Origin of the sequence: Nocardioides agariphilus (assembly GCF_015352445.1) — a bacterium.
GTDB lineage: Bacteria > Actinomycetota > Actinomycetes > Propionibacteriales > Nocardioidaceae > Nocardioides > Nocardioides agariphilus.
Genome location: NZ_JADKPO010000021.1, coordinates 1 through 84,944 on the forward strand (window position 1 = coordinate 1; position 84,944 = coordinate 84,944).

Genomic DNA, 84,944 nt, shown 5'->3' on the forward strand with positions numbered 1-84,944 from the left:
GGCTGGAACGACCGCTCGCACCCGTTCGTATGGACCAAGACTGCCGACGAGATCCTCAAGAAGGCCAACCGGATGAAGACTTCAAATGCGCGGCACTAGCACCAGAACCCACTGTCTGGTCAACGCGGCTCGAAGAAGTCGATCACCAGATGCGTTCCGTAGAGGAGATCCTTCTTGCCCTTGCCGGGTCCAGTCATCGCGATGCTCTTGCAGACGCGCTTCACGACGGGAGTGAACTTCTCGACATCCACATTGCCCTCCCCATCGTCGCTCCAGGCCCACAGCGTCTCCGTGTCCCAGAACCACGGCCCGTCCCCTTCGCTGACGTGAGCAGTGAGCTCGTCAGTGATCTTGGCGATCTCGGTGTCAGCCTTGGCAAGGCCGGCGCGCAGTTGCTCGCGACTCAGGATGCCCAGCGAGCGATCTTCGACCAACTCCTCCTTGCTTGACTCCAGGGCCTTCACGCGAGCCTTCAGCGCGTCTACATCGACCGTTCCAGCCGTGGAACCCTGCGGGAGCATGTCCCGCCACTCCTCGACTCGCTCGATGACCTTCCGGGTCACCACAGAGTCAGCCCACTCGCTCGGAACGGTCGCACCGTGGCATCCCCCGCACTGGTAGAACTTGTAGGTCCGCTCCCCCTTGGCGTTGCGCCTCCAGGCGGCTCTCACCGTGTGGTCGCACTTGGAGCACTTCGCAAGCCCGGTCAGCAGGTTGGTCCGATGTCCGAAGCCGCCCGAGTTCTCGCCGTTGAGCCGTCGAGCCGGGTTGCTCAGGATGCGCACGACGGCGCGGAACACTTCCTCTTCCACGATCGGCTCCCATGCCGCAGGACCGACCTCTTCACCGTTGTAGAGGTAGATGCCAGCGTTCCGAGCGTTCAGGAGCACCGGGCGCAGGCTTGACGCCTTCCACGGCCTGCCCGAGCGAGCGGTCACGATCCCGCACTGCTCCAGGTAGCGCACGCCAGCGGCGAGCGTCCCACCGTTCAGCAGGTCCGCGTAGACCTGCCGGAGAGCAGGTGCCTCGATCTCGTGGTGCGTCCCGTCAAGGTTGAAGCCGAGCGGTCGAGTCGGCCACCACGGGCGACCCGTCGCCGTGAGCCCTCCAGCGTCCACACGCTGCCTGTGAGCGGCCTTCTGGCGGATAGCTTTTTGCTCGCCCTCGTAGGTGCTCCACGCGGTCACCGTGCGGGCCACGGCGCGACCGGCAGGGGTGCTCAGATCGAACCAGCCGGCCTCCTTGGCGTAGACGTTCACGTTGAGCGCGATGACTCGCTCCAGGTCGCCAGAGACGCGCAGAAGCCGGTCCAGGTGCCAGCAGAGGATCGCGGTCGGCTTGCTTGCCAGCAGTCGCTCGAACTCGGGCCTCTCAACACCTGTCGTCGCACTCAGGTCGTTGTCGATGAAGACCTCGCTCACTGTCCACCCGCGAGCCTGGGCGTACTCTCGACACTCCCTCTCCTGCCGCTCGACGCCGAGTTCGTTGCCGCGCAGGTCGTAGGAGAGTCGGACGTAGATGCAGACCTCCACAGTCACTCCTTCAAGTAGTGACTGCAACCTTATCGTGCATGGACCTCTACAAGCACGCCTTCCGCCTCTGGCCGCTGGTCTCATCCGACCTCGTCGCGGACTGCTTCGTGCTGGCCTGGGACGTCCGCGAGGTCGACATGCGCGCGTCGCCCTACGACTTCGGCGACCTCGGACTCGAGCCCATCCGGATCGAGACTCCCGAGGGGAAGCGCGGGTACGCCGCGTGGCAGCGTGAGTTCGCGACGCGGGCCGCCCCGCTGCGGCAACGACTGGTCGAGACCTGCGAGGTCCTCCTACGCTCCTGAGCGTGCGCGCGATCCATCACTTCGACCTCTGGGTCCAAGACCCTGCCTCGGCGACACCGGAGTGGGACTGGCTGTTCACCGGCTGCGGTTGGGCCCGCGACTTCGCCGACGAGGGCGGTGGTCGGTGGGTGCACCCCGACGGCACCTACACCTTCGTGGAGCGCTCCCCCGACCTCATCGACGAGAGGCACGACCGGCTCCGACCAGGCATCAACCACCTGGCCTTCACCGTGCCCGACCGGGCGACTCTCGACTCGCTGCGTGCGGCGTGCGAGGACAACGGCTGGGCCGAGCTCTACTCCTCCGACTATCCCCATGCGGGCGGCGACGACCACGTCGCGCTCTACCTGGAGAACTCCGAGGGCTTCGAGGTCGAGGTCGTAGTCGGCGACTAGACGGCGCACCCCTATCACCCGAGTCCGTGAGGCCTCGGCAGGATCAGACGGGCCGCCGCAGCACCGAGACGCCCAGCGCGAGGACCAGCACCATCATCGCGATCTGCACGAAGTCGATCGCACGGCCCGGGAGTGGCGCGAACTGGGCGAGCACCAAGACGACGTACGCCGCCAGGGCGGTCGAGGGAACCGCGCGCGCCCGGAAGAGGGCGGCCACCACCACCAGGCTCCCGAGGGTGAACGAGGCGAAGCCGGCCATGGTGGCGCCCAGCAGGTGGGGAACGTTGTCATTGGCGTAGTCGACCAGCTCACGGCCCGCGCCTTCTGAGATGCCGGAGGCGAACCAGGTGATGCTCGCGAACGCGAACCCGCCCATCGCGAAGCAGATGCCGCCGACCGTCGTGATGGCTGATCCGACAAGGGCTGATACCCGTCCACGGCCGCGGACCAGGTGGCAGACCACCAAGCTCAACGTCACGCCGAGCACCGCGAAGGCGATGCCGTCGGCGAGCATCCCTCCCCATGCTCCGTCACGGACCGGGGCCAGGCGCTCGTAGTCGAGCACCTCGTCGGCGCTGCTGTTGTAACGGTCGCCCCACGGCGTACTGATGAGAAGGAGGGCGCTGGTCAGGGCCGAGGCGGCCAGGGCGCCTGCGACCACGCGGATGCGAGACGTCGTGACGCCATCGGTGGAGGCAGTCGAGGTGGCGGTACTGGAGGTGCTGGTCATGCGCCGACGTTAGGAACGCGCAGGGATGCGGCGGATCGTGGCGACCGCCTGACTCGACCCCCGTGCCTGTACGGAGCCGTGGACCCCTCTGCGTCCCTACAGTGCTCTCATGTCAGGGGCTGACGTGTCGTGGGCCCGCCGCACCACCGTGGCGGCCGCGCTGCTGGCCGCCGTCCTCGTCGCTCTTGCCGGCGCCCTCACCGGCCTGGCCCCAAGCGCAGCAGCCCTGTTGACACTGGGGATCGCACTGGTCGTCGTCCCGACCTCAACGGCGCTCTCGATCCTCGTCGCACGTCGCCGGGACGGTGTCGTCGTCGCGATGCTGCTCGGACTGCTCTCGCTCTCGGTGGCGCTTGTGACTGCCAAGGAGGTCTGGCTGCGGTGGCTGGCTGAGGACGGCAGCCCGACGGCCTGGGCCTGGCTCGTTGCCATCACGGCTGAGAACGCCTGGTGGGTGCTCGCGACGTTCGGGCTGTTGCTGCTCTACTTCCCCGACGGTCGGCTGCCTTCGCTCCGGTGGCGATGGGTGCCGCCCACGCTCGTGGTGAGCGTGGCTTTCGTGCAGGCCTACGGGGCCTTCGAGCAAGCACCCTTTCGCCCACCGATGGAGAACCTGGCGCGTCCCTTCGGCTCACCCCCGTCGTGGCTGGAGTTCGGCGGGTTCGCCTTCTTCGTCATGCTGCCGCTGTTCGTCGCCTGCGCAGTCTCGCTCCTGCTGCGCTACCGGAGGTCCACGGCGACGCAACGTCAACAGATCAAGTGGCTGGCCGTGGCAGGAGTGGGGATGCCGCTCTACCCGCTCCTGTGCCTGCTGGAGATCCTGGTCTGGGGCCACGCCACCTGGTTCAGCGGTTGCGTCGGCCTCGCCTCACTAGTAAGCACGCCCGTGGCCGCCGGCATCGCGGTGCTGAGGCACGACCTGTACGACGTCGACAAGGCGCTCGCCCTCGCGACGACCTGGGGCGTGCTCACGGTCGGACTCCTGGCGACCTACGCCGCCGTGTCGTCGGCCGCCGGCCTGGCCGTCGGCGACTCTCACGTCGGTGTCGCCGTCGGTACGGCGGCCACCGCGCTGGTCTTGCTGCCCGGATTGCGCGTCGTACGCCGGGCGGTCGACGCCCGCACGTATCCCTTGCGACGCGCGGCCCTTGCCGCCGTCGATCGCCTACACCGCGAGGTGAGCGCTGGTCGCGCGCAGCCCGAGCAGCTGCAGGAGGTGTTGCGCAGCGCACTGCGCGATCCGGGTCTCCGCGTCGGCTACTTGGTGCCGGGATCCGCGACGTACCTCGACTCCTCGGGCGGCGAAGTACCTGACGACGGCGTGCCCGTCTGGCTCGATGGCGAGCGCACCGGGGTCCTGGTGCGTGGTTCGGGTGTCGCATCGCTCGAGCTGCTCCGCGAGGTCGCAGATCGCTGTACCACCTTGGTCGAGGTGGTGCGGCTGCGCAGCGAGGTGGCGATGGCTCTCGAGCAGGCCCAGTCGAGCCGCGCTCGTCTCCTGGAGATCGGCTACGAGGAGCGTCGTCGCATGGAGCGCGACCTGCACGACGGAGCCCAGCAGCGGCTGGTCTCTCTGGGCATGCGCTTGCGCCTGGCCCAAAGGCATCTCGACGACGGCACGGTCGAGGTCGACAACCTCCTGGACGAGAGCGTGGCCGAGCTCGGTACGGCGGTCGCCGAGCTGCGCCAGATCGCCCACGGCCTGCGACCGAGCAGCCTCGATGACGGCCTGCCCGCGGCCCTGTCCAACCTGGTCCGCGACCTGCCGCTGGCCGTCGACATGGACGTCGACGACGCACCGCTGCCTGACACGGTCGCGACGACGGCCTACTTCGTGGCGAGCGAGGCGATCACCAACGCCATCAAGCACGCGGACGCCACAAGGATCGAGCTGCTGGTCGTGCGCCGAGACGGGCAGCTGCTCGTGCGCGTCACCGACGACGGGCGCGGGGGTGCGCGACTCGGCGTACGCAGCGGTCTCGCAGACAGGGTCGCCGCCCTCGGCGGCTCGCTGCACGTCGCGAGCCCCGAGGGCCAGGGCACCGAGGTGGAGGCTGCGTTGCCGTGCGCATCGTGATCGGTGAGGACTCCGCCTTGTTTCGCGAGGGTCTGGCCCGGCTGCTGGAGGACGCCGGGCACGAGGTCGTGGGACGGGAGCCGGACGCGACCAGCCTCATCGAGACGGTCGAGCGTGAGGTGCCCGACCTGGCGATCATCGACGTCCGGATGCCCCCCGACGGCACCGACGACGGGGCCCGCGCCGCCAAGCTGCTGCGCTCCCGGATGCCGGGCCTGGCCGTGGTGCTCCTGTCGCAGCACGTGGAGACCCGTCACTCGGTCGAGCTCGTCTCGCAGGGCAGGGTGGGCTACCTGCTCAAGGACCGCGTCTTCGACGTGGACGACTTCATGGACGCGTTGCGCCGCGTCGCCGACGGCGGATCGGCCCTCGATCCCGAAGTGGTCGCCACCCTGCTCGGCCCGCGCCGAGAGGACGACCCACTCGCTTCGCTGACGCCACGCGAGCGCGACGTGCTGGCTCTGATGGCCGAGGGCCGCAACAACGTCGGCATCGCCCGCCGGCTGGTGCTCACCGACCGCACGATCGAGACCCACATCGCCAACATCATGGCCAAGCTCGGCTTGCTCGAGACCGGTGAGGAGCACCGGCGGGTGCTGGCGGTGCTGACGTGGCTGGGAGTGCGGCAGCGGGGGCAGTAGCCAGGGTCAGCGAACGAACTTCACGTACTGCCGGGGACCGACGCTCTCGTCGTTCGGGCCCGGAAGGAATGCTCGCGGACGAGCGGGAGCCGCGCAACGTATGGTCTGGACATGAGCGAGGTGGTGCCCCAGAACGTGCTCGCCAACTTCCTCGGCCCCGACGGCCGGCTGCACACGATCCCGTCCAAGCACGGCAAGCTGCTGGTCGTGCTCGACTTCTTGGCGCAGCGGTTCGAGCCGGGAGTGAAGTACCCCGAGGCGCGGGTCAACCAGATCCTCGGCGAGGTCCATCCCGACTTCGCGGCGCTGCGCCGCTACCTCGTCGAGAACGGCTTCCTCGACCGCGCCGACAGTGACAGCAACTGGGTCTACTGGCGCAGCGGCGGCACCTTCGATGTCTGAGCCCGTCACGGGTGCGATCACTGGTCGCACCTACTCCGGCGAGGACTGGTACGGCGACGAGCTGGTTGACGCGGTCTACGCCGGGTGCACCTTCTCCGACGTCGACCTGACCGAGGCGACCACGCGCAACGTGGTCTTCCGCGAGTGCACCTTCCACAACTGCCGGTTCAACTCCTCCACGCACGTGAGCACTGCGTTCATCGCGGCCGACTTCCGACGGTGCAACTTCTTCGACGCGACGCTGGAGGGATGCAAGCTCGACGGCTCGGTGTTCGCCGAGTGCACGATGCGGCCGATGAAGGTGCTCGGCGGCTCGTGGCGGTCGGTCACCCTCCGCGGCGCCCACCTCGGGGGGCTGGACCTGAGCGGCCTCGACCTACGGGAGTCCGACCTGTCGATGTCCGACCTCACGGCGACAGTGCTGCGCGAGGCCAAGCTCGACGGCGCGACGGTGCGCGAGACGACGCTGGTCAACGCCGACCTGCGCGGTGCCTCGCTGGCTGGTGTCGACCTGCGCGAGGCGAGCCTGAAGGACACCCGCCTGGACCTGCCGGGTGCCGTGCACCTCGCGGAGATCTACGGAGCCGTGGTCGAGCCCTGATCACGGGCTCGGGCACCGACGGTGCCGTGCTCCACGCACGTCGCCGACCAGCCCATCGGCGAGACCTGCACCTTCATGCGGCGGGCACACGATGCGCAGTACCGCGGCGGCTCGAGCTGGAGGAGCCGCGCGCAGTCCTCGTGGGGACCCTCCGCTGATGACCCGTCGACGGGCTCTCCGCAGCGACCGCAGTACGCCGGCATCACAGGGTCTTCGCGAGTTCCTTGATCGGCATCTTGAGGTCGGCGAGCAGCTCGATGTCGGCGTCGGCCGGACGTCCGAGAGTGGTCAGGTAGTTGCCGACGATGACGGCATTGATGCCGCCGAGCAGACCGTCGCGCGTGCCGAGGTCGCCGAGGGTGAGCTCGCGACCACCGGCGTAGCGCAGCACCGTGCGCGGCATCGCGAGGCGGAACGCCGCCACCGTGCGCAGCGCGTCGCGCGAGTCCATCACCGGCAGGTCGCCGAAGGGCGTGCCCGGCCGCGGGTTGAGGAAGTTGAGCGGCACCTCGTGGGGCTCGAGCTCGGCCAGCTGGACCGCCAGCTCGGCGCGCTGCTCGAGGCTCTCCCCCATGCCGACCAGGCCGCCGCAGCACAGCTCCATGCCGGAGTCGCGCACCATCAGGCAGGTGTCCCAGCGCTCCTCGAAGGAGTGGGTGGTCACGACCGAGGGGAAGTAGGAGCGGGCCGCCTCGAGGTTGTGGTTGTAGCGGTGCACGCCGATCGCTCGCAGCTCGTCGACCTGCTCCTGGGTCAGCATGCCGAGCGAGCACGCGACGTTGATGTCGACGGCCTCACGGATCGCGGCGACGCCGTCGCGGACCTGGGACATCAGCCGCTCGTCGGGCCCACGCACCGCAGCGACGATGCAGAACTCCGTCGCGCCGGTCGCCGCGGTCTCCTCAGCGGCCTTGACCAGCTGCGGGATGTCGAGCCACACGGACCGAACCGGCGAGGTGAACTGGCCGGACTGGCTGCAGAAGTGGCAGTCCTCGGGGCACCCGCCGGTCTTGAGGCTGATGATGCCCTCGACCTCGACCTCGGGGCCGCAGTGCTTCATGCGTACGGCGTGTGCGAGGTCGAGCAGCTCGGGGATCTGGTCGTCGGGCAGCTGGAGCACCTCGACCACTTCGTCGTAGGACAGTCCCTCGCCGCCGTCGAGAACCTTCGCGCGGGCACGCTCGAGGATGTCGGTCACGCGCAGCAAGATAGCCCGTCTCGATGGTGCTCCCGGCGCCGGCCTCAGTGCCTGGACCGGCACGGAGGTGGCTCTGTCGCCCCTCCGTAGACTCAGCGCCGATGTCCGCCGAGGCCCATGACGACCTGCTCGCCTACGACCGCGAGCACGTCTGGCATCCCTACACCTCGATGACGGACCCGGTTCTCACGCGGCTCGTGACCGGGGCGGACGGCGTGCACTTGCTTCTCGCCGACGGTCGCGAGGTCGTCGATGGCATGTCGTCGTGGTGGTCGGCGATCCACGGCTACCGGCACCCGGCCCTCGACGAGGCGCTGCGCGCCCAGGCCGCGGACTTCGCGCACGTGATGTTCGGCGGCCTCACCCACGAGCCCGCGGTGCGGCTGGCCCGGCGTCTGGTCGACATCACCCCGGCCGGCCTCGACCACGTCTTCTTCGCCGACTCGGGCTCGGTCAGTGTCGAGGTGGCGCTGAAGATGGCCCTGCAGCACCAACGCGGCGTCGGCCGGCCAGAGCGCACCCGCATGCTCACCGTGCGCGGCGGCTACCACGGCGACACGTTCGGGGCGATGAGCGTGTGCGACCCGGTCGGTGGCATGCACTCGATGTTCGCCGACGTACTGCCGCAACAGGTGTTCGCGGACCGACCGCCATCCTCGCCCGACGACGTGCCTGCCTGGGAGTCCGGCTTCCGGGAGCTGGCGAAGCGGCACGCGCACGAGCTCGCGGGAGTCATCGTCGAGCCCGTGCTGCAAGGTGCAGGTGGCATGCACGTCTACGACGCCGCATGCCTGCGCGTGATGCGCGAGGTCGCCGACCAGCACGGCCTGCTCCTCGTCCTCGACGAGATCGCGACCGGCTTCGGCCGCACCGGCACGCTGTTCGCCGCCGAGGCCGCGGGCATCACGCCCGATGTGATGTGCGTCGGCAAGGCGCTCACCGGCGGCTACCTGACGCTGGCCGCGGTTCTCTGCACGAGCGAGGTCGCCCGGGGCCTGTCGGCCTCGGAGTCGGGCGTGCTCATGCACGGCCCGACCTACATGGGCAACCCGCTGGCCTGCTCGGTGGCGCTGGCCAACCTCGACCTGCTGGAGTCCCTCGGCTGGGAGTCGTCGGTCGCACGGATCGGCACGGGTCTGCGCTCCGGTCTGGCGCCCTTGCGTCGACTCTCCGGCGTCGCCGACGTCCGCACGATCGGTGCGGTCGGCGTGGTCGAGCTCGACCACGCGGTCGACGTGGACAAGGCCACGGAAGCCGCACTCGATGTCGATGTCTGGCTGCGTCCGTTCCGCAACCTCGTCTACACGATGCCGCCCTACGTCAGCACCGACGAAGACGTCGCCCGGATCTGCGCGGGCATCGAGGCAGCGGTGGCCGTCGGATGAGCGGCGGCTCCTGGAGTTCCTGGCTACGCGAGCAGGCGCAGCGCCGCGAGTCGCTCGGCCTGCGTCGCTCGCTGCACGTTCGCGGAGCGACCGAACCCGTGCTCGACCTGGCCGGCAACGACTACCTCGGCCTGGCTCGGCACCCTGCCGTGGTCGGCGCAGCCGCCGAGGCCCTGCACACCTGGGGCGCCGGGGCAGGGGCATCCCGGCTGGTCACAGGCTCGCTAGGCGTCCACGCAGAGCTCGAGTCCGACCTGGCTGCGTTCCTCGGACAGCCTGCCGCTCTGGTCCTCTCCAGCGGCTACGCCGCCAACCTCGCCGCGATCACCGCACTCGCCGACCGCGAGTGCCTGGTCGTCTCCGACGCCCACGTACATGCCTCGCTGGTCGACGCGATCCGGCTGAGCCGGGCCGAGGTCGCGATCGTGCCCCACAACGATGTAGCAGCCGTCTCGCGGGCGCTCTCGAAGGCAGACGGGCGGCGGGCACTCGTCGTCGCGGAGTCGGTCTACTCGGTCCGCGGGGACGCAGCACCCCTCACCGAGCTGGCCGCCGTCTGCACGGCGTACGACGCGTTGCTGGTCGTCGACGAGGCCCACGGGCTGGGGGTCGCCGGCGCCGCGGGTGCGGGCCTGGTCCGAGATCACGGCCTCGCCGGGCGCCCCGAGGTCCTGGTCACGGTGACGCTCTCCAAGGCGCTGGGGTCACAAGGCGGTGCGGTCCTCGGCAGCCTCGAGCTGCGCGACCACCTCGTCAACCGGGCCAGACCCTTCATCTACGACACGGGTCTCGCGCCCGCGGCGGCCGGCGCCGCGCGAGCAGCGCTACGGATCGCGGCCACCGAGCCCGACCGTCGCCGGCTGCTCTACGACCGCATCAGTGCGCTGGCGGCGGCTCTCGACGTACCAGCGCCCGCCGGGGCCGTCCTCTCGGTCGAGATGCCGTCGCCTCAGGCAGCGGTCGAGGCGCAGACCTCCGCACGCGAGCAGGGAGTTCTGGTCGGCTGCTTCCGGCCACCGTCGGTGCCGGACGGGATCTCGCGGCTGCGCGTCACCGCCAACGCCGGGCACGACGACGGCGACTGGGCCCACGCACAGTCGGTCGTGGTCCAGGTGGCCAAGGAACAGCTCGGTGCCTGACCCGACGACCCCGACCGGGCGGGTGGTCGTGGTCACCGGCACCAGCACCGGCGTGGGCAAGACCATCGCCACGGCGGCGCTGGCCGTGCGCTCGCTCGCCGACGGCTCGGTCGTGGTCGTCAAGCCCGTGCAGACGGGCGTCGGGCCCGGCTCGCAGGACCCGGGCGACGCCGAGGTCGTGCACACCCTGACGGGGTGTGCGGTCCAGGAGTTCACGGCGCTCGACGACCCGCTCGCGCCCGACACGGCGGCCCGGCTGCGCGGCGTACGCATCCCGCGCGTCGCCGAGCACGCCGACCGCATCAAGGTGCTGGCGCAGTTCCACGACACGGTGCTCGTCGAGGGCGCCGGCGGCCTGCTCGTGCGACTCGACACCGACGGCGGGACCCTGCTCGACCTGGCGGCCCTGCTCGCACCATCGGTCGTCGTCGACGTGGTGGTCGTGGTCGCCGCCGGCCTCGGCACTCTCAACCACACCGAGCTCACGGTCAACGCCGTCCGGGCCCGCGGGCTGGAGCCCGCGGGCCTGGTCGTGGGTTCGTGGCCCGCGGCCCCAGGCCTGGCCGAGCAGTGCAACCTCGAGGATCTCCCTCGGGTCACCGGCCTTCGGTTGCTGGCCGTGATCCCGGAGGGCGCAGGTGCGCTCGCGACGGCCGACTTCCGTCAGGCCGCGCCGGGGTGGTTCACGCCAGCCGCTGGTTGACGAACCACCGGTGCCCGAACGGGTCGGTGAACACGGCCACGCGTCCGGCCGGAGGCGAGTCCTCGGGCCCTCGTGTCATCTGCACCCCGGCTGCGTTCACCCTCGCGACCGCGGCGTCGCAGTCCTCGACGGTCAGGTGCAGGGTCACGCTGGCTCCGCGGCCGGGCAGGGGTGGGGCCACGCCCGCACTCGCGAACTCGTCGGACATCATCCATCGGGCACCTGCGACGCTGAGCTCGCAATGACCCACGCGCCCGTCGTCCATGACGATCGGCTCGACAGTGACCTCGGCGCCCAGCGCCTCGGCGTACCACTCGATCGCGGCCCGCGAGTCGGCGACGCAGATGTACGGCGTGAGCTCGCCCATGCCGTCCAGGCTCTCACGCTGCGGGCGCGGTCTCCTGGCGGTGCGAGACGAGGGTGTCGAGCGCGCCGAGGAGGCGGCCCACGAACTCGTGGTCCGCGAGGATGTCGCCGCGGTCGACGGTCGACTCGGAGATCGCGATGTCGGCGATCACGTGGGCGCCGGCAACCGTCGCCGAGCGACGGGCATCCTCGTGTGACCACTTGCCCCCGAACCTCGTCGGCGTCGCGCCGAGGGCCGCGAACGGCTTGCCGCGCAGAGCGTTGGCGCCGTAGGGCCGCGACAGCCAGTCGATCGCGTTGTTGAGGACCGCGGGCATCGTGCCGTTGTACTCCGGAGTGACCGCCAGCACTCTGTCGGCACCTGCGACCTGCGTGCGCAGCCTGGCTGCCGCCGCGGGCACGTCGACGTCGGTGTCGATCTCCTCGTTGTAGAAGGGCAGGTCGCCCAGTCCCTCGGCGATCTCGACGATGGTGCCGGCTGGCGCCTGCTCGCGCAGCGTCTCGGCGATGCGCTTGTTGAGCGATGCCGCACGCAGGCTGCCCAGCAGGACGACGACTCGGGTCTCGGACATGTGCTCTCTCCTCCGGAATGGGCGAACTGTAATGGCACAAACGGACCGTAGTCCGCTTATATTCCGATCGAGTGGAGGCCGCCGCCACATCTAGGGTGTTCGCGTGCTCGACCCCCTGTCCCGGCAGCTGCCGCTGCTCGACCAGCCCCCGCGGGAGCGCAGCGACGCCGCGCGCAACCGTGAGGCCCTGCTGGCCGCCGCTGCCCGGCTGGTCGAGGAGCAGGGCGTCGATGCGGTGACGATGGACTCCGTCGCCACCGAGGCCGGAGTCGGCAAGGGCACGGTGTTCCGTCGCTTCGACAGCCGCGAGGGCCTGATGGGGGCACTGCTCAACCGGTCCGAGACCGAGTGGCAGGCACTGGTCATCAGCGGGCCGCCACCACTCGGACCCGGTGCACCGGCGATCGAGCGGCTGCACGCATTCGGCCACTCACGGATGGAGCTGAACCTCACCCACGCCGAGCTCATCCGGGCTGCAGGCAGAGCCGGGTCACGGTCCTACTCCGCGGTCTCGTTCGCCGCGATGCACATGCGCTACCTGCTCTCGGAGCTCGGGGTGCGCGGTGACCTCCACTTCCTCGCCACCGCCCTGCTCGCCCCGCTGGAGATGGTCGTGCTCGTGCAGCAGACCCGCGTCGATGCGATCCCCCTCGACAGCGTCAAGGCCGGCTGGGACGACCTCGTACGCCGCGTCGTCTGCCCCGAGGTCAACCGGCCGGTCTAGATCGCCGCAGGCCTACCAGCCCGGCGGGCGCAGGTGCCGCCAGGGCTGCGCCGTCTCCACCTGCGCGGCGAGCGACAGCAGGAGTCCCTCCTCCGCAGGCCGCGCGGCGAGCATGACGCCGACGGGCAGATGGTCGGGCGTCCAATGGGTCGGCAACGAGACGGCCGGCATGCCGGTGACGTTCCATGCGGAGGTCCACGGCGTGAAGGCCTTCTGCGCCTCGAAGTCAGCGGCCGGGTCGTCGTCGTTCCTGATCGCGCCGACCGCGAGCGGGGGGGAGGCGAGGGTCGGGGTCAGGACCGCGTCGCACGGCGCGAGGGCCTCGAGCGCGGCTGCCGCGACACGTCTGAGCTCGCCGATGGCCAGCCCGAACTCCGGGCCGCTGACAGCCCGGCCCCGCTCGCTGAGCCACCGGGTCAGGGGCCGCAGCAACGGCTCGGCCTCGGGAGGTACGACCGACAGTGCGGTCAGCACCGACCAGCAGGTCTCGAACACCGCGACCGCCTCGCGGCCGATCGGGGCAGGTACGTCGACGACCTCGTGACCAAGGGACTCCAGCAGCGTCGAGGCGTCCTCGTAGGCACGCAGGCACTCGTCGTGGACGGGAGTGTCGGTGACGAGTGGTGTGCTGAGCCTGCCGATCCGGAGCCGTCCCGGGTCGCGGTCGCAGGCCGACTCGAACGTCTCGGAAGGAGGTGGCGCCCAGGCAGGATCCCCCACCCGACGACCGGCGAGGACATCGAGCATCGCCGCCGCGTCGCGGACGGTCCGGGCGATCGGCCCGGCCGTCGCCAAACCCACCGGGTCGCCATACATGGGGTGACCGCTGATCCGCCCGCGAGTCGGCTTGAGGCCTACCAAGCCGCAGCACGAGGCCGGGATCCGGATGGAGCCACCGCCGTCCGAGCCCTGGGCGATGGGCACGAGTCCGGCTGCGACTGCAGCGGCCGCTCCGCCGGACGAGCCGCCCGCCATCTTCGTCCGGTCCCACGGGGTGACGGCCGGAGGCAGGCCCTCGGGCTCGGTGTAGCAGGGCGAGCCGAACTCCGGTGTCGACGTCTTGCCGAGGCTGATCATCCCGGCGTCCTCGAGGGCCAGGGTGACGGCGTCGCTCACCTCGGGCACGAAGTCGGCGAACACGGGCGAGCCGAACGTCGTGCCCACGCCTGCGGTCAGGTTCAGGTCCTTGATGGCGGTTGGCACACCCCACAAGGGCCCGGCGCCGGCGGGGAGCTCGGCTGCGCGCTGCCGGGCGAGCTCGGGAGTGCGGATCACGAACGCGCCGACATCGTCGGCTCGGGCGAGGTAGTGGTCGACCAGCTCGAGCGGAGACACCTCGCGTCGGCGTACGGCCTCAGCCTGCTCCAGCGCGGTCAGGTCGTGGAGCTGGGTCACGCCGCCACGCTAGCCGGGCCGCAACGCCGGTCGGCGGTGTGCGCTACTCGGCGGCTCGTCCGCGTCGCAGCACCCAGAAGGCGACGCCCCCGACCAGAGCGATGCCGGCTGCCGCGGCACCGAGCAGCCAGCCGGTGAGATCCCCGGCGGGGAGCGGGTCGTCCTCACCGGTCGGTGGTGACCCCGGTCCGGTCACGGCCTCGACCTCGGCCTGTAGGGCGGCGGAGGCCGGCGCAGTCCCCCCGCAGAGGCTGGCGCTGCGCGTGTCGCCCCCGTCTTGGAGGAAGAACAGGTATCGCCGGTCGACAGCCATGCCCTCCAGGCCGCACGACGCACCCGACACGGCGGACTCGAACACCACACGTCGCCCGGCCTCGCCCTTGAAGACAGCCTCGACGTCGACGGTGTAGCTCGTGGGGTCCGAGCTGCTCATCACGAAGCCACGCGGTTCGTCGATGTCGACCAAGGTGCCGAGCACGATGGTGTCCGAGGAGTCCACGTAGTCCGGCGTCTGCGCCATCGCGCACGAGCAGGCGAGGGCCGGGCCGGAGCCGACGGTCACCACCATCCCGCAGGCGAGCATCATGACGAGGAGGAGCCGGGTGGTTCGGGCGAGCAGGCGCATGGGCATCAGACGCGGAAGTCCGGGCGGTGGTTTCCTCAGCCGGCCTGTTGCTGGCGCAGGCCGAAGGTGAGTCCATCGACCAAGGCACCCCAGGACGCCTCGATGACGTTGTGGCCGACGCCCACCGTCACCCACGAGGACTGGCCGTCGGTGGTCTCGATCAGCACCCGAGTGATGGCGTCGGTGCCATGGCCCTGGTCGAGGATGCGGACCTTGTAGTCGATCAGCTCGAACTTCGCGACCTCGGGAAATGCCTGGCCGATGGCCTCGCGCAGTGCCTGGTCCAAGGCGTTGACCGGCCCGTTGCCCTCACCGGTGACGACGTAGCGCACGCCCTCGGCCCGCAGCTTGACCGTGGCCTCCGACACGGCCTCGTCTCCGGGGCGGGTCTCGGTGATGACCCGCCACGACTCCACGTCGAAGTACGACGGGCGGGTGCCCTCGACCTCCTCGGCGAGCAGCAGCTCGAAGGATGCGTCGGCCGCCTCGAAGGTGAACCCCCGCGCCTCGAGCTCCTTGACCCGGGCGGTGACCCGGGTGACCAGCTCACGATCTCCTGACAGGTCGTAGCCGAGCTCGCGGCCCTTCAGCTCGATCGAGGCCCGACCGGCCATGTCACTGACCAGCAGGCGCATGTCGTTGCCGACTCCTGCGGGGTCCATGTGCTGGTAGAGATCGGGGTCGACCTTGATCGCGCTGGCATGCAGTCCGGCCTTGTGCGCGAAGGCCGACGTACCGACGTACGGCTGCCGTGACGCGGGTGGCACGTTGGTGACCTCGGCGACGGCGTGGGCGATGCGGGTGGCGTCGCCGAGCCTGCCGGTCGGCAGCACCTGCCGACCGAGCTTGACCTCGAGGTTGGCGACGACGGCCAGCAGGTCGGCGTTGCCCGTACGTTCGCCGTAGCCGTTGACGGTCCCCTGGACGTGGGTGGCGCCGGCGTCGACCGCCGCCAGCGTGTTGGCCACCGCACAACCGGTGTCGTTGTGGCAGTGGATGCCGACGCGGACACCCGCGGTCTCGACCACGTCGTTGACCACGTCGCCGACCCAGGTAGGCAGCATGCCCCCGTTGGTGTCGCACAAGGCGACGACCGCGGCGCCGGCCTCGTAGGCCGTGCGGAGCACCTCGAGCGCATAGTCGCGGTTGAGGCGGTAGCCGTCGAAGAAGTGCTCGGCGTCGAGGAAGACCTCCTGGCCCTCGGCGCGCAGGTGCTCCACGGTGTCGCGGATCATCGCGAGGTTCTCGGCCAGGGTCGTGCGCAAGGCCAGCTCCACGTGACGCTCGTGCGACTTCGCGACCAGCGTGACGACACCGGCTCCGCTCTCGCGCAGGGCGGCGACGAGCGGGTCGTCGGCAGCGCGTACGCCGGCGCGACGGGTCGCTCCGAACGCCGCGAGCTTGGCGTGGGTGAGGTCCAGCTCGCCTTGGGCACGCCGGAAGAACTCGGTGTCCTTGGGGTTCGCGCCGGGCCAGCCACCTTCGATGTAGCCGACGCCGAGGGTGTCGAGCTGCCGGGCGATCGAGAGCTTGTCGGCGACCGAGAGGTTGAGCCCCTCCTGCTGCGCGCCGTCGCGCAGCGTGGTGTCGTAGACGTGGAAGGCGCCCTGGAGATCGAGTTGCGGATCGAGCTGGAGGTCGAGCGGCTGGTCAGGCTGCGAGTCCATGGTTGGTGTCTTTCGTGCTCGGACAACAAAAAAACCTCTCGAGGACGAGAGGTTTGCGCGCCGGGGGTCCCGACGCGCTAGGTGATGATGATGCTCAGGTGCGTGCGCACGAGGTCATCGTGCCACGCTCGCGGTGAGCCGGGGGCGCAAGTCTCAAGATCCGGGTCGGCCGTCGGCAGGCAGCCAGTGCACCCCGGCCTCCGAGACCAACCCCAGCACCATGGCAACGGCCGCGAGCACGGCGATCGCGATCGCCCACGTCTGGGTCGTGCGCGAGAGGGGCAGCACCAGACGCGATACGGGGCGCCGCACCCGAGACCCTCCAGGGCCGAGGTACAGCGCGCCCACGAGCGCCAGCCCGCCGGTGAACAGCGTCACCTCCAGCGAGACGGCGAAGGCGTAGCAGAGCAGCCCGGCCGCGACCGCGAACCCACCGGCCCAGAAGTACAGCAGGCCGGTCGTGGGCAAGGACCGCAGCAGGTGCCAGGGCGCCGACAGCGGAGCGACCACGACGTCGTACCACCGGGTGCCGCCTCGCAGGCGCTGCCGGTCCCCCGCCGCGCTCGCGGTCATGGAGCCCGAGCGCAGCAGGGCCACGAGCACCAGCAGCAGGCCGGTGGCCAGGTAGGGGAACGCGGCGACGCCCGCGGCGACGGCGACAGCGGTGGCGACGAGCAGCAGGGTCCGCCGCGCCCGCTCCACGCGCGACGCTGGTGCGGGCTCGGGCGGACCGACCCAGCCATGGACCGGCAGGTTGCGATGGTCGTGCCAGTGCTCGTCCCAGAAGTCCTCCTGGGCGGCGTGGGCCAGTGGCCGGAACCCGGCTCGGGGCGGGAACTGCGGAGCGGGCTGGAGCCGTGGGTCGACCAGAGTCGGGCGTACCTCGGTGACGACGTCGTCCGGCTCGACCCGTGGGGCCACGCCCGCCTGGGCCGCGACGGCCAACGGCATCGTGAAGAGGTCCTCGGCGTCCTCGGGCGCGTACCCGCGGAGGGGAGTCCGGGGATTGGCGTCGGGATCGAGCAGCTGGCGGATGCGATCCAGGCTCGGGCGTCGCGCGGGATCAGGGTCCAGAGCGGAGTCCAGCAGAGCGCGCAGAGCATCCGGCAGGCCCGCCAGGTCGTGGTCGCCGCGACGGACCCGGTCCATGATGGCCATCGAGGGCCCCGAACCGTAGGGCGAGGCTCCCAGCGCGGCGTAGGCAACCGTCGCCGCCCACGAGTGCACGTCGGAGGCGGGACTCGCGTCGTCGCCGTGCAGGATCTCGGGCGGCAGGTAGCCGGGTGTGCCGAGCAGCCAGCCGGTGTGGGTCAGCTTGGGATCGTCGGCAACCCGGGCAAGACCGAAGTCGATGAGGATGGGCGTGCGCCCCTCCATCAAGACGTTGGACGGCTTGACGTCACGGTGGAGCACGCCGGCGGCGTGCACGCTGGCGATCCCCTCGGCGAGCGCCTGCGCGAGCCAGACCAGATCGGTTCCGGTGACCGGCCCCTCCTCCTGTACCTGGTCGTGCAGGGAGAACCCCGGCACGTAGCGGGTCGCCACGAACGGCACCGGCCCCCACGGGTCGGCGTCGACGATCTCGGCCACCCACCGGCTGCGGATACGGCTCAGCGAGGAGACCTCGCGGGCCAGGCGGGCCCTGGCCTCGTCGTCGCCGACGATGTGGGGACGCAGCACCTTCAGCGCCACCCGTGGACCGTCGTCCTTGCGCGCGAGGTGCACCACGCCCATCCCGCCCTCGCCCAGGCGCGTCAGCAGCGTGTAGCCGCCGACGGTCAGGCCCGGTGGGGGCGCCGGTGGGGGCGCCTGCGGGCGCGGCGCACCTGAGGACAGAGTCACGCCGTCGAGCGTAACTGGGGGAAACCGGAATTTCGGGGCACGACGACCTGTACGAAGGGGTCAGCAGACCTCAGCACACACGGTGCATCCAGCCGAACGTGTCGTCGGCGCGGCCGTACTGGATGTCGACCAGGGCCTGCCTGATCCGCATCGTCAGCTCGCCGGCCTCACCGTCGGCGGCACCTGCCTGGCCGCCGTGCCAGCGCAGCTGGCCGACCGGCGTCACGACGGCGGCGGTGCCGCAGGCGAAGACCTCGACGATGTCGCCGCTGGTCACACCGTCGCGCCACTCCTCGATCGAGAACTTCCTCTCCTCGACCTGGTGACCGAGCTTGCCGGCGAGCTCGATGATGCTGGAGCGGGTGATGCCCTCGAGGATCGTGCCGACCTCGGGGGTGACGATGTGGCCGTCGGAGTAGACGAAGTACATGTTCATGCCGCCGAGCTCCTCGACGTAGGTCCCCTCCTGGGCGTCGAGGAAGACGACCTGGTCGCAGCCTTGTGCGGTCGCCTCCTGCTGCGCGACGAGCGAGGAGGCGTAGTTGCCGCCGGTCTTGGCCGCGCCCATCCCGCCGCGGCCCGCGCGCGTGTAGTCGGTCGAGAGCCACAGGCTGATCGGCTTGATGCCCTTGCTGAAGTAGGCGCCGGCGGGGCTGCAGATCACCATGAAGGTGACGTGCCGGGCCGGCCGGACCCCCAGGAACTTCTCGGTCGCGATCATGAACGGTCGCAGGTACAGGCTCTTCTCGCCCGCGGCATCGGGCACCCAGCGTTGGTCGACCTCGACGATGGCGTCCACCGCCTGCACGAAGTCCTCGACCGGCAGCACGGGCAGCGCCAGCCGTCCGCTGGAGCGCACCATCCGCTCGGCGTTGGCCTCGGGGCGGAAGGTCCAGACCGAACCGTCGTCGTGACGGTAGGCCTTCATCCCCTCGAAGATCTCCTGCGCGTAGTGGAGCACCGCCGTCGCGGGGTCGAGCGTCAGAGGGCCGTACGGCGTGACGCGGGCGCCGTGCCATCCGTCGACGGGCGTCCACTCGACGGTGAACATGTGGTCGGTGAAGTGCACCCCGAAGCCCGGGTTCGCCAGGATCTCGGCGAGTCGCTCGTCGGTCGTCGGGGACGAAGTACGGGTGATGCTGATGTCCATGGGTTCACCTGTCTGAGAAGTCTTCTGGAAGATAGTAGGGCGTCCAACTATGGGGAGGTAGCGGCACGCGGTTCAGGGAGTCCCGTCGCAGTCAGGGGATGCTTTCCCTGACCTGCGACGGTTTCCCCGGATGTCCGGGGAAACCGACAAACCCGCCCTAGTGAGCTACTCGGGCAGCGATCGCGTCGCCGATCTCGGAGGTGGAGCGGCGTACGTCGCGCCCGGAGGCGGCGAGCTCGGCGCGGTCGGCCAGCACGGCCGCCTCGACGGCGGCCGCGGCCTGGGAGTGACCGAGGTGGTCGAGCATCAGGGAGACCGACAAGATCGCGGCGGTCGGGTCGGCGATGCCCTGGCCGGCGATGTCGGGGGCCGAGCCATGGACGGGCTCGAACATGGAGGGAGCGGTCCGGTCGGGGTTGATGTTGCCCGAGGCGGCCAGCCCGATGCCGCCGGTGATGGCAGCGGCGAGGTCGGTGAGGATGTCCCCGAAGAGGTTGTCGGTGACGATGACGTCGAAGCGCGACGGATCGGTCGTCAAGAAGATCGTGGCCGCGTCGACGTGGAGGTAGTCGACGGTGACGTCGGGGAACTCTGCGGCGACGGCGTTGACCAGGCGCGACCACACGGCACCCGCGTGCACGAGCACGTTGGTCTTGTGGACCAAGGTGAGCTTGCGGCGCGGTCGGCGTGACGCGCGCGCGAACGCGTCGCGGACCACGCGCTCGACGCCGTGGGCGGTGTTGAGCGAGACCTCGGTGGCCACCTCGTGGGGCGTGCCGGCGCGCAGGGTGCCGCCGTTACCCGTGTAGGGACCTTCGGTGCCCTCGCGCACGACCACGAAGTCCACGTCGCCGGGTGCGGCCAGCGGGGAGACGACGCCCGGGAAGATGCGCGACGGCCGCAGGTTGACGTAGTGGTCGAGCTCGAAGCGCAGCTTGAGCAGCAGCCCTCGCTCGAGGATCCCTGCCGGCAGGCGGGCATCGCCCGGCTTGCCTCCCACGGCACCGAGGAGGATCGCGTCGTGCTCACGGATCTCGGCGAGCACAGCATCGGGCAGCACCTCGCCGGTCGCGAGGTAGCGCTCGGCGCCCAGGTCATAGCGCGTCGGCTCGACCTTCAGCTCGGCCGGAGCGGCCACCTCGAGGACCTTCAGGGCCTCCTCGGTGACCTCGGGACCGATGCCATCGCCACCGATGACCGCGAGCTTCAAGGACGTCACTGACTCACTCACTGGCCACAGGCTAGTTGTCGTCGGGGCGTTCGCCGCCGTTGTCCCGCAGGTCGAGCGAGGCCTGGACGGCCTCGTGGCTGCGCGGGTTCTCGGGCTGGTGCGACGCCGGACCCCAGTCGGGGTACATGTCGTACATCGGACTCTCCTGGTGATGACGTGCTGGTAGATGAACGGGAGAGCAGCGAGCCCGGGCGGAGATGAGGCCCAGGTCCCCCGGGTCACGGGAGAGCCGGTCGGTCATCGACCAGGAGAGTCACGGATCGCGTCGGCTTCGAGGAGCCCGCCACGGGACTGCTGCTGAACTAGCGCAAGACCCGCAACGCACGACCACCGCGACGAGGTGGCCTTGCTGTCAGGCCTCGCCGCGGCTGTCGATGAGTACGAACACGTTCCGCATGGTGCGACCAAGGTACGCCGCCAGAAGGGCGCCCCGCAGCCCATTTGCCCGACCCATCCACGATGCGAGACATGGGGACCACCATGAGAGACTGCGGGCATGTCGGCGCCCCCCGAGCTCCCGGACGTGGTCAACCGGGCCTTCGCGGTCTCGCGCAAGGCAGGCTACGTGTCCTTCTGCCGCAACGAGACCGGCCGGCTCCTCGCGACGCTGGCGGCCACCCGCGGCGGCACGCTCGCCGAGTTCGGCACCGGCTGCGGTGTCGGCACCGCCTGGCTCCGCTCGGGCGTGCGTGACGACGCCCGCATCGTGACCGCCGAGCTCGACCCCAAGCTGGCCAAGGCGGCCGCCCAGATCTTCGTGGACGACCCGCAGGTCGAGGTCGTCTCGGCCGACTGGTCCACGCTGTTCGACAAGGGCCCGTTCTCGCTGTTGTTCCTCGACTCGGGCAAGCCCTCGGCCGCCGGCCCTGACAAGGTCTGGGATCTCGTCGAGGAGGGCGGCATCGTGGTGCTCGACGACTTCACGCCGTGCGAGCACTGGCCCCCGACCTACGCCGGTCGCGTCGACACCCTGCGCGAGGAGTGGCTCAGCGACGACCGTTTCGCCGCGGTCGAGGTGATGATCGCGGCGGACGCGTCCGCGGTGATCGCAACGCGACGCTAGCCAGAGGTCAATACGTGCCGCGCGGGCCGTGGCCGGGTCAGGCCAGGTCGATGCCGCGCACCGAGGACGCGTCCATGGCCGCCTCGACCTCGGCGAGCACCTCGGCGCCGATGGCCGAGTCGACCGAGAGCGCCACCAGCGCCCGGCCGCCGAGCTCGTCGCGGGAGACCTGCATGCCCGCGATGTTGACCTTGGCCTCGCCGAGGATGCGACCGATGACCCCGACCATGCCCGGGCGGTCGATGTAGGTCAGGAAGGCCAGGTGGTCGGTGGGCTCGATGTCGACGTCGTAGCCGTTGACCTCGACGATGCGCTCGCGCTGGTTGATGCCGACCAGGGTGCCGCTGACCGAGACCTGCGAACCGTCGGCGAGCGTGCCGCGCAGCGTGATCAGGTTGCGGTGGTCGGGACTGTCGGGCTCGGTGATCAGGCGTACGGCGGTGCCGCGCTCGGCCGCGAGCAGCGGCGCGTTGACGTAGGAGACCTGGTCGGGAACGACGTCGCTGAAGACTCCCTTGAGGGCAGCCAGCTCCAGCACCTTGACGTCGTACTCGGTGATCTCGCCGCGGACCTCGACGTCGATCTGCTGGGCCACCTCGCCTGCCAGTCCGGTGAAGATGCGGCCGAGCTTCTCGGTCAGCGGGATGCCCGGACGTACGTCCTCGGCGATCACACCACCCTGCACGTTGACCGCGTCGGGTACCAGCTCGCCGGACAGTGCCAGTCGCACGGACCGCGCCACGGCGACGCCGGCCTTCTCCTGGGCCTCGTCGGTCGACGCACCGAGGTGCGGGGTCGCCACGACGTTCTCGAGCTCGAACAGTGGGCTGTCGGTGCACGGCTCGGTGGCGAACACATCGAGGCCGGCGGCCGCGATCCGGCCTTCCTTGAGGGCTGCATAGAGGGCGCCCTCGTCGACGATGCCACCGCGGGCGGCGTTGACCAGGACGAGGGACGGCTTGGCCTTGGCCAGCTGCTCGCTGCCGATCAGCCCGGCGGTCTCGGGAGTCTTGGGCAGATGCACGGACATGAAGTCCGACTCGGCCAACAAGGTGTCGAGGTCGACGAGGCGGACACCCATCTGCGCTGCCCGGCCGGCCTGCACGTAGGGGTCGTAGGCGATCACGGTCATCCCGAACGCGGAGAGGCGCTGGGCCACGAGGACGCCGATGCGGCCGAGGCCGACGATGCCGACGGTCTTCTCGTAGAGCTCGATGCCGGTGTACTTCGACCGCTTCCACTCGCCGTTCTTGAGCGAGGCATGCGCCGGGGAGACGTGCCGCGCGGCCGCGAGCATCAGCGCGACGGCCAGCTCGGCGGCAGAGACGATGTTGGACGTGGGGGCGTTGACCACCATCACGCCCGCCTGGGTGGCGGCCTTGACGTCGACGTTGTCGAGGCCGACGCCGGCCCGTGCGACGACCTTCAGCCGGCGCGCGGCGCCCAGTGCCTCGGCGTCGACCTTGGTCGCCGAGCGCACCAAGATCGCGTCGGCCCCAGCGATCGCCTCGAGGAGCTCGGTGCGGTCGGAGCCGTCGCAGTGCCGGATCTCGAAGTCGGGGCCCAGCGCAGCCACGGTGGCGGGGCTCAGCTCCTCGGCGATGAGCACCACGGGGCGGGCGACAGTGTCAGGGTGCGCAGTCACAGCGAAACGACCTCGGTCTCGAGTCACGGAGGGAGACGACGCACGACGCTGTGCCCGCACCACCCTAGCCGACGGGGTACGCCATCCCGGCGGCGTCTCAACCCCGATTCGTCAGCGGTCTGTCGGGTCCACGGTGCGGAGGGCCTGATGACCAATCACCGAGACTGCGATGCGCGCTCCAGCACCTGGGCGAACACCTCGACGGGCTGCGCCCCCGAGACGCCGTACTTCCGGTCGATGACGAAGAACGGCACACCCGTTGCACCATAGGCACGAGCCTGGCGTACGTCGGCGGCGACCGCCTCGGCGTAGGTGTCGCCGGCCAGCACCTCGTCGACCCTGCTCTCGTCGAGGCCGATCTCCACGGCGACCTTGCGCAGCACGGCGTGGTCACCGACGTCGGCCCCGTCGCGGAAGTGGGCGTCGACCAGGGCCGCGTTGAGAGACTTCTGCAGGTCGGGACCGCCCGCGTCGAGCGCCAGGTGCAGGAGTCGATGGGCATCGACGGTGTTGCAGTGCAGCGTGGTCTCCATGTGCATCTCGAGTCCCTCGGCCGCCGCGAGGTCCTCGGTGCGCGCCATCGCACCAGCCGCCTCGTCACGAGTCAGCCCGTAGCGGGCGGCCAGCACCTCGACCATCGGCTCGGCGGCTCCGACCGGCGCGGTCGGGTCGAGCTCGAAGGAGCGCAGCACCACCTCGACGTCGTCGAGGCCGGCCTGGGCCAGCGCGGTGTCGAGCCGAGCCCGGCCGATCGCGCACCATGGGCAGACCACGTCAGACCAGATCTCAACGATCATGTACTTTTCAACCACTCCGGCGCGGGTGGTGTTCCCGCCCGCGCCGGGGTCACGCGACCAGTGCCTCGGAGTCCGTCGCCGTACTCCCGTGCAACAAGCGGGTGAAATCGGCCTCGAGAGCCGTCAACTGCACGGGACTACCCCATCACGCGGATGACGAGCTCGCCGTGGTGCACCGAGAACCAGCCGTCGGGATCGGCGGCCCAGGCGCGCCACGCGGCGGAGATCCGGGCCAGCTCCTCGGGCGTCGCGCGGGCCTCGCGCACCAGCTGGTCGGCAAGGGCGGAGCCGACGATGCGGTCGGCCCACAGCCCGCCCCACCACGTTCGCGCCTCAGGAGATGCGTAGCACCAGGTGGACGACCCAGCCGTGACGTCGGTCAGTCCGGCCGCGTGCGCCCACGAGAGCAGCCGGCGTCCGGCGTCGGGCTCGCCGCCGTTGGCGCGTGCCGCGCCGTCGTACAGCTCCAACCAGCGGTCGAGCTCGGGTAGCCGCGGCCACCACGCGAAGGAGCCGTAGTCGGAGTCGCGGACGCCGACTACTCCCCCGGGCCTGGTCACGCGAGCCATCTCGCGCAGCGCCTGCACCGGATCGGCGACGTGCTGGAGCACCTGGTGCGCGTGCACGACATCGAACTCCCCGTCGTCGAACGGCAGGGCATGCACGTCGGCGACGTGGACCTCGACCCCGGGCGCTCCTGCGCGGGTGATGGCCGCCGCGTCCTCGTCGATCTCGGTCGCGACGACCTCGCCGACGATCGTGGCCAGATCCGCGGTGATGGTGCCAGGGCCGGCCCCGACATCGAGCAGGCGCTGGGACGAGTCGAGGTGCGCGCGCAGGTACGCCGCGGAGTTGGCCACCGTGCGGTTGCGGTGGGAGCGCAGCACCGACTCGGCATGCCCGTGGGTGTAGGTGGTCATGGGGTCACCGGGTCGCGGTGCCCTCCTGGTAGTCGTCGTCGTGCGACTTCACCCAGGCCATCAGCTTGCGCAGCTCGCGGCCGGTGTTCTCGATCGGGTGCTGCTCGCCCTTGGCGCGCAACGCGTGGAACTCCGGACCGCCGGCGTCCTGGTCGTCGATGAACCGCTGGGCAAAGGAGCCGTCGCGGATCTCGGCCAGGATCTGCTTCATGTTGTCCTTGACGTGCTCGTCGATGACGCGAGGCCCGCTGACGTAGTCGCCGTACTCGGCGGTGTCGGAGACCGACCAGCGCTGCTTGGCGATGCCGCCTTCGTACATCAGGTCCACGATCAGCTTCAGCTCGTGCAGGCACTCGAAGTAGGCGACCTCGGGCTGGTAGCCGGCCTCGGTGAGGACCTCGAAGCCGTACTGGACCAGCATCGAGGCGCCGCCGCACAGCACGGCCTGCTCGCCGAACAGGTCGGTCTCGGTCTCCTCGGTGAAGGTCGTCTTGATGCCACCCGCGCGCAGGCCGCCGATGGCCTTGGCGTAGGACAGGGCCAGGTCCCAGGTCTTGCCGGAGTAGTCCTTCTCGACGGCGACGAGCACAGGCACACCGCGCCCGTCGACGTACTCGCGGCGCACGAGGTGGCCCGGACCCTTGGGGGCGACCATGAACACGTCCACGCCCTCGGGCGGGGTGATGTAGCCGAAGCGGATGTTGAACCCATGACCGAAGACCAGGGTGTCGCCCGGGGCGATGTTGGGCTCGATGGCCTCCTTGTAGAGCTGGCGCTGCTTGTGGTCGGGGGCCAGGACCACGATGACGTCGGCCTCCTCGACCGCCTCGGCCGGGGTGAGTACGCGCAGGCCCTCGGCCTCGGCCTTGGCCCGGCTCTTGGATCCCTCGGGCAGGCCGATGCGCACGTCGACGCCGGAGTCGCGCAGGGACAGCGAGTGCGCGTGACCCTGGCTGCCGTAGCCGAGCACGGCCACGTTCTTGCCCTGGATCAGGGACAGGTCGGCGTCGTCGTCGTAGAACATCTGGGCCACGGTGGGCGCTCCTTGGGTGATGGTGGTGTGGGTCTTGTCAGGCTTTGCTGTCGGATGTCAGGTGAGGTTTTCCCTGACCTCCGACGGTTTCCCCGGACGTCCGGGGAAACCCCCGGGACGGCCGAGACCGACGCCGGCTCATCCAGCCCGCGACGGAGAGGGTACGGCGACCGGACGCAAGGTGCGCTCGGAGATGGAGCGGGGGCCGCGGCCGATGGCGACCATGCCGGACTGCACGAGCTCGCGGATGCCGAAGGGCTCCAGGAGGCGGCGCAGGTCGGCGAGCTTGTCGGCGTTGCCGATGGCCTGGACGACCACGGTGTCAGGTGAGACGTCGACGACCTTGGCTGCGAAGAGCTCGACCACATCGAGGATCTGGCCACGGGTCTCGGCGTCGGCCCGCACCTTGACGAGCAGGAGCTCGCGGTTGACCGAGGCCGCGCCGTCGAGCTCGACGATCTTGATCACCTCGACCAGCTTGTTGAGCTGCTTGGTGACCTGCTCGAGCGGGGACTCCTCGACGTTGACCACGATGGTCATCCGGGAGACCTCGTCGTGCTCGGTGGGACCGACGGCGAGGGAGTCGATGTTGTAGCCGCGGCGGGCGAACAGGCCAGCGATCCGGGCCAGCACGCCGGGCTTGTTCTCGACGAGCACGGACAGTGTGTGACGGCTCATGGTTACAGGTCGTCCTTGTCGAACTCGGGGGCCAGGCCTCGGGCGTACTTGATGTCGTCGTTGCTGGTGCCGGCGGCCACCATCGGCCACACCATCGCGTCACGGTGCACCCGGAAGTCGATGACGACGGGCTGGTCGTCGATGGCCATCGCCTTCTCGATCGTGGCGTCGACCTGGTCGGGCGACTCGCACGCCAGCCCCACGCAGCCGTAGGCATCGGCGAGCTTGACGAAGTCGGGGATGCGCTTGCTGTGCAGGTCGGTGTTGGAGTAGCGCTCGTTGTAGAACAGCGTCTGCCACTGCCGGACCATGCCGAGCGACTCGTTGTTGATGATCGCGACCTTGATGGGGATGTCGTTGATCGCGCAGGTGGCCAGCTCCTGGTTGGTCATCTGGAAGCAGCCGTCGCCGTCGACGCACCACACGGTCTTGTCGGGCGCCCCCACCTTGGCGCCCATGGCCGCGGGCACCGCGAAGCCCATCGTGCCCAGGCCGCCGGAGTTGATCCAGGTGCGGGGGTTCTCGTAGCCCACGAAGTGGGCCGCCCACATCTGGTGCTGGCCCACGCCCGCGACGTAGATGGACTCCGGGCCCGCGATCCTGCCCAGGCGCTCCATGACGTACTGCGGGGCGAGCGTGCCGTCGTCGGGCTGGTCGTAGGCGAGCGGGTAGCGCTTCTTGATGTCGGCCAGGAACTCCACCCACGCCTCGTAGTCGCCGGTGTGACCGGCCTCGGCCTCGGCCTTGAGCGCGAGTACCAGGTCGGCGATCACCTCGCGCGCGTCGCCCACGATGGGCACGTCGACGGCGCGGTTCTTGCCGATCTCGGCCGGGTCGATGTCGGCATGGATGATGCGCGCTCCCGGCGCGAACGAGTCGAGGTTGCCGGTGACCCGGTCGTCGAACCGCGCGCCCAGGCTGATGATGAGGTCGCTGCGCTGCAGGCCGGCGACCGCAGCGACGGTGCCGTGCATGCCGGGCATGCCGAGGTGCTGGACGTGGCTGTCAGGGAACGCCCCGCGTGCCATCAAGGTGGTGACGACCGGCATGCCGGTCAGCTCGGCGAGCGCCTTGAGCTCGGCGGACGCACCGGCCCGGATCACGCCGCCGCCGACGTAGAGCACCGGCCGGCGGGACTCGAGGATCAGGCGGGCGGCCTCGCGGATCTGCTTGGCGTGAGGTCGGGTCACCGGCCGGTAGCCGGGCAGGTGCAGCTCGGCCGGCCAGGCGAACGTCGTGCGGGCCTGGAGCGCGGACTTCGCGACGTCGACGAGCACCGGACCGGGCCTGCCGGTCGAGGCGATGTAGAACGCCTCGGCCACGACCCGCGGGATCTCGTCGGGATCGGTGACCAGGAAGTTGTGCTTGGTGATGGGCATCGTGATGCCCCGGATGTCGGCCTCCTGGAAGGCATCGGTGCCGATCGCAGCGGCGCCCACCTGGCCGGTGACGGCCACAATCGGCACGGAGTCCATGTAGGCGTCGGCGATGGGGGTGACCAGGTTGGTCGCACCCGGGCCCGAGGTGGCCATGCACACGCCCACGCGGCCGCTCGCCACGGCGTACCCCTGTGCCGCGTGGCCGGCGCCCTGCTCGTGACGCACGAGGATGTGGCGGATCGAGGAGTCCATCAGTGGGTCGTACGCCGGGAGGATGGCGCCGCCCGGGATGCCGAAGATGTCGGTGGTGCCGGCTGCCTCCAGCGACTTGATCAGGCTCTGCGCGCCGGTGACCGAATCGCCGGTGCCGGGGTCCTGCTCGCCCATCTCGGTTGGCCTTGTCTGTGAGGTGTGTGGATCCATGAAAAAACCCCCCGGCCGATTCGGCAACGAGGGGTGACGCGAGGTGGAGGCGGTGGGGGCCTCAGTCCTCGCGTCGGGTGCGTACAAGCGCGGTGTGCACCCGCCCACGGTAGCCGCCGGGCCGACGATCCGTCATGGAGTCTCGCAGGCCGTCCCAGCATCCGGGACCCGTGTCCCGGATGCTGGCCTCGCGCACACCTCAGTCACGCCCCACCGAGGTGCAGACGCACACCTTGTTGCCCTCCGGGTCGGCGAGCACGATGAAGGCCGGCTCGTGCTCGCGCGAGACCAGTGTCCCGCCCGCTGCGAGCGCGGCCGCGATGCGAACCTCTGCCTGGTCCGGCGGCACCGACACGTCGACGTGGAAGCGCTGGCGGGGCTCCTCACTCGCCTCGCTCTGCTGGAGCCAGAAGGTGACCTGGCGGCCCTGCGGGTCACAGATGTCGAGGTCGTCGATCGCTTCGTAGCCCAGCACCGCCGCCCAGAACGCCGCGACGGCGGGCCGGTCGTGGGTGTCGAGACCGATCTCGATCCGGCTCAGCCTGTCAGGCGTCGCCTCGATGCCGAGCTCGGAGGCGATCTGGCTGATCGTCGTCGCCAGCGCGAGGTCACGCTCGGTCACCCCACCGGCGTCGTGGCTCCACAGCCTCACGTGCACAGCGGGATAGGTCAGCGTCAGGTCGGGATGGTGGTTGACCGCCTCGGCCGCGGCGCCGATGCGCTCGACGAAGCGCAGCCCGGTGGCGAAGTCTCCGGTCGCGTAGACAGCCTCGATGGCGCTGAGCAGGACCTCGAATCCGGCAGGCTGCCGCTCGCGCACCTCGCTGCGCTTGAGTGTCTCGGGCATCGCGTGTCTCCTCGTCGTCAGGGATCGGCCAGGTCAGTGGTGCGGCAAGACGGTCTGGCCGATGGGTCCGGGGTTGTAGGCGACCTCCCACCGGAAGCCCGCCGGGTCGGCGAAGTAGCCGGTGTAGCCGCCCCACTCGCGCTCGACCGCGTCGCCGACGTAGGACGCTCCGGCGGCGCGTGCGTCCTCGAGCACGGCGTCGACCTCCTCGCGGGTCGCCAGGTTGTGGGCCAGCGTGATCGGCACGAGGCCCTCGCCGCGTCTGATCGGACCGACCTCTTCCTCGAAGCCAGGCTCGGCCCACAGCGACAGCACGAGGTGCTCGCCGACCTGGATCATCACGACGTCGCCAGGCACGTGCATCGCGGCCTCCCAGCCGAGCCCGTCGACGTAGAACTCGTGGGCTGCCTCGAGGTCGGGGACGGCCAGGGTGAGGAAGCTGACGCGTGGCTCCATGCGACCCACCTTGCCACGGACCTCAGACAGCCTCGATCCGAGTGAGGTCGCCGAGGTGCTGGCGCTGTCCCCCGTCGTCGTCGAAGTTGGCCGGGTCGAGCCAGGCCTCGTGGGCAGCACGGATGCGCGGCCACTCGGCGTCGGTGATCGAGAACCAGTCGGTGTCGCGGTTGCGGCCCTTGTAGACCAGGGCCTGACGGAACCGGCCCTCGTAGGTGAACCCGAGCCGCGCGGCCGCGCGGCGTGACGGCTCGTTGAGGGAGTCGCACTTCCACTCGTACCTGCGGTAGCCGAGGGCGTCGAAGACGTGGTGGGCCAGCAGGTACATCGCCTCCGTCGAGGCCGGCGTGCGCTGCATCGACCGGGCCAACAGGATGCCGCCGATCTCGACGACGCCGTTGGCCGGGTCTGCCCTCATCAAGGTGGCGATGCCCTCCGGACCACGCCCCCGCGGCGTGACCACGAAGCTCACGTCGGTGGGGTGGGCGAGCAGTTCGGCCACGAAGGTCTCCATCGAGGCCGGGCCCGTGGGGCGGTCGGCCGGACGGTAGGTCCACAACGCGTCGTCCTGGGGCCCCGAGAGCGCGTCGTACAACGCCGCCGAGTGGGCGTGCTCGAGGCCGGCGACGGTGACATAGCGACCGGTCAGCACCACAGGGGCCGGCGCGGGTCGTGGCTCCCAGTCGACGGGCTCGCCGAGCTCCTGCCCGTGCTGGTTGGTGCGCGTCATCCCAGCAGCTCCCGCACGGCGGCGATGCCGCGGTCCACCTCGTCGTACGACGTGGACAGCGGCGAGAGCCCGACGCGCAGGCCGCCCGGGTCGCGGTAGTCGGGGATGACGTCTCGCTCCCACAGCGCCGCCACCACACGCTGCATGTCGCGATGGTGGAGCGTGACGTGGCCGCCGCGCCAGCCGGCGTCGCGTGGCGATGCGACCGTGACGCCGCGGCCGGAGAGGTGCTCGTCGGCCAGGGCGATGGCGTGCTCGGTGAGGCCGACGGACTTCTCGCGCACCGCTGCCATGCCCACCTCGTCGACGAGGTCCACCATGTCGCTGACGGCGAGCATCGCCGTGACGGCCGGCGTCCCGGACAGGAATCGGCGGATGCCCTGGGTCGGCGTGTAGACCGGGCCCATCAGGAACGGGTCGGTCGCGCCCATCCAGCCCTGGATGGGCTGGCTCAGGTCGTCGAGGTGACGAGCCGCGACGTAGCAGTAGGCAGGCGACCCGGGGCCACCGTTGAGGTACTTGTAGGTGCAGCCGACCGCCAGGTCGGCCTGCCACGCGTCGAGCTCGACCGGCACCGACCCGCCCGAGTGCGAGAGGTCCCACAGGATCAGGGCGCCGGCATCGTGGGCGATCCTGGTCAGCGCGGAACCGTCGGCGAGGTAGGCCGACCGGTAGGCCACGTGGCTGGCGACGACGAGCGCCGTACGCTCGCTCACCACGTCAGCGAGCAGCTCGGCTGTGATGCCGGCGCTGGTGTCGACGTCGACCCAACGCAGCGCCAGGCCGCACTCGCGGGCCACGCCGTCGGCGACGTAGCGGTCGGTGGGGAAGTTGTCGCGGTCGACCACGATCTCGGTCCGCCCCGGGCGCGCGGCGACGGCTGCCCGCATCAGCTTGTAGAGCAGGACGGTGGTCGAGTCGCCGACGGCGACCTGGCCCGGTGCGGCGCCGAGGAAGGTACGGCCGATGCGGTCCCCCAGCGTCAGCGGCAGGTCGAACCAGCGCTCGTCCCAGCCGCGGATCAGGCGGCCACCCCACTCCTCCAGCACGAACTCGCGAAGTCGCTCGGCGGTGACCTTCAGCGGCCGGCCCAGCGAGTTGCCGTCGAAGTAGACCAGGTCGGACTCCGCGCCGACGAAGCGGTCGCGGTACTGCTGCAGCGGGTCGTGGGGCATCAGGCCTCCGTCCGTATGACGTGCGCGCCGGCCAGGCGGTCGGCGAAGGGTTCGGGCCCGTCCGGCACGTCGGTCTGCAGGCCGTCGTCGACACTCGTGAACGGCCAGGGGTCCGTCAGCGCCGCGAGCACCGCGTCGTCGTCGAGTCCGGCCTCGGACAACAGCCCGGTCTCGCGCAGGTTCAGGGCCTCGGGCAGCGGGCCGTTGCCGAGGTCGGTGCCGTAGAGCACGCGTCCGCCGGCTGCGGCGAAACGCGCCAGGTTGTCGACGGCCCGCTGCTGGTCGGGGGTCGCGGCGCCGTAGCCGTGGATGTCGAGCGTGCTGATCCAGACCTGCCCCGCCGCCACCGCCTCGGCCACCACCTCGTCGTCGAGTCGGTGAGTCCACGGCGTGTGCGCGAGCGCCCCCACTCCCCCGGCCAGGGCGAGCTCGACCATGCCGGGCCCCTCACAGTGCGCGACCACGGGGAGCCCGGCTGCCGTGGCCTCACCCACCACCTCGCGGAGGGACGACAGGTCGAGCACGGCACCGGCGTCACGGTTGAGGGTGGTCTTCACCAGGGCAGCACCCAGGGCCACCTGGTGCGCAACGGCTGCGGCGGCCGCTCGGGGCTCGGCGACCTCGCTGGTGCAGCGAGGTGGCGCCCATCCACTCGCCCTCGGGTAGCCACCGGGCGCGGCCACGAACCTACCGGCGTACGACGTGGCCACCGCCGCGCTGGCCGCAAGAGCGACGACGTCGTCGTTCCAGCCGAGGTCCACGACCCGCCCGATCCCCGAGTCCGCCAGGCCCGTCAGGTCGACGAGTCCCACGTGCACGTGGTGGTCGACGAACACGGGCGAGCGCACGGTGCCGACCCTAGTGCCGCGGGTGCGCGACGCCGGCGTCACTGGTAGCTGACGAACCTCACGGCAGGCCGGATCTTGCGCACGCGCTGCGGGGAGAACAGGTTGACGTCCTCGTCGTAGAACAGCTTGAAGCCCATCGCGAACTGGTCGGGCCGTGCGACCGCGTGGTAGGTCGCCAGCTTCTGGCGCTGGGTGCCGAAGCCATCGACGTGCTGCACCATGGCCAGCCCCTTGCGGTCCACCACCTTGTCGATGTTGCGGATCATCGAGGTGCGGAACTGGTGGAGGACGAACGCCTTCTCCGGCAGGCCGCGTCGTTGCTTGAGACCGGACAGCCACCTCGTGACCCGGTTGACCTCGACTGCGCCCACGCTGCCGATCACCTGGGCCGGCACCTGCCGCGGGCCGACCCGCCACTCGGGGTCGAGCGCCAGACCGACCCACGGATCCTGAAGCGCCCACTTCCAGCGCTGGGCCACGGTGAGGAAGTCGGACCGGCCAGGCTGCAGGTCGAGCACCACGAGCGCGCCGTGACGGTGCGCAGCGGCGATGTAGTCGCGCACCGCCGCGTCGGAAATGTCGTGGCTGTAGTCGCCGTCAGGACCCGGCACCGCGTCGGCGACCGTGACGATCAGCTCATAGACCGGCTGGACCTGCTCGCCGTCTCGACCGAACGGCTCGGCCGCCTTGAGCAGTCGCCGGTGCATGGTGTCGGGGTCCGCCTCACCCAGGACGCCGAGCACACCGGTGCCGGCCGTGCCGTAGTACGCGACCAGGAATCGGCGGTGCCCGAAGACCCTGGTGCCTCCGCCCGGCAGGTCCACGACCTCCTGGACCGCAGATACGGCGGCAGGTAGGGGGGCAGGTACCGCGGGCTGCCCGAGAGTGACCTCAGCCGGGGCCGCGGCCACCCGCGCGAGCGCTCCGTCAGGGGCGCGCCCGCCCTGCGCGCCGGCAGTGCTCAGCGATTCGACGCCGATGAAGGCCAGCCCCGCGATCGTCGCGATCACGAGCAGCCGCAGCGGCTTGTCGGCCGGGACCTTGCCCATGGCCGTGAGACTAGGAGCGGACCGGATTGGTTGCCGGGACCCGCGCCGAGGCGGCGCCCGGGCCTGCCTCACCCATGGTGCGGCAGGGCGGTGATCGCCGGGCCCACGGCGACGGCGTCGAGGTCGGGCGCCGCGACCGGCAGCGGCCGTCTCGCCACGACCGACACCTTGCCCGAGGCCGCACGGCGGACCACGAGCGAGCAGTCCTCGTCAGCCGGGTCCGGACTGGTCAGGTCGGCGAGCGCCTCGTCGCGACAGGCCTGGACCAGCCTCGAGGCGATGTCGTAACCCAGGGCGGTGGTGGCGTCGGGACGCGCGCCGGTCCCGCGCTGGAGCGCGAGCACGAGATCGGGTACGTCGGCGCGGTGCCACGTGGAGGCGGCGTAGACGGCCCCGCCGCGGCCGAGGTCGGCCAGGTCGCGCTCGTCGACGCCGCGGCCGGCGATGACGATCTCGGCGGGCACGCGTGCGGCGCGCAGCGCCTCGACGATCTCTCGTAGCTGGTGTCCCGTGGCGTGCACGGCGACGACCCGGGCCCCCGAGACGCGGGCGACCTGGGCGGCGGCGGTCGCGCTCCTCGGCCAGACCTCGACCGAGCCCGCGACGGACTCGCCGTGCTCGACGTAGCCCGCGCGCAGGGCCACGACACCGTCGCCGCTCCCCTCGTCGCGGCTGACCAGCTGGAACAGCGAGCCCTGCAGGTGCTGGGCGGCCCACTGGCCCAGCACGTAGGCCTCCTGCCAGTGGTGTTCGGTCCGGCGCAGCACCCCTCTCCTGTGCTGCGCCGGGTGAGCGACCAGATCGCCCTCGTCGGCCACCACGAGGCCGATACCGCGAGACGAGCAGAGCGGGCCCAGCAGGTCCGCCACACCGGCCGAGGTGACGACGAGGGCGTCCGCGCCTGCCTCGAGCAGCCTGGTGGCCGCGTCGACGAGGGCGGGTCCGAACGGCGTTGCGCCAGCCGCCGTCACGGACGCATGGAGGTCGCGAGCGTGCTCGAGACCGAGCCGGAGCCCGGCCACCAGCCGATGTCCGCGACCAGGGCGGTCGGCCGGGTCGGTCACCAGGACGCCGAGGTGCAACGAGCGGCGGGTCGCCTCCGGGCGGCGCAGCAGGTCACGGCCAAGGACGCCGGCCGCCGGGCCGGGGCGGAGGGCGACGGGTCGCGAAGCGCTGGCCAGCACGCTTGATGCCTCCTCGTGAGCGCACGACGGCGCGCCTCACGAACGGGGGGACGCCGAGAGCCTCGGACTGAGTGGACCGGGGCCGTGGTGACGACGCTAGGTCAGCGGTTCCCGCACCCGCCGCGGAACTCGCGAACCTTCACCTTCCGGTCCAGTCATCCCCGGAGGTCGAAGGTCTCAGCCGCACACGGCTCCGTGGGCGGCGGACTGGACGAGCCGGACGTACTTGCCCAGCACCCCGCGCGTGTAGACCGGCGGCAGCGGCTCCCAGCCCTGCTTGCGGTCCTCGAGGTCGGAGATCTCCACCTCGAGCGTGCGGTTGCGCACGTCGAGGGTGATCGGGTCGCCGTCGCGCACGAACGCGATCGGGCCGCCGTCGACGGCCTCGGGCGCGATGTGGCCCACGCACAGGCCGGTCGTGCCGCCCGAGAAACGGCCGTCGGTCACCAGCAGCACGTCCTTGCCGAGGCCGGCCCCCTTGATCGCCCCGGTGATGGCCAGCATCTCGCGCATGCCGGGACCGCCCTTGGGGCCCTCGTAGCGGATCACCACGACGTCGCCGTGCCGGATCTGGCCGGCGGCCAGGGCGTCGAGCGCCGCCCGCTCGCGGTCGAAGACGCGAGCGGTGCCCCGGAAGACGTCGTCGTCGAACCCGGCGCTCTTGACGACCGCACCCTCAGGTGCCAGCGAGCCGGTGAGGACGGTGATGCCGCCGGTGCGGTGGATCGGGCGGTCCAGGCTCCGGATCACGTCGTCGTCGAGGTCGGGCGGGGTCAGGTCGGCGAGGTTCTCGGCCAGCGTCTTGCCCGTCACCGTGAGCACGTCGCCGTTCATCAAGCCGGCGTCGAGCAGGGCTCGCATCACCACGGGGATGCCGCCCACCTTGTCGACGTCGTTCATCACGTAGCGGCCGAAGGGCTTGAGGTCGCCGAGGTGCGGCACCTTGTCGCCGATCCGGTTGAAGTCGTCGAGCTCGAGGTCGACGTCGGCCTCGCGGGCGATCGCCAAGAGATGGAGGACGGCGTTGGTGGAGCCACCCAGCGCCATCACGACGGCGATGGCGTTCTCGAAGGCCTCGCGCGTCATCACCTGACGTGCCGTGATGCCCTGGCGCAGCATCTCCACGACGGCCTGCCCCGAGCGGTGGGCGAACCCGTCGCGGCGACGGTCCACTGCGGGCGGAGCGGCCGATCCGGGCAGCGACATGCCGAGCGCCTCGCCGACCGCGGCCATGGTGTTGGCGGTGTACATGCCGCCGCACGCGCCCTCGCCCGGGCAGATCGCCCGCTCGATGCGGTCGACCTCCTCGCGGGTGATCCTGCCCGCCAGGCACGCACCGACGGCCTCGAAGGCGTCGATGATCGTCACGTCGTGGCCGTCGACCTGGCCGGGCATGATCGAACCGGCGTAGAGGAACACGCTGGCGAGGTCGAGGCGCGCAGCAGCCATCAGCATGCCGGGCAGCGACTTGTCGCACCCGGCCAGCAGCACCGAGCCGTCGAGCCGCTCGGCCATCATCACCGTCTCGACGGAGTCGGCGATCACCTCGCGCGAGACCAGGGAGAAGTGCATGCCCTCGTGGCCCATCGCGATGCCGTCGGACACCGAGATGGTGCCGAACTCGAGGGGGTAGCCGCCGGCCGCGTGCACGCCGTTCTTCACGGCCTTGGCCAGCCGGTCCAGGGAGAGGTTGCAGGGGGTGATCTCGTTCCACGACGACGCGACGCCGATCTGCGGCTTCACCCAGTCGTCGTCGCCCATGCCGACCGCCCGCAACATGCCCCTCGCGGCGGTCTTCTCCAGGCCGTCGGTGACGTCGCGCGAACGGGGCTTCATGTCGGGTGCTTCGGCCATGTCGCGAGCCTACTTAAGCGACCGGGCGGTACGCCGGGGCGAGCGGAAGTGCGAGATCGCCCCACCGCTCGCGGGTGTGCTCGAGGACCCGGCCGGCGAAGGCCGAAGCGCCGGTGTCGGACTCGGCGACGACCCTCAGCCGGTGTGCTCGGCCACAGCCCTCAGGCGAGCCAGACCCTTCTCGAAGTCCTTGCCGACCAGCTTGTCCATCGGCACGACCTTGGCGAACAGGCCGGCGAACCCGCCCGGGGTCTGCCCTGTCATGGTCCAGGTGACGTCGGTGCCGGTGGCGGTGGGCCGCAGCGCGAGGCGGACCTTCGAGACGTTGCTGAACGGCTTGATGAACCTCACATCCACGTCGACCCCCTCAGGACCGGAGGCCGTGATCTCCATGCTGCCCTCGCCCGCCTTGCGGTTGCCCCTCCAGGCGTAGTGGGCGCCGATGCCCGCGTCGGGGCCGGAGTAGGACCGCTGCAGGTCGGGGTCGAGGTCCTCCCACGGGGACCACTTGATCCACTGGTGGAAGTCGTCGATCAGCGCGTGCACGGTGCCGGGCGCTGCGCTGATGGTGGTCGACCGACTGACCTCGTAGCTGCTCACTGCCCGACCCTCTCAGAGCGAGGCGGCACGGACCACCATCACGTCGGGCAGGTCGGCCACGATCTGGCGCCAGGTGTTGCCGGAGTCGGAGGAGGCCCACACGGCGCCGTTGCGCGTGCCGACGTAGATGCCGGCGCTCTCGTGGTCGTCGGCCGTCATCGCGTCGCGCATCACCCCGACGTAGAAGGCGTCGGGCAGCCCTGTGCTGAGCTCCTCCCAGGTCTCCCCCGCGTCGTGGGAGCGCCACACGCGCGCCTTGCCCTCGGGCGGGTAACGACCGGCTGAGCCGTCGAGGGGGAAGACGTAGACGGTGTCGGGCTGGTGCGGGTGCACGACGATGGGGAACCCGAAGTCGGCGGGCAGGCCGTCGGCGATGGACTTCCAGATCATGCCCTCGTCGTCGGAGCGGTAGACACCCCCGTGGTTCTGCAGGTAGAGGCGCTCGGGGCGGGCGGGGTGTCGGGTGACCTTGTGCACGCACTGGCCGAAGGCGGGGTACTGCTGGCCCTCGGGCAGGAACTCGGCCCGGATGCCCTGGTTGCGGGCCTGCCAGGAGGCGCCGCCGTCGGTGGTCTGGTAGACGCCGCCCGTCGAGATCGCAGCCGTGACCGACTGCGGGTCGGTGGGGTGCGGGAGGATCGTGTGGAAGGCCTGGCCGCCGAACCCGGCGCCCCACTCGGGTCGCTCGGGGTGGTCCCACAGGGCCTGCTCGAGGCTGAAGGTCTCGCCCCTGTCGGTCGAGCGCCACACCGCGCCCGGCTCCGTGCCGGCGTAGACGACGCCGTCCTCGGGACCGGTCGCGAGCTGCCAGACGCGCGCCAGTGTCTCCTCGCTGCCCTCGGGGAACCGGATGGCGCCGTTGGGCGTCTCCTGCCAGCTCGCGCCGAGGTCGTCGGAACGCCAGACCTGTGGGCCCAGCCAGCTGGAGCTCGCGCCGGCCAGGAGGCGCGGGCCGGCCGAGTCACCGCCACCGCGCTTGTCGACCAGGCAGGAGTAGACCTCCTCCATGTCGAAGTGGGGACCGCTGAAGTCCCACTCCTCGCGGGCCTCGTCGGACCGCCCGAGCCAGAGCCCCTTGCGGGTCCCGACCATGACGATGGTGCCGCCAGATGATGTGCCAGATGATGTGCCAGATGAGGTCTCGGCCACGGCTCGCTCCTCCTGTTTCGCGGGTCTTGTGGATGGTAGACCGGCCCACTGACACCGATTCAGCGCGAGTTGCCGCCTGAGTGTCAGCGCGCTGACACAACGGGCTCGAGCGGCGCCTTAGGTTCTCGACTCGCGTGCCCGGGACCGTCACATCTCCCTGTCGGCGCTCCGCCTCGCGGCGGAAGGCCGTGACGGTCCCGGGCACCTACGTCCCACCAGTTCCCCCGGCCGCGGCCCTCCGGGCGGCGATCGTCGCCGGACGGGTTGAATAGGCGCTCGTGAGCCGGCCGCGCATCTCCCCCATCTGGCTGGTGCTGGGGGGAATCGCGTCGGTGCAGTTCGGGGCGGCGGTCGCCAAGAACCTGTTCGACACGATCGACCCGACGGCGATGGTGTGGCTGCGACAGGCCACGAGTGCGGTGGTGCTCCTCGCGATCGCCCGACCGGCACTGCGCGGACGCAGCCGCGAGGACTGGTCGACGATGGTCGCCTTCGGGCTGGCCCTGGGCACCATGAACTGGTCGATCTACCAGGCCTTCGCCCGCATCCCCCTCGGCCTCGCCGTGACGATCGAGTTCGCCGGGCCGCTGCTGCTCGCCGTCGCGCTGTCGCGCCGGCTGCGCGACCTGCTCTGGGTGGCGCTGGCAGCCCTGGGCGTGGGGCTGCTGGGCTTGGAGAAGACCGAGCTCGACCTGGCCGGCATCGCCTTTGCCCTCCTCGCGGGCGGCTGCTGGGCGGCCTACATCCTGCTGGCGGCCCGCACCGGACGTCGCTGGCCCGGCCTCGACGGGCTCGCGATGGCCAGCGTCGTGGCGACAGTCCTACTCGCTCCGCTGGCCATCCCGGCTGGAGGCTCGGACCTCCTGGATCCCAGGATCGTGTTGCTCGGCGCCGCCGTCGGGCTGCTGAGCTCGGTGATCCCGTACTCCGCGGACACCCTGGCGCTGCGCAGCATCAAGCCCGACGTGTTCAGCATCCTGATGAGCCTGGAGCCGGCCGCCGCTGCCCTGGCCGGGATGCTGCTCCTGCAGGAGTTCCTCAGCCCGTTGCAGTGGGTCGCGGTCGCGGCCGTCACCGCCGCGAGCATCGGCGCCACGCGAGGCCCTGACAGCCTGGCCGAGCCGATGCCCGACTGAGCACCTTCCGAGCCCCGGCGAGCCGCCAGGATCAGCCTCGCGGCCCGGGCACAATGCCAGCCATGGAAACCCCTCCGGACTCAGCGGCGCCCTCGACGCGGGGCGCCAGCCGCAAGGCGGAGTCGGTGGTCGAGTTCCACCACATCCTCAGCGACGACGGCACCCGGCTGCGTGCTTGGACCAACGACCCGCTCGGCCGCATCGACGGCCCGACCGTGCTGCTGTGCAACGGGCTGGGAGTCAGCCCGTGGTGCTGGCCCGCTCTGCTGCACGCCGACTGCGGGGTCCGGGTCATCTCCTGGAACCACCGCGGCACCGGTGGCTCGGCCAGGCCGGCCGACCCTCGCCGCGTCGGCATCGAGGAGTTCGTCGAGGACGCGCTCTCGGTGATGGACCACTTCGGCGTGGTGCGTGCCGTGGCGATGGGCTGGTCGATGGGCGTCAACACCGCCTTCGAGCTGGCCGTGCGCCACCCCGAGCGGGTGACGGGCATCTTCGCCGTCGCCGGCGTGCCGGGCGACACCTTCGCCACGATGCTGGGCCCGCTGCGACTCCCCCACTCCCTGGCCCGCCGGGTGACGGTCGGGCTGTCGCGGGCACTGCGCACCACGGGGGCCTTCATCTCGCCGGTCACGACCCGGCTGCCCGTGGGCGGCCGCACCGTCGCCGCGCTGACCCACTCGGGCTTCATGCTGCCCACCCCCGACAACCACCTCACCGCCCGCGCGCTGCGCGAGTTCCTGGCCGTCCCCATCGAGTGGTACTTCCATCTCGCCCTGCGCACCTCCGAGCACGCACGGGTCTCGTTGCGCAACGTACGCGTGCCGGTGATGCTGGTCGCGGCGACCTACGACGTGCTGGCCGGCGCCCGCGACATGCGCACCGCGGCCGACCGCCTCGCGGACGCGACGTACGTCGAGCTGCGAGCCAGCCACTTCGTGCAGATGGAGCAGCCCGAGATCGTGCACGAGCTGCTGCTCGGGTTCCTCGGCGAGATCGACCAGATCTAGGACTGGGTCACCGACTGGGTCACCGACTGGCTCACCGACTGGCTCACCGACTGGGTCGCGAACCTGGCCCGTCGCGCGGCTCGCCGCAACGTGGTGAGCACAGCCGGACCGAGCAGCGCGATCGCCAGTGCGGTGGTGATCGCCCGACCGGTGTCGAAGCTGCCGGTCGAGGTCAGCAGGGTGTAGACGGCGAACCGCTGGAGGTTGTCGACCAGGGGTTCCCCGGCCACGAAGTCGAGCGAGCCTGCGTGGCCGGGGACGGCGATACCGAGGATGAACGGCCAGCCGGAGAGGTTCATCAAGAGCCCGAAGGCGTAGGCGGAGAGCACTCCGTAGGCGGCCAGCATCACGATCTCGGCCCGGCCCGTGACCCGACGCGGCAACAGGCCCGCCCCCATGCCCACCCACGCCGACACCAGCATCTGGTACGGCAGCCACGGCCCGACGCCCGCAGTCACGAGAGCAGAGGCGAACAACGAGGTGCAGCCGAGCGCGAAGCCGAAGCCAGGACCGAAGACGCGACCTCCCAGGATCAGCAGGAAGAAGACCAGCTCGATCCCGGCAGTACCAGCCGACAGACCACGCAGCACGGCGTTGCAGGCACTGAGCACCCCGAGGATCGCCAGCGCACGAGGGTCCAGCCCGCCCTCGGACACCTCCGCCAGGACCACCGCTATCACCAGCGGCAGCAGAGCCAGGAACAGGAACGGCGGGCTCAGCGTCTCGCCCTCCGGCAACCGCACCAGCAGCGGCCAGCACAGCATCACCAGCCCCGCCACCGACGCAACGGCCAGCACCGCCGCTGATCGTCGGGTCAGTGGCACCGCCATGGGTCCCCAGCGCGAGGATTCAGGGCCCTCGGCCTGGCGTTCGTGACCAGTCTCGGCGCTCACAACCGGGCCACCACTTCATCGACCCGCAGCCAGCCGGCACCGAGGACCTTGGTGACCTGGGGCGCGAAGGCCGGGGACTCCGCGACCACGCGGCGTACGGGTCCGGACGAGACGACCTCGCCCTCGGCGAGTACGACGACGTGGTCGGCGGCCTGGGCCACGAACTCGACGTCGTGGGTGGCCACGAGCACGGCCCGGCCGTCTGCGGCCATCGACCGCAGGGTCGCCGACAGTGCCCGCTTGACCGAGTAGTCGAGTCCCCGGGTCGGCTCGTCGAGGAGTAGCACCGGCGGGGCATCGGCCAGCACGATCGCCAGCGCCAGGGCCAGCCGCTGCCCCTCGGAGAGGTCCCGCGGGTGCATCGCGCCGTCGATCCCCGGCACCAGGCGCTCCAGCGCGTCCGCAGTTGCGGCGCTGGCAGCGAGCTCCTCTGCGACGGTCTCGAGGTAGAGCAGGTCGGCGGCGTTCTGGGGCAGCAGTCCGACCAGCGTGCGTCGGTCCGACTCGTCGAGGTCAGCCGGGTCGCGCCCCGAGACGGAGACCGAGCCGCTGCGCCGTCGTCCGGTGCCCTGCAGCGCCCACAGCAGCGAGGACTTGCCCGAGCCGTTGCGACCCATCAGCGCGGTGACCGTGCCTGGACGCAGCGTGAGCGACACGTCGTGGACCGCGAGCGTCGAGCCATGGGTGACGGTGACGCCGCGTCCTACGAGACCGCCCGCCGCCGTGGTCTCCGGGGCGTCTGCGGGAGGTACGCCGAGGCGCTCGCGAAGCCCCGCGGCCCGACGGCGCGCATCGCGGACGGTGAGCGGAAGCGGCTGCCATCCGGCGGCCCGGCCGAGCTCGACGATCGGCGGCGCGACGGGTGAGTCCGCCAGCAGCTCGGCGGGCACTCCGGAGCGCAGTCCCCCACGACCGTCCAAGACGACGAGCGTGTCGGCGAAGGGCACCACGCGCTCGAGCCGGTGCTCGGCCATCACCACCGAGACCCCGAGGTCGTGCACGAGCCGGGTCAGGGTCGCCAGCACGTCCTCGGCTGCTGTGGGGTCCAGGGCCGAGGTCGGCTCGTCGAGCACCAGGACCCGTGGGTGCATGGTCAGCACCGAGCCCAGCGCGACCCGCTGCTGCTCGCCGCCACTGAGCCGGCGCAGGTCGCGGCGACGCAGGTCGGCGATGCCGAGCAGGTCGAGGGTCTCCTCGACCCGGCGTCGCATGGTCTCGCCCGGCAGGCCGAGCTGCTCCATGCCGTAGGCGAGCTCCTCCTCGACGGTGTCGGTGACGAAGCCGGCTGCCGGGTCCTGGCCGACGTACCCGATCAGGTGCGCGCGCTCTCGGGGAGGGGTGCGCACGATGCTCGTGCCGTCGAGCAGCACGTCGCCGCTCAACGTGCCACCGGAGAAGCGCGGCACCAGCCCGGTGAGCACCCCCAGCAGTGTCGACTTGCCCGAACCCGTCGCCCCGGTGACGAGGACCAGCTCGCCCTCGGCGACCGTGAGGTCGACGCCCCGGAGGACCGGCGTCTCCTCGTAGGCCAGGCCCACGCCTCGCAGCTCGATCATCTGACGACCACCGCGGCAGGGCCCACGGCTGCCTGCTCGGCGCCGCCGGGTGCGGGTGCGGCCATCCCGCCGAGCAGGGCGATGCCCGCCACGGCGAGGTGCGTGACGGTGAGCGCGGGCCAGGAGTCGGGGGCTGGATAGGCCGCGAGGACGTCGCGGTTGCTCGCCACGACGGCCAGCGTGGCGGCCGCCGCGCCCGAGCCGAGCACGAGCCACTCGGGCAGCAGCCACGGGTCGGGCCGGTAGCGCGTGCGGGTCACCCGGCGGCCGGCGCCGACCATGCCGAGCAGCGCCGCCACCACTCCGAGCGCCAGCATCGGCAGCGCCAGCACGCGCGGCGCGGTGCGGTCGAGGACGGCGTAGGTGCCTACGCACAGGCCACACAGGCCCGCGAGCATCAGCGCCCCGGACCTACGACGGCGGGCCGGGGTCAGCTCGCCCGCGCGGCCGTAGCCGCGGGTGTCCATGCCGGCAGCCAGAGCCAGCGAGCGCTCGAGCGCGTCCTCGAGCACCGGTACGACGAGCCGGCGCAGCCGCCCGACACGACGGGTGTCACCGCCGCGCAGCCGCTGCGCCGCGCGTACGCGCCGCAGGCTGTCGGCCAGCTGGGGCAGGACCGAGACGGCCACGACCAGGGCGGTGCCGACCTCGTAGAGCGCGGCCGGCATCGAGCGCAGCAGCCGCTTGGGATTGGCCAGGCTGTTGGCCGCGCCGACGCAGATGACGATGGTGCCCAGGCGCAGCCCGTCGTAGAGGCCGAAGAGCAGCGACTCCCGGGTGACCGGCCCGAGCAGGTGGACGCCGAGGGCCCAGCCCGGCAACGGAACCTCGGGCAGGTCGAGCAGCACCAGCCCGAAGTCACCGCCACCGAAGATGATGCGGAACAGCACGCGTACGACGACGATCACCGCGGCCAACGCGACGTAGAGGCGAAACGACCGCGACCACGGCTGGTCACCGCGGCGTGCCGCGACCACCAGGGCCGCGACCGCGGCAACCAGCAGCAACAGCCACGGGTTGGTCGTCATCGAGGCGACGACCGCCAGGCCGATCGCCCAGCCCCACCAGGCCACCGGATGCAGGTCGCGGGCCAGTCGGGACGGGAGGGCACTCACGGAGATGATCTCCGCCGGACGAGGGCAACGGCTCCGGCGGCGCCGAGCAGCACCACGACGGCCACCGGTGCGACCCACGGCGGCAGTCCGTCGTCGTCGGACTGAGGCTCGGCCTCCACGGAGCCGTCGACCGGCGCGCCGGCCTCGGTCTGCTCCTCGGAGGCCGGGGTGGTCGGATCGGAGGGCTCGGGCGTAGCCGTCGCGGTCGTCGTCGGCTTGGGTCGCTTGGTCGTCGACGGCGTCGGCGACGAAGACGGAGAGTCGGGCGGCTGGCTCGAGGTGGCGACCGACGTCGGCGTCGCGGTCGGGTCCGGAGCCTGGCTGGTTGGCTTCTTGGTCGGGGTCGGTGTCGGTGTCGGCGACGCCTGGCGGTGGGGACTCGGATCGGTCTGCGGGCGGACGCCGCCGGACGAGCCGTCCCAGACCATGGCGAGGTAGCCACCTGCCGGGATCTCGAGCGAGCTGGCACCCAGCGAGGAGTAGGACCACGTGCCGCTCTTGCCGTCCGACCACCACAGACCCCAGTAGGCGTCGGCGGGTGGGGTGTTCACGCACGGGTCGTCGGCGGGCAGGCCGTCGATCCGGCAGACGAAGCCCGGGAACCGCTGGACGTAGGTCAACGTGTGGCCGGCGTCCTTGAGCAGGCGGTCAGCGCTGCGACCGCCGCCGGAGGAGATGCACGCGACCTGTACACCTCCGCCGAGTCCGCCCGGCTCGACGACGACGCTCACCCCCGAGGCCGTCTGGCAGGTGGCCGCCTCGGCGGGACCCGGGCTGCCCAACGACAGGGCGCCGCCGGCCGCCGCGGTCACCAGGACCGCGACGGCCGTGCGGGCGCGCTTCAGCAACATCTCAGCGGGTGACCCGCACCGTCACCTCGCGGAGCCGGGCCCCGAGGTAGACCTGGAACGTGCGCCGTCCCGGGTCCCGGCTGACCACGAACGTGACGTGGTTGGTGGCGCGGCGGCCAGAGCGGAACTCGTAGGAGAACTTGCCGCTGCGCACGCACACGCGCTCCCCGGCGGCTACGCCGGTCAGCTCGATACGAAGCGGCTTGCCCACCGCGACGGTCCGAGGTGCCGTGGCGGTGAACCTGCCCTTGGCGGCCGGTGCCCACGTCAGCGCGGGGAGCGCCTGCGCGGAGGCCCGTCGCCACTGGCCGCTGGCCACCTTGCCGATGCCGGCCGCCTGGCCGGCGGCGTAGGCCTTCTGGTCGTAGGCGATGGCGCCGGGCTGCCTCTTGAGACGTCCCGAGCACGGGTTGGCGCCGCCCACCTGGAGGTTGCGCAGCCACACCGCGGCCTTGGCAGCCCGCCCGAGGGCGCCGGCGCGACCCAGCGCCCAGCCCGCCAGTCCGGTGCTGTTGGCGTTGGTGCGGGCCTTCGGCTTCCCGCTGATCGAGAAGCTGCCGTTGGCCCGCTGGGTGTCACGCAGCCACGAGACCGCCTTGGCGACCGCCGCCTTGGCCGCATCGCCCTTGATGGTGGACAGCGCCAGGATCGCGGTCGCGGTCGCGTCGGTGCTGGCGCCGTTCTCGCCGGTGGGCGCGCCGTCGCAGGACTGGTCGGCGAGAGCCTTGTCGGCGGTGAAGGACTCCCGGAAGTAGCCCGCCGAGCACTGCTGCTGCAGCAGGAACGACGTCACGTCACCGGACTCGGCGCTGTCGGTGACAGCGAGCGCGCGGGCGGCGAACGCCTGACCGAACACGTTGGCGCTGTCGCCGAAGCCGCTGAGGTCCTCGATCCGACCGACGATGGGTTCGGTCGAGGAGACCCGGTCCTCGAGCTGGGTGATCAGGTCCTGACCACCGAAGGCACGCGGGTCTCGATGTGCGACGAGCGCGAGGACCGAGGCCTTGCCGAGGTTGCCGGCGTAGCGGTCGTCCATGTAGCCGATGTAGCTGGACACGTCGTTGGCGACGCGCGTGACGATCTGCTGGACGACTGCCGGCCGCTGGCCAGCGGCGTCGAGCGCGAGCGCGACGTCGATGGTCAGGCCGTAGTCGTCGAAGTCGAACTCCTGGTTGTGCACCGCGCCGTCGGTCAGCTGGCCCGACAGCCAGCCTCCGCCGGCGAAGGCCGGCCTCCGGTCGTAGGTCACGGCACCGGCCGGCGATGCCAGCCCGGCCACCAGGGTGGCGGCTGCGGTCGCTGCAACGACCGCGGCCAGGGGACGGGAGATTCTCATGGCTTCCTTCCCGCTGCTGACAGCGGGAAGATCACCGGCCGGTGAGCTCGGGCCGGGGAGCCACCCGCTGCTTTCCACGACAGCGTGTGTTCAGGACGCTCCGTCGTGGGTGCTCCGGCTCGCACTCCAGGACCTGGCGGTCCAGGAGGTGCCTACGGTTGCGGGTCAGCGCCGGACTTCGACCGGCTTCCCCCGACTACGGGCGTTTGTGGTTGTGGTGCTCCCGAACGGGAGCGGGCTCACCCTACTCCCGCGCCAGGTCGCCGACGAATCAGGTGAGTTTTTCGAGCACGAGCTCGCGAACCCGCGCGGCATCGGCCTGACCCCGCATCTGCTTCATGACCGCACCGATGAGCGCGCCCGCCGCATTGACCTTGCCCTCGCGGATCTTGTCGGCGACGTCGGGGTTAGCGGCGATCGCCTCGTCGACGGCAGCGGACAAGGCGCCCTCGTCGGACACGATGGCCAGGTCGCGCGCGGCAATGATCTCGTCAGGAGTGCCCTCCCCGGCAACGAGTCCGTCGAACACCTGGCGCGCCAGCTTGTCGTTGATCGCGCCCTCGTCGACCAGCGCCTGGACCCGGGCCACGTCAGCCGGCGTCACGCCGAGCGCGGCGATGTCGGTCTCGGTCTCGTTGGCGCGTCGGGCGAGCTCGCCGAGCCACCACTTGCGCGCGGTCTGAGCGGAGGCACCTGCGGCGATGGTCTCCTCGACCAGACCGAGCGCGCCGGCACCGACGGTGTCCCGCATCTCCAGGTCCGTGAAGCCCCAGGCCGCCTGCAACCGCGCCCGCCGCTCGTGGGGCGGCTCCGGCAGCGAGGCGCGCAACCGCTCCACCCACTCGCGGTCCGGCGCGACCGGGACCAGGTCCGGCTCCGGGAAGTAGCGGTAGTCCTCGGCGTCGGACTTCTCCCGCCCGGAGGTCGTGATGCCGGTGTCCTCGTGCCAGTGCCGCGTCTCCTGCAGGATCGGCCGGCCGGACGTCAGTACGGCGGCGTGCCGCTGCACCTCGTAACGCACGGCGCGCTCCACCGAGCGCAGCGAGTTGACGTTCTTGGTCTCGGTGCGGGTGCCCAGGGCGTGCCGTCCCGCGCCGTCGGACTCCGAGCCGACGTCGCGCGGGGCCAGCGAGAGGTTGACGTCGCAGCGCAGCGAGCCCTGCTCCATCCGCACGTCGCTCACCCCGAGCCCGAGCAGGAGGTCCCGCAGCTGCGCGACGTAGGCCTTGGCGACCAGCGGCACCAGCTCCCGCGTGCCGAGGATCGGCTTGGTGACGATCTCGATGAGCGGGATCCCGGCGCGGTTGTAGTCGACGAGGGAGTAGTCCGCGCCGTGGATGCGACCGGTCGCGCCGCCGACGTGCAGCGACTTCCCGGTGTCCTCCTCCATGTGAGCCCGCTCGATGTCGACGCGCACCGTCTGCGGCCCGTCCGGTCCCTCGACGACCACGTCGGTCCAGCCGTTGAAGGCGATGGGCTCGTCGTACTGCGAGGTCTGGAAGTTCTTCGGCATGTCCGGGTAGAAGTAGTTCTTCCGGGCGAAGCGGCACCACTCGGCTATCTCGCAGTTGAGCGCCAGCCCGATGCGCATCGCCGACTCGACGGCCGTCCGGTTGACGACGGGCATCGATCCCGGCAGGCCCAGGCACGTCGGGCAGGTCTGCGTGTTGGGCGGTGCCCCGAACTCCGTCGGGCAGCCGCAGAACATCTTCGAGGCCGTGTTGAGCTCGACGTGCACCTCGAGACCGAGGGCGGGGTCGAAGCGCTCGAGCGCCTCGTCGTAGGGCATCAGCTCTGCGTTCATGCCGTCGTCCCCGTTCGGTGGTCGAGCTCGTCGAGCCCCCGCGCCTGGTCGAGCAGCGGCCCGCCCCACTTGTCGAGCAGGATCGCCTCCAGCGCCGCGCCCACCAGGTAGACCCGGTCGTCGGCCATCGCCGGCGCCAGGATCTGGACGCCGGCCGGCAGGCCGTCCTCGTCGGCCAGGCCGCTCGGCACCGAGATCCCCGGCACACCCGAGAGGTTGGCGGGGATGGTGGCCAGGTCGTTGAGGTACATCGCCAGCGGGTCGTCGACCTTCTCGCCGAGCTTGAACGCCGTCGTGGGCGCTGTCGGCGAGAGCAGCACGTCGGCGTGCTCGAAGGCCTGCTGGAAGTCCCGCGTGATCAGGGTGCGCACCTTCTGGGCCTTGCCGTAGTAGGCGTCGTAGTAGCCGCTCGACAGCGCGTAGGTGCCCAAGATGATGCGGCGCTTCACCTCGTCGCCGAAGCCCGCCTCGCGGGTCGCGCGCATGACGTCCTCGGCGCTGGGGTCGCCTTCGGGAGTGACGCGCAGCCCGTAGCGCATCGCGTCGAAGCGGGCCAGGTTGCTGGACGCCTCGGCCGGCAGGATCAGGTAGTAGGTCGCGAGCGCGTGCACGAAGTGGGGGCAGGACACCTCGACCAGCTCGGCGCCGGCCGCGACCATCAGGTCGACCGACTCCTGGAACCGCGCGAGTACGCCGTCTTGGTAGCCCTCGCCGCCGAGCTCCTTGACGACGCCGATCCGCACGCCGGACAGGTCGCCCTCGGCACCCCGCTGCGTGGCGCCCACCAGGTCGGGCAGGGGCGCGTCGATCGAGGTCGAGTCACGCGGATCGTGGCCGCCGATGACGGTGTGCAGCAGCGCGGCATCCAGCACCGTGCGCGTGACGGGGCCGGCCTGGTCGAGGGAGTTGGCCAGCGAGACGAGGCCGTAGCGCGAGACACCGCCATAGGTCGGCTTCACCCCGACCGAGCCCGTCACCGCGGCAGGCTGGCGGATCGAGCCACCCGTGTCGGTGCCGATCGCCAGCGGGGCTTCGTAGGCGGCGACCGCCGCCGCCGATCCACCGCCGGAACCGCCGGGGATCCGGTCGAGGTCCCACGGGTTCCTGGTCGGTCCGTAGGCGGAGTGCTCGGTCGAGGAGCCCATCGCGAACTCGTCCATGTTGGTCTTGCCGAGGATCGGCAGACCCGCCTCGCGCAGGCGCGCGACGACGGTCGCGTCGTACGGCGGCACCCACCCCTCGAGGATCCGCGAGCCGCAGGTCGTCGGCAGGCCCTTGGTGGCCAGCACGTCCTTGACGGCGATCGGGATCCCGTCGAGCGGTGAGAGAGCCTCGCCGTTGGCGCGGCGCGCGTCGGAGGCAGCCGCCTGCTCGAGGGCGCCCTCGGCGTCGACGTGGAGGAAGGAGTGGAGGCGATCGTCGACCTCGGCGATCCGGTCGAGGTGACGTTGGGTCACCTCGACCGAGGTCACGGCACCGGCCGCGAGCTCCTCGGCCAACCCGGCCGCGGTCGTGCTCGTGCCCCCGGTCACTGCTCGTCCCCCAAGATCCTCGGCACCTTGAACCGCTGCTCCTCCTGCTCGGGGGCTCCGGACAGGGCCTCCTCGACCGTCAGGCCGGGGACCACCACGTCGGCCCGGAAGACGTTGGTCAACGGCAGCGCGTGGGAGGTCGGCGGGATGTCGTCGTCGGCCACGCCGCTGATCGAGGCCACCGACTCGAGGATCACCGACAGCTGGGGGGCGAGGTGGTCGAGCTCTGCGTCGGACAGGTCGATGCGGGCCAGCGTCGCGAGGTGGGCGAGCTCGTCCCTGCTGATCGAGGGCCCTGGGGCTGGACTGTCGGGCATGGCGAGAATCCTAGGGACCGCCCGTCGAGGCGGGCTCACCGCGTACGACGGAGCTGACGCCGTCAGTGACGGCGCAGCATCCGGAACGTCTGCTCGAGGGCGACGGCGTTCCACCGATCGCGACCGCGGAGCAGGTAGTGACCCAGCGGACCTACGTCCTCGAACTCGGCCGACACGGCAACCTGCGCAGCGCGTTGGACGTAGGCCCGGGTCGCTCGCGCGGACGTGATCCGGTCGCGCGATCCGTGGGCTGCGTGGAGCCGTTTGCCACGCAACGCGTCCACGCTCTCGCCGACAGGCAGCCAGGGCGCCAACCCGACCACGCCGACCACGTTGGCATCGTCGGCCACGTGGACGGCGGTGCGGGCACCCATCGAGTGGCCGAGCAGCACCACCGGCACGTCGCCGAGCTCGCGGCGTACGTCGGCCAGGGCGGCCCGCGCGTCGGCGATGCGGTCGGCTCCGCCGTTCCAGCCGCGACGGGTGAACCGCAGCAGCCAGGAGCTGACGCCGGCCTCCTGGAACGGCCGGGCGATCTCGCGCTGCATCCACGCCGTACGCCGCCACGACAGGCTGCGTCCGTCGACGAGCTCGTGCCCGCGTTCCTTGCCGCCGTGCAGCATCAGGACCACGGCCCCGGGCCTGGCCGACGTGTCGTAGCGAGTGAGGTGTGGCTCCACGGTGGTCACGGACATGGACCGTATTCGGCGCCGCCCACCAACCAGATGGGCCTGTCCGTACCAGCGGGCAAGATGTCTCCCGTGAGCGAAGAGGTCCAGGCCACCCCACCCGAGGCGCGCGCGGAGCACCAGCAGATCTCCGAGCAGATCGAGGACGCCCGCTGGCGCTACTTCGTCCTCGACGACCCGACCCTCTCCGACGCCGACTACGACGTGCGGTTGCGGCGGCTCCAGGCACTCGAGGAGCTCTACCCCGAGCTGCGCACCCCCGACTCGCCGACCCAGAAGGTCGGCGGCGCCGTCTCGACCGACTTCACCGCCGTCGCCCACATCCGGCCGATGGAGAGCCTCGACAACGCGTTCAGCGACGAGGAGCTCCACGCCTGGTACTCCCGCATCGAGCGAGACGGCGTGACCGACCCCGACCTGCTGTGCGAGCTGAAGGTCGACGGCCTGGCCATCAACCTGCTCTACGAGCGCGGCCGCCTGGTGCGCGCCCTCACACGTGGCGACGGGCGCACCGGCGAGGACGTCACGCCCAACGTCAAGACCATCGAGTCGGTGCCTCACCGGCTGCGGGCGAGCAAGGACCACCCGGTGCCCGCTCTCGTCGAGGTGCGCGGCGAGGTCTTCTTGCCCACGCTGGCCTTCGAGCGGCTCAACGAGTCGATGACCGAGGCCGGCAAGCCCGCCTTCGCCAACCCACGCAACGCGGCCGCCGGGTCGCTGCGCCAGAAAGACCCCCGGGTCACCGCCACCCGAGCGCTCGGCATGGTCTGCCACGGCATCGGTGCGCGCGAGGGGTTCGAGCCGGAGGCCCAGTCAGCGGCCTACGACGCGCTGAAGGCCTGGGGCCTGCCCACCTCCGACCGGGTGCGGGTGCTCGGCTCGCTCGCCGAGGTGCGGGAGTTCATCGACTACTACGGCGAGCACCGCCATTGCGTCGAGCACGAGATCGACGGGGTCGTGGTCAAGGTCGACCAGGTCGCCCTGCAGCGCCGGCTGGGCTCGACCTCGCGAGCGCCGCGCTGGGCGATCGCGTTCAAATACCCACCCGAGGAGGTCAACACCGTCCTGCTCAGCATCGAGGTCAACACCGGCCGCACCGGCCGAGTGACGCCGTTCGGCGTGATGGTGCCGACCAAGGTCGCCGGTTCCACCGTCGAGCGCGCCACCCTCCACAACGCCCACGAGGTGGCCCGCAAGGACGTCCGGCCCGGCGACACCGTCGTGCTGCGCAAGGCGGGCGACGTGATCCCCGAGATCGTCGGCCCGGTCCTGGGGCTGCGCCCCGAGGGGCTGGCGAAGTGGGTGATGCCGACCGAGTGCCCGGCCTGCGGCACCGCGCTGGTGCAGGAGAAGGAAGGCGACAAGGACCTGCGCTGCCCCAACCACCAGTACTGCCGGTCCCAGGTGCTCGACCGGATCTTCCACGTCGCCGGACGCGGGGCCTTCGACATCGAAGGGCTCGGCTCCGAGGCCGCCTATGCCCTGTGGTCGGCGGAGGTCATCGCCAACGAGGGAGACGTGTTCGCCCTCGACCGCGATCGGCTGATGCGCACCGAGCTGTTCACCCGCGCCGCCAAGAAGGCCGAGACCGATGTCGCGGTCGACGGCCGCGTCCTGTCGGCCAACGGAGAGCGGCTGCTCGCCAACCTCGGCGAGGCCAAGCGGGTGCCGCTGTGGCGGGTGCTGGTCGGCCTGTCGATCCGCCACGTCGGCCCGACCGCGGCCCGCGCGCTGGCAGCGGAGTTCGGCTCGATGGAGGCGATCCGCAAGGCGTCCGTCGACGACCTGGCCGCGGCCGAGGGCGTCGGCCCGACCATCGCCGACTCGGTGCGCGAGTGGTTCGACGGCGAGGACGCAGGCTGGCACAACGAGATCGTCGACAAGTGGGCGGCGGCGGGTGTGTCCATGGAGGACCAGCGCGACGAGTCGACCGAGCGCACCCTCGAGGGCCTCACGCTCGTGGTCACCGGCTCACTGGTCGACTTCTCCCGAGACTCCGCCAAGGAGGCGATCGTGGCCCGGGGCGGCAAGGCCGCCGGCTCGGTGTCCAAGAAGACCGACTACGTCGTCGTCGGCGACAACGCCGGCTCCAAGGCCGACAAGGCCGAACAGCTCGGCGTCGCGATCCTCGACGAGGCCGGGTTCAAGGTGCTGTTGGAGGCCGGCCCTTCGGGCCTGTGACCGCCCCGACTGACCTACCGGCCGACCTACCGGCCGCGAACCTGGCCAGCACCTCCGCCGCCGGCGCGGCCCCCTGACGAGGCCAGGCCAGCGCCAGCACCGACTCCGGCGCGTCGGACACCTCGACGAAGACCAGGCCCGGTCGACGCAGCTCGGCCGCCAGGGACTCGGGAACCAGGTTCACCCCCCGCCCGAACGCCACCTCCGCGAGCCATTCCTCGAGCGTCTCGGTCGTCGTCCGCACCCGGGACGGCACCCGCCGCTCGCGCAGGTACCAGAAGGCCGCGAAGACCGGGTCGGTCACGCCGTCGGCCTCCAGCCACCGCTCCCCGGCCAGGTCGTCGAGGGTGATCGAGTCGAGCTGCGCGAGCGGGTTCGCATCGGACATCACCGCAAGCACCGGCTCGCGGGCAAGCTCCAGCAGGTGCAGGCCCTCCATCCCGGTGAAGGGCGGTCGCACCAGGGCCGCGTCCGTCGCGCCGGAGAGCAGCCCACCAGCGGGCTCGTCCCACTCGAACTGCCGCAGCTGCACGGTGATCCCCGACTCGGCGCGTCCGAACTCGGTCAGCAGCTGTCGCGAGGTGGCCGTCAACGAGAACGCCAAGAACCCCAACCGCAGCACCGTGGCCCGGTCCTCGGCCACGAGCCGCGCCGTGTCGGTCACGAGGTCGGCGGCAGCGAGCGCCTCCCGCGCCAGGGGCAGCAGGCGGGCACCCGCCGAGGTCAGCGCGACCTCTGTCGGCGACCGCTCGAACAGCGTCACCTTGAGGTCCCGCTCGAGCGCCTTGATCTGCTGGCTCAGCGACGGACCGGCGATCAGTAGCCGCGCGGCGGCCTTCGCGAAGTGCAGCTCGTCGGCCACGGCCACGAAGTAGCGCAGCTGCCGTAGCTCCATGACCTGCGATGTTAGGCCCTGGCTCACGCCGACGAGGACGCAAGTCGTGGCTTTGCCAGAGGTGTCAGCGGCACCTTGTCGGCATGACCCAGATCATCGACCGCACATCAGACGACCGGTCCGCCAACCAGTCCGCCACCGACCTCACCGACCTCGTACGCCGGGTGGCCGGCCCCGTTCTCGACGGCGCCGACCCTCGGGCCGCTGAGGAGGTCGCGGCCTTCAACCTCGCCGTGACCCACCGTCCCCGGGTGGTGGTCGGCGCGACCAGCTCCGAGGACGTCGTCGCCGCCGTCTCGTGGGCTGTCGCCCACGGGCTTCCCGTCGCCGTGCAGTCGACCGGTCACGGGGCCGTCCACGGCGTGGCGGACGCCTTGATGATCACCACGGGCCGGGTGCGCTCGGTCGAGATCGACCCCGTCCGCCGGACGGCCACGGTGGGTGCCGGCACTCGCTGGGTCGACGTCGTCGAGGCTGCCGCGCCCTACGACCTCGCCCCGGTCAGCGGCTCCTCCTCCGACGTCGGAGTGGTGGGCTTCTGCACGGGTGGCGGCATCGGCCCGCTCAGCCGCGCGCACGGCTTCGGCGCCGACCAGGTCAGCTCCTTCGAGCTGGTGACCGCCGACGGCCGGCTCCGCCACGTCGACGCCGGCAGCGAGGCCGACCTGTTCTGGGCCGTGCGCGGCGGCAAGGGCAACTTCGGCGTCGTCACCTCCATGGTCCTCGGACTCGTGCCGCTCACGACGATGTACGCCGGGGCGGTGTTCTTCGCCGCCTCGTCGGTGCGCGACGTGCTGCACTCCTGGCGGACGTGGGCACCCACCCTCCCCGAGCGAGCCACGACCTCGGTCGCACTGCTCAACCTCCCGCCGTTCGAGGACATCCCCGAGCCGTTGCGCGGCCAGCACGTGGCGATGCTGCGGTTCGCCTACGACGGTGGCGAGTCCGAGGGCGCCGCGCTGCTGGCACCCATGCTGGCCGCGGGCGAGGTGCTGCTCTCGGGTGTACAGGCGATGCGCTACACCGAGGCCGACTCGATCCACCAGGATCCCGCCGACCCGCTGCCGGTCTGGGAGCAGGGCACCCTGCTGCGCGAGCTCAGCGCCGAGGCAGTAGAGGTCCTGATCGAGCAGGCGGGACCCGCCTCCGACAAGGCGCTGGCCATGGTGGAGCTGCGGCTGATGGGCGGCGCCCTGGGCCGGCAGCCACGAGTGCCCAACGCCGTCGCCGGCCGGGAAGGCGCGTTCAGCCTGCTGGCCCTCGGCGTGCTGCTGCCCGGTCTCGAGGAGGTCGTCAAGGCGGCCGGGATCGGACTGATCGCGGCCCTGGCGCCCTGGACGACCGGCACCAGCATCGTGAACTGGCTCAGCTCGACCGCCAGCCGCGAGGACGTGGCCAGGGCCTGGCGTCCGGAGGTGTACGAGCGTCTGGTCGCCATCAAGCAGCAGGTCGACCCCGACCGGGTCTTCCGGTTCGGGCACGCTCTGTGAGCGGTCTCCCCCGGTGGTCTAGACCGAAGGAATCGATCGCGATGAAACGGAATTGTTCTGTCCGGGTCAGCGGTTGTAGGGTCCGACGAAACGGAACCGTTTCGTTTCATCCACCTCACATAAGCACCACCTCCAGGAGCACCGGTGACCCCCATCTCGATGACCGTCCCTCACGGCGAGGGCACTCGCCCCCGGGTGGAGGGCGACCGCGAGCAGGAGATCTTCGACGCCACCCTCCACGTCCTCGAAGAGGTCGGCTACGACCGCCTCACCATGGACGCGGTGGCGGCAGCGGCCCGTGCCTCCAAGGCCACGCTCTACCGGCGCTGGAACGGCAAGGTCACCCTCGTCATCGACGCCCTCCTCTCGCAGAAGACGCCCCACGAGGCACCCGACACGGGCACGCTGAGGGGCGATCTGATCGCGACGTTCTGCGGCGCAGGCGGCCTGACCGACCACAGCGCCGTGGCGACGTTCGCCAGCGTGCTGACAGCGATCAGCCGCGACGCCGAGTTCGCCGAGGCGTTCCGGCAGCGCGTGATCGGGCCCAAGGCCGCGATGGGCCGGCTCATCTTCGAGCGGGCCCAGGAGCGCGGTGAGCTGCGTGAGGGCGTCGACATCGACCTGCTCGCGCCGGCCCTGGCCGGCATCTGTCTGCACCGCCTGTTCTTGATGGGCCTCCCGCCCGACCAAGACGTCATCGCCCGCGTCGTCGACCAGATCATCCTGCCGGCCGCGCTGCCCTTCGATTCACTCCAGACCCTGCAAGAGAACTAAGGAAACGACATGTCCGACAACATCCGCATCGACGACGCTGCGGCACCCGACGACTTCGTCGTCGAGCAGTCGAAAGGAGCCCCGCGCCTGGGCCTGGCCCTCGTTCTGATCACCGTGGCTCAGCTGATGGTGGTGCTCGACGCCACCATCGCCAACATCGCCTTGCCCTTCATCGGCAAGGATCTCGACATCAGCGGCATCAACCTGACCTGGATCGTCACCGGCTACACCCTGGTCTTCGGCGGCCTGCTGCTGCTGGGCGGCCGGCTGGCCGACCTCTACGGCCGCCGCCGCATCTTCATGATCGGTCTGGTCGTCTTCGCGGTCGCCTCCATGCTGGGCGGCCTGGCGCAGAGCGAGACGCTGCTGCTCGGCGCTCGTGGCCTCCAGGGCCTCGGCGCGGCGCTGGCCTCTCCGGCCGCTCTCGCGCTGATCACCACCACCTTCCCCGCGGGTCCGGCCCGCAACCGGGCCTTCGCCGTGTACGCCGCCATGTCGGGCGCCGGCGCAGCCGTCGGCCTGATCCTCGGTGGCTGGCTGACCGGCTCCGACTTCACCATCTTCGGTGCCGACGTCCACGGCTGGCGGATGACCTTCCTCATCAACGTGCCGATCGGCATCGTGACCGCGCTGCTCGCGCCGCGCTTCCTGCCCGAGTCCGAGACCCACCCGGGTCAGCTGGACGTGCCCGGCGCCATCACCGGCACCGGCGGCCTGCTGGCGATCGTCTTCGGTCTCACCCACGCCGGCAACCCGTCGTACGGGTGGGGCGACCCCTGGACGATCACGAGCCTGGTGGCCGGAGTGATCCTGCTGGCGCTGTTCGTGGCCGTCGAGTCCCGGGTCGAGCACCCGTTGCTGCCGTTCCGGATCTTCGCCAACCGCACCCGGGCCGCGAGCTTCGTGGCCATGGCGCTGCTGCCGGCCGCGATGTTCTCGATGTTCTTCTTCCTGAGCCTGTTCATCCAGAACGTGATGGGCTACAGCCCGCTCAAGACCGGCGTCGCGTTCCTGCCGTTCAGCGCGGGCATCATCATCAGCGCGACGATCGTGTCCAACCTGGTCAACCGCATCGACGCGCGCTACATCGCCGGCACCGGCACGCTCGTGGCTGCCACCGCCCTGTTCGGGTTCTCCCGGTTGAGCGTCCCCGACAGCGAGAGCAGCGTCCTCCAGGCGGTCCTCAGCGGCCAGCACCTCGGCGCGGACGTCAGCTACTGGACCCACGTCTTCCCCTTCGTCGTGCTGATGGCGCTGGGCATGGGCGCGGTGTTCGTGCCGTTGACGCTGACCGCCGTGCACCACGTGCGCTCGGAGGACTCCGGTATCGGCTCGGGCGTGCTCAACACCATGCAGCAGGTCGGTGGCGCGCTGGGTCTGGCGATACTGAGCACGGTGGCCAGCCACTTCACGACCAGTCGCATCGAGGAGACCGCCCCCGCCATCGGCCGGGGACTCCAGGGCGCGGACCCCGGCGTGATCCAGCAGCTGATGGACGCCTTCGGTGTCGGGTCGGTCCAGGAGCTGGTCGGTCAGGTCTCCTACCTCGGCGCGTTCACCGAGGGGGCCACGGCTGCCTTCCTGGTCGGCGTCTTCTTGATGCTGGCCGGCTCCGCGGTCGTCTGGGCGTTCCTCGACGTCAAGCACGAGGAGCTCGCCACCGACGGCCCGGAGGGCGTCCACGTGGGCTGAGGCATCTCGACAAAGGCCCCCGGGTGTGTCCACACCCGGGGGCTTTTGTGCCACTCTCTGCCGGTGCGCACAGGGAGGTGGGTGCTGGTCGGGCTGCTGGTCGCCGCGCTCGTGGGCGGCGGCGCGTATGCCTACCTGGGATACGTCCGCAAGGCCCAGCAGACGGTCACTGCCCAGCTACTTCCGGGCATCGCCCAGCCGGGCGCAGACCCGGCCTCGAGCGACAAGGCGGTCGGCCTGGTCGTCGCGACCGTCGAGCCCGCCGACGAGGGTCGGCCCGTCCACCTCCAGACCCGCTCCGGTGCCGGGTGGGAGAGCCAGGCGGTGGCCGAGCAGGATGCCGACGGCAACGTCGAGTTCCTGCTCGAGAGGGGCGGCCTGGACGCGGGCCGCAGCTACCGGGTCGTCTCGCTCGGGGACGGGGACTCCGCCGAGGCGACCAGCCCGGTGCTCTCCGGCGACGAATGGGGCCGCCCCGACTTCGAGGACGAGTTCGATCGCGACACCCTCGGCGACCAGTGGCTCAACCGTGGCGAGGACTACAACGTCGAGGGCCTGCGGGCGTGCTCGAAGGGATCTGGCGACGCGGTGGCCGTCGGCGGCGGCACGCTCCAGCTCAGCGTGCTGCTCGACCCCGCACGCGCCGACGAGCGGTGCAGCCCGCGCAACGGCAAGGGCGACCTCATCGGCTCCTACCGCTACCGCCTCAACGGGCACGTGATGCCCAATGCCCACTACTTCCGGTACGGCGTGCTCGCGGCCCGCATCAAGTTCCAGAAGATGCAGGGCCAGCACGCATCGTTGTGGATGCAGCCCGCCATCTCCGAGAGCACCACCGACTCGGCGACCGGGGGTGCTGAGATCGACGTGATCGAGTGGTTCGGCGAGGGCACAGCCAACGGCGGGCTCACCACCTTCATCTACAAGCTCTCCGAGGACGGCCCGGTCAAGGTGGGCGACTTCATCGCCGATCCCGACTCCTTCCTCACCGGCCAAGACGACAGCTGGTACGACCGCTACCACGTGTTCTCGGTCGAGTGGACCTCCCAGGCCTACATCTTCCGCATCGACGGCAAGGAGACCTGGCGCACCAGCGAAGGCATCTCGCACCAGCCGGAGTACCCCATCTTGAGCCTGCTCAGCTCCGACTACGAGCTGCGCAAGCTGCCCGACCCCGGCGACCTCCCCCAGACCATGCACGTCGACTGGGTGAGGTTCTGGGAGGCGTGAGGACCCAACACGAGCTCTCGCTGCCCTGGTGTTGTCGCCTGGCTGTGAGAGACTTCCGCATCCTGACCAGGTAAGGAATGTGCATGCTGTCCAGCCGCAAGAAATTCGCCCAGAAGGTCTGTCTGACCGCGAGCCTGTTGTTGGCGACGTCCGGTGTCGTGGCGGTCCTCCAGTCCGCCGCCCCGGCGAGTCCCGTGCCGGCAGCAGCAGCCCCGGCCACCGTCGCCCGCCAGGCCCTCAGACCGATCTCCATCGTTCCGGGCGTCGTCGGGCCGGGAGCCAAGCCCCATAACGCCAACACCACCAAGTGGGCCGTGACGACCAAGTACGGCGCAGCCAAGGCGGGCAAGACCGTCAAGCTGCAGCGGCAGTCCGGCGCCAGCTGGGTCGTGGTCGCCAAGAGCAAGATCGACAAGCGCGGCTACGCCCTGTTCGCCGTCGCCTCGCCGTCGCGCACGAGTCCGGTGACCTACCGGATCTACGGGCCTGGTGGCGCAACGGCTTCGGCCAGCACCTCGCTGTGGGGCAGCGACGAGGACTGGACCGAGCAGTTCTCCGGCACCGCCCTCAACTCGGCCTACTGGAGCCACCGCCAGACCGACTACGAGCCCCTGTCGCGGCGCACCTGCGCCAAGGCATCGCCCAGGGCGGTCAAGGTGAGCCAGGGCACCGCCAAGCTCAGCGTCATCATCGACAAGTCGCGCTCGGGCTATTGCAAGCCCCCGAAGGTCTCCAACCCCGCCAAGATCTACGGCAAGTTCCGCTGGCGCCTGCAGGCCAACATCGGCACCGACGACAAGCACAGCTTCCTCTACGGCGTGGCTGCCGCCCGCATCAAGTTCCAGCCGCTGCAGGGTCAGCACGCGTCGTTCTGGCTGCAGCCCGACGACCCCGACACCAGCCGCACGACCGGCCACGAGATCGACGCCATCGAGTGGTTCGGCAAGGGCGTCCCCAACGGCGGGCTGACCAGCTTCGCCTACGCTCCCAGCCGACTCGGCAAGAAGTACGGCATCGGCAACAAGGGCTGGGTGCCCAACCCCGACCAGTTCCTGATGAACCAGACCGACGAGTGGTACAAGCGCTACCACGTGTTCTCGGTCGAGTGGTCGCCGTTGGCCTACATCTTCCGCATCGACGGCAAGGAGACCGGCCGGATCCCCGCCAGCAAGATCACCGGCAACGGCGCGCTGGGCACCGCCTCGACCCCGGAGTACCCGATCCTGTCGATCCTGTGCTCCGACTACGAGCTGGCCAAGCTGCCCGACCCGGAGGAGAAGCACCTGCCCCAGACGATGAGCGTCGACTGGGTCAAGACCTGGCAGAACCCTGCCTTCATCACGCCCGACCCGCCGGTGACCGCGGCGCCCTGACCCGGGGCCCGGTCCAGCCAGACGGCACGGCCCGGACACCCTCACGGGGTGTCCGGGCCGTGGTGACTATTTCTCCCCAGTTCGTTCAAATCTCGGCCAAAGCGTGCCGGGGTGCGCTGAGCGCATGGCACACTCACCGCGCGGGTACTGGAGCCCCACCCCCTTGTCTCGGGCTCCGCCATAGGTCGACCCCACCCCCCGAAACGACCTGGAGGACCAGAACGTGCAGACGCTTACCCCCCCGAGCGTTCCAGCGAGCGCGCGTGGCGCCGCGAGACGACGGTTCCGCCGTCCGGTCGCTGCCGCTCTCCTCGCCCTTGCCGCCAGCGCGGCCTTCGCCTCCTTCGGACAGTCGGCCGAGGCGGCCCGCCAGACGGCCACCATCCAGGTCCTGCCCGGCATCGTGCAGCCGGGTGCCAGCATCGCCAGTCCCGACTCGGCCAAGGCCGTGGTGATCGCGACCTTCACCCCTGCCACCAAGGGCCGGCTGGTCCACCTTCAGAAGAAGGTCGGCAGCCAGTGGGTCAAGGTCGCCTCCGGCCGCCAGAACTCCAGGGGCCGAGTCCAGTTCCGCGTCTCCGCCGGCACCAGCACCAGCCCGATCACCTACCGCGCGTTGGCTCCCAGGAGCACCACCTTGCGCACCGTGGCCAGCGCGTCAGCCGCGACCTCGCAGTGGGGCACGGCCACCTTCACCGACCAGTTCAACGGCACCACCCTCAGCGACGACTGGATCCAGCGCGGTCAGTACTACGAGCCCGCCTCGATGCGCGCCTGCTCCAAGGGCGACCCGTCGGCCACCGCCGTCTCCGGTGGCGCCCTGCGGCTCGGCGTCATCCGGGACACCTCCAAGCCGGCGGCCTCGTGTGCTGCCCACAAGTACGACGGCAGCCTGATCGGCAACTTCGACTACCGCTTCAACGGCCACGTCTCGACCCAGGGCCGCTACTTCCTGCGCTACGGCGTGGTGGCCGCCCGCATCAAGTTCGAGAGGCTCCAGGGTCAGCACGCGTCGCTGTGGATGCAGCCGCAGTTCCCGACGTACCTGCCCAACGCCTTCCAGGGCGGTGCCGAGATCGACATCATCGAGTACTTCGGCCACGGCGTGAAGAACGGCGGCCTCACCAGCTTCGTCTACGCACCGCGAGAGGGTGCCCCGCCCGAGAAGATCGGTGGCTGGATCACCAAGCCGGAGCGGTTCTTGTCGAGCAAGAAGGACCGCTGGTTCAAGCGCTACCACGTGTTCTCGGTGGAGTGGACGCCGAGCGCCTACGTGTTCCGCATCGACGGACGCGAGACCTCGCGCATCACGCGTGGCATCTCCGGCATCTCCCAGTACCCGATCCTGAGCCTCCTCAGCTCCGACTACGAGCTGAGCAAGCTCGGCGGCGAGCAGAACCTGCCGCAGTGGATGAGCGTCGACTGGGTGCGGTTCTGGCAGGCGCCGGGCTACACGCCGGAGAAGCCCGCTCCCCGCTGAGGGGACCAGAAGGTCAGGACAGGTGCCGCGCGACCTCGCGGCACAGCTCCATCGCCCTGCGCGCCCAGGCGGGGGACGCTCCGGCCAGGCCGCACGACGGGGTGACCAGGAGCCGCTGACCGACGACCTCCGGATCCAGGCCCAGCTGGTCGAGCCAGCCCAGCACGCGGTCGGTCAGGGCCCGGTCGTTCTGCGCAGCGTCGGGCCCTCCGTCCGGCTGGACTGACGGCACCACGCCGAGAGCTACGCCGTCGCCAGCGTCGAGAGCCTCGCCGAGGTGGTCGTGATCGGCGTCCGAGAGCACCGCGAGGTCGACGAACAAGCCCCGCGCGCCCGCCCCGCGCAGCAGGTCGAGCGGGGTGCCGGGTGCGCACGAGTGCACCCACGGCTCCGCACCGGACTCCGAGGCCGCCGCGAGCACCCAGCCCAGCTGGTCCGAGACCTCCGGCTTGTCCACCGAGCGGTGCCGGCCGAACCCCGAGGCGGTCGGCACCCGCGCCGCCAGCACCGCACCCAGCGCCGGCTCGTCGACCTGGAGCAGGAGCCGTCCGGCCCCCGGGACCCGGCGGCGTACGTCTGCGACGTGGACGCGCACGCCCTCGGCCAGCGCCTGTGCCAGGTCGCGGCGCGCTCCGTGGTCGGCCAGGATCTTGTCGCCGCGCGGCCGCTCCACCGTGGCCGCCAGCGTCCACGGACCGGTGACCTGGACCTTGAGGTGGCCGGTGTAGTCCTGCAGCGCCTCCTCGAGCATGTCGAGGTCCTGGGCGAGCAGGCTGCGGGCCCGGCGCTGGTCGCCCCCCGCACTGCCGCCGGTGAGCCGCCAGCCCGCCGGTTGGAGGTCCGCACCGAGCTCGGCGACCAGCCCCAGCGCGCGACCGGTCATCGAGGCGGTCGGTCCCCTGTCGGGCAGCTCGGGCAGGTGCGGCAGGTCGGGCAGCTCGCCGACGACCACCCGCACGGCCTCCGCGGGATCGGTGCCGGGAAGCGACCCGACCCCGGTCGCCAGGGTCATCGGGAGCCGGCTGGGTGAGTAGCAGAGATCGTCGCCGAGCCGACGACCCGGGTGCCGTCGTACACGACCGCGGACTGGCCGGGCGCGATCCCCTCGGCCGGGTCGATCAGCTCCACGTCGACGTGGTCGCCGTCGGCCGTCACCACGGCCCGGTGCTCGCTCCCGTGGGCTCGCAGCTGCACGGTGCCCATCAGTCGTCCGGGCGCGGCGCCGCACCAGCGCGCGTGGGACGCCTCCAGCCGCCCGACCCGGAGGGCCGCACGCGGCCCGACCTTGACCGTGCCCGAGACCGGCTCGATGTCGAGCACGAACCTCGGCTTGCCGTCGGCTGCCGGGCGTCCGAGCCGCAGCCCCTTGCGCTGGCCGATGGTGAACGCGTAGGTGCCGTCGTGGTGGCCGAGCACCTCGCCGGAGGCGTCGTCGACGATGTCGCCCCCGTGATTGGGTGCCCGCTCCCCCAGCTTCTCGCGCAGCCACCCGGCGTTGTCGCCGTCGGAGACGAAGCAGATGTCGTGGGAGTCGGGCTTGTCGGCGACGCGCAGGCCACGGCGCTCGGCCTCCTGGCGCACCTGGCTCTTGGGCGTGTCACCCAGCGGGAACAGCGAGTGACGCAGCTGGTCCTGGGTCAGCACGCCGAGCACATAGGACTGGTCCTTGCCGTCGTCCTCGGCCCGGTGCAGCTCGACCTCGCCGTCTGCCGCCACGCGAAGCCGGGCGTAGTGCCCGGTGGCCACGGCATCGAAGCCCAGCCCGATCGCGCGGTCGAGCACCGCTGCGAACTTGATCTTCTCGTTGCACCGCAGGCAGGGGTTGGGCGTGCGGCCGGCGGCGTACTCGTCCATGAAGTCCACCACGACGTCCTCGTGGAACCGCTCGCTGAGATCCCAGACGTAGAACGGGATGCCGATCACGTCGGCTGCCCTGCGTGCATCGTGGGCATCCTCGAGCGTGCAGCAGCCGCGGGCGCCGGACCGGTACGACGCGGGGTTGCGCGAGAGCGCCAGGTGGATGCCCGTGACGTCGTGGCCCGCCTCGACGGCCCGGGCGGCGGCCACGGCGGAGTCGACCCCGCCGGACATGGCGGCTACCACCTTCAAGGGGCCGGCCATCAGCGCGCCACGGGCTGGCGGGAGGCGCGGGCGCGGTCGACGCACGGACCGATCGCCGCCGCCAGGGCATCGACGTCGGCGTCGGTGCTGGTGTGACCCAAGGAGAACCGCAGCGAACTGAGCGCGTCCTCCTCGTCCATCCCCATGGCGATGAGCACGTGCGAGGGCTGGGCGATACCGGCTGAGCAGGCAGAGCCGGTCGAGCACTCGATGTCGCGCGCATCGAGCAGCATCAGCAACGAGTCACCCGCACATCCGGGGAAGCGCAGGTGGGCGTTGCCGGGCAGCCTCAGCGTCGGGTGTCCGTTGGCGACCGCGTCGGGCACGACCCGGCGTACGTCGGCCACGAGGCGGTCGCGCAGGACTGCGATCCGCTCGGCGTGCTCGGGCTGGCCCTTCACCGCCGCCTCGACCGCGGCGGCGAAGCCGGCGATCGCGGGGGCATCGAGCGTGCCGGAACGGATGTCACGCTCCTGGCCACCCCCGTGCAGCATCGCGGTGACCTCGAGCTCACGGCGTACGACGAGCGCGCCCACGCCGAACGGTCCGCCCACCTTGTGCCCGGTCAGCGTCAACATGTCGACCCCGGACGCCGCGAAGTCGACGGGTACGTTGCCCACCGCCTGCACGGCATCGGTGTGGACAGGGATGCCGTGACGAGACGCCAGCGCCACGACCTCGTCGACCGGCTGGAGGGTGCCGACCTCGTTGTTGGCCCACATGACCGAGACCAGGGCAACGCTCCCAGGGTCACGCTCGATGCTCGTGCGCAGCGCCTCGACCTCGAGGCGGCCGTAGCGGTCGACCGGTAGCAGCTCGACCTCGGCGTCGACCTCCTCGGCCAACCACATCAGCGGGTCGAGGACCGCGTGGTGCTCGACGGCTGTCGAGAGGATGCGCCTGCGTCGCGGATCGGCCTGGTGCCTCGACCAGAACGCGCCCTTGAGCGCCAGGTTGTCGGCCTCGGTCCCACCGGAGGTGAAGACGACGTCACCGGGACGACAGCTCATCGCGCCGGCGATCGTCTCGCGCGCCTCCTCGACGACTCGGCGGGCCCGGCGACCGCTGGCGTGCAGCGAGCTCGGGTTGCCGACCTCCGACAGATGACGGGTCATCGCCTCGATGGCCGCGGGCAGCATCGGTGTGGTGGCGGCGTGGTCGAGGTAGACCGGCTTCCCCGTGAGGTCGTTCATGGCATCCGCAAGCGTACGGCGCGGGGCGAGGGCCGCTGAAACCGACCGACGGCTGACCCTCCGGCCCTGCGATTCCCCGCTAGGCGTCGATGCCCAGACGGGCCGACCAGGCGTGCCCCGGGAACAGCTGCTCGACGGTCTCGCGCAGCCAGGCTCGGGCGCGCTCGTCCATCAGGGGCCAGGCGTGCTCGAGGTCACGGGTGTCCTTGAGGCGACCGAGACGGGCCTTGAACATCAGCACGATCTCGGGGTTGAGGTAGCGGATCCCGTCGTCGGCCACCCAGGTGACCTCCTCGAGCGGCGCCACGTGGCCGGGCAGCTTCTTGTTGGTCCACAGCCCGTCGCGGTCGGGGGTCAGTGGCATGTCGAAGACCCACGGCGACAACGGGTCCCGCCGGCCCCAGATCTGGCTCTCGGGGTGCTGCACGTCGGGCCAGTGGTCGATGATCGGCCGCAAGGCGCCGTCGGCGATGTTCCACAGCTGCAGGGAGTCCCCGACGTGCTCACGCAAGGCGGGGACGTCGCAGGTCAGGATCGAGACGTCGATGTCCTCGTGCTCGCGCGGCACCCCGGTGAACGCCTCGATGGCCCAGCCGCCGACCACCCACCACGGCCGTTCGAACCCGTCGAAGAACTCCTGCATCCCGGCCGGGTCGAAGCAGTCGTACGTCCCGTAGAGGCGCTCCCAGTAGTGGTCCTCGGCCTCCTCGGCCTCGGTCCGCATCAGCGGCTCGCGCGGGACGCCTCCTGGGTCGTTCACAGCAGCACCATGTCATCGCGGTGCACGACCTCGCGCTCGTATCCCGCGCCGAGCTCGCGCTTGAGCTCGTGGGAGGAGCGGCCCAGCAAGGACGGCAGCTCGGCGGCGTCGAAGTTGACCAGGCCGCGTGCGACGGGACGTCCGTCGGGGTCGGTCAGGTCGACCGGGTCCCCGGCGACGAACTCACCCTCGACCCCGGTGACCCCGGCTGCCAGCAGCGAGGCCCGGCGCTCGAGCACCGCGCGCACGGCGCCGGCGTCGAGCTGGATGCGACCCCGCGGGTCGGTGGCATGGGCCAGCCACAGCAGCCGTCTCGGGCGACGTCGACCGGTCGAGTGGAACAGCGTGCCCACTGCCTCTCCGGCCATCGCCGCGCCCGCGTTGGCGGCGGAGGTCAGCACGACCGGGATGCCGGCGCCGGTGGCGATCCGCGCCGACTCGACCTTCGTCACCATCCCGCCCGAGCCCAGCCCGGCGCTGCCGGTGGACCCGATGCGTACGGCGGCCAGGTCGTCAGGCGTCACGACGTCGGTCACCAGCGTCGCCGGACCCGTGGCCGGGTTGCCGTCGTAGAGCCCGTCGACGTCGCTGAGCAGGACCAGCAGATCGGCGTGCACGAGGTGGGCGACCAGCGCGGCCAGCCGGTCGTTGTCGCCGAAGCGGATCTCGGTCGTGGCGACGGTGTCGTTCTCGTTGACGATCGGCAGCACGCCGAGCTCCAGCAGCTTGGCGAAGGTCTGGTGGGCGTTGCGGTAGTGCGAGCGCCGGGTGACGTCGTCGAGGGTCAGCAGCACCTGTCCTGCCACGATGTCGTGACGGGCCAGCTCCTCGGTGTAGCGGTGCACCAACAGCCCCTGCCCGACAGAGGCAGCCGCCTGCTGCACGGGCAGCGCCCTCGGCCGGCGCTTGAGCCCGAGGGGCGACAGTCCGGCGGCGATCGCGCCGGAGGAGACCAGCACGACCTCTGCTCCGCGGCGGCGTACGTCGGCGAGCACGTCGACCAGGGCCGCCAGCCGCTGGGGGTCGATGCCACCCTCGGCGGTCGTGAGCGAGGACGAGCCGATCTTGACCACGACACGTCGGGCATCGACCACGACCCGCCTGCTGCTCACGCGTCGTCCTGCCGGTCGGGGTCGTCGGGTCCGCCGATCTCGTAGGACATCGGGCCGGTGCGCGTGCGGCGCTCGTCGAGCCGGCGGGCCACATCGGCACGCGTCTCGGTCTCGCTGCGCTCGGGCATCGCCTCCTCGATCTCGCGACGCCGTCTTGCGGCCGGACGCTTCTCCTCGAACCGCTGGTCCTCGCCACGCCGCGTCAGGATCTCGGCACCGGCGTCGATGCCGGGCTTGAAGTCGAAGACCACGGCATCGTCGGGGTGTCCGATCAAGACGGTGTCGCCCTCCTGGGCGCCGAGCTCGACCAGGCGCTTCTCGACCCCGAGCCGGTTGAGGCGGTCGGCCAGGAAGCCGACCGCCTCGTCGTTGGAGAAGTCGGTCTGACGCACCCAGCGCTGCGGCTTCTCACCGCGCACCTGCCAGCCGTCGGCAGTCTGGGTGACCGAGAAGTCGTCGCCGCCGTCGGCGGAGGGCGGCCGGATCACGATGCGCTTGGTCTCGACCACAGGGCGAGCCGTGCGTGCGGCCTGCACGATGGCGGCCATCGCGAAGGTCAGCTCCCGCAGGCCGGCGCCGCTCATGGCGGAGACCGAGAAGACCGCCAAGCCCCGCTCGCGCAGCTCCTCGAGCACCATGTCGGCGATCTCGGAGCCGTCGGGCACGTCGACCTTGTTGAGAGCGACCAGTCGGGGGCGGTCGTCGAGACCGCCGTAGCGGCTCAGCTCGTTCTCGATGATGTCGAGGTCCTCGACAGGGTTGCGACCCGGCTCGAGGGTGGCGGTGTCGATCACGTGCACGATGGCCGCGCACCGCTCGATGTGGCGCAGGAAGTCGTGGCCGAGGCCGCGGCCCTCGCTGGCGCCCTCGATCAGGCCGGGGACGTCGGCGACGGTGAAGGTCGTCTCACCGGCGGTCACCACGCCCAGGTTGGGCACCAACGTGGTGAACGGGTAGTCGGCGATCTTGGGTCGGGCCCGCGAGATCGCGGCGATCAGGCTGGACTTGCCGGCGCTGGGAAAGCCGACCAGGCCGACGTCGGCGACCACCTTGAGCTCGAGCCGGATCTCCAGCTCCTCGCCGGGCTCGCCGAGCAGCGCGAACCCCGGCGCCTTCCGCTTGGCGCTGGCCAGGGCGGCATTGCCCAGCCCGCCGCGGCCACCTTGGGCGATCACCAGCTCGGTGCCAGGACCGACCAGGTCGGCCAGCACCTCACCGGAGCGCACGTCGTGCACGACCGTGCCGTCGGGGACCGGCAAGACCAGGTCGGCACCGTGGCTGCCGTTGCGCATGCCCCCGGCGCCGTGACCGCCCGCCTCGGCCTTGCGACGTGAGCTGTGGTGGTAGTCGAGCAAGGTGGTCACGTCGGGGTCGACGCGCAGGATCACCGACCCGCCCGGACCGCCGTTGCCGCCGTCGGGACCACCCAGCGGCTTGAACTTCTCGCGGTGCACCGAGGCGACACCGTTGCCCCCGCGGCCGGCGCTGACGTGCAGCGTCACCCGGTCCACGAACGTGGGAACAGCCATGGGTGGTACCGCCGATCGGGCTTGTGGAGATCAAGCACGAAGGGCGCCCCAGGTGGGACGCCCTTCGAAGTGGAAGCTAGGAGGTGAGCGTCAGGTCACTCACCCGGGACGATGTTGACGACCTTGCGACCGCGGCGGGTGCCGAACTCGACCGCACCCGGCACCAGCGCGAACAGCGTGTCGTCGCCGCCGCGGCCCACGCCGTTGCCCGGGTGGAAGTGGGTGCCGCGCTGGCGGACGATGATCTCGCCCGCGCTGACGACCTGGCCGCCGAAGCGCTTGACGCCGAGACGCTGGGAGTTGGAGTCGCGGCCGTTCTTGGTGGACGCGGCGCCCTTCTTGTGTGCCATGGGATTCAGTCCTTGATCAGGGAGCCAAGCGGGTTGGGCTCAGACGGAGATGTCGGTGACCTTGACCTGGGTGTACTTCTGACGGTGACCCTGGCGCTTCTTGTAGCCGGTCTTGTTCTTGTACTTCTGGATGATGATCTTGGGACCCTTGGTGGCGCCGAGGACCTCGACGGTCACGCCGGCCTTGTCGAGCCCGGTCGCGGTGACCTTCTCGCCGTCGACGACCATCAGGACCGGCAGTGTCAGCGTCTCGCCGACCGCCGTCGCGACCTTGTCGATCTCGATGACGTCGCCGACGGCAACCTTCTGCTGGGTGGCGCCTGCGCGCACGATCGCGTACACCGCGGTCTCCTTCGTCGATACTGCTGGTCTGCTCGGAACTGCTGGTTCTGGTTCGCCCGGACGCACACCAGGGTGGTCCTCGGCGATGCCGCTCGCGCGGGTGGGGCGCCGCGCCGTTGACTGGAGCTCGAGGGCGTGGGCGCACTGAGGATCAATAGTACGGACCGAGCCGGGACGAGCGCAAAACGCTAGCGCTTGCGTCCGCGTCGCTTGATCGGCACGTGCAGGGCCGGGCCCGACTCGTGGTGGTCGTGGGAGTCGCCGTCGGTGGCGCCGCCGTCCTCGACGAGTACGGCGGTCGCGGCCTCGGGCGCCTGGTCGGCGACCGTCGCAGCGGGCGGTCCGGCCGGTCGGCTGGCAGCCCGGCGTCGCGTGCGAGTGACAACCCTGGGCAGCTCTGTCGGCCCTGTCGGCCCCGTCGGTGCCGCGTCGGCAGTCTCGCCCGGCTCGGCCTCCGCGGTCTGGTCCGGCTGCTCGTCCTCGGCGGACTCGACCTCGAGAAGACCCTTGAGGGCAGAGGTCTCGTCGGCCTCGGCGGCCTCGAGCACCTCGACGGCCTCCACCACGTCAGGCAGGTCCGGCTCGTCATCGAAGTCCGTCGCGTCGGTCGAGTCGGGGTCGACGGGCCCGTGCTGCTGGGCCATCGCCGCCACGGCCATCGGTGACGGCGGACCGGAGGTCTTGGTGGCCGCGGGCTGCTCGGCAGCGCCGCGCCCCCGGCGGCGGCTGGTACGACGGGCCCCTTCGTCCTCGGTCCGGCGCGGCTCGACCGGGGCGTCGGCGATCACCAGACCGCGACCGTGGCAGTGCTCGCACTCGCGGCTGAACGCCTCGAGCAGACCGGTCCCGATCCGCTTGCGGGTCATCTGCACGAGGCCGAGCGAGGTCACCTCGGCGACCTGGTGGCGCGTGCGGTCGCGGCCCAGGCACTCCACCAGCCGGCGCAGCACCAGATCGCGGTTGGACTCCAGCACCATATCGATGAAGTCGACGACGATGATGCCGCCGATGTCGCGCAGCCGCAGCTGGCGCACGATCTCCTCGGCCGCCTCGAGGTTGTTCTTGGTGACCGTCTCCTCGAGGTTGCCGCCCGAGCCGGTGAACTTCCCGGTGTTGACGTCGACCACGGTCATCGCCTCGGTGCGGTCGATGATCAGCGAGCCGCCCGAGGGCAGCCAGACCTTGCGGTCCAGTCCCTTGTGGATCTGCTCGTCGAGTCGGTAGGTGGCGAAGACGTCGCGCCCGCCGTGGTCCTCGGGGCGGTAGCGCTCGAGGCGGTCTTGGAGGTCGGGGGCGACGTGGGCGACGTAGCCCTGCACGGTCTCCCAGGCGTCATCGCCCTCGATGACCAGCTTGGTGAAGTCCTCGGTGAACAGGTCGCGCACGACCTTCAGCGTCAGGTCCGGCTCGCCGTACAGCAGCTGGGCGCTGGCGCCCTTGGACGCCGCCTTGCGCTCGATGTCCTCCCACCGCGCCTTGAGCCGCTCGACGTCTCGGGTCAGCTCGTCCTCGCTGGCGCCCTCGGCGGCGGTGCGGACGATGACGCCGGCCGTGTCGGGGACGATCTCCTTGAGCAGGGTCTTGAGACGGTTGCGCTCGGTGTCGGGCAGCTTGCGCGAGATGCCGCTGGTGGTGCCGTCGGGCACGTACACCAAGAACCTGCCCGCCAGGCTGACCTGGCTGGTGAGCCGGGCGCCCTTGTGGCCGATGGGGTCCTTGGTGACCTGCACCAGGATCTGCTGCCCGGAGCTGAGCACCGACTCGATCTTGCGCGGCTGGCCATCGGGGTGACCCAGGGCCGACCAGTTCACCTCGCCGGCGTAGAGCACCGCGTTGCGGCCCTTGCCGATGTCGACGAAGGCCGCCTCCATCGAGGGCAGCACGTTCTGCACCCGGCCGAGATAGACGTTGCCGATCAGCGAGGTCTGCGACTCGCGGGCGACGTAGTGCTCGACGAGCACCTTGTCCTCGAGCACGGCGATCTGGGTGAGCTCGTCTCGCTGGCGGACGACCATCACCCGCTCGACCGACTCGCGGCGAGCCAGGAACTCGGCCTCGCTCACGATCGGAGCGCGACGCCGGCCGGCCTCGCGGCCCTCACGGCGCCGCTGCTTCTTGGCCTCCAGGCGGGTCGAGCCCGACACGGCGGTGATCTCGTCCTCGGCGCTGCGCACCTTGCGCACTCGGGTCACGGTGTTCTGCGGGTCGTCGCCGACCTCGGCGCCGTCCTCACCGGCCCGACGGCGCCGGCGCCGGCGCCGCGAGGTCGTCTCCGCGGCCTCGTCGCCGGGCTCCGGCGACTCGGCATCAGCGTCGCTCGCGCCAGCCTCGCCAGCCTCGCCAGCGTCGGACTCGCCGCCCTCGCCGGACTTGCGGCGACGACGTCCGCCACGACGACGACGACGGCGGCCGGTAGCCGACTCGTCGCCCGCGCCCTCGGCGCCCTCGGCGGCCTCGTCCGACTCCGGACCCGACGTCGGGTGCGCGTCGCCGGCTGGCTCGTCCACAGCGACAGGCGCCTGGGTCTCGGCGGTCTCGGCGGTCTCGGCGGTCTTCTTGGTCGATCGGCGGCGCCGGCTGGTCGGGGTCTCAGGGGCTTGGAAGAGGGGTACGGCGAGGGGCGCGGCCGCCTGGTCGGTCTCGGCACTCTCCACCGCGGAGCTCTCGGGAGCCGGGGTCCCAGGTCGGGCCTCGGCGGCCTTCTTGCGGGTGCGCTTGGCCTTCGGCTTGTCGGCGGACGGCAGAGCCTGGACGTCCGCAGACTCAGCCGCAGGAGCGGCGGGAGCCTCGGGCGTGTCGACGACCTTCGCGGCCTTCTTGGCCGCGGTCTTCTTCGCCGTGGTCGCCTTCTTGCTCGCGGCCTTCTTGGCGGTGGCCTTCTTGGCCACGGCCTTCTTCGCGGTCGCCTTCTTGGCGGTGGGCGCCGCGGTGTCCGATGCCGCCGGATCGGGAGCCGGGGCCTCAGGGGCGCTGTTGCCCTCGGAGAAGTCTGCGTCGGTCGGGGTGTCGTCGAGCATGCTGGCTGCTCCTCCGCCCGGGGCCGCATCGCGACACCGGACCGTGTCTGGCACTGCCACCCGCATCGCGGCGCAGTGCAAAGTCTTCGTCGGCGGCGACACCCTCCGCGGTGTGCGTCACGAGAGTCCTGCCGCTGCCTACCGCGGTCGCCGGGCCCCTGGCGGGAGCCGCGTCGCGGTCTGGTCGCGACGGGTTCTCGGTGTGCCCACCTCGCTCGGTTGAGCAAGGCCGGCGAGAACGTCGTCGGGTCGTCCCTGCCACCCCAAGGGTTCTTCGGGCAGCCGGTGCAACCGCGGTCAGTATCGCACAGCCCTCGCCGGGTCCGGCCATTACGACCGGAGTGCCGCTCATGCCAGCGGGTCGCCGACCTCACCCGTGGCGTCGTCGAGGGGGCCTTGTCGAAGCCTGCTCACCAGCGGCGGAGCGGACGGCTGCAGCCCGGTCACCTCGCCGAGCCCCGTCAGCACGTCGTCGGGACGGACTGCCGGCACGGTGTGTCTCAGGGTCATGTCCAGCAAGGCGCCCACCTCGTGCGGAGCTGCCGACATGGCGACGACGGCCTGCCGGCAGTCGAAGGTGCGCAGGCCCTTCTTCGTCATCCGCTCGACCGGCACAGACTCGACGGCGAGGAACGCATCGACCGCCGACACCACCTCCTCGGCGGGAGCAGCCACGACGACGGTCCAGCGACTCGCCACGAGGCGGTCGGCCAGCGACCCGCTGCCACCAGTCGCGGCGTCGACGACCTCGACCACGTCGAGGCCGTCCGGGAGCGCCTCGGCCAGCTCTCGTCGTACGTCCTCGGGGTCGCAGACCCGCGCGAGACCGATCTCGAGGTACTCGGCCTCGCTCGCCGCGCCCGTCGGAGCCGCACCCGCGTAGCTGATCCGGGGGTGCGGGTTGAAGCCCGAGGAGTAGGCCATCGGCAGACGTGCCCGCACGACCGCGCGCTCGAAGGCCCTGCTGAAGTCGCGATGGCTGGTGAATCGCAGCCGGCCCCGCTTGGCGTAGCGGATCCGCAGCCGCTGCACGGGCGGGGCCTGCTGCTCGGGTGGCTGACGAGACGGCACCGGCACACGGTAGCCGCCGTCCTCGTCGCGGCTGCGGAGACTGCTAGCCGCGGGCCTCGTCGGGACCGACATAGAGCCGCTTGACGTTGTCGACCACCCGGGAGGCGGCCCGATCGTCGAGGTGGTCGAAGAAGAGCCGACGACGCCATTCGTACTCGGCTCGCTGCTCCGGTGTCTGCTCGTCGAAGACCGAGTCCAGCGCGGTCGAGAGCTGCGCGAAGTCGCGGCAGACCGGACCCGGGAGTACGTCGTCGAGGTGGTAGAACAGCCCGCGCTCCTCCTGGGCGTAGCGCTCGTAGTCGTAGGCGAAGCTGATCACCTGCCGGCCGGTGAGAAGGAAGTCGACGATACAGCTGGAGTAGTCGGTCACCAGAGCATCGGCAGCCCGGTAGAGCACCTCGAGGTCGGGGTAGCGTCGCGAGGACAGGTCGATCGGGTCGAGGGGTGCGAGCATCTCGGAGTAGGTGCGGGCGGTGTCGGCCATGTGCTCGCGCACCCCGATGACGGCGTTGTGCCTGACACACCAGTCCTTGAGCCAGGCGATCTCGGCCTGGTCGAACTCGTAGTAGGCGTCGAACTGGTCCTGCTTGAACGTGGGCAGGAACAGCACCAGGGAGCGACCGGCGACCTCGACGCGTAACCGCTCCAACGCCGCACGGAGGTCAGCAGGCAGCTGCTCCTCCTCGCGCACGATGAAGTCGTTGCGCGGCAGTCCCGTCACCCACATGTGGTCGAGGGTGAGCGGGTGGAGGGCCGCCTGCATCGCGAGGGCGTCGAGCCGCGAGGAGGCGATCACCGCGCGGCAGGCGCCGTGCTCCCGGCCGAGCGCACGACGGACCCGGCCCTGCAGGTCGAGGCCGGCGAACCCGAACCGCTTCAAGGGGATGCCGTGCCAGAGGTTGATGAAGTTGCGCCGGTTCGGCGACAGTCCGAACGGCAGGTTGATCCCTGCCGCGTGCTTGACGAAGACCTGACCGGCACGAAGCGCGTAGTACTGACCCTCGGGGCTGAACAGGGGTACGACCACGACGTTCTCCCCGGCCACCTCCACGCGCCTGGAGCGGGTGAGGACGATCTTCTTGATCGAGGGGTCGTCCTTGACCTCCTCGAAGACCGCCCGCTCGTTGCCGGCGAACGTGTGGTCGAAGGCGCACACCGGGAAGGCCCACCAGTGGTCGAACGTCGGCGTCCGGCGATCCTCCGCGCGAAGCTCGGCGGCGTCCAGCATCGGCGGCACGGTCGGGGTCCCGTCCGCGGCTACGCGCACCGAGAAGCTGCGCTGCAAGGTGTCGTCGGCTGCCACGCGCAGCAGGTTGCGCTCCAACATCTCGACGGGAGCATCGGGAACCACGTCGGTGACCCGGCGCTTCCAGTCGCGCACGTCGCAGGCTTTGCGCGGGTTCTCGGTGATGAGGTTGCGCTTGAGCAGCGGGAACCCGTTGCGGAGCAGGGCGAAGTAGTCCTCGGTGTACAGAGGATGGAACGGGTAGAGGTCGTCGACGAAGGTCTCGAAGTCGAACCCGGCAGACATCAGGTAGCGGCTCAGGCCCACCTCGTACTTCAAGATGACCGCGATCTTGCGCTGCTGCCTGACCACGGTGTCCAGACGCCGGCGGAAGCCCGGGTCGAGAACCACCGGCTTGCGGAACACCATGAGGTAGGAGCTCAGGTGCAGGTGATCGAGGGGCAACATCTCCGGCTCGCCGACCATGTGACGCTTCGCCTGCTCCAACGGGACGGGACGCGAGAACCCGCGCTCCTCCCGGAACGGCCGCTTCGTCGCCTGCAGGCCCCACCAGTCGCAGGCGCGACGGTCCATGCGCTCGAACATCTCGTCGAGCGGCTTGAGCAGGTAGGCACTGTCGTTGGCGAGCACCAGCTCGTCGTACTCCTCGATCCTGCTCCACCCGACGAGGTCTCGGGCCAGCAGGGAGAACGAGCCGAAGTCGTACATGCCGTGGCGGATCGCCCAGGCGCCAGTGGTGATGCCGTCGAGCTTGGCCAGCTCTGCCTTGTCGACGTGACTGTCGGCCAGGTAGTAGACGTCACAGTGCCGGCTGAGCTCCGTCAGGTACGCCACGACGTAGTCGTCCACGACACCGTCGACGTCGTAGGCCGCGAACAGGCAGACCCGACGGATGTCGGTGCCTGTCGGGTACGACGTGGCCGGCCGCGTCTCCCGACGTGCCGGGGTCGGCAGGTGTCCGGCGAAACGGCCGGCCAGCACGTAGTGCAGGTAGGGGTCGACGTCTTCGACCGTGGGGTCGAGGTACTCGACCCAGTACCACCAGGTGTCGAACTCGTGGCACGGGTTGACCAGCTGCTTCCAGCCGTGTTCGTGGAAGTGACGCACCGGGTCCATCCCGCGTTCGGCGACGCTCGGGTGGGACTCGAGGTAGCGCTCGTCGTCGAAGCCACCGTGCCCCCGCAGGACCGCGATCGCGCAGCTTCGCTCCACCTCCGCCTTGACCGGACCGACGTCGCCCGCGGGCGCGGGCTCGAGGCCGTTGGCGAGGGCACGCGCCACCAGGTCGGCCGACCTCCGGTGGGAGATCGCGTGCGCGTCGGCCCAGGCACGCACGAACAGCGACCATGACCTTGCGAACTCGGCCCCGCTCATCGCGCCGGAGCCGGCAGTGGCGCTGCTGGTCGAGGTCGCCGTCATCCGGCGTCCTGCAAGACCAGCTCACGCACTCGTCGTACGACGCGAGCCGCGCTGTGGTGGTCGAGGTGCTCATGGAACAGGTCTCGCACGCGACGGTAGTGGTGATCGTCGGGCGGCTCGGGCGGCGAGAGGAGCTCGTCGAAGGCCCGTCGTAGCTGTGCGGTGTCCCGGCACACCGGCGCAGGCATCATCTGGTCGAGGGCGAAGTAGGACGTGTCACGCTCGTCGGGTGCGCCGGGGAGGAACGGCACGACCGGTCGACCGGTGATCGTGAAGTCGAGCGCCACACCCGGTCTGCCCGTCACGAGTGCAGCGGCGCTCCTGAGGACGGCGACCGTATGTCGGAACCGGTCGTGCGAGAGGTCGATGGCCTGGCCACGCAGCGCTCGCCACGTGGCGCGGTCCCGGCTGTGTGGGTCCTCGCGCACGCCGACCACGGCATCGTGCTGACGGCACCAGCTGCGGAGCCAGTCCAGCTCATCGGGGGTGAGGCAGTCAGCGGCACGGGGATCGCGCGTCGGCAAGAACGCGACCAGCCTGCGTCGGCCCAGCAGCTCCTCGATCTGCTGCTGCTCGGCGAGGATCTCGTCAGGCAACCGGTTGGTGGGCATGACGAGGAAGTCGTTGGCTGGCAGTCCGCTCACCCACCCGAGGTCATAGTGCACCGGGTAGTGGTGAGAGGCCGCGGCCACGCAGTCCACAGCGGAAGAGGCGACGAACGCCTGCAGGCGGCTCGTGGGAGCCCGTCTCACCGGCCGCACGTCGAACCTGGCGGGCGACCGGCGCTCCGCCGCCACCCCTGATGGCAGGGCGATCACGCGATGGCGGTGGTTGAGCGGCCACGGCAGGGTCTCCTCGGTCCGCCCGGGAACGAGGACGACGCCCGACCGCAGGAGCAGTCGCTGTCCTTCGGGGCTCTGCAGTGGCACGACGACGACGTTCTCACCGCTGAGCCCGAGGCGAAGACTTCTGGTCAGCACGATCTTCTTCAGCGAGGGGTCATCGTGCACCTCCTCGAAGACCGCGCGGCAGCTCGCCGACAGCTCTCCGTCGGGTGAGACCAAGAAGGCCCACCAGTGGTCGAAGGTCGGCACCAGCCGATCGGCTTCGTGGAACTCCTCGCGGCTGAGGAGGCAGGGTACGTGCACGCTTCCGTCCGGCTGGGTCACGATCGAGAAGCTGCGTCGGAGCCGGTCGTCTGGAGCCGTGCGCAGCAGGTTCTGCTCGATCACGTCCACCGGCGCTCCGGGGACGACGGCGGTGATCCGCTCCTTCCAGTTCTCGAGGTCGGGAGTGTCGTAGTGGTTCTCGTACAGGAAGTACTTCTTCAGCAGCGGGAACCCGCGCTCGAGCAGCCGGAAGTACTGGTTGGTGAAGACCGGCTGGAACGGGTAGAGCGAGTCGACGAACGTGTCGAACGAGTGGCCTTGCGAGATCAGGTAGTTGGTCAGTCCGATCTCGTACTTGTGCACGATGGCCCGTTTGCTGCGCTGGCGGCACACGGAGTCGAGCAAGCGCCGAAAGCCGCTGTCGGTGATGACCGGCCCGCGGAAGGCGAGGAAGTAGGACCCGACCAGGAAGTCGTACTCCGGCTCGGCCGCGAACTGCTCCAGCAGGTGGTCGCGGACGTGGGAGAGCGGGATCGGGGCGACGGTGACGTCCTGAACCGGCTCCGCCGTCCGGGCGACCCCCTTGGTCGCCTGCAACCCCCACCAGTCGCAGACGCTGCGGTCCATCTGCTCGAAGACCTCGTCGAGGGGCTTGAGCAGGTAGCAGCTGTCGTTGACGAACAGCACCTCGTCGTAGGTCTCCAAGGCCTCCCAGCCGACCAGGTCGCGAGCCAGGGTGCTCCACGAGCCGAAGTCGTAGGCACCCTGCGGGATGGCCCAGGCCGCCGTGGTCACCTCGGCGAGCTTCTCGAGCTCAGTGTCCTCGATGTAGCAGTCCGCCAGGAAGTAGACGTCAGCGTGCCTGGCGAGCTCCCGCACGTAGCCGACGAGCGTCTCGTCGATCCTCCCGTTGGCGTCGTAGCCGGCGAAGAGGCACGCGCGCCGGACCGGTCGAGGCCCACGCAGGTCCGCGCCCGGAAGGGCCGGCCTCCACCCGGCCTTGGTCGACCATCCTGCTGGCTGGCCCACGAGGATGTGGTGCACGAGAGGGTTGACGCCCTCGACCTCCGGCGTGAGGTGCGTGCTCCAGTAGTGCCAGGTGTCGAAGTCGGCGCTCGGCTGCCGCCCCTCACGCCACCCCACTCGGCAGTAGTGGAGCAACGGATCCCTCGAGTGACGCATGTCGGGGTTGACCGCGCGATAGAAGTCGGCGTCGAACAGGCCCGAGGAGGCGACCAGCGCCACCTCACGGCGTAGCTGCGGGTCGTCCTCCGACGGCACGTCGTCGTGAGCATCCGTGGACGGGCGGGCCTGTGTCGCGGCCTGGAGAGCTGCCAGAGCCGGGTTGGGCGCGATCCCCCCGGAGCTGGCCAGGAAGTGCCGCAGTGCGTCGTCCGGGGAGCCGAAGGTCGCGGCCGTCCGGGCGGAGTACCAGTCGTGGTCGAACCATCCGGACTCCCGCAGGAACCGTCGACGAGCGCGGGTCGAGGCGTCCTGTCGTGCGGGACTCACCGCCGACGACCGCGCAACCGCCGCCACGCCTGCCCGAACCGGCCTCCAGCCAGCCGGTGTCGCAGTCGGCCCCGACCGCCTGCTTGCGCGGCCTCGAGCTGGCGGACCTGCTCGGCCAACTGAGCCGCGCGCCTGCGCGCCTTGCCGCGCTGGGCTTTGACGGTAGTGAGCTCCTCGGCCCAGGTCTCCTGCTCGGCACGAACGTGAGCGAGCTCTTGTTGGCACAGGCGCAGCGCCGCACGGAGGTGCTCTGTCTCCGCCGACTGGACATCAGCATGAGCGTCCACCAACCGTCTTGCCTTTCCCGCGCTGACCCGAATCCACGCTTCCCCCCAGGTGGAGATGACACACACCCCTGAGCGGCTCGATTCCCTTCGAGAGCGCACGCTATCAACAGCCCTGTGGCTGAGGGCGAATCGAGCGGCGCCCCCCTCAGGCAGGTCCGACGTGCTGGACGGCCTTCATCGCCGCCGAGGGGTAGACCGTGCCGACCTTGACGCCCTCGAGCCAGTCGGTGAGCCGTGCGGCCTCGTGGGCCAACGCCTTCGTGGCCGGTCGCGAGACCCTCTCCAGGAGGCGTACGTCGACCACGCCCGCCTCGTCCTGCACCCAGCAACCGACGATCCGGCCGTCGACCCAGGCCGTGGTGCCGGCGTTGCCGTTGCTGTCGAACAGGTGGGGCACGTGTTCGGGAGGAAGGTAGAAGTCGCGTGACTTCCAGCCCATCACCGTCGGGTCGAGGACCGGCAGCAGGGCCACCCACGGCTCGTCGTAGGTCTCCGGGTCGAGGTCGTCCTCGAGCAACCAGCCCGTCTGGCCCCCTGGCAGCGACACCGGGACGGCGCCGACGTCGGCGAGCGCCCGCTTGACGATGCCGGCGGTGGCCCCCAACCACCACTGGATGTCGCCCGAGGTGCCGGGACCGAACGTGCGCAGCCAGCGGCGCACCAGCTCGGCCCAGCCCTCGTCGGGCGTCCAGGCATCGGGGACCTGGCCCAGCCACGCCCGCATCGAGGTCCACTGCGGTCGTGAGATGCGCCAGTGGCCGCCGTTGCGACCCCTCGCGATCTGGGCCTCGACGCCGAGCTGGGTGAGCACCCGCGGAGCCATCGCCACGTTGGCGCCGTAGGCCTTGCCGACCGCGATGTCGATGCGGCCCTCGAGCGCCGGCAGCTCCTCGCGCAGGGCCTTGGCCGAGAGCTCGCTGCCGTCGGCCAGCCGCTGGATGACGGCCGCGCAGGCGCGGTCGACCCAGGCGGCGCCGTCATCGGCCAGGCCGCCTTGCTCGACGTCCTTGGCCAGACGTGGTCGCAGCTGGGCGGCCACCCGGGCCGAGCTGCTCCCCCAGGCGGCCGGCAGCAGGTCGCGCGGGAACACGAACACCGTGCGGCGCATGGCGAGCTGCTTGACCAGCGAGCGCTGGTCGTAGAGCTCACGGTCGACAGCTGCCACCGAGAGCCCGTCGACCCTGGCCTGCAACGACAGGTAGACCGTCGCGGGCTCGGTGGCGTGGAGCACCGTCATCGCCCGCGTGGCCGCAACCGGATCGGGGAGCCGGGCCTGCGGCGCGATGCCGTGGCGGCGTGCGATCCGGGCGCGGCGCTCGTCGTCGCCCACGTGTCGCACGGGTGCCGGATCCGCCATGTCGGCCATCCTGCCGGAGCCCGCCGACACCCCCAGGACATCCGCGGGCCTCAGCGCACCCGGCGCAGCCACTCCCACAGGACGCGACCGACGCGTCGCAGCTGGGCGGGACCGACGACGTCCGGTCGGTCAGCGGAGCTGTGGTAGGCCGCATAGCTCGTGCTGCCCAGGCGCGCCGACGGCATCCCCTCGTCGGCGAACGACTCGTGGTCGCTGGCGGTGTTCTCCCCGAGCGAGCTGCGGACGTCGAGTCGTGCCGCCGCCCGGGCGAGTCCGGTGCGCACCGAGGTGTCGGCCCCGGGCACGAAGCCGATCGGCACCACCTCCCCGACCCCGACCCGGTCCATCGCCACCATGCCGCGCAGGCGTCGCCGCTCGGACCTGGTCATCTGGTCGACGTAGTGGCGCGAGCCGAAGTGGTGCTCGGCGTCGCCTGTCCCCCGCGGTTCCTCTCCCCCGAAGCCGACGAAGACCACCGGCAACGCCGGTGGCGCTGCCGCGGCGCGGCGAGCGGTCTCGAGCAGGACGGCGATGCCGGATGCGTTGTCCTCCGCTCCCGGAGACACCGCCACCGTGTCGAGGTGTGCGCCCACGACGACGTACGGCGACTCGGCATCGAAGCCAGGTGGCGTCGCGACGACGTTGACCGACGTACCTGCCTCGACGGGCACACCCCAGGAGTCGCCGGCCGGGACGGGAAAGGACTGGGTGGTCACGTCGTAGCCGAGCGACTCGAGCTTCCGCTCGAGCCAGCGGGCGGATCTGCCGAACGCCGGACCCGTGGCCAGCCGCGGACCGACGGTCGCCGCCAGGAACCGGACGGTGCGCATGGCCCGCCGGGCGGAGAACGCCGGCACCGGCGGGGCCGGGATGGTCGAGGGCTCGGCGGTGGCAGGCGTCGCTGTTGGTGTCGCTGTTGGTGTCGCTGTTGGTGGCGCCGTCAGTGTCTCGAACGGCGGACCGGACGGTGAGGCGTCGGGCCGGCTCTGCGTCGAGCCGGCGCCCGAGCAGGAGGCGAGGAGCAACGCACCGGCGAGCGCGGCGCCGGTGCGGGCAGGGCCGTCGTACCGCCTCATTCCCAGACCGTAGCCACCCTTGCCCACCTTGCCGCGACAATGAGGCCATGGGCAGGCGGACGCACGGCCTGGTCGCGCTGCTCGCGACCGCGGTTCTCGTGGCGCTGCTCGTCGCCGTCTATGCGCCCGCGCAGGGTCCGGTGCCGATGTCGGCCGACCCGTCGAACCGCCCGAGCCCGACCCGTCCCCCCACGACGGAGGACGAGCCACCGGCGCGACCCCTCCCCCCTGTCGTCGCGGGAGCGACCATCGCCCCGTGCCACCGGGTCGGCGGGACCGTGCCACTGACCATCGTCACCTTCAACATCCACAGTGCGATCGGAGCTGCCGGCTTCGAGCTGGTGCGGATCGCCGCCGAGATCGGGGCCACGGAGCCGGACGTCGTGCTGCTGCAGGAGGTCGACGACGGACGGTCACGCAGCGGGTTCGTGGACGAGGCGGCCTACCTCGCCGACGCCTTGGGCATGAAGGACGTGTTCGCCACCAACGTCGTGCGACCCAGCCGCCGGGTCGGCGAGCCGGTCAGCAACTACGGGACGGCCGTGCTGACCCGGCTCAAGGTAGACAGCTGGAGCCACACGTTCCTCCCCAACAGGCCAGGTCGGCAGCAGCGCGGACTGCAGCACCTGGTGCTGCGCCTGAAGGGGCGCGAGATCAGCATCTACAACGCGCACCTGGACCACACCACGCCGTCGCTGCGGCAGCAGCAGATGCGGGTGGCCCGCGACATCATCGGCGTCGACCCGTTGCCGGTGATCTTCGGAGGCGACTTCAACGCCTCGCCCGAGTCGGACACTCTCGCCCTCGCGCTCGACGCGAGCCACACCGACCTCCTCGACCCCTGGCCACTGGTCGGTGACGGCAACGGCCTGACGGTGCCGAACAACGCCCCTCGCTCACGCATCGACTACCTGCTCGCCAACGACGAGTGGACACCGACCGTGATGGCGACCTGGCAGTCAGCCGTCTCCGACCATCGCGGCGTCGTCGGCAGGTTCTTGCTGCGCTCGCCCCGGGTCTGCGGCTGAGGTCGCCACCTGCCACCATCGTCCGGTGCCGTCGACGCGCCGTACGACCTGGGTGCTGGTCGGGCTCATCCTCCTGTCACTCAATCTGCGCCCTGCGGCGGTCAGCGTCGGGCCGGTGCTCTCGGAGGTGCGTGCCGGTCTCGGCATGAACGCCGCGACAGCCGGGTTGCTGACGAGCCTGCCGGTGCTCGCGTTCGCCCTGTTCGGCGCATTGGCGCCGTACCTCGCCAGCCGCCTCGGACTGCACCGCATCGCGCTGCTGGCACTGCTGTGCGTGGTCGTCGGGCTCGGCACACGCGTACTCGTGGACCACGAGCTGCCCTTCCTGGCTCTCTCGATGCTCGCCCTGTCGGGCATGGCCGTCGCCAACGTGGTGCTGCCCTCGCTCGTCAAGCTGCACTTCCCCGACCGCATCGGACTGGTCACCGCGATCTACAGCACGGCGCTATCGACGGGCCTGACCGCGGCCCTGATGTTCACCGTGCCCTTGTCCCACGCCCTGGGCGGCTGGCGCGACGGACTCGGAATCTGGGCCGTGGTCGCCCTGGTCGCGGCCGTGCCGTGGCTGGGGCTGATCGCGCACGACCGCCATCTCGCCCGGCCCGAGCGCACCATCACCTACCTCGACGTGCTGCGCACCCCCTTGGGCAAGGCGATGGCGGTCTTCTTCGCGTTCCAGTCACTGCAGGCCTACGTGTGCTTCGGGTGGTTCGCGACGCTGTGGCGCGACGCCGGGTTCAGCGCGACGCAGGCCGGTCTGCTCGTCGGGCTGCTCGCCGCTACCGCGATCCCCTTGTCGCTCTGGGCACCGACCAAGCTGGCGAGGTCACCCGACCCGCGGAGCCTGCTGTTCGCGATCATGGCGTGCTACTTCGTCGGCTACGTCGGGCTGATGGTCGCGCCGCACTCCCTCGCCATCGTGTGGGCGCTGTTCGTGGGGGCGGGCACCACGACGTTCCCGCTGATCCTGGTGCTGGTCGGGCTACGCGCCCGGACTCCGGAAGGTACGGCGGCGCTGTCGGGCGTCACGCAGTCGCTGGGCTACCTGGTCGCTGCCACCGGACCGTTCACGATCGGGGCGCTGTACGACGCCACTGACGGCTGGACCTGGCCGCTCACGCTGTTGATCGTGCTGGTGCTGCCGCTGTTCGCGGTCGCTGCCTACGTCGCCCGCCCGATGTACGTCGAGGACCAGCTCACGTCTCGTCGGTGACCAACCGCTGACGCAGCCGGCGTGCCTGGTCCTCGCTCAGCCCACCGCTTCGCAGGTAGGCCTCGACGCCACCGTGCTCGGCGTCGATGTGCTCCAGGACCGTCAACATGTTGGACTCGGGCGTCGCGATGAACTCGCGGACCCGCTCGCGCGCCGTTTCGTCCTCGATCGACTCCAGGTAGCCGTTGACGAGGGGGGCGTTGCGCTCCTGGGTGAGCGCGTAGTCCGCGGCGACGCGATCGGGGTCGGCGCCGGCCAACGTCAGGGCCATCGCGACGACCAAGCCGGTCCGGTCCTTGCCACCGGCACAGTGCACGACGACCGCTCCTGCTGGCGCATCGGCGATGGCGGCGACAGCACCTGCGAAGAGGTCCGGCCGCGCGTCGACCATCTCGACGTAGAGCTCGGCCATCGACTCCGCCATCGTCTTGAGGTCGCCCGGGTCTTCGACGGGGAGGTTGACGTAGATGTCGCCGTCGTCGGCGTAGGGATGTGGCTCAGATGACTCTCCCACCCGACGCAGGTCGATGACGCGCGAGACTCCCTCTGCGGCGAGCCGATCGACGCCACCATCACCGAGCCGCGTCAGCGACTCCGCGCGGATCAGCGCCCCCTGCTTGATGTGGCCGTCGCGCACCGGGAGACCACCCAGGTCGCGCACGTTGTGCATACCCGGCCAGTCGAGGTGGAGGGGTGTGTAGTCCGAGGTCGTCACGGTGCGACCTTACGAAAGTGCTGCGGCTCACTGCACCAAGAGGCAGCACGCGTGGACACCGACTTCGTCGCGCGTAGGACGCTGCTGGTCAACGCCGGTAGCGGCGTGGTGGTGGGGTGTCGATGACCCGTCCGGTCGGAGTCGTCCATTGGTAGCCGTCGTCGGGTAGGCGGTGGTAGGACCAGCGGGCGTGGGTCTTGACCCGGTGGTGCCGGCGGCACAGCGGGGCGAGGTTGTCGGGGTGGGTCTGGCCCGGTGGGCCCCCCTCAGCTATCGGGAGGTAGGCCTCGATGTGGTCCAGATCGCAGTCTCGGGAGGCCCGGGTGCAGCCGGGGAAGACACAGACCGGGTCCCGCAACCGGACGTACCAGGCCATCGGATCGGGCGGGTCATGCCCATCCACGGCCGGGACGGTGGTCGGGTCGGTCAGATCCAACACCGGCCGCACGACGATCCTGGTGTCGACTCCGAGCCAGTCGGTGACCCAGGCCTTGACCAGGTCGCTGGTCGCGACACCCCACCGGCCCGCATCGACCGGGCCGATCACCCCACGGGTGGCCAGGTCGGCCAGGGTGGCCAGGTCCAGGCTCAGCACCAGATCCGCCCTCCCGGCACGGCCG

The 84,944-nt window shown here is 70.9% G+C and carries 77 protein-coding genes; 22 read left to right on the plus strand and 55 right to left on the minus strand.

Annotated features, from left to right (window positions below; translation table 11 throughout):
- Nucleotides 1-119: 119 nt before the first annotated feature.
- Complete coding sequence (locus tag ISU10_RS15180; RefSeq protein ID WP_194697260.1) at nucleotides 120-1,532, minus strand: recombinase family protein; 1,413 nt, start codon at nucleotides 1,530-1,532, stop codon at nucleotides 120-122.
- A 38-nt stretch (nucleotides 1,533-1,570) separates the two neighbouring features.
- On the opposite strand from ISU10_RS15180, the gene ISU10_RS15185 reads away from it, so the two are divergent.
- On the plus strand, nucleotides 1,571-1,837 hold the full coding sequence (locus ISU10_RS15185; RefSeq protein ID WP_194697261.1) for a hypothetical protein: 267 nt from the start codon (nucleotides 1,571-1,573) through the stop codon (nucleotides 1,835-1,837).
- 2 nt (nucleotides 1,838-1,839) lie between these two features.
- The gene (locus ISU10_RS15190) at nucleotides 1,840-2,232 is read left to right on the plus strand and encodes a VOC family protein (protein WP_228501030.1); all 393 of its coding nucleotides are present in this window, start codon (nucleotides 1,840-1,842) and stop codon (nucleotides 2,230-2,232) included.
- 43 nt (nucleotides 2,233-2,275) lie between these two features.
- Here ISU10_RS15190 and ISU10_RS15195 read toward each other — a convergent pair whose 3' ends face one another.
- Nucleotides 2,276-2,962, minus strand: coding sequence for a hypothetical protein (locus ISU10_RS15195; protein ID WP_194697262.1), 687 nt, complete (start codon nucleotides 2,960-2,962; stop codon nucleotides 2,276-2,278).
- 109 nt (nucleotides 2,963-3,071) lie between these two features.
- On the opposite strand from ISU10_RS15195, the gene ISU10_RS15200 reads away from it, so the two are divergent.
- From ISU10_RS15200 to ISU10_RS15215, 4 genes are all read left to right on the plus strand, one after another.
- On the plus strand, nucleotides 3,072-5,039 hold the full coding sequence (locus ISU10_RS15200) for a sensor histidine kinase (RefSeq protein WP_228501032.1): 1,968 nt from the start codon (nucleotides 3,072-3,074) through the stop codon (nucleotides 5,037-5,039).
- Nucleotides 5,027-5,680, plus strand: a complete 654-nt coding sequence (locus ISU10_RS15205; protein ID WP_194697263.1) for a response regulator — start codon at nucleotides 5,027-5,029, stop codon at nucleotides 5,678-5,680. Before ISU10_RS15200 ends, ISU10_RS15205 begins: the two co-directional genes overlap by 13 nt.
- 111 nt (nucleotides 5,681-5,791) lie before the next feature.
- Nucleotides 5,792-6,082: a DUF2087 domain-containing protein gene (locus ISU10_RS15210; protein ID WP_194697264.1), complete on the plus strand. Its 291-nt coding sequence runs from the start codon at nucleotides 5,792-5,794 to the stop codon at nucleotides 6,080-6,082.
- Entirely contained in the window at nucleotides 6,075-6,683 is a 609-nt protein-coding gene (locus ISU10_RS15215) for a pentapeptide repeat-containing protein (RefSeq protein ID WP_194697265.1), read from the plus strand. The genes ISU10_RS15210 and ISU10_RS15215 overlap by 8 nt, the downstream gene beginning before the upstream one ends.
- On the opposite strand, the gene bsaP is transcribed toward ISU10_RS15215, so the two are convergent.
- Both bsaP and bioB read right to left on the minus strand, forming a co-directional pair.
- The gene (bsaP, locus tag ISU10_RS24330; RefSeq protein ID WP_442417793.1) at nucleotides 6,659-6,886 is read right to left on the minus strand and encodes a biotin synthase auxiliary protein BsaP; all 228 of its coding nucleotides are present in this window, start codon (nucleotides 6,884-6,886) and stop codon (nucleotides 6,659-6,661) included. The genes ISU10_RS15215 and bsaP overlap by 25 nt on opposite strands.
- Nucleotides 6,886-7,881 (minus strand): biotin synthase BioB, encoded by a 996-nt coding sequence (gene bioB / locus ISU10_RS15220; RefSeq protein ID WP_194697266.1) that lies wholly within the window; start codon nucleotides 7,879-7,881, stop codon nucleotides 6,886-6,888. Before bioB ends, bsaP begins: the two co-directional genes overlap by 1 nt.
- A 101-nt stretch (nucleotides 7,882-7,982) precedes the next feature.
- On the opposite strand from bioB, the gene ISU10_RS15225 reads away from it, so the two are divergent.
- From ISU10_RS15225 to bioD, 3 genes are read left to right on the plus strand one after another with little or no spacing between them, the layout of a single operon-like run.
- On the plus strand, nucleotides 7,983-9,266 hold the full coding sequence (locus tag ISU10_RS15225) for an adenosylmethionine--8-amino-7-oxononanoate transaminase (RefSeq protein ID WP_194697267.1): 1,284 nt from the start codon (nucleotides 7,983-7,985) through the stop codon (nucleotides 9,264-9,266).
- Nucleotides 9,263-10,405 (plus strand): 8-amino-7-oxononanoate synthase, encoded by a 1,143-nt coding sequence (locus tag ISU10_RS15230; protein ID WP_194697268.1) that lies wholly within the window; start codon nucleotides 9,263-9,265, stop codon nucleotides 10,403-10,405. Before ISU10_RS15225 ends, ISU10_RS15230 begins: the two co-directional genes overlap by 4 nt.
- On the plus strand, nucleotides 10,398-11,108 hold the full coding sequence (bioD, locus tag ISU10_RS15235; RefSeq protein WP_370865454.1) for a dethiobiotin synthase: 711 nt from the start codon (nucleotides 10,398-10,400) through the stop codon (nucleotides 11,106-11,108). The genes ISU10_RS15230 and bioD overlap by 8 nt, the downstream gene beginning before the upstream one ends.
- On the opposite strand, the gene ISU10_RS15240 is transcribed toward bioD, so the two are convergent.
- Entirely contained in the window at nucleotides 11,089-11,475 is a 387-nt protein-coding gene (locus ISU10_RS15240) for a VOC family protein (protein WP_194697269.1), read from the minus strand. The two genes, bioD and ISU10_RS15240, sit on opposite strands and share 20 nt — an antisense overlap.
- A gap of 13 nt (nucleotides 11,476-11,488) precedes the next feature.
- The gene (locus ISU10_RS15245; RefSeq protein ID WP_194697270.1) at nucleotides 11,489-12,046 is read right to left on the minus strand and encodes an NAD(P)H-dependent oxidoreductase; all 558 of its coding nucleotides are present in this window, start codon (nucleotides 12,044-12,046) and stop codon (nucleotides 11,489-11,491) included.
- A 103-nt stretch (nucleotides 12,047-12,149) separates the two neighbouring features.
- On the opposite strand from ISU10_RS15245, the gene ISU10_RS15250 reads away from it, so the two are divergent.
- Entirely contained in the window at nucleotides 12,150-12,770 is a 621-nt protein-coding gene (locus tag ISU10_RS15250; RefSeq protein WP_370865456.1) for a TetR/AcrR family transcriptional regulator, read from the plus strand.
- A gap of 12 nt (nucleotides 12,771-12,782) precedes the next feature.
- Here the strand turns inward: ISU10_RS15250 and ISU10_RS15255 are convergent, their stop codons facing one another.
- From ISU10_RS15255 to ISU10_RS23620, 7 genes are all read right to left on the minus strand, one after another.
- Nucleotides 12,783-14,165 carry an amidase gene (locus ISU10_RS15255; protein WP_194697271.1) on the minus strand — a complete coding sequence of 461 codons (1,383 nt, stop codon included), beginning with the start codon at nucleotides 14,163-14,165 and terminating at the stop codon, nucleotides 12,783-12,785.
- A gap of 43 nt (nucleotides 14,166-14,208) precedes the next feature.
- Nucleotides 14,209-14,796, minus strand: coding sequence for a hypothetical protein (locus ISU10_RS15260; RefSeq protein ID WP_194697272.1), 588 nt, complete (start codon nucleotides 14,794-14,796; stop codon nucleotides 14,209-14,211).
- 29 nt (nucleotides 14,797-14,825) lie between these two features.
- Nucleotides 14,826-16,457: a citramalate synthase gene (gene cimA, locus ISU10_RS15265; RefSeq protein ID WP_194697273.1), complete on the minus strand. Its 1,632-nt coding sequence runs from the start codon at nucleotides 16,455-16,457 to the stop codon at nucleotides 14,826-14,828.
- Nucleotides 16,458-16,610: 153 nt separating this feature from the next.
- Nucleotides 16,611-18,299, minus strand: a complete 1,689-nt coding sequence (locus ISU10_RS15270; RefSeq protein WP_194697274.1) for a serine/threonine-protein kinase — start codon at nucleotides 18,297-18,299, stop codon at nucleotides 16,611-16,613.
- 70 nt (nucleotides 18,300-18,369) lie between these two features.
- Nucleotides 18,370-19,449, minus strand: coding sequence for a branched-chain amino acid aminotransferase (locus ISU10_RS15275; protein WP_194697275.1), 1,080 nt, complete (start codon nucleotides 19,447-19,449; stop codon nucleotides 18,370-18,372).
- A gap of 157 nt (nucleotides 19,450-19,606) precedes the next feature.
- Nucleotides 19,607-20,680, minus strand: coding sequence for a 3-isopropylmalate dehydrogenase (locus tag ISU10_RS15280; RefSeq protein WP_370865460.1), 1,074 nt, complete (start codon nucleotides 20,678-20,680; stop codon nucleotides 19,607-19,609).
- Between the two features lie 10 nt (nucleotides 20,681-20,690).
- The gene (locus tag ISU10_RS23620; protein WP_267239174.1) at nucleotides 20,691-20,816 is read right to left on the minus strand and encodes a hypothetical protein; all 126 of its coding nucleotides are present in this window, start codon (nucleotides 20,814-20,816) and stop codon (nucleotides 20,691-20,693) included.
- Nucleotides 20,817-21,176: 360 nt separating this feature from the next.
- On the opposite strand from ISU10_RS23620, the gene ISU10_RS15285 reads away from it, so the two are divergent.
- Nucleotides 21,177-21,743: an O-methyltransferase gene (locus ISU10_RS15285; RefSeq protein ID WP_194697276.1), complete on the plus strand. Its 567-nt coding sequence runs from the start codon at nucleotides 21,177-21,179 to the stop codon at nucleotides 21,741-21,743.
- Between the two features lie 37 nt (nucleotides 21,744-21,780).
- Here the strand turns inward: ISU10_RS15285 and serA are convergent, their stop codons facing one another.
- The 16 genes from serA to ISU10_RS15365 form a co-directional block, all read right to left on the minus strand.
- Nucleotides 21,781-23,388 carry a phosphoglycerate dehydrogenase gene (gene serA / locus ISU10_RS15290; RefSeq protein ID WP_370865461.1) on the minus strand — a complete coding sequence of 536 codons (1,608 nt, stop codon included), beginning with the start codon at nucleotides 23,386-23,388 and terminating at the stop codon, nucleotides 21,781-21,783.
- A 155-nt stretch (nucleotides 23,389-23,543) separates the two neighbouring features.
- A complete protein-coding gene (locus ISU10_RS15295) occupies nucleotides 23,544-24,185 on the minus strand; it encodes a DsbA family oxidoreductase (RefSeq protein WP_194697277.1) in 642 nt (213 codons plus the stop codon).
- Nucleotides 24,186-24,322: 137 nt separating this feature from the next.
- Complete coding sequence (locus ISU10_RS15300; RefSeq protein WP_194697278.1) at nucleotides 24,323-25,105, minus strand: class I SAM-dependent methyltransferase; 783 nt, start codon at nucleotides 25,103-25,105, stop codon at nucleotides 24,323-24,325.
- A gap of 4 nt (nucleotides 25,106-25,109) precedes the next feature.
- Nucleotides 25,110-26,138, minus strand: coding sequence for a ketol-acid reductoisomerase (gene ilvC, locus ISU10_RS15305; protein ID WP_370865464.1), 1,029 nt, complete (start codon nucleotides 26,136-26,138; stop codon nucleotides 25,110-25,112).
- A gap of 138 nt (nucleotides 26,139-26,276) precedes the next feature.
- Nucleotides 26,277-26,816 carry an acetolactate synthase small subunit gene (ilvN, locus tag ISU10_RS15310; protein WP_194697279.1) on the minus strand — a complete coding sequence of 180 codons (540 nt, stop codon included), beginning with the start codon at nucleotides 26,814-26,816 and terminating at the stop codon, nucleotides 26,277-26,279.
- A gap of 2 nt (nucleotides 26,817-26,818) precedes the next feature.
- Nucleotides 26,819-28,582: an acetolactate synthase large subunit gene (locus ISU10_RS15315; RefSeq protein ID WP_228501034.1), complete on the minus strand. Its 1,764-nt coding sequence runs from the start codon at nucleotides 28,580-28,582 to the stop codon at nucleotides 26,819-26,821.
- Between the two features lie 235 nt (nucleotides 28,583-28,817).
- Nucleotides 28,818-29,465: a 4a-hydroxytetrahydrobiopterin dehydratase gene (locus ISU10_RS15320; RefSeq protein WP_194697281.1), complete on the minus strand. Its 648-nt coding sequence runs from the start codon at nucleotides 29,463-29,465 to the stop codon at nucleotides 28,818-28,820.
- Between the two features lie 33 nt (nucleotides 29,466-29,498).
- Nucleotides 29,499-29,921: a VOC family protein gene (locus ISU10_RS15325; protein ID WP_194697282.1), complete on the minus strand. Its 423-nt coding sequence runs from the start codon at nucleotides 29,919-29,921 to the stop codon at nucleotides 29,499-29,501.
- 22 nt (nucleotides 29,922-29,943) lie between these two features.
- Nucleotides 29,944-30,651: a GNAT family N-acetyltransferase gene (locus ISU10_RS15330; protein WP_194697283.1), complete on the minus strand. Its 708-nt coding sequence runs from the start codon at nucleotides 30,649-30,651 to the stop codon at nucleotides 29,944-29,946.
- Complete coding sequence (locus tag ISU10_RS15335) at nucleotides 30,648-31,826, minus strand: kynureninase (protein ID WP_194697284.1); 1,179 nt, start codon at nucleotides 31,824-31,826, stop codon at nucleotides 30,648-30,650. The genes ISU10_RS15330 and ISU10_RS15335 overlap by 4 nt, the downstream gene beginning before the upstream one ends.
- A complete protein-coding gene (locus ISU10_RS15340) occupies nucleotides 31,826-32,674 on the minus strand; it encodes an amidohydrolase family protein (RefSeq protein WP_194697285.1) in 849 nt (282 codons plus the stop codon). The genes ISU10_RS15335 and ISU10_RS15340 overlap by 1 nt, the downstream gene beginning before the upstream one ends.
- A 38-nt stretch (nucleotides 32,675-32,712) precedes the next feature.
- On the minus strand, nucleotides 32,713-33,723 hold the full coding sequence (locus tag ISU10_RS15345; RefSeq protein ID WP_194697286.1) for a hypothetical protein: 1,011 nt from the start codon (nucleotides 33,721-33,723) through the stop codon (nucleotides 32,713-32,715).
- Nucleotides 33,724-33,791: 68 nt separating this feature from the next.
- A complete protein-coding gene (locus tag ISU10_RS15350) occupies nucleotides 33,792-34,907 on the minus strand; it encodes an ABC transporter substrate-binding protein (RefSeq protein ID WP_194697287.1) in 1,116 nt (371 codons plus the stop codon).
- Nucleotides 34,908-35,084: 177 nt separating this feature from the next.
- The gene (gene ilvD / locus ISU10_RS15355; protein WP_194697288.1) at nucleotides 35,085-36,761 is read right to left on the minus strand and encodes a dihydroxy-acid dehydratase; all 1,677 of its coding nucleotides are present in this window, start codon (nucleotides 36,759-36,761) and stop codon (nucleotides 35,085-35,087) included.
- Nucleotides 36,762-36,896: 135 nt separating this feature from the next.
- Entirely contained in the window at nucleotides 36,897-37,361 is a 465-nt protein-coding gene (locus ISU10_RS15360) for an SRPBCC family protein (RefSeq protein WP_194697289.1), read from the minus strand.
- A gap of 12 nt (nucleotides 37,362-37,373) precedes the next feature.
- On the minus strand, nucleotides 37,374-38,453 hold the full coding sequence (locus ISU10_RS15365; RefSeq protein WP_194697328.1) for a WD40/YVTN/BNR-like repeat-containing protein: 1,080 nt from the start codon (nucleotides 38,451-38,453) through the stop codon (nucleotides 37,374-37,376).
- A 335-nt stretch (nucleotides 38,454-38,788) separates the two neighbouring features.
- Between ISU10_RS15365 and ISU10_RS15370 the strand changes: the two genes are divergently transcribed.
- Complete coding sequence (locus tag ISU10_RS15370) at nucleotides 38,789-39,646, plus strand: EamA family transporter (RefSeq protein ID WP_370865465.1); 858 nt, start codon at nucleotides 38,789-38,791, stop codon at nucleotides 39,644-39,646.
- Between the two features lie 62 nt (nucleotides 39,647-39,708).
- A complete protein-coding gene (locus ISU10_RS15375) occupies nucleotides 39,709-40,656 on the plus strand; it encodes an alpha/beta fold hydrolase (protein WP_194697290.1) in 948 nt (315 codons plus the stop codon).
- Here the strand turns inward: ISU10_RS15375 and ISU10_RS15380 are convergent.
- The 9 genes from ISU10_RS15380 to ISU10_RS15420 all read right to left on the minus strand — a co-directional run bounded on the left by ISU10_RS15380 (nucleotide 40,653) and on the right by ISU10_RS15420 (nucleotide 50,749).
- Nucleotides 40,653-41,486, minus strand: coding sequence for an ECF transporter S component (locus tag ISU10_RS15380; RefSeq protein WP_194697291.1), 834 nt, complete (start codon nucleotides 41,484-41,486; stop codon nucleotides 40,653-40,655). The genes ISU10_RS15375 and ISU10_RS15380 overlap by 4 nt on opposite strands.
- A gap of 59 nt (nucleotides 41,487-41,545) precedes the next feature.
- Nucleotides 41,546-43,105 (minus strand): ABC transporter ATP-binding protein, encoded by a 1,560-nt coding sequence (locus ISU10_RS15385; protein ID WP_194697292.1) that lies wholly within the window; start codon nucleotides 43,103-43,105, stop codon nucleotides 41,546-41,548.
- The gene (locus ISU10_RS15390; RefSeq protein WP_194697293.1) at nucleotides 43,102-44,220 is read right to left on the minus strand and encodes an energy-coupling factor transporter transmembrane component T; all 1,119 of its coding nucleotides are present in this window, start codon (nucleotides 44,218-44,220) and stop codon (nucleotides 43,102-43,104) included. Before ISU10_RS15390 ends, ISU10_RS15385 begins: the two co-directional genes overlap by 4 nt.
- On the minus strand, nucleotides 44,217-45,071 hold the full coding sequence (locus ISU10_RS15395; RefSeq protein WP_194697294.1) for a hypothetical protein: 855 nt from the start codon (nucleotides 45,069-45,071) through the stop codon (nucleotides 44,217-44,219). Before ISU10_RS15395 ends, ISU10_RS15390 begins: the two co-directional genes overlap by 4 nt.
- Nucleotide 45,072: 1 nt before the next feature.
- Nucleotides 45,073-46,407 (minus strand): prenyltransferase/squalene oxidase repeat-containing protein, encoded by a 1,335-nt coding sequence (locus ISU10_RS15400; protein WP_194697295.1) that lies wholly within the window; start codon nucleotides 46,405-46,407, stop codon nucleotides 45,073-45,075.
- Nucleotides 46,408-46,678: 271 nt separating this feature from the next.
- Nucleotides 46,679-48,211, minus strand: a complete 1,533-nt coding sequence (gene gatB, locus ISU10_RS15405; protein ID WP_194697296.1) for an Asp-tRNA(Asn)/Glu-tRNA(Gln) amidotransferase subunit GatB — start codon at nucleotides 48,209-48,211, stop codon at nucleotides 46,679-46,681.
- Entirely contained in the window at nucleotides 48,208-49,743 is a 1,536-nt protein-coding gene (gatA, locus tag ISU10_RS15410) for an Asp-tRNA(Asn)/Glu-tRNA(Gln) amidotransferase subunit GatA (RefSeq protein ID WP_194697297.1), read from the minus strand. Before gatA ends, gatB begins: the two co-directional genes overlap by 4 nt.
- A complete protein-coding gene (gene gatC, locus ISU10_RS15415; RefSeq protein ID WP_194697298.1) occupies nucleotides 49,740-50,060 on the minus strand; it encodes an Asp-tRNA(Asn)/Glu-tRNA(Gln) amidotransferase subunit GatC in 321 nt (106 codons plus the stop codon). Before gatC ends, gatA begins: the two co-directional genes overlap by 4 nt.
- A gap of 62 nt (nucleotides 50,061-50,122) precedes the next feature.
- A complete protein-coding gene (locus tag ISU10_RS15420) occupies nucleotides 50,123-50,749 on the minus strand; it encodes an alpha/beta hydrolase (RefSeq protein ID WP_370865470.1) in 627 nt (208 codons plus the stop codon).
- Between the two features lie 63 nt (nucleotides 50,750-50,812).
- Here ISU10_RS15420 and ligA point away from each other — a divergent pair, with 63 nt between their 5' ends.
- Nucleotides 50,813-52,930, plus strand: a complete 2,118-nt coding sequence (ligA, locus tag ISU10_RS15425) for an NAD-dependent DNA ligase LigA (protein ID WP_194697300.1) — start codon at nucleotides 50,813-50,815, stop codon at nucleotides 52,928-52,930.
- On the opposite strand, the gene ISU10_RS15430 is transcribed toward ligA, so the two are convergent.
- Nucleotides 52,893-53,825 (minus strand): LysR family transcriptional regulator, encoded by a 933-nt coding sequence (locus ISU10_RS15430; RefSeq protein ID WP_194697301.1) that lies wholly within the window; start codon nucleotides 53,823-53,825, stop codon nucleotides 52,893-52,895. The two genes, ligA and ISU10_RS15430, sit on opposite strands and share 38 nt — an antisense overlap.
- Nucleotides 53,826-53,908: 83 nt before the next feature.
- On the opposite strand from ISU10_RS15430, the gene ISU10_RS15435 reads away from it, so the two are divergent.
- The 6 genes from ISU10_RS15435 to ISU10_RS24185 all read left to right on the plus strand — a co-directional run bounded on the left by ISU10_RS15435 (nucleotide 53,909) and on the right by ISU10_RS24185 (nucleotide 61,867).
- Nucleotides 53,909-55,315: an FAD-binding oxidoreductase gene (locus ISU10_RS15435; RefSeq protein ID WP_194697302.1), complete on the plus strand. Its 1,407-nt coding sequence runs from the start codon at nucleotides 53,909-53,911 to the stop codon at nucleotides 55,313-55,315.
- A 144-nt stretch (nucleotides 55,316-55,459) separates the two neighbouring features.
- Complete coding sequence (locus tag ISU10_RS15440; protein WP_370865473.1) at nucleotides 55,460-56,092, plus strand: TetR-like C-terminal domain-containing protein; 633 nt, start codon at nucleotides 55,460-55,462, stop codon at nucleotides 56,090-56,092.
- Nucleotides 56,093-56,101: 9 nt separating this feature from the next.
- Nucleotides 56,102-57,784, plus strand: a complete 1,683-nt coding sequence (locus ISU10_RS15445; RefSeq protein ID WP_194697303.1) for an MFS transporter — start codon at nucleotides 56,102-56,104, stop codon at nucleotides 57,782-57,784.
- 63 nt (nucleotides 57,785-57,847) lie between these two features.
- A complete protein-coding gene (locus ISU10_RS24180) occupies nucleotides 57,848-59,014 on the plus strand; it encodes a glycoside hydrolase family 16 protein (RefSeq protein WP_194697304.1) in 1,167 nt (388 codons plus the stop codon).
- A gap of 83 nt (nucleotides 59,015-59,097) precedes the next feature.
- On the plus strand, nucleotides 59,098-60,387 hold the full coding sequence (locus ISU10_RS15455; RefSeq protein ID WP_194697305.1) for a glycoside hydrolase family 16 protein: 1,290 nt from the start codon (nucleotides 59,098-59,100) through the stop codon (nucleotides 60,385-60,387).
- A gap of 223 nt (nucleotides 60,388-60,610) precedes the next feature.
- Nucleotides 60,611-61,867, plus strand: a complete 1,257-nt coding sequence (locus ISU10_RS24185) for a glycoside hydrolase family 16 protein (protein ID WP_194697306.1) — start codon at nucleotides 60,611-60,613, stop codon at nucleotides 61,865-61,867.
- Between the two features lie 13 nt (nucleotides 61,868-61,880).
- On the opposite strand, the gene ISU10_RS15465 is transcribed toward ISU10_RS24185, so the two are convergent.
- From ISU10_RS15465 to ISU10_RS15530, 14 genes are all read right to left on the minus strand, one after another.
- The gene (locus ISU10_RS15465) at nucleotides 61,881-62,879 is read right to left on the minus strand and encodes a methionine synthase (RefSeq protein ID WP_194697307.1); all 999 of its coding nucleotides are present in this window, start codon (nucleotides 62,877-62,879) and stop codon (nucleotides 61,881-61,883) included.
- Complete coding sequence (gene mnmA / locus ISU10_RS15470; RefSeq protein WP_228501071.1) at nucleotides 62,876-63,976, minus strand: tRNA 2-thiouridine(34) synthase MnmA; 1,101 nt, start codon at nucleotides 63,974-63,976, stop codon at nucleotides 62,876-62,878. The genes ISU10_RS15465 and mnmA overlap by 4 nt, the downstream gene beginning before the upstream one ends.
- Nucleotides 63,977-63,987: 11 nt before the next feature.
- Nucleotides 63,988-65,181: a cysteine desulfurase family protein gene (locus ISU10_RS15475; protein WP_194697309.1), complete on the minus strand. Its 1,194-nt coding sequence runs from the start codon at nucleotides 65,179-65,181 to the stop codon at nucleotides 63,988-63,990.
- A 79-nt stretch (nucleotides 65,182-65,260) separates the two neighbouring features.
- The gene (locus ISU10_RS15480; protein WP_228501035.1) at nucleotides 65,261-65,941 is read right to left on the minus strand and encodes a nucleotidyltransferase domain-containing protein; all 681 of its coding nucleotides are present in this window, start codon (nucleotides 65,939-65,941) and stop codon (nucleotides 65,261-65,263) included.
- On the minus strand, nucleotides 65,938-67,053 hold the full coding sequence (gene proB / locus ISU10_RS15485; RefSeq protein WP_194697310.1) for a glutamate 5-kinase: 1,116 nt from the start codon (nucleotides 67,051-67,053) through the stop codon (nucleotides 65,938-65,940). Before proB ends, ISU10_RS15480 begins: the two co-directional genes overlap by 4 nt.
- Entirely contained in the window at nucleotides 67,050-68,582 is a 1,533-nt protein-coding gene (gene obgE, locus ISU10_RS15490) for a GTPase ObgE (RefSeq protein WP_194697311.1), read from the minus strand. The genes proB and obgE overlap by 4 nt, the downstream gene beginning before the upstream one ends.
- A gap of 95 nt (nucleotides 68,583-68,677) precedes the next feature.
- On the minus strand, nucleotides 68,678-68,932 hold the full coding sequence (gene rpmA, locus ISU10_RS15495; protein WP_194697312.1) for a 50S ribosomal protein L27: 255 nt from the start codon (nucleotides 68,930-68,932) through the stop codon (nucleotides 68,678-68,680).
- A gap of 39 nt (nucleotides 68,933-68,971) precedes the next feature.
- Nucleotides 68,972-69,274: a 50S ribosomal protein L21 gene (gene rplU / locus ISU10_RS15500; RefSeq protein ID WP_194697313.1), complete on the minus strand. Its 303-nt coding sequence runs from the start codon at nucleotides 69,272-69,274 to the stop codon at nucleotides 68,972-68,974.
- A 188-nt stretch (nucleotides 69,275-69,462) separates the two neighbouring features.
- Nucleotides 69,463-72,162, minus strand: a complete 2,700-nt coding sequence (locus ISU10_RS15505) for an Rne/Rng family ribonuclease (RefSeq protein ID WP_442417794.1) — start codon at nucleotides 72,160-72,162, stop codon at nucleotides 69,463-69,465.
- Nucleotides 72,163-72,639: 477 nt separating this feature from the next.
- Nucleotides 72,640-73,362, minus strand: coding sequence for a TIGR03936 family radical SAM-associated protein (locus ISU10_RS15510; protein WP_370865479.1), 723 nt, complete (start codon nucleotides 73,360-73,362; stop codon nucleotides 72,640-72,642).
- Between the two features lie 43 nt (nucleotides 73,363-73,405).
- Nucleotides 73,406-76,027 (minus strand): CDP-glycerol glycerophosphotransferase family protein, encoded by a 2,622-nt coding sequence (locus tag ISU10_RS15515; RefSeq protein ID WP_194697316.1) that lies wholly within the window; start codon nucleotides 76,025-76,027, stop codon nucleotides 73,406-73,408.
- A complete protein-coding gene (locus ISU10_RS15520) occupies nucleotides 76,024-78,648 on the minus strand; it encodes a rhamnan synthesis F family protein (RefSeq protein ID WP_194697317.1) in 2,625 nt (874 codons plus the stop codon). The genes ISU10_RS15515 and ISU10_RS15520 overlap by 4 nt, the downstream gene beginning before the upstream one ends.
- A gap of 432 nt (nucleotides 78,649-79,080) precedes the next feature.
- The gene (locus ISU10_RS15525; RefSeq protein ID WP_228501038.1) at nucleotides 79,081-80,292 is read right to left on the minus strand and encodes a winged helix DNA-binding domain-containing protein; all 1,212 of its coding nucleotides are present in this window, start codon (nucleotides 80,290-80,292) and stop codon (nucleotides 79,081-79,083) included.
- Nucleotides 80,293-80,342: 50 nt separating this feature from the next.
- Nucleotides 80,343-81,368, minus strand: coding sequence for a M28 family metallopeptidase (locus ISU10_RS15530; protein ID WP_194697318.1), 1,026 nt, complete (start codon nucleotides 81,366-81,368; stop codon nucleotides 80,343-80,345).
- A 47-nt stretch (nucleotides 81,369-81,415) separates the two neighbouring features.
- Between ISU10_RS15530 and ISU10_RS15535 the strand changes: the two genes are divergently transcribed.
- Together ISU10_RS15535 and ISU10_RS15540 are read left to right on the plus strand one after the other, a co-directional pair.
- Nucleotides 81,416-82,396, plus strand: coding sequence for an endonuclease/exonuclease/phosphatase family protein (locus ISU10_RS15535; protein WP_194697319.1), 981 nt, complete (start codon nucleotides 81,416-81,418; stop codon nucleotides 82,394-82,396).
- Nucleotides 82,397-82,421: 25 nt separating this feature from the next.
- Complete coding sequence (locus ISU10_RS15540; RefSeq protein WP_370865483.1) at nucleotides 82,422-83,609, plus strand: MFS transporter; 1,188 nt, start codon at nucleotides 82,422-82,424, stop codon at nucleotides 83,607-83,609.
- Here the strand turns inward: ISU10_RS15540 and ISU10_RS15545 are convergent.
- Together ISU10_RS15545 and ISU10_RS15550 are read right to left on the minus strand one after the other, a co-directional pair.
- Nucleotides 83,593-84,324, minus strand: a complete 732-nt coding sequence (locus ISU10_RS15545; protein ID WP_370865484.1) for a tyrosine-protein phosphatase — start codon at nucleotides 84,322-84,324, stop codon at nucleotides 83,593-83,595. The genes ISU10_RS15540 and ISU10_RS15545 overlap by 17 nt on opposite strands.
- Nucleotides 84,325-84,412: 88 nt before the next feature.
- Nucleotides 84,413-84,944: HNH endonuclease signature motif containing protein (locus ISU10_RS15550; protein WP_228501040.1), on the minus strand; the 532-nt coding region annotated here is incomplete at its 5' end.

Coding starts and splice junctions, on each gene's coding strand:
- rpmA (WP_194697312.1), bottom strand. CDS start 68,932: ATGGCACACAAGAAGGGCGCCGCGTCCACCAAGAACGGCCGCGACTCC.
- ISU10_RS15455 (WP_194697305.1), top strand. CDS start 59,098: ATGCTGTCCAGCCGCAAGAAATTCGCCCAGAAGGTCTGTCTGACCGCG.
- ISU10_RS15400 (WP_194697295.1), bottom strand. CDS start 46,407: ATGAGAATCTCCCGTCCCCTGGCCGCGGTCGTTGCAGCGACCGCAGCC.
- ISU10_RS15430 (WP_194697301.1), bottom strand. CDS start 53,825: ATGGAGCTACGGCAGCTGCGCTACTTCGTGGCCGTGGCCGACGAGCTG.
- ISU10_RS15325 (WP_194697282.1), bottom strand. CDS start 29,921: ATGGAGCCACGCGTCAGCTTCCTCACCCTGGCCGTCCCCGACCTCGAG.
- ilvD (WP_194697288.1), bottom strand. CDS start 36,761: ATGGCCGAAGCACCCGACATGAAGCCCCGTTCGCGCGACGTCACCGAC.
- cimA (WP_194697273.1), bottom strand. CDS start 16,457: ATGGACTCGCAGCCTGACCAGCCGCTCGACCTCCAGCTCGATCCGCAA.
- gatC (WP_194697298.1), bottom strand. CDS start 50,060: ATGCCCGACAGTCCAGCCCCAGGGCCCTCGATCAGCAGGGACGAGCTC.
- ISU10_RS15245 (WP_194697270.1), bottom strand. CDS start 12,046: ATGTCCGAGACCCGAGTCGTCGTCCTGCTGGGCAGCCTGCGTGCGGCA.
- ISU10_RS15260 (WP_194697272.1), bottom strand. CDS start 14,796: ATGCCCATGCGCCTGCTCGCCCGAACCACCCGGCTCCTCCTCGTCATG.
- ISU10_RS15240 (WP_194697269.1), bottom strand. CDS start 11,475: ATGGGCGAGCTCACGCCGTACATCTGCGTCGCCGACTCGCGGGCCGCG.
- ISU10_RS15295 (WP_194697277.1), bottom strand. CDS start 24,185: ATGATCGTTGAGATCTGGTCTGACGTGGTCTGCCCATGGTGCGCGATC.
- ISU10_RS15475 (WP_194697309.1), bottom strand. CDS start 65,181: ATGAACGACCTCACGGGGAAGCCGGTCTACCTCGACCACGCCGCCACC.
- ISU10_RS15445 (WP_194697303.1), top strand. CDS start 56,102: ATGTCCGACAACATCCGCATCGACGACGCTGCGGCACCCGACGACTTC.
- ISU10_RS15215 (WP_194697265.1), top strand. CDS start 6,075: ATGTCTGAGCCCGTCACGGGTGCGATCACTGGTCGCACCTACTCCGGC.
- ISU10_RS15515 (WP_194697316.1), bottom strand. CDS start 76,027: ATGACGGCGACCTCGACCAGCAGCGCCACTGCCGGCTCCGGCGCGATG.
- ISU10_RS15525 (WP_228501038.1), bottom strand. CDS start 80,292: ATGGCGGATCCGGCACCCGTGCGACACGTGGGCGACGACGAGCGCCGC.
- ISU10_RS15435 (WP_194697302.1), top strand. CDS start 53,909: ATGACCCAGATCATCGACCGCACATCAGACGACCGGTCCGCCAACCAG.
- gatB (WP_194697296.1), bottom strand. CDS start 48,211: ATGAACGCAGAGCTGATGCCCTACGACGAGGCGCTCGAGCGCTTCGAC.
- ISU10_RS15380 (WP_194697291.1), bottom strand. CDS start 41,486: ATGGCGGTGCCACTGACCCGACGATCAGCGGCGGTGCTGGCCGTTGCG.
- ISU10_RS23620 (WP_267239174.1), bottom strand. CDS start 20,816: ATGTACGACATGTACCCCGACTGGGGTCCGGCGTCGCACCAGCCCGAG.
- ISU10_RS15315 (WP_228501034.1), bottom strand. CDS start 28,582: ATGGGCGAGCAGGACCCCGGCACCGGCGATTCGGTCACCGGCGCGCAG.
- ligA (WP_194697300.1), top strand. CDS start 50,813: ATGTCTCCCGTGAGCGAAGAGGTCCAGGCCACCCCACCCGAGGCGCGC.
- ISU10_RS15195 (WP_194697262.1), bottom strand. CDS start 2,962: ATGACCAGCACCTCCAGTACCGCCACCTCGACTGCCTCCACCGATGGC.
- ISU10_RS15185 (WP_194697261.1), top strand. CDS start 1,571: ATGGACCTCTACAAGCACGCCTTCCGCCTCTGGCCGCTGGTCTCATCC.
- ISU10_RS15200 (WP_228501032.1), top strand. CDS start 3,072: ATGTCAGGGGCTGACGTGTCGTGGGCCCGCCGCACCACCGTGGCGGCC.
- ISU10_RS15285 (WP_194697276.1), top strand. CDS start 21,177: ATGTCGGCGCCCCCCGAGCTCCCGGACGTGGTCAACCGGGCCTTCGCG.
- ISU10_RS15330 (WP_194697283.1), bottom strand. CDS start 30,651: ATGACGCGCACCAACCAGCACGGGCAGGAGCTCGGCGAGCCCGTCGAC.
- obgE (WP_194697311.1), bottom strand. CDS start 68,582: ATGGCTGTTCCCACGTTCGTGGACCGGGTGACGCTGCACGTCAGCGCC.
- ISU10_RS15225 (WP_194697267.1), top strand. CDS start 7,983: ATGTCCGCCGAGGCCCATGACGACCTGCTCGCCTACGACCGCGAGCAC.
- ISU10_RS15395 (WP_194697294.1), bottom strand. CDS start 45,071: ATGTTGCTGAAGCGCGCCCGCACGGCCGTCGCGGTCCTGGTGACCGCG.
- ISU10_RS15320 (WP_194697281.1), bottom strand. CDS start 29,465: ATGCCCGAGACACTCAAGCGCAGCGAGGTGCGCGAGCGGCAGCCTGCC.
- ISU10_RS15535 (WP_194697319.1), top strand. CDS start 81,416: ATGGGCAGGCGGACGCACGGCCTGGTCGCGCTGCTCGCGACCGCGGTT.
- ISU10_RS15210 (WP_194697264.1), top strand. CDS start 5,792: ATGAGCGAGGTGGTGCCCCAGAACGTGCTCGCCAACTTCCTCGGCCCC.
- ISU10_RS15365 (WP_194697328.1), bottom strand. CDS start 38,453: ATGGTCGGGACCCGCAAGGGGCTCTGGCTCGGGCGGTCCGACGAGGCC.
- ISU10_RS15465 (WP_194697307.1), bottom strand. CDS start 62,879: ATGACCCTGGCGACCGGGGTCGGGTCGCTTCCCGGCACCGATCCCGCG.
- ISU10_RS15335 (WP_194697284.1), bottom strand. CDS start 31,826: ATGCCCCACGACCCGCTGCAGCAGTACCGCGACCGCTTCGTCGGCGCG.
- ISU10_RS15385 (WP_194697292.1), bottom strand. CDS start 43,105: ATGATCGAGCTGCGAGGCGTGGGCCTGGCCTACGAGGAGACGCCGGTC.
- ISU10_RS15230 (WP_194697268.1), top strand. CDS start 9,263: ATGAGCGGCGGCTCCTGGAGTTCCTGGCTACGCGAGCAGGCGCAGCGC.
- bsaP (WP_442417793.1), bottom strand. CDS start 6,886: ATGCCGGCGTACTGCGGTCGCTGCGGAGAGCCCGTCGACGGGTCATCA.
- ISU10_RS15300 (WP_194697278.1), bottom strand. CDS start 25,105: ATGACCACCTACACCCACGGGCATGCCGAGTCGGTGCTGCGCTCCCAC.
- ISU10_RS15530 (WP_194697318.1), bottom strand. CDS start 81,368: ATGAGGCGGTACGACGGCCCTGCCCGCACCGGCGCCGCGCTCGCCGGT.
- ISU10_RS15275 (WP_194697275.1), bottom strand. CDS start 19,449: ATGGACATCAGCATCACCCGTACTTCGTCCCCGACGACCGACGAGCGA.
- ilvN (WP_194697279.1), bottom strand. CDS start 26,816: ATGAGCCGTCACACACTGTCCGTGCTCGTCGAGAACAAGCCCGGCGTG.
- ISU10_RS15375 (WP_194697290.1), top strand. CDS start 39,709: ATGGAAACCCCTCCGGACTCAGCGGCGCCCTCGACGCGGGGCGCCAGC.
- ISU10_RS15345 (WP_194697286.1), bottom strand. CDS start 33,723: ATGGGCAAGGTCCCGGCCGACAAGCCGCTGCGGCTGCTCGTGATCGCG.